Source organism: Bradyrhizobium macuxiense, from assembly GCF_007993935.1.
Classification (GTDB): Bacteria; Pseudomonadota; Alphaproteobacteria; order Rhizobiales; family Xanthobacteraceae; genus Bradyrhizobium; species Bradyrhizobium macuxiense_A.
Genome location: NZ_VITY01000012.1, coordinates 224,372 through 318,194, shown reverse-complemented (window position 1 = coordinate 318,194; position 93,823 = coordinate 224,372). Strand labels below are relative to the sequence as shown.

Annotated in this window: 94 protein-coding genes and 1 riboswitch (1 of these 95 only partly in view); of the genes, 48 read left to right on the top strand and 46 right to left on the bottom strand. The window is 64.6% G+C overall.

Annotated elements, in window-relative coordinates; translation table 11 throughout:
- Positions 1 to 288: 288 nt before the first annotated feature.
- The 4 genes from FBZ93_RS29590 to FBZ93_RS29575 form a co-directional block, all read right to left on the bottom strand.
- Positions 289 to 1,344 (bottom strand): 2-oxoacid:ferredoxin oxidoreductase subunit beta, encoded by a 1,056-nt coding sequence (locus tag FBZ93_RS29590; RefSeq protein ID WP_146990860.1) that lies wholly within the window; start codon positions 1,342 to 1,344, stop codon positions 289 to 291.
- Positions 1,341 to 3,188: a 2-oxoacid:acceptor oxidoreductase subunit alpha gene (locus tag FBZ93_RS29585; protein WP_167529264.1), complete on the bottom strand. Its 1,848-nt coding sequence runs from the start codon at positions 3,186 to 3,188 to the stop codon at positions 1,341 to 1,343. Before FBZ93_RS29585 ends, FBZ93_RS29590 begins: the two co-directional genes overlap by 4 nt.
- Positions 3,158 to 4,957: an FAD-dependent oxidoreductase gene (locus FBZ93_RS29580; protein ID WP_146990856.1), complete on the bottom strand. Its 1,800-nt coding sequence runs from the start codon at positions 4,955 to 4,957 to the stop codon at positions 3,158 to 3,160. The genes FBZ93_RS29585 and FBZ93_RS29580 overlap by 31 nt, the downstream gene beginning before the upstream one ends.
- 241 nt (positions 4,958 to 5,198) lie before the next feature.
- Positions 5,199 to 5,870, bottom strand: a complete 672-nt coding sequence (locus FBZ93_RS29575; protein ID WP_146990854.1) for a DUF4286 family protein — start codon at positions 5,868 to 5,870, stop codon at positions 5,199 to 5,201.
- Between the two features lie 195 nt (positions 5,871 to 6,065).
- Between FBZ93_RS29575 and FBZ93_RS29570 the strand changes: the two genes are divergently transcribed.
- The 5 genes from FBZ93_RS29570 to FBZ93_RS29550 all read left to right on the top strand — a co-directional run bounded on the left by FBZ93_RS29570 (position 6,066) and on the right by FBZ93_RS29550 (position 12,942).
- A complete protein-coding gene (locus tag FBZ93_RS29570) occupies positions 6,066 to 8,357 on the top strand; it encodes a caspase family protein (protein ID WP_146990852.1) in 2,292 nt (763 codons plus the stop codon).
- A 113-nt stretch (positions 8,358 to 8,470) separates the two neighbouring features.
- Positions 8,471 to 9,988 carry a DUF1800 domain-containing protein gene (locus FBZ93_RS29565; protein ID WP_246667696.1) on the top strand — a complete coding sequence of 506 codons (1,518 nt, stop codon included), beginning with the start codon at positions 8,471 to 8,473 and terminating at the stop codon, positions 9,986 to 9,988.
- A gap of 15 nt (positions 9,989 to 10,003) precedes the next feature.
- Positions 10,004 to 11,197 carry a DUF1501 domain-containing protein gene (locus FBZ93_RS29560; protein ID WP_146990848.1) on the top strand — a complete coding sequence of 398 codons (1,194 nt, stop codon included), beginning with the start codon at positions 10,004 to 10,006 and terminating at the stop codon, positions 11,195 to 11,197.
- Between the two features lie 131 nt (positions 11,198 to 11,328).
- Positions 11,329 to 12,117 (top strand): molybdate ABC transporter substrate-binding protein, encoded by a 789-nt coding sequence (locus tag FBZ93_RS29555; protein WP_167529263.1) that lies wholly within the window; start codon positions 11,329 to 11,331, stop codon positions 12,115 to 12,117.
- 117 nt (positions 12,118 to 12,234) lie between these two features.
- Complete coding sequence (locus FBZ93_RS29550; RefSeq protein WP_146990844.1) at positions 12,235 to 12,942, top strand: L,D-transpeptidase; 708 nt, start codon at positions 12,235 to 12,237, stop codon at positions 12,940 to 12,942.
- A 22-nt stretch (positions 12,943 to 12,964) separates the two neighbouring features.
- Here the strand turns inward: FBZ93_RS29550 and FBZ93_RS29545 are convergent, their stop codons facing one another.
- A complete protein-coding gene (locus FBZ93_RS29545; protein ID WP_246667698.1) occupies positions 12,965 to 14,281 on the bottom strand; it encodes an MFS transporter in 1,317 nt (438 codons plus the stop codon).
- A 349-nt stretch (positions 14,282 to 14,630) separates the two neighbouring features.
- Here FBZ93_RS29545 and FBZ93_RS29540 point away from each other — a divergent pair, with 349 nt between their 5' ends.
- Positions 14,631 to 15,386, top strand: coding sequence for an ArsR/SmtB family transcription factor (locus tag FBZ93_RS29540; protein ID WP_146990840.1), 756 nt, complete (start codon positions 14,631 to 14,633; stop codon positions 15,384 to 15,386).
- Between the two features lie 147 nt (positions 15,387 to 15,533).
- Here the strand turns inward: FBZ93_RS29540 and FBZ93_RS29535 are convergent, their stop codons facing one another.
- From FBZ93_RS29535 to pqqA, 7 genes are all read right to left on the bottom strand, one after another.
- A complete protein-coding gene (locus tag FBZ93_RS29535) occupies positions 15,534 to 16,352 on the bottom strand; it encodes a glutamate racemase (RefSeq protein ID WP_246667695.1) in 819 nt (272 codons plus the stop codon).
- Between the two features lie 34 nt (positions 16,353 to 16,386).
- On the bottom strand, positions 16,387 to 17,358 hold the full coding sequence (gene pip / locus FBZ93_RS29530; protein WP_146990836.1) for a prolyl aminopeptidase: 972 nt from the start codon (positions 17,356 to 17,358) through the stop codon (positions 16,387 to 16,389).
- Positions 17,348 to 18,568 (bottom strand): pyrroloquinoline quinone biosynthesis protein PqqE, encoded by a 1,221-nt coding sequence (gene pqqE / locus FBZ93_RS29525; RefSeq protein ID WP_146990835.1) that lies wholly within the window; start codon positions 18,566 to 18,568, stop codon positions 17,348 to 17,350. Before pqqE ends, pip begins: the two co-directional genes overlap by 11 nt.
- A complete protein-coding gene (gene pqqD / locus FBZ93_RS29520) occupies positions 18,565 to 18,873 on the bottom strand; it encodes a pyrroloquinoline quinone biosynthesis peptide chaperone PqqD (protein WP_167529262.1) in 309 nt (102 codons plus the stop codon). The genes pqqE and pqqD overlap by 4 nt, the downstream gene beginning before the upstream one ends.
- A gap of 10 nt (positions 18,874 to 18,883) precedes the next feature.
- A complete protein-coding gene (gene pqqC / locus FBZ93_RS29515; RefSeq protein ID WP_146990913.1) occupies positions 18,884 to 19,639 on the bottom strand; it encodes a pyrroloquinoline-quinone synthase PqqC in 756 nt (251 codons plus the stop codon).
- A 20-nt stretch (positions 19,640 to 19,659) separates the two neighbouring features.
- Complete coding sequence (gene pqqB, locus FBZ93_RS29510) at positions 19,660 to 20,589, bottom strand: pyrroloquinoline quinone biosynthesis protein PqqB (protein ID WP_146990833.1); 930 nt, start codon at positions 20,587 to 20,589, stop codon at positions 19,660 to 19,662.
- Between the two features lie 162 nt (positions 20,590 to 20,751).
- On the bottom strand, positions 20,752 to 20,832 hold the full coding sequence (pqqA, locus tag FBZ93_RS29505; RefSeq protein ID WP_035635412.1) for a pyrroloquinoline quinone precursor peptide PqqA: 81 nt from the start codon (positions 20,830 to 20,832) through the stop codon (positions 20,752 to 20,754).
- 324 nt (positions 20,833 to 21,156) lie between these two features.
- Here pqqA and FBZ93_RS29500 point away from each other — a divergent pair, with 324 nt between their 5' ends.
- The 9 genes from FBZ93_RS29500 to FBZ93_RS29460 all read left to right on the top strand — a co-directional run bounded on the left by FBZ93_RS29500 (position 21,157) and on the right by FBZ93_RS29460 (position 29,311).
- The gene (locus FBZ93_RS29500; RefSeq protein WP_016839844.1) at positions 21,157 to 21,414 is read left to right on the top strand and encodes a DUF6894 family protein; all 258 of its coding nucleotides are present in this window, start codon (positions 21,157 to 21,159) and stop codon (positions 21,412 to 21,414) included.
- Positions 21,415 to 21,606: 192 nt separating this feature from the next.
- A complete protein-coding gene (locus tag FBZ93_RS29495) occupies positions 21,607 to 22,881 on the top strand; it encodes a PQQ-dependent sugar dehydrogenase (RefSeq protein WP_146990831.1) in 1,275 nt (424 codons plus the stop codon).
- A 118-nt stretch (positions 22,882 to 22,999) separates the two neighbouring features.
- Positions 23,000 to 23,569, top strand: a complete 570-nt coding sequence (locus tag FBZ93_RS29490) for a c-type cytochrome (protein ID WP_146990829.1) — start codon at positions 23,000 to 23,002, stop codon at positions 23,567 to 23,569.
- A 72-nt stretch (positions 23,570 to 23,641) separates the two neighbouring features.
- Entirely contained in the window at positions 23,642 to 25,033 is a 1,392-nt protein-coding gene (locus FBZ93_RS29485) for an amidase family protein (protein WP_146990828.1), read from the top strand.
- Position 25,034: 1 nt separating this feature from the next.
- Positions 25,035 to 25,511 carry a glutathione peroxidase gene (locus FBZ93_RS29480; RefSeq protein ID WP_146990826.1) on the top strand — a complete coding sequence of 159 codons (477 nt, stop codon included), beginning with the start codon at positions 25,035 to 25,037 and terminating at the stop codon, positions 25,509 to 25,511.
- Positions 25,508 to 25,768, top strand: coding sequence for a DUF3297 family protein (locus FBZ93_RS29475; protein ID WP_050422511.1), 261 nt, complete (start codon positions 25,508 to 25,510; stop codon positions 25,766 to 25,768). The genes FBZ93_RS29480 and FBZ93_RS29475 overlap by 4 nt, the downstream gene beginning before the upstream one ends.
- Positions 25,769 to 25,902: 134 nt before the next feature.
- Positions 25,903 to 27,072 (top strand): mandelate racemase/muconate lactonizing enzyme family protein, encoded by a 1,170-nt coding sequence (locus FBZ93_RS29470; RefSeq protein WP_146990825.1) that lies wholly within the window; start codon positions 25,903 to 25,905, stop codon positions 27,070 to 27,072.
- A gap of 164 nt (positions 27,073 to 27,236) precedes the next feature.
- On the top strand, positions 27,237 to 28,289 hold the full coding sequence (locus FBZ93_RS29465) for a hypothetical protein (protein ID WP_146990823.1): 1,053 nt from the start codon (positions 27,237 to 27,239) through the stop codon (positions 28,287 to 28,289).
- A 116-nt stretch (positions 28,290 to 28,405) separates the two neighbouring features.
- Positions 28,406 to 29,311 carry a hypothetical protein gene (locus FBZ93_RS29460; RefSeq protein ID WP_146990821.1) on the top strand — a complete coding sequence of 302 codons (906 nt, stop codon included), beginning with the start codon at positions 28,406 to 28,408 and terminating at the stop codon, positions 29,309 to 29,311.
- Between the two features lie 207 nt (positions 29,312 to 29,518).
- Here FBZ93_RS29460 and FBZ93_RS29455 read toward each other — a convergent pair whose 3' ends face one another.
- Positions 29,519 to 30,871 (bottom strand): malonyl-CoA decarboxylase, encoded by a 1,353-nt coding sequence (locus FBZ93_RS29455; RefSeq protein ID WP_146990820.1) that lies wholly within the window; start codon positions 30,869 to 30,871, stop codon positions 29,519 to 29,521.
- A gap of 170 nt (positions 30,872 to 31,041) precedes the next feature.
- A complete protein-coding gene (locus tag FBZ93_RS29450; protein ID WP_167529261.1) occupies positions 31,042 to 31,842 on the bottom strand; it encodes an AraC family transcriptional regulator in 801 nt (266 codons plus the stop codon).
- 73 nt (positions 31,843 to 31,915) lie between these two features.
- Here FBZ93_RS29450 and FBZ93_RS29445 point away from each other — a divergent pair, with 73 nt between their 5' ends.
- From FBZ93_RS29445 to FBZ93_RS29420, 6 genes are all read left to right on the top strand, one after another.
- The gene (locus tag FBZ93_RS29445) at positions 31,916 to 33,106 is read left to right on the top strand and encodes an MFS transporter (protein ID WP_146990817.1); all 1,191 of its coding nucleotides are present in this window, start codon (positions 31,916 to 31,918) and stop codon (positions 33,104 to 33,106) included.
- Between the two features lie 207 nt (positions 33,107 to 33,313).
- Complete coding sequence (locus FBZ93_RS29440) at positions 33,314 to 34,849, top strand: SUMF1/EgtB/PvdO family nonheme iron enzyme (protein WP_146990815.1); 1,536 nt, start codon at positions 33,314 to 33,316, stop codon at positions 34,847 to 34,849.
- Positions 34,850 to 34,886: 37 nt separating this feature from the next.
- Entirely contained in the window at positions 34,887 to 35,312 is a 426-nt protein-coding gene (locus tag FBZ93_RS29435; RefSeq protein ID WP_146990813.1) for a DUF4399 domain-containing protein, read from the top strand.
- Between the two features lie 171 nt (positions 35,313 to 35,483).
- Positions 35,484 to 36,230 (top strand): transporter substrate-binding domain-containing protein, encoded by a 747-nt coding sequence (locus tag FBZ93_RS29430; RefSeq protein WP_146990811.1) that lies wholly within the window; start codon positions 35,484 to 35,486, stop codon positions 36,228 to 36,230.
- A 492-nt stretch (positions 36,231 to 36,722) separates the two neighbouring features.
- Positions 36,723 to 37,541 (top strand): formate/nitrite transporter family protein, encoded by an 819-nt coding sequence (locus FBZ93_RS29425; protein WP_076865713.1) that lies wholly within the window; start codon positions 36,723 to 36,725, stop codon positions 37,539 to 37,541.
- 60 nt (positions 37,542 to 37,601) lie between these two features.
- Positions 37,602 to 39,338: a bifunctional protein-serine/threonine kinase/phosphatase gene (locus FBZ93_RS29420; RefSeq protein WP_146990810.1), complete on the top strand. Its 1,737-nt coding sequence runs from the start codon at positions 37,602 to 37,604 to the stop codon at positions 39,336 to 39,338.
- A 169-nt stretch (positions 39,339 to 39,507) separates the two neighbouring features.
- Here the strand turns inward: FBZ93_RS29420 and FBZ93_RS29415 are convergent, their stop codons facing one another.
- The gene (locus tag FBZ93_RS29415; protein WP_146990808.1) at positions 39,508 to 40,302 is read right to left on the bottom strand and encodes a substrate-binding domain-containing protein; all 795 of its coding nucleotides are present in this window, start codon (positions 40,300 to 40,302) and stop codon (positions 39,508 to 39,510) included.
- Between the two features lie 188 nt (positions 40,303 to 40,490).
- Positions 40,491 to 41,714: a polyhydroxyalkanoate depolymerase gene (locus tag FBZ93_RS29410; protein ID WP_146990806.1), complete on the bottom strand. Its 1,224-nt coding sequence runs from the start codon at positions 41,712 to 41,714 to the stop codon at positions 40,491 to 40,493.
- Between the two features lie 175 nt (positions 41,715 to 41,889).
- On the opposite strand from FBZ93_RS29410, the gene FBZ93_RS29405 reads away from it, so the two are divergent.
- The 3 genes from FBZ93_RS29405 (at position 41,890) to FBZ93_RS40810 (ending at position 43,471) form a co-directional block, all read left to right on the top strand.
- Positions 41,890 to 42,546 carry a glutathione S-transferase gene (locus FBZ93_RS29405; protein ID WP_146990805.1) on the top strand — a complete coding sequence of 219 codons (657 nt, stop codon included), beginning with the start codon at positions 41,890 to 41,892 and terminating at the stop codon, positions 42,544 to 42,546.
- A gap of 322 nt (positions 42,547 to 42,868) precedes the next feature.
- Positions 42,869 to 43,303 (top strand): cupin domain-containing protein, encoded by a 435-nt coding sequence (locus FBZ93_RS29400; RefSeq protein WP_146990803.1) that lies wholly within the window; start codon positions 42,869 to 42,871, stop codon positions 43,301 to 43,303.
- A 30-nt stretch (positions 43,304 to 43,333) separates the two neighbouring features.
- Complete coding sequence (locus FBZ93_RS40810; RefSeq protein WP_167529259.1) at positions 43,334 to 43,471, top strand: hypothetical protein; 138 nt, start codon at positions 43,334 to 43,336, stop codon at positions 43,469 to 43,471.
- 120 nt (positions 43,472 to 43,591) lie between these two features.
- On the opposite strand, the gene FBZ93_RS29395 is transcribed toward FBZ93_RS40810, so the two are convergent.
- Complete coding sequence (locus FBZ93_RS29395) at positions 43,592 to 43,816, bottom strand: hypothetical protein (RefSeq protein WP_146990801.1); 225 nt, start codon at positions 43,814 to 43,816, stop codon at positions 43,592 to 43,594.
- A 195-nt stretch (positions 43,817 to 44,011) separates the two neighbouring features.
- Here FBZ93_RS29395 and FBZ93_RS29390 point away from each other — a divergent pair, with 195 nt between their 5' ends.
- Positions 44,012 to 44,383 carry a hypothetical protein gene (locus tag FBZ93_RS29390; RefSeq protein WP_146990799.1) on the top strand — a complete coding sequence of 124 codons (372 nt, stop codon included), beginning with the start codon at positions 44,012 to 44,014 and terminating at the stop codon, positions 44,381 to 44,383.
- Positions 44,384 to 44,526: 143 nt separating this feature from the next.
- Here FBZ93_RS29390 and FBZ93_RS29385 read toward each other — a convergent pair whose 3' ends face one another.
- Positions 44,527 to 45,630 carry a mandelate racemase/muconate lactonizing enzyme family protein gene (locus FBZ93_RS29385; RefSeq protein ID WP_146990797.1) on the bottom strand — a complete coding sequence of 368 codons (1,104 nt, stop codon included), beginning with the start codon at positions 45,628 to 45,630 and terminating at the stop codon, positions 44,527 to 44,529.
- 349 nt (positions 45,631 to 45,979) lie between these two features.
- Positions 45,980 to 47,221, bottom strand: coding sequence for an ABC transporter substrate-binding protein (locus FBZ93_RS29380; RefSeq protein ID WP_146990795.1), 1,242 nt, complete (start codon positions 47,219 to 47,221; stop codon positions 45,980 to 45,982).
- A 236-nt stretch (positions 47,222 to 47,457) separates the two neighbouring features.
- Here FBZ93_RS29380 and FBZ93_RS29375 point away from each other — a divergent pair, with 236 nt between their 5' ends.
- Both FBZ93_RS29375 and FBZ93_RS29370 read left to right on the top strand, forming a co-directional pair.
- The gene (locus FBZ93_RS29375; RefSeq protein WP_146990793.1) at positions 47,458 to 48,297 is read left to right on the top strand and encodes an AraC family transcriptional regulator; all 840 of its coding nucleotides are present in this window, start codon (positions 47,458 to 47,460) and stop codon (positions 48,295 to 48,297) included.
- A gap of 84 nt (positions 48,298 to 48,381) precedes the next feature.
- Positions 48,382 to 49,203 (top strand): transglutaminase-like domain-containing protein, encoded by an 822-nt coding sequence (locus tag FBZ93_RS29370; protein WP_208764077.1) that lies wholly within the window; start codon positions 48,382 to 48,384, stop codon positions 49,201 to 49,203.
- A gap of 228 nt (positions 49,204 to 49,431) precedes the next feature.
- On the opposite strand, the gene FBZ93_RS29365 is transcribed toward FBZ93_RS29370, so the two are convergent.
- On the bottom strand, positions 49,432 to 50,442 hold the full coding sequence (locus FBZ93_RS29365) for a polyprenyl synthetase family protein (protein WP_146990791.1): 1,011 nt from the start codon (positions 50,440 to 50,442) through the stop codon (positions 49,432 to 49,434).
- Between the two features lie 135 nt (positions 50,443 to 50,577).
- Between FBZ93_RS29365 and FBZ93_RS29360 the strand changes: the two genes are divergently transcribed.
- The 9 genes from FBZ93_RS29360 to FBZ93_RS29320 all read left to right on the top strand — a co-directional run bounded on the left by FBZ93_RS29360 (position 50,578) and on the right by FBZ93_RS29320 (position 58,537).
- Positions 50,578 to 50,805 (top strand): DUF2007 domain-containing protein, encoded by a 228-nt coding sequence (locus FBZ93_RS29360; RefSeq protein WP_026193157.1) that lies wholly within the window; start codon positions 50,578 to 50,580, stop codon positions 50,803 to 50,805.
- Complete coding sequence (locus FBZ93_RS29355) at positions 50,798 to 51,625, top strand: tRNA1(Val) (adenine(37)-N6)-methyltransferase (protein ID WP_246667694.1); 828 nt, start codon at positions 50,798 to 50,800, stop codon at positions 51,623 to 51,625. Before FBZ93_RS29360 ends, FBZ93_RS29355 begins: the two co-directional genes overlap by 8 nt.
- Positions 51,626 to 51,870: 245 nt before the next feature.
- Positions 51,871 to 52,794: a S49 family peptidase gene (locus FBZ93_RS29350; protein WP_146990789.1), complete on the top strand. Its 924-nt coding sequence runs from the start codon at positions 51,871 to 51,873 to the stop codon at positions 52,792 to 52,794.
- 114 nt (positions 52,795 to 52,908) lie between these two features.
- Entirely contained in the window at positions 52,909 to 53,100 is a 192-nt protein-coding gene (locus tag FBZ93_RS29345; protein ID WP_021080015.1) for a hypothetical protein, read from the top strand.
- A gap of 121 nt (positions 53,101 to 53,221) precedes the next feature.
- Positions 53,222 to 54,157, top strand: coding sequence for a glycine--tRNA ligase subunit alpha (locus FBZ93_RS29340; protein WP_146990787.1), 936 nt, complete (start codon positions 53,222 to 53,224; stop codon positions 54,155 to 54,157).
- The gene (gene glyS / locus FBZ93_RS29335; RefSeq protein WP_146990785.1) at positions 54,157 to 56,328 is read left to right on the top strand and encodes a glycine--tRNA ligase subunit beta; all 2,172 of its coding nucleotides are present in this window, start codon (positions 54,157 to 54,159) and stop codon (positions 56,326 to 56,328) included. Before FBZ93_RS29340 ends, glyS begins: the two co-directional genes overlap by 1 nt.
- A gap of 3 nt (positions 56,329 to 56,331) precedes the next feature.
- Positions 56,332 to 56,925, top strand: coding sequence for a class I SAM-dependent methyltransferase (locus FBZ93_RS29330; RefSeq protein ID WP_146990784.1), 594 nt, complete (start codon positions 56,332 to 56,334; stop codon positions 56,923 to 56,925).
- 2 nt (positions 56,926 to 56,927) lie between these two features.
- Entirely contained in the window at positions 56,928 to 57,299 is a 372-nt protein-coding gene (locus FBZ93_RS29325) for a GFA family protein (protein ID WP_146990782.1), read from the top strand.
- 137 nt (positions 57,300 to 57,436) lie between these two features.
- On the top strand, positions 57,437 to 58,537 hold the full coding sequence (locus tag FBZ93_RS29320) for a hypothetical protein (protein ID WP_146990780.1): 1,101 nt from the start codon (positions 57,437 to 57,439) through the stop codon (positions 58,535 to 58,537).
- 134 nt (positions 58,538 to 58,671) lie between these two features.
- On the opposite strand, the gene FBZ93_RS29315 is transcribed toward FBZ93_RS29320, so the two are convergent.
- Positions 58,672 to 59,031, bottom strand: coding sequence for a DUF1236 domain-containing protein (locus FBZ93_RS29315; RefSeq protein ID WP_146990778.1), 360 nt, complete (start codon positions 59,029 to 59,031; stop codon positions 58,672 to 58,674).
- Positions 59,032 to 59,264: 233 nt separating this feature from the next.
- On the opposite strand from FBZ93_RS29315, the gene FBZ93_RS29310 reads away from it, so the two are divergent.
- The 7 genes from FBZ93_RS29310 (at position 59,265) to FBZ93_RS29280 (ending at position 68,042) form a co-directional block, all read left to right on the top strand.
- Positions 59,265 to 59,420: a DUF3096 domain-containing protein gene (locus FBZ93_RS29310; protein ID WP_021080009.1), complete on the top strand. Its 156-nt coding sequence runs from the start codon at positions 59,265 to 59,267 to the stop codon at positions 59,418 to 59,420.
- A 91-nt stretch (positions 59,421 to 59,511) separates the two neighbouring features.
- Positions 59,512 to 62,433 (top strand): pyruvate, phosphate dikinase, encoded by a 2,922-nt coding sequence (ppdK, locus tag FBZ93_RS29305; protein WP_146990777.1) that lies wholly within the window; start codon positions 59,512 to 59,514, stop codon positions 62,431 to 62,433.
- 407 nt (positions 62,434 to 62,840) lie between these two features.
- Positions 62,841 to 64,325: a cell wall hydrolase gene (locus FBZ93_RS29300; RefSeq protein WP_146990775.1), complete on the top strand. Its 1,485-nt coding sequence runs from the start codon at positions 62,841 to 62,843 to the stop codon at positions 64,323 to 64,325.
- A gap of 200 nt (positions 64,326 to 64,525) precedes the next feature.
- A complete protein-coding gene (locus FBZ93_RS29295; protein WP_146990773.1) occupies positions 64,526 to 65,770 on the top strand; it encodes an MFS transporter in 1,245 nt (414 codons plus the stop codon).
- Positions 65,771 to 65,815: 45 nt separating this feature from the next.
- The gene (acuI, locus tag FBZ93_RS29290) at positions 65,816 to 66,802 is read left to right on the top strand and encodes an acrylyl-CoA reductase (NADPH) (protein ID WP_146990771.1); all 987 of its coding nucleotides are present in this window, start codon (positions 65,816 to 65,818) and stop codon (positions 66,800 to 66,802) included.
- A 187-nt stretch (positions 66,803 to 66,989) separates the two neighbouring features.
- Positions 66,990 to 67,568, top strand: a complete 579-nt coding sequence (locus FBZ93_RS29285) for a hypothetical protein (RefSeq protein WP_021080004.1) — start codon at positions 66,990 to 66,992, stop codon at positions 67,566 to 67,568.
- A 240-nt stretch (positions 67,569 to 67,808) separates the two neighbouring features.
- Positions 67,809 to 68,042 carry a DUF6894 family protein gene (locus FBZ93_RS29280; RefSeq protein WP_024579958.1) on the top strand — a complete coding sequence of 78 codons (234 nt, stop codon included), beginning with the start codon at positions 67,809 to 67,811 and terminating at the stop codon, positions 68,040 to 68,042.
- A gap of 27 nt (positions 68,043 to 68,069) precedes the next feature.
- On the opposite strand, the gene FBZ93_RS29275 is transcribed toward FBZ93_RS29280, so the two are convergent.
- The 5 genes from FBZ93_RS29275 to FBZ93_RS29255 form a co-directional block, all read right to left on the bottom strand.
- Positions 68,070 to 70,775, bottom strand: a complete 2,706-nt coding sequence (locus tag FBZ93_RS29275; protein ID WP_146990769.1) for a DUF2339 domain-containing protein — start codon at positions 70,773 to 70,775, stop codon at positions 68,070 to 68,072.
- A gap of 110 nt (positions 70,776 to 70,885) precedes the next feature.
- Positions 70,886 to 71,392 (bottom strand): tyrosine phosphatase family protein, encoded by a 507-nt coding sequence (locus FBZ93_RS29270; RefSeq protein ID WP_146990767.1) that lies wholly within the window; start codon positions 71,390 to 71,392, stop codon positions 70,886 to 70,888.
- A 122-nt stretch (positions 71,393 to 71,514) separates the two neighbouring features.
- The gene (locus FBZ93_RS29265; protein ID WP_146990765.1) at positions 71,515 to 72,126 is read right to left on the bottom strand and encodes a YfbR-like 5'-deoxynucleotidase; all 612 of its coding nucleotides are present in this window, start codon (positions 72,124 to 72,126) and stop codon (positions 71,515 to 71,517) included.
- Positions 72,123 to 72,749 carry a DNA-3-methyladenine glycosylase I gene (locus FBZ93_RS29260; RefSeq protein ID WP_146990763.1) on the bottom strand — a complete coding sequence of 209 codons (627 nt, stop codon included), beginning with the start codon at positions 72,747 to 72,749 and terminating at the stop codon, positions 72,123 to 72,125. Before FBZ93_RS29260 ends, FBZ93_RS29265 begins: the two co-directional genes overlap by 4 nt.
- Positions 72,746 to 73,627, bottom strand: a complete 882-nt coding sequence (locus FBZ93_RS29255; RefSeq protein ID WP_146990762.1) for a YgfZ/GcvT domain-containing protein — start codon at positions 73,625 to 73,627, stop codon at positions 72,746 to 72,748. Before FBZ93_RS29255 ends, FBZ93_RS29260 begins: the two co-directional genes overlap by 4 nt.
- A gap of 129 nt (positions 73,628 to 73,756) precedes the next feature.
- Between FBZ93_RS29255 and FBZ93_RS29250 the strand changes: the two genes are divergently transcribed.
- Positions 73,757 to 75,091 carry a dihydroorotase gene (locus FBZ93_RS29250; protein WP_146990760.1) on the top strand — a complete coding sequence of 445 codons (1,335 nt, stop codon included), beginning with the start codon at positions 73,757 to 73,759 and terminating at the stop codon, positions 75,089 to 75,091.
- 11 nt (positions 75,092 to 75,102) lie between these two features.
- Here the strand turns inward: FBZ93_RS29250 and FBZ93_RS29245 are convergent, their stop codons facing one another.
- The 5 genes from FBZ93_RS29245 to FBZ93_RS29225 form a co-directional block, all read right to left on the bottom strand.
- Entirely contained in the window at positions 75,103 to 75,369 is a 267-nt protein-coding gene (locus FBZ93_RS29245; RefSeq protein WP_074132134.1) for a hypothetical protein, read from the bottom strand.
- A 157-nt stretch (positions 75,370 to 75,526) separates the two neighbouring features.
- On the bottom strand, positions 75,527 to 76,183 hold the full coding sequence (locus FBZ93_RS29240) for an HAD family hydrolase (RefSeq protein WP_146990758.1): 657 nt from the start codon (positions 76,181 to 76,183) through the stop codon (positions 75,527 to 75,529).
- Positions 76,173 to 76,550, bottom strand: coding sequence for a TIGR02301 family protein (locus tag FBZ93_RS29235; RefSeq protein WP_050424352.1), 378 nt, complete (start codon positions 76,548 to 76,550; stop codon positions 76,173 to 76,175). Before FBZ93_RS29235 ends, FBZ93_RS29240 begins: the two co-directional genes overlap by 11 nt.
- Before the next feature lie 88 nt (positions 76,551 to 76,638).
- Positions 76,639 to 77,058: an NUDIX hydrolase gene (locus FBZ93_RS29230; protein WP_146990756.1), complete on the bottom strand. Its 420-nt coding sequence runs from the start codon at positions 77,056 to 77,058 to the stop codon at positions 76,639 to 76,641.
- A 42-nt stretch (positions 77,059 to 77,100) separates the two neighbouring features.
- The gene (locus FBZ93_RS29225; protein ID WP_146990754.1) at positions 77,101 to 77,601 is read right to left on the bottom strand and encodes a hypothetical protein; all 501 of its coding nucleotides are present in this window, start codon (positions 77,599 to 77,601) and stop codon (positions 77,101 to 77,103) included.
- A 62-nt stretch (positions 77,602 to 77,663) separates the two neighbouring features.
- Between FBZ93_RS29225 and FBZ93_RS29220 the strand changes: the two genes are divergently transcribed.
- Positions 77,664 to 78,425, top strand: coding sequence for an SOS response-associated peptidase (locus tag FBZ93_RS29220; protein WP_146990753.1), 762 nt, complete (start codon positions 77,664 to 77,666; stop codon positions 78,423 to 78,425).
- Positions 78,426 to 78,820: 395 nt separating this feature from the next.
- On the opposite strand, the gene FBZ93_RS29215 is transcribed toward FBZ93_RS29220, so the two are convergent.
- Genes FBZ93_RS29215 through FBZ93_RS29205 form a run of 3 tightly spaced genes read right to left on the bottom strand, consistent with a single transcriptional unit; the run spans position 78,821 to position 80,115 of the window.
- Positions 78,821 to 79,207, bottom strand: coding sequence for a RidA family protein (locus FBZ93_RS29215; RefSeq protein WP_146990751.1), 387 nt, complete (start codon positions 79,205 to 79,207; stop codon positions 78,821 to 78,823).
- A gap of 3 nt (positions 79,208 to 79,210) precedes the next feature.
- Entirely contained in the window at positions 79,211 to 79,687 is a 477-nt protein-coding gene (locus FBZ93_RS29210) for a YeeE/YedE family protein (protein WP_146990749.1), read from the bottom strand.
- A gap of 2 nt (positions 79,688 to 79,689) precedes the next feature.
- Entirely contained in the window at positions 79,690 to 80,115 is a 426-nt protein-coding gene (locus tag FBZ93_RS29205) for a YeeE/YedE family protein (RefSeq protein ID WP_146990747.1), read from the bottom strand.
- Positions 80,116 to 80,327: 212 nt separating this feature from the next.
- Here FBZ93_RS29205 and FBZ93_RS29200 point away from each other — a divergent pair, with 212 nt between their 5' ends.
- Entirely contained in the window at positions 80,328 to 80,762 is a 435-nt protein-coding gene (locus FBZ93_RS29200; protein ID WP_050424358.1) for a hypothetical protein, read from the top strand.
- A gap of 129 nt (positions 80,763 to 80,891) precedes the next feature.
- On the opposite strand, the gene FBZ93_RS29195 is transcribed toward FBZ93_RS29200, so the two are convergent.
- Both FBZ93_RS29195 and FBZ93_RS29190 read right to left on the bottom strand, forming a co-directional pair.
- Positions 80,892 to 81,407 carry a mismatch-specific DNA-glycosylase gene (locus tag FBZ93_RS29195; RefSeq protein ID WP_146990908.1) on the bottom strand — a complete coding sequence of 172 codons (516 nt, stop codon included), beginning with the start codon at positions 81,405 to 81,407 and terminating at the stop codon, positions 80,892 to 80,894.
- Positions 81,408 to 81,707: 300 nt separating this feature from the next.
- Positions 81,708 to 82,103 carry a hypothetical protein gene (locus FBZ93_RS29190; RefSeq protein ID WP_146990746.1) on the bottom strand — a complete coding sequence of 132 codons (396 nt, stop codon included), beginning with the start codon at positions 82,101 to 82,103 and terminating at the stop codon, positions 81,708 to 81,710.
- 155 nt (positions 82,104 to 82,258) lie between these two features.
- Between FBZ93_RS29190 and FBZ93_RS29185 the strand changes: the two genes are divergently transcribed.
- Entirely contained in the window at positions 82,259 to 83,929 is a 1,671-nt protein-coding gene (locus FBZ93_RS29185; RefSeq protein ID WP_146990744.1) for a flavin-containing monooxygenase, read from the top strand.
- Positions 83,930 to 84,008: 79 nt separating this feature from the next.
- Here the strand turns inward: FBZ93_RS29185 and FBZ93_RS29180 are convergent, their stop codons facing one another.
- The 8 genes from FBZ93_RS29180 to FBZ93_RS29145 form a co-directional block, all read right to left on the bottom strand.
- Positions 84,009 to 85,166 carry a hypothetical protein gene (locus FBZ93_RS29180; RefSeq protein ID WP_146990742.1) on the bottom strand — a complete coding sequence of 386 codons (1,158 nt, stop codon included), beginning with the start codon at positions 85,164 to 85,166 and terminating at the stop codon, positions 84,009 to 84,011.
- A gap of 158 nt (positions 85,167 to 85,324) precedes the next feature.
- Positions 85,325 to 85,882 (bottom strand): hypothetical protein, encoded by a 558-nt coding sequence (locus tag FBZ93_RS29175; RefSeq protein WP_146990740.1) that lies wholly within the window; start codon positions 85,880 to 85,882, stop codon positions 85,325 to 85,327.
- Positions 85,883 to 86,046: 164 nt separating this feature from the next.
- Complete coding sequence (gene thiC, locus FBZ93_RS29170) at positions 86,047 to 87,945, bottom strand: phosphomethylpyrimidine synthase ThiC (protein WP_146990738.1); 1,899 nt, start codon at positions 87,943 to 87,945, stop codon at positions 86,047 to 86,049.
- 141 nt (positions 87,946 to 88,086) lie between these two features.
- On the bottom strand, positions 88,087 to 88,695 hold the full coding sequence (gene thiE / locus FBZ93_RS29165) for a thiamine phosphate synthase (RefSeq protein WP_146990736.1): 609 nt from the start codon (positions 88,693 to 88,695) through the stop codon (positions 88,087 to 88,089).
- Positions 88,682 to 89,464 carry a thiazole synthase gene (locus FBZ93_RS29160; protein ID WP_146990735.1) on the bottom strand — a complete coding sequence of 261 codons (783 nt, stop codon included), beginning with the start codon at positions 89,462 to 89,464 and terminating at the stop codon, positions 88,682 to 88,684. Before FBZ93_RS29160 ends, thiE begins: the two co-directional genes overlap by 14 nt.
- A 187-nt stretch (positions 89,465 to 89,651) precedes the next feature.
- Entirely contained in the window at positions 89,652 to 89,849 is a 198-nt protein-coding gene (gene thiS, locus FBZ93_RS29155; protein WP_074130496.1) for a sulfur carrier protein ThiS, read from the bottom strand.
- A gap of 7 nt (positions 89,850 to 89,856) precedes the next feature.
- Positions 89,857 to 90,870 carry an FAD-dependent oxidoreductase gene (locus tag FBZ93_RS29150; RefSeq protein WP_146990733.1) on the bottom strand — a complete coding sequence of 338 codons (1,014 nt, stop codon included), beginning with the start codon at positions 90,868 to 90,870 and terminating at the stop codon, positions 89,857 to 89,859.
- Positions 90,858 to 91,016: riboswitch (TPP riboswitch) on the bottom strand. (Overlaps the previous gene by 13 nt.)
- 199 nt (positions 91,017 to 91,215) lie before the next feature.
- Positions 91,216 to 91,743, bottom strand: a complete 528-nt coding sequence (locus tag FBZ93_RS29145) for a lytic transglycosylase domain-containing protein (RefSeq protein WP_146990731.1) — start codon at positions 91,741 to 91,743, stop codon at positions 91,216 to 91,218.
- A gap of 380 nt (positions 91,744 to 92,123) precedes the next feature.
- On the opposite strand from FBZ93_RS29145, the gene FBZ93_RS29140 reads away from it, so the two are divergent.
- Positions 92,124 to 92,318, top strand: a complete 195-nt coding sequence (locus FBZ93_RS29140) for a hypothetical protein (protein ID WP_050403193.1) — start codon at positions 92,124 to 92,126, stop codon at positions 92,316 to 92,318.
- A 61-nt stretch (positions 92,319 to 92,379) separates the two neighbouring features.
- On the opposite strand, the gene FBZ93_RS29135 is transcribed toward FBZ93_RS29140, so the two are convergent.
- Both FBZ93_RS29135 and FBZ93_RS29130 read right to left on the bottom strand, forming a co-directional pair.
- A complete protein-coding gene (locus tag FBZ93_RS29135) occupies positions 92,380 to 93,735 on the bottom strand; it encodes an ATP-binding protein (RefSeq protein WP_146990729.1) in 1,356 nt (451 codons plus the stop codon).
- 2 nt (positions 93,736 to 93,737) lie between these two features.
- Positions 93,738 to 93,823, bottom strand: the 3' end of a protein-coding gene (locus FBZ93_RS29130) for a response regulator (RefSeq protein WP_021079973.1). It continues 652 nt past the right edge of the window; only the last 86 of its 738 coding nucleotides appear in the window; the start codon falls outside the window, past its right edge — the gene reads right to left on this strand; the stop codon is at positions 93,738 to 93,740.

Below are 93,823 nucleotides of genomic sequence, written 5' to 3'. Positions count from 1 at the left end.
CGCAGGGACGACACGGAGTTTGCTGCACATCCTTGCCGCGTCTTTGCGACGGAGAGTCCCGGGCGCTGTTCGGCGATGTCTTGAGCGACACATATAGCGGCCACCAATTCCGCTGTCGTCCCTGCGAACGCAGGGACCCATACGCCGCGGCTTCTGTTGTGAACGGGACTCGTCGTTCCAGCGTAGCTCGACAATCTGCATCGGTGGTTATGCTCCCTGCTTTCGCAGGGACGACACGGAGTTTGCTGCACAACCTTGCCGCCTCATTGTGACGGCAAGAATGAGTGCTCACCGTAGGCTGGCGTTGATCTTGTCCAGCACGGCTGAGCCGGGGCACAGCGCCTGCTCGTCCATCGTGTTGAGCGGCGTCTCGACGGTGTCGAGATGGGTGTGCAAATCCTCGGCATCCGGATCGACATAGAGCAGGCCGGTGACGATCTGGCCCTTGGCCGCATGCTTCTGCAGGAACGTCATCGCGCCCAGTCGATCGTGCGGATCGTAGTCGGCGTCGAGCTTGCGCAGCGCGAGGCGCGAGCCGTCATGCTGCTCGACCACCTGCACGGTGCCGGGCGCGTAGTCGACGCTGATCGGATCGCGGCCGACCAGCACGTCGAGCCGGTTCACCGCGTCGTTATGCTCGCGGACATAATCGAAGCTCTTGGTCGAGCCGGCGTGGTTGTTGAAGGCGATGCAGGGGCTGATCACGTCGATGAAGGACGCGCCCTTGTGGCGGATCGCAGCCGCGATCAGCGGCACCAATTGCGTCTTGTCGCCGGAGAAAGAGCGCGCCACGAAGGTGGCGCCGAGCTGCAACGCGATCGCGACCAGGTCGATTGCATTGTCGGTGTTGGTGACGCCCTTCTTGGACTTCGAGCCGCGGTCGGCGGTCGCGGAGAACTGGCCCTTGGTCAGGCCGTACACGCCGTTGTTCTCGACGATGTAGGTCATGTTGACGGCGCGCCGGATCGAATGCGCGAACTGGCCGAAGCCGATCGAGGCGGAATCGCCGTCGCCGGAGACGCCGAGATAGATCAGGTCGCGGTTGGCGAGGTTGGCGCCGGTCAGGACCGACGGCATGCGGCCGTGCACCGAGTTGAAGCCGTGCGAATTGCCGAGGAAGTAGTCCGGTGTCTTCGACGAGCAGCCGATGCCGGAAATCTTCGCCACCCGGTGCGGCTCGATCGAAAGCTCGTAGCAGGCCTCGATGATCGAGGCGGTGATCGAATCGTGGCCGCAGCCGGCGCACAACGTCGAGATCTTCCCCTCGTAGTCGCGATGGGTATAGCCCAGCTCGTTCTTCTTCAGGCCGGGATGATGGAACTTCGGCTTTGCAATGTAGGTCATGTCACGGCCTTGCGGAGAGGGGTCACCTTGAGATGATCCTGGTGGTCGCCGATCGCGTTGGCGATGAAGCGCGCGGTGATCGGCGTGCCGTCATAGTGCAGGATCGGCACCAGGCGGACGGGGTCGATGCCGTTCTCGTTGACGATCAGCTGGCGCAGCTGGGCGTCGCGGTTCTGCTCGACGACGTAGACGAAATCGTGGTCGGCGATGAAGCTCGCGACGCTGGAGTGGAACGGGAAGGCGCGAATGCGCATGCGGTCGAGCTGATGGCCGCGCGCCTCCAAGATCCCGATCGCCTCGTCCATCGCGGGCGCGGTCGAGCCGAAATACAGCACGCCGTATTTGGTCGGCTTTGCCGCATTGGCCTGCAACGGCCGCGGCACCATGTCCTGCGCGGTCTCGAACTTGCGCACCAGGCGCTGCATGTTGTCGGCGTAGACGGCGCCTTCCTCGGAATAGCGTGCGTAGCGGTCGCGCGAGGTGCCGCGGGTGAAGTAGGAGCCCTTGGTCGGATGCGTGCCGGGATAGGTGCGATAGGGGATGCCGTCGCCGTCGACGTCGAGATAGCGGCCGAAGTCGCGGCCTTCCTCGAGCATCTCCGCCGTCATCACCTTGCCTCGGTCGTACTGCTTGGCGTCGTCCCACTTCAGCGGGCGGCACAGCCGGTGGTTCATGCCGATGTCGAGATCGAGCATCAGGAAGATCGTGGTCTGCAGCCGCTCGGCGAGGTCGAAGGAGGCGGCGGCGAACTCGAACGCCTCGGCCGGATCCTCCGGAAACAGCAGCACGTGCTTGGTGTCGCCGTGCGAGGCATAGGCGCAGGCGATCACGTCGCATTGCTGGGTGCGGGTCGGCATGCCGGTCGAGGGGCCGGCGCGCTGGATGTTCATGATCACGGCCGGGATCTCGGCGAAATAGGACAGGCCGATGAACTCGGTCATCAGCGAGATGCCCGGACCCGAGGTCGCCGTGAAGGCCCGCGCGCCGTTCCAGGAGGCGCCGATCACGATGCCGATCGAGGCGAGTTCGTCCTCGCCCTGCACGATGGCGTATTTCGCCTTGCCGGTCTCGGGATCGTGGCGATACTTCTTGCAATGGCTGGTGAAGGCTTCCGCCACCGACGATGACGGCGTGATCGGATACCAGGCGCACACGGTGGCGCCGCCATAGACGGCGCCGAGCGCGGCGGCGCTGTTGCCTTCCATGAAGATGCGGTCGCCGACCTTGTCGGACTTCTTCACCCGCAGCCCGAGCGGGCATTTCAGGTTCTGCAGTGCCCAGTCGCGGCCGAGATGCAGCGCATGGACGTTGGAGGAGAGCAGCTTCTCCTTGCCCTTGTACTGCTCGCCGATCAGCTGCTCGACCACCTTGGGATCGAGGTCGAGCAGCGCGCAGAGCGCGCCGAGATAGATGATGTTCTTGAACAGCTGACGCTGCCGGGGATCGGTGTAGGTCGAGTTGGTGATCGCGGTCAGCGGCACGCCGATGACAGTGATGTCCTCGCGGAATTTCGACGACGGCATCGGCTTGGTCGAATCGTAGAACAGATAACCGCCGGGCTCGATCGAGGCGACGTCCTTGTCCCAGGTCTGCGGGTTCATCGCCACCATCATGTCGACGCCGCCGCGGGCGCCGAGATGGCCGTCCTCGGTGACGCGCACCTCGTACCAGGTCGGCAGGCCCTGGATGTTGGAGGGGAAGATGTTGCGTGGCGAGACCGGCACGCCGTGACGCAGGATCGAACGCGCAAACAGTTCGTTCGCGGAAGCCGAGCCCGAACCGTTGACGTTGGCGAAGCGGACGACGAAGTCGTTTACGCTGCTGATCGGGCTTTGGACTGACATGTTGATCCCGCTTGAACCATATCGATGAGGTACTTCTGCATGTCCCAGGCGCCGGTCGGGCAGCGCTCGGCACACAGTCCGCAATGCAGGCAGACGTCTTCGTCCTTCACCATGACGCGGCCGGTCTTGAGGTCGCCGGAGACGTAGAGCGCCTGGTCGTGATGCGGCGAGGGCGCCTTCAGGCGCTGCCGCAAATCGTCCTCCTCACCGTTCTCGGTGAAGCTGATGCAGTCCATCGGACAGATGTCGACGCAGGCGTCGCATTCGATGCAGAGCGGCGTGGAAAACACCGTCTGCACGTCGCAGTTCAGGCAGCGCTGCGCCTCGCCGAGCGCGAGCTTGAGGTCGTAGCCGAGCTCGACCTCGGCGCGGATATCCTTCAGCGCCACCACCTTGTCGCGATGCGGCACCTTGAAGCGCTTGTCGGCGGAGATGTCGTTGTCGTAGCTCCACTCGTGGATGCCCATCTTCTGCGAGGAGACGTGCACCTCGGGCAGCGGACGCTCGTTGATGTCCTCGCCGGACAGCATCTTGTGGATCGACAACGCGGCATCATGGCCGTGCGCCACCGCCCAGATGATGTTCTTCGGCCCGAACGCCGCATCGCCGCCGAAGAACACCTTCGGATTGGTCGAGGCGAACGTCTTGGGGTCGACCTTCGGCATGTGCCACTTGTCGAACTCGATGCCGCAATCGGCTTCGATCCAGGGGAACGCATTCTCCTGGCCGACGGCAACGAGCACATCGTCGCAGGGGATCGTCTCGTCCGGCTCGCCCGAGGGCACAAGATTGCGCCGGCCCTTGTCGTCGTATTCGGCTCGCACCTTCTGGAAGATGACGCCGATCAGCTTGCCGGCCACATGCTTGAACGCCACCGGCACCATGTAGTTGAGGATCGGGATGTCCTCGTGGATGGCGTCTTCCTTCTCCCACGGCGAGGCCTTCATTTCCTCGAAGCCGGAGCGGACGACCACCTTGACGCTCTCGCCGCCGAGGCGGCGCGCGGTGCGGCAGCAATCCATCGCGGTGTTGCCGCCGCCGAGCACGATGACGCGGCGGCCGATCTTGTCGACATGGCCGAACGAGACGTTGGCCAGCCACTCGATGCCGATATGGATGTTGGCGCCGGCTTCCTTGCGGCCGGGAATGTCGAGCTCGCGGCCGCGCGGCGCGCCGCTTCCGACGAAGATCGCGTCATAGTTCTCGGAGAGCAGCTGCTTCAGGCTGTCGACGCGCTGGCCGCCCTTGAACTCGACACCGAGGTCGAGAATGTAGTCGGTCTCCTCGTCGATCACGCTGTCAGGCAGGCGGAATTTCGGAATCTGGCTCCGCATCATGCCGCCGGCCTTGGGATCGCCGTCGAACACGGTGCAGTGATAGCCGAGCGGCGCGAGATCGCGCGCCACCGCCAGCGAGGCGGGGCCGCCGCCGACCAGCGCGATGCGCTTGCCGTTCTTCGGCCCGGGCTTCGGCAGCCGATGCTTGATGTCGTCCTTGAAGTCGGCGGCGACGCGCTTCAGGCGGCAGATCGCGACCGGATTGTCCTCGACCCGGCCGCGGCGGCACGCCGGCTCGCATGGACGGTCACAGGTGCGCCCGAGAATCCCGGGGAACACGTTGGACTGCCAATTGATCATGTAGGCGTCGCTGTAACGCCCCTCAGCAATCAACCGGATGTACTCGGGAACAGGGGTGTGTGCGGGGCAGGCCCATTGGCAATCGACTACTTTATGAAAGTAATCCGGCGCCGAGATATCAGTCGGTTTCATTCCTACCTTTGACCCGCGCGAAAATGCCTACCCGCGCGGCCTTATCGTTGACGACGAACGCTCACGTGGCGTTGTTCTGGTTTTTGAATTGGATCATAGGCTTATCTTATTAGAGCCGTTCCAGAGAAGGCAAAGGCTAAATTGTCTGACCATCGGCTTTCGCGCGGCTGATACGCGTGTAGCGTTAATCTCGATTGCGTTATGTGGCGGTGCAGCATGCGCGCACCGCCAATCTGCGTTGCTATCCGCGCGGAAGATCGCTCTTCGCGACATCCCACAGCAATCGATAGACGCCGCTGGTGACCACCAGCGGCTTCAAGGCAGCGTTGCCCGTGATGGCAGCCGCGGCCGCAGGGATCGCGCTGACATCGGTGGCGTCGATCAGCACGAACCAGTCGCCGGCGCCGGGATCGGCTTTTTCGGCGTCCGGCGTGAGCGGCTTCGACAGCACGGGATCGTTTTCCAGGAGATGCATCGAGATGATGCCGTCGCGCGAGGCTGGATCGAGTTGCTCCCGCAATGCAGCGCGGAGCCTGTCCGCTCCTTCGGCCGGCGGACGGAGGCGGATGATGCCGAGCGCCGCGCCTCGGCCGACGCCGCGGCTGATCGTGATGCGCGCCACCCCGCGGATCATGTTCTGGAAGCGCGCGATGTTGGCCTTCGACCAGTCGGTCTGGTTGGCCAGCGCCTTGCGGTAGGCCGGGCTCTCGAGCACGTCGAAGGTCGTGGTGGAGTAGAGGCTGAGATATTTCGGCCTGCCGTGATGGGCGGCGTAGCGGCGGGCCTCCTCGAATCCGTCGATGGCGACACGTTCTTGGAGATGCTCGCGGTCGTACCAGCGGTTGAATTCAGCTTCGTGTAAGCTGTCGATATCCATCGAGGTCAGCAGCATGCCTTGTCCGGCGATTGGCATCGGGGGCTCCTTCTTTGCCTTGTTTTATCTGTACAATATCGCCGACCGGTGCGGGCCGGGAAGCCGGTTCCGAGGTGCCCGAGACCGTGCAGACCAAGGATTGCCACAATTGCCGCAATCCTGTTCAGCGCGCATTCACGGAAGTAGCATTTCCATTCATTACGCCAACTCTTGAGAAGAAAAGGGACGACCACTATGGCGCGCATTCTGTGGGCATTGATCGTGGGTCTGGTGTCGTTCGCCGCGCTTCCTGTCCATGCGGAGGACCAGGAGAAGCGTCTCGCGCTCGTGGTCGGCAACGGCGCCTATCAGGCCAGCGCGCTGCAGACCGCGGCAAACGATGCCGGATTGGTGGCGCAGACGTTGCAGGCCGCCGGCTTCGACGTGATCGGGGCGCGCGATCTCGATAGCGAGACGTTGCGCAAGTCGTTCCGCGATTTCATCCAGAAGGTGCAGGACGCGGGCCCCAACGCGGTGGCCTTCGTCTATCTCGCCGGCTACGGCGTGCAGCTCACCGGCGAGAACTACTTCGTGCCGGTCGACGCCAAGATCGCCCGCGACACCGACGTGCCGGTCGAGGCGATCCGCATCTCCGATTACAGCCATCAACTGTCGGCACTGCCGATCAAGGCCGGTGTGATCGTGCTCGACGCGGCGCGCAGCAATCCCTTCGCCAAGGACGGCCAGCCGCTGGCCGGCGGCCTTGCGCTGGTCGATCCCGATCCGAAGATGCTGATCGCCTTCAATTCCGCGCCCGGCACCGTCGCTCCCGACGGCGCGCCGCCTTACGGGCCCTATGCGCAGGCGCTGGCGGAAATGATTCGCGCCGGCGGCCTGACCCTGCCCGAAGTGTTCGACCGCGTCCGCCTGCGCGTCAACGAAATGACCAAGGGCGCCGAGATCCCGTGGAATGCGCAGAAGGTCGACGCGCCCTTCATGTTCTTCGAGCGCAAGCCGGATGCGCCGCCGCAGCAGGTCGATGCCGGACTGCGCACCAAGCCGATCCGCGATTTCCCGGCGCAGGATGCCTACGCGGCGGCGCTGGAGCGCGACACGCTGCAGGGCTACGAGGACTACCTGCAGGCCTATCCGAACGATCCGCAGGCCAAGCGGGTGCGCGTGATCGTGGCGGCGCGGCGCGAGGCCATCACCTGGCGGCGCACCTACAACGCCGATTCGACCGATGCGTATTGGTCGTATCTGCGGCGTTATCCGCACGGGCCGCATGCTTACGACGCAAGGCGCCGGCTCGCTTATCTGTCGGCCGCGCTGGAGCCGCCCGCGCAGTTCACCGTGCTCGACTATGACGTGCCGCCGCCGCCACCCGACGAGATCGTCTATGTCGACCGCCCGGTGCTCTACTACAGCGATCCGGTGTTCGCCTTCGCGCCGCCTCCGCCGCCGCCGGTGTTCTTCCTGCCGCCGCCGCCGCCGGACTTCGTCGTGTTGCCGCCGCCGCCGCCGCCGATCGGCCTGTTCGTGTTGCCGACGCCGTTCTTCGTGGCGATGCCGGCCTATGTCGCCGCGCCGGCCTATGTGGTGCCGCCGCAGAACAACATCGTGTTCAACAACATCCACAACACGACGGTCATCAACACCGTGATCAACAATCCCAACCCGACGCCGGCGCAGCTTCATGCGGCCGGGGTGACCGCGGCAATGGGCGGTGCACCGGTCACGGCAGCACCGCAACTGCCGGCCGCGGCGATGCAGCGCGCCAACCTGGCACGGCCTGGCGGTCCGCAAGGCGTGACGCCGGCGCAAGGCGCGGCGATGGGAGCGCCCGGCGCTGCGCCGAACGCAGCCGCCGCGCCGAACGCAATGGGTGCGCCGGGTGCGCATACCCTTCCGGGCGCGAAGAATGGACCGCCGCTGCTGCCGCAATCGGCGACCGCGCCGCCGAGCGCCGCGCAACAGCATGGCGCCGTGCAGCCGGGCGCCGCGCAGCCTGGAGCCGCGCAGCCTGGGGCCAAGCCGAATGTGGTCGCTCCCGGTAAGCCGGCGACAGCCATGGCACCTGCCAATGCGCAACCTGCGCCTCCGGCCAAGCCCGGCGCAGCCCCCACGACAAACGCGCCGGCCGCGCCCGCGACCGCCGGCAAGCCCGGCAGGCAGCAACCGCTCAGCCATGCCGCGACCGCGCCGACTGCAAATGTGAAGCCGGCAACAGCGCCGTCGCCGGCGAGCCGCGCCCCGTCGGGCCGGTCCGCGCCTGCAGCGCGTTCGGCACCCGCGCATGCCGCGGTGTCGCCGCCGCCGGTCTCCCGGCCCGCGCCGGCGCGGGTCGCAGCTCCGCCGCGTGCCGCACCTCCGCCGCCGCGTGCCGCAGCCGTTGCGCCGCGCCCGGCGCCCGCACCGGCTCCACGCGCCGCGCCACCGCCGCCGCCACGGCCGGCGATGCAAGCGCAACGCGCAGCACCGCCGCCAAGGCCCGCGGCACCAGCCCGCGCCGCGCCGGCATGCCCTCCCGGCAAATGCAAACACTGAGGGCATGACACCATGAGCCGAGCAGGTCAGCCTTCATGAGCATCACGGCCACACTCGGACCACGGACAGTCGCGAAACTAGAGCGTTTTCGAGCGAAGTGGATACCGGTTCGCGTGAAGAAAACGCGTCTGGTGATCGGCACGATCGCCGCGCTGGTGGCGTTCCACCAGCCGGCGCGGGCGGCCGAGCTCGCGGCGCAGGACATCGCGCTGCTCGACCGCCTGACCTGGGGCGTCAACGCGTCCAGCGCGGCGCATCTGCGCGAGATCGGCACCGAACGCTGGCTGCAGGAGCAGCTGCATCCGGCTGGCACGGCATTGCCGGTCGCCGTGCAGAAGCAGATAGAGGCGATGCCGGACGTGCATCGCTTCCCGTTCGACATTGCGGCCTCGTTCGACCAGCAGGGCAAATCCGCCAACCAGGTCGCCGATCCCGAGCAGAAAAAGGCGGCGCAACAGGTCTATCAGCAGGCCATGAACGACCGCGCCCGGCAGGCCGCGGCCCGCACCATCCTGCACGCGCTCTATGCCCCCGATCAATTGCGCGAACGCCTGACCTGGTTCTGGTTCAATCACTTCAATGTCCACCAGTACAAGTCCAACATCCGCGTGCTGGTCGGCGACTACGAGGACCGCGCGATCCGCGCCAACGCGCTCGGCAAGTTCCGCAATCTGCTGTCGGCGACGCTGCATCATCCGGTGATGCTGCGCTATCTCGACAACGCCGACAACGCGGCCGGTCATCTCAACGAGAACTACGCCCGCGAGATCATGGAGCTGCACACCATGGGCGTCGGCTCCGGCTACACCCAGGCCGATGTCGAGGCATTGGCGCGGATCCTCACCGGCGTCGGCATCGACTTCAAGTCGGAGGACCCGAAGCTGAAGCCCGAGCAGCAATCCCAGCTGGTTCGCGAGGGTGCCTTCGAGTTCAATCCGGCGCGGCACGATTTCGGCGACAAGGCTTTCTTGGGCCATCAGATCAAGGGCCGCGGCCTCGCCGAGGTCGATGAAGCCCTCGACATCCTGTGCCGTCACCCCGCGACCGCCACGCATATCGCAAAGCAGCTCGCGACCTATTTCGTGTCGGACAATCCGCCGCCCGCGCTGGTGCAGCAGATGGCGCAGACCTTCCAGAAGACCGACGGTGACATCGCGGCCGTGATGTCGACGCTGGTTCATGCGCCGGAATTCACCGCGAGCCTGAAGGGCGGCGCCAAGTTCAAGGACCCGATGCTCTACGTGATGTCGTCGGTGCGGCTTGCCTACGACAACAAGGTCATCCTCAACACGCTGCCGGTCCAGGGCTGGCTCAACCGTCTGTCGGAAGGCCTGTTCAACCACGAGACGCCCGACGGCTATTCGATGCTGTCGGCGGCCTGGAACGGTCCGGGGCAGATGATGCTGCGCTTCGAGATCGCGCGCGCGATCGGCTCGGGATCGGCCGGACTGTTCAAGCCGAACGAGCCCAATGCCGTCGATCAGCCGGCGTTTCCGCTTGTCATGAACGGCCTCTACTTCAGCAACATCAGGCAGACGCTGAGCCCGACCACGCTCGCCGCGCTCGACCAGGCGGTCTCGCCGCAGGACTGGAACACGCTGTTTCTGTCGTCACCCGAGTTCATGCACTGAAAGGGAGGTTCGCCGATGAACCGCCGCGAACTGCTCAAGGCCTTCGCCGCTTCCGCCTCGCTCACCCTTGCCGGCCGGGTCTGGGCGGCGCCCGCGACCGACGCGCGCCTGCTGGTGGTGTTTCTGCGCGGCGCCTATGACGCCGCCAATGTGGTGGTGCCGGTCGGCAGCGAATTCTACTACGCCTCGCGCCCGACGCTGGCGGTCGCGCGGCCCGATGCCGGCAATCCGAATGCGGCGCTGGCGCTCGACGCCGGCTGGGGACTGCATCCGGCGCTTCGCGAGTCGATCTATCCGCTGTGGGCCAGGCGCGAGATCGCCTTCGTCCCGTTCGCGGGCACCAGCGACGACCTCTCGCGCAGCCATTTCGAGACCCAGGACACGATTGAGCTCGGGCAGGCGGTCGGCGGCAGCCGCGACTACCGCTCCGGCTTCATGAGCCGGCTGGCGACCGAGCTGACGCGGGTGAAGCCGATCTCCTTCACCGACCAGCTGCCGCTGATCTTCCGCGGCCAGAACCAGATCCCGAACATCGGCATCGCCAGCGTCAGCAAGCCGGGCGTCGACGACCGGCAGGCGCGGCTGATCAGGGAGATGTATGCGAAGGGCGATCTCGCCAATTCGGTGTCGGAAGGCTTCCGCGTCCGCGACGACGTCTACAAATCGGTTTCCGAGGAGATGATGGCGGCCAACCGCGGCGCGGTGTCGCCGCGCGGCTTCGAACTGTCGGCGCGGCGGATCGGCCGCCTGATGCGCGAGCAGTTCAACCTCGGCTTCGTCGACGTCGGCGGCTGGGACACCCACGTCAACCAGGGCGCCGCGACCGGCTATCTCGCCGACCGTCTCGGTGAACTCGGCAGGGGCCTTGCCGGCTTCTCGGAAGAGATCGGTCCGGCGATGTGGCGCGATACGGTCGTGGTCGTGATCTCCGAATTCGGGCGGACGTTCCGCGAGAACGGCGACCGCGGCACCGATCATGGCCATGGCAGCGTCTATTGGGTGATGGGCGGCGGCATCAACGGCGGTCGGATGGCCGGCGAGCAGGTCCAGATCGCACAGGCGACGTTGTTCCAGAACCGCGATTATCCTGTGCTGACCGACTACAAGGCGTTCTTCGCCGGCTTGGTCCAGCACGTCTACGGCCTGCAGCAGGCGAGCCTCGAGCGCATCTTCACCGGGATCAAGCCGAAGGACCTCAACCTGGTGTGAAGGGGCACTGCCAAAATATCGAAACCAACGCCATGCCGGCATGGCCGGCGAACGGGTCCAGGCCGCGCGGGCGACGCTGTCCGCTTCGGCTATGCTTGGGATCCAGCCAACCGGGAGGCAAGAGAGCCATGATGGGACGGTTTTTCTCGCGACGGGCCGCCCTTGCGACGGCGGTCGAGTGTTCGTTCCTGTTAGCTCTGGGAGCGGCAGCACCCGCCGCGCATGCCGCCGACGTCAAGGTCATGAGCACGGTCGCGCTCACCCCTACACTCGGCGAACTGATCCCGAAGTTCGAGAGCAGCGGCGGCAACAAGCTAATGGTCGTCTACAGCACGATCGCCGATCTGAAGAAGCGGATCGAGGCGGGCGAAACCGCAGATGTGATGATCCTGTCGCGCACTGCCCTCGACGGTCTGCTGACCCAGGGCAAGGTTGCCCAGGGCAGCATCGTCAACGTAGGAAGCTCTTATGTCGCCGTCGGGGTACGTACCGGTGCGCCCAAGCCCGACATCAGCACGGTGGAGAAACTGAAGACTGCGCTGCTCGCTGCCAAATCGATCTCCTACGCCGATCCAGCGAAGGGCGGTGCCAGCGGCGTCTATTTCGCCAAGGTCATTGATCGTCTCGGCATCGCCGACCAGATGAAATCCAAGACCGTCCTGGTGCCGGGCGCCGAAGCGGGCGAACTCGTCGCCAAGGGCGAAGTCGAAATGGGCGTCGCACAGGCCTCGGAAATTGCCGCGGTTCCGGGGACTCAGGTGGTCGGCCCTCTGCCCGGTGATTTGAACAGCGCGATCGTCTTCGCGGTCGGCATCGGATCCACGAGCAAGGATCCGGCAGCGGCCAGATCGCTGATCGAGCTCCTCACCGGTCCGACCGGTTCCGCCGTGCTCAAGTCCAAGGGAATGGATCCGGCCTAGCGCGTTTTCGTCAAGGAGATTTTCGACCCCGGCTGACGAAGAACTTTTTCTCCACCTTCCTGCGGTATGCCAAAGTCTGCTCCGGGCGTACGACGGGACAAGGGGAAATCCGAAATCATGTTCATGGACCGTGGAATTGCCGACGCCGGCGCGATGGATGAGGGGACTCTGCCTGATCATCGGTCTCGGCTTGTCAACCGCCGGGCGTTTCTGTTCGGCTCCGCTGCCGGTCTCGCCGCGCTTAGCCTGGCTGGTTGCGCATCCGACTACATGAGCTTGGCCGAGGCGGAGAAACTCTACGGGCCCGTGCCCGACGAGAAATTCCCGATCCCCGCGGTCGACGTCAGGAAGGTCGATCCGAAATATTTTCGCAAGACAGTGAAGTACGACAGCGCAGAGACGCCCGGTACGATCATCGTCGATCCGAGCAAATACTATGTCTACCGGATCGAAGGCGAAGGAAACGCGACCCGCTATGGCGCCAATGTCGGCCGAGATGGGTTCCGCTGGAGCGGAGAGGCGTATGTCGGGCGCAAAGCCGAGTGGCCTACCTGGACGCCGCCCAAGGAGATGATCGCGCGCCAGCCGGAGGCGGGCAAATATGCTCGCGGCATGCCGGGAGGTCTCGACAATCCACTCGGCGCCCGCGTGCTCTACCTCTATCAAAATGGGGTGTACACGCTTTACACGATCTATAGCACCAGCGATCCCGAAACGATCGGGAACGGCATTACGAGCGGCTGTACCGGCCTCCTCAGCCAGGACATGCTCGACCTCTATTCGCGAACGCCCGTCAAGACGAAGGTGATCGTACTGCCGGCATAGGCTCGGTCTGCACATCTCCTCTTCACCGTCCCTTCTTTGATCGGCCAAGCCAGATCACGACCGCACCTGCGAGCAGCACGGCAGCCGATATCACCAGCGAGGCATGTGCGCCTGCAATGAACCCATAGTCCCCTCCGACCAGCGAGCCGAACAGAGCAACACCAAGCACGCTGCCTGTTTGTCGCGTCGCATTCAGTACGCCTGCGGCGATGCCGGATCGCGACTTCTCGACACTGCCGAGCAGTGTCGAGGTCAAAGGCGGCACGAGCAGGCCGAGGCCGCCGCCGAGGACGACGAGTTGCACGCCGATCGCCCAGTAGCTCGTGCCTGAGGTCATGGGCAGCAGCGCAATGCAGCCCGCGGCGGTGATCACCGAAGCCAGCGCGATGGTTTGCGGCGCGCCCAGGCGCTCGCTGACCGACGCGGCGACGAGGTTGGCGGGCAGCACCATGCCCATCATGGGCACAAAGGCGAGGCCCGTTGCGAACGGCGACCAGCCACTGACCTTCTGGAAATAGAGGCTCAGCACGAAGATCAGGCCGTAGAAGGCGATGTTGAAGAGAAGCCCGACCAGCGCGGTCAGCGCGAACATGCGATGGCCAAACAGCGAGAGCGGCAGCATCGGTTGCGGCGCGCGTGCCTCGCGCCATACGAACAGGAGTCCGATCACGGCCGCCGCCGCGAAGCCCATGATGACGAGCGGATGGCTCCAGCCGAGCACGCCGCCCTCGATCAGAGCGCCGGCCAGCGTGCCGAGCGCTGCGATCGCCGCGATCTGACCCGGCAGATCGATCTCGCGCTGCGCGAGTCGCGGCGTCTCCTCCGCATAACGCCATGCGAGCCAGAGGCCGGCGGCGCCAATCGGCAGGTTGACCAAGAAGATCGAGCGCCAGCCGACCAGCGCGATCAGTGCGCCGCCGACGAACGGCCCTGCAGTCAGTGCGACGCTCGCACCTGCAGCCCAGAAGCCGACCGCGCGGCCGCGCGCCTGCGGATCGGCATACGCGTGATTGAGCAGCGTCAGCGAGTTCGGCACCAGGATCGCCGCCGCCAGGCCCTGCACGGAGCGCGCGGCGATCAGGAACACCGCCGACGAGGCCAGTGCGCAGGCGAGCGAAGCCAGCGTGAAGATTGCAAAGCCCCCGATGAATATCCGTTTGGCGCCAACGCGGTCACCGAGCGCGCCGGCGGTCAAAATGAAGGCAGCGAACGCGATGGTATAGGCGGTCACCACCCATTGCAGCTCGGCGACGCTGCCGCCGAGCGAGGTCCCGATGCTGCTCAGCGCGGTGTTGACGATGGTGATGTCGAGCTGCACCACGCCAAGGCCGAGGCTCATGGCCGCAAGCGCCAGCGGCTTCGCGAGATGCGAATGCAATGACGTGTTGTCGGGGCGGGCTTGTTCCCGACGCCTTGTGTCGAGCAAAGTTGGTTGCATTGATCACACTCAGTTGTCTGTGAGAATTTGACGGCTCAGATAAGCCCCGTTTTGCGATGATCATTCGATATCGATCGAATATTCGACGCCGCAGGATGATCTATGCTTGGTGACAGCACTTGCTTCGACGGGGCGTATTGGTGTCCGCGCAATCTATGTCCCGCGATCGCGCCGGTCTCGCGGAAACACTACGATCTTCGCCGAAGTGTTTGTGCTTGGCGCTGCGTCCTGGTCGGCGTAGGACAAAGAGATGGACACGGGACCCAAGATCGCGCAGGTCGCGGCACTCGTCGGCGATCCGGGGCGCGCCAACATGCTTAGTGCGCTGATGGATGGCCGAACGTTGACCGCCACGGAGCTCGCCTATCTGTCCGGCGTGGCGCCGCAGACGGCGAGTGGCCATCTCGCGAAACTCAGCGACGCCGGACTGCTCGCGGTTGAAAGGCGGGGCCGACGACGATATTTCCGTCTGGCCTCTCCGCTTGTCGCACGCATGCTGGAAGGTCTCATGGTCGTGGCGCAGGAAGGACCCGCACGGCAGCGCAATCTCTGGCGCGGCGGAGAGACGCTTCGACACGCGCGCACATGCTATGACCACATGGCCGGCCGCATCGCCGTTGCAATCGCCGACCGGCTGGTCCAACAGTCGTTTATTCTGCTCGACGAGGATGGCGGCCAACTGACCGATGCCGGTCGGTCATTCTTCGATGCGTTGGGCGTCGATCTTTGCCTCGCCTCCAAGCGCCGAGTGTTCTGCCGACCTTGTCTCGACTGGAGCGAGCGCCGGCCGCATCTGGCCGGGGCGGTCGGCGCTGCCATTCTTCGTCACGCCCTCGAGCACGATTGGGTCGAGCATATCCGGGATAGCCGCGCGCTCCTCGTGACTCCCGTTGGCGTTAGAGAACTTGCCGCAACGTTCGGCATTGAGGGCGCACTACCAACGGACGCCTGCAAGGGGCCTGTTGCATCACTGTCCCGAGGCCGGGCAGCGGTTATCCCGGTTTAGACAGCTTCCCCCGGAGTGGAGCTAGCAGTGCATCAGCCGCTTCGGCCGCGGCTACTGTCGTTCGTATTTGACCTCAAAATCGCGGGATTGTGGGACCAAGCAAGCCGACGCGGCCAGTGAGAAACATTCGACGAAGTCCGCCTTGGGTCAATCCTCGATCATGCGCGGGACGACGTGGAGCGGCAGCACCACCCCGAGCCTCTCAAGCATGCGCTGGAAATCGCTTGCCATGTAGCGATCGTTTTCGGTGACCAATCCGAGCAGCTCGCCGCGTCCCTCAACAGCGACCGGGCCGATCGCACCAAGCGCGCGCTCAAGCGGGTCGAGCAGCGGCCGTCCCGGCGCCGCGCGCTCGAGGAAGCTGCGCAGCCACGGAAGATGGGTGCTGGAGAGCGTCATCGCCCCGATATCGGTATGTCGGGAATCGAGCGCGGAGACGAACGCGTCGACCTGTCGTTGGACACCGCCCTGGTCGAAAAGAAAAGCGCCGCTCTCGACCAGATCCACCAGCGGAGATGCATTGACGAGGTGAACGCGATCGACGTCATCGCCCGCTTCGGCAGCCGCGAAGGCGCGCATCTCCGCGCTTTCGACCAGCGACTTGACGCCGAGAACCGCAACGTGTCGCCCCTTCGCCTGTTGCAACGCGTCCTTCACCGGCGGGCGTACCCCGAACACCGGCACGGCGATCATGTCTTTCAGATCGTCCAGCACCGTGATCGAAGGTGCGTTGGATGCGACGAGGATCGCCGCGGGATCGAAGCGCGCAAGGAAGGTCAGGGTTCGCTTCATGGTGTCGAGAAGCTCCTGGCGACTCTTGCCGCCATAGGGAAAGCTTGCCCGATCGGCGAAATAGATGAGGTCCTGCTTCGGAAGCGCGCGCTGCAACGCGGCCACGGCCGCATAGCTGCCGATGCCCGCGTCGAACACGGCAACGGGCTTCCTCAGGACAGGAAAATCAGGCATTTGGTCGGTCATTGGCTTCCGATGGAGTTGCCGGCTAGGCCTTGGCGGCGAGGTCGGCGATCGCCTTCATCACCGCGTTGCGGATGCCGGGATCGTAGAGGATATGGCCTGCGCCATCGACGATGCGGACCTCGCTGCCCGGCCAGCGCGCGGCGAGTGCGTGCGACGTCGCGGGCGGGCACAAGAGATCATAGCGGCCCTGCACCAGGATGCCGGAAATGCCGGCGAGCTTGCCGGCCTCGTCCATCAGCTGGTTGGGCCGCATGAAGCAATCGTTGGCGAAGTAGTGCGCCTCCATGAACGGCGTCGAGGGCAGGGCGCCCGAGGCCTTGAGGTCGAGCCGCGTCTGCTTCGGCGTGTGCTCCGACAGCACGCGTTCGGTGTCGTGCCAGGCCCGCGCGGCCGGCGCATGCACGGTGGCGTCGGGATCGAGGATGCGGCGATAATAGGCCGCAAGCGGCGCCGTGCGCTCATACTCGGGCAGGAAGTTGAGGAAGTCCTCTGAGAGATCGGGATAGAAGCGCGGCAAGGCGCGCAGGAAGACGTCTTCCAGTTCCTCGGCTGTGCCGAGAAAGGTCGCGCGCAGCGCGAGGCCGCTGACGCGTTCGGGATGGGCCTCTGCATAAGCCAGCGCCAGCGTCGCCCCCCAGGAGCCGCCGGCCACCATCCAGCGCGCGAAGCCGAAGCGCTCGCGGATCTTCTCCATGTCGGCGATCAGATGCTGCGTCGTGTTGTGGTCGCGGCCGCCCTTCGGCCGGCTGCGGCCGCAGCCGCGCTGGTCGAACAGCACGGCGTGAAAGCGCTCCGGATCGAACAGCCGGCGATGGTCCGGCTGGCAGCCGCTGCCCGGGCCGCCATGCAGATAGACCGCAGGAATGCCGCCCTCGCGCCCGACGCTCTCGACGTGAAGGTTGTGGCCGTCGCCGACATCGAGCCATTCCGACGTCAGGGGAGCGAAGGGATCGGCGCGCCTGGCAGCCTTGCCGGCGTCGGCGTCAGGAGCCATCGTGCTTGTCCTGGCGTTCGTCCGCCTCCAGCGTGCCGCCGGCGAAGTTGCGATACAGGAAACGGTTCTGCGAGCCGGCGGATTCCTGCTCGGCCTGCTTGAAAATCTCCTCGTGCCGCGGCGACAGCGCGCAGGCCGGGTCGGTATTCCCTGCATCGCCGGTCAGCGCAAAGGCCTGGCAGCGGCAGCCGCCGTAATCGACCTCGCGGAATTCGCAGGACTTGCACGGCTCCGGCATCCAGCCGGTGCCGCGATAGCGGTTGAACGCCTCCGAGTTCTGCCAGATCCAGGCGATCGAATGGTTCGAGCGCACCGACTCGAATTCGAGCCCGGTGATGCTTTCGGCGGCGTGGCACGGCAGCACCTTGCCGGCCGGCGAGATGTTGAAGAACTGGCGACCCCAGCCGCCCATACATTTCTTCGGCCGCAGCGCGTAGTAATCCGGCACCACATAGTCGATCGCGAGCGTGCCCTTCAGGCGCGCCTGGGCTTCCTCGACGATGCGGCTGGTCTCTTCGATCTGCTCGACCGTCGGCATCAGCGCGGCGCGGTTCTTCAGCGCCCAGCCATAATACTGCACGTTGGCGACTTCGAGCCGGTCGGCGTCGAGGTCGACTGCCATCTGGATGATGTCGGGCAGCTGATGCAGGTTCTGCCGGTGCATCACCGCATTGACCGTGAGCGGCATGTCGAGCTCGCGGGTCCATTTCGCGACTTCGAGCTTCTTCCTGTGCGCGTCCTTCAGGCCGGCAACGCGATCGGCAACCAGGGGCTCGTTGCCCTGGAAGCTGATCTGCACATGGCTGAGGCCGGCATCGGCCAGCGCCGAAAGCTTGTCCTTCGTCAGCAGCACCGCCGAGGTGATCAGGTTGGAATACAGCCCGACATCGGTCGCGTGCTGCACCAGCTCGACGATGTCCTTGCGCGCGGTCGGCTCGCCGCCGGAGAAATGGACCTGCAGCACGCCGAGCTCGGCAAGCTCGCTCAGCACCTTCTTCCACTCGTCTGTGGTGAGCTCGGTCGAGCCGCGGTCGAGCTCGACCGGGTTGGAGCAATACGGACATTGCAGCGGGCAGCGATGGGTGATCTCGAGCAGTACCGCGAGCGGGATGCCGTAGGTCTCGGCCGCCGAGCGCGTTTGCTCGAGCACCGCGAGCCCGTCGGTTGGGCCTGCTGTCGTCGTCTTGTTGCCGGCGAGCGTGTCACTCATGCTGTGCTCTCGCGCGCTTCGGTGAGAAAGCCCTTGTCGGCCAGGTCCTGCAGCATGGCGATCACATCGGTTGCGATCGCCTCGCGCGGCGCGGCGTATTTTTCCGCGAGCTGGTCCACCATTTGGGCGACGCTGCGGACGCCGTCGCAGAGATGCAGCACCTCGACGGCGATTTCATCCGGTGCCAGCACGCGCTCCGGCGCCAGGATCACCCAGACCTGCCGCGTCTCGTCGAATTTCAGCTTGGCATGACGCGGCAGTTTCGGCCGGCTGGTCTCGCTGACGTTGATGTTGCGGCTGGCCATGATCGTATCCCTAACTGGCCTTCGGCACGAAGGCGCCGGGCGGAATCTGGCCGTCGACATAGGCGTGGTAGAGCGCGTCGAGCTGCACCCAGAGCACGTTGGTCTTGAAGATCAGCGCGTTGCATACCGCCTCGCGCTCGGCCGGCGTCCTGGCATGCTGCTTGACGTAGTCGAGCGCAAAGCCGGCGTCGCGCGGCGCCTGCGTCAGGCGGCGGCTGAAATAGCTCATGATGTCGGGGTTGACGAAGTCGTAATGCTTCAGCATCCCGGAGATGCGCTCCTCATGCAGGTTCGGCGCGAACAATTCGGTGAGCGAGGAGGCGATCGCCTCCAGCGGCGTGCGGTCGCGGCAGAAATGCACATAGGCTTCCACGGCAAAGCGCGTCGCCGGCAGAATGCCTTCGGTGGACTCCACATAGGCCGTATCGAGCCCGAGGCCTTCGGTCAGCTTCAGCCAGCGTTCGATGCCGCCTTCATTGCCGAGATCGCCGTCATGATCCTCGATGCGATGGCGCCATTCGATCCGCGTGTTGCGGTCGCGGAAGCGCGAAATCACCATCGCGTCCTTCAGCGGGATCGTGCTCTGGTAGTAATAGCGGTTCAGCGCCCAGGCCTGGACCTGGCCCTTGTTGAGCTTGCCGCCGTGCAGCAGGCGGTGGAACGGGTGCAGGCTGTGATAGCGCGTCGCACCGATGGTGCGCAGCGTTGCCTCCATCTCCTCGGCAGTTTCGAGCGCGATGCCCTTGCCGATCGAGAGCGCGGTCATTCCGTTGGTAGGCACGACATTCACAGCACGATCTCCGTTCCGTCGGAGGGAATCTGCCAGCCCGCCTGTTCGGCCGCCTTGCGTTCGGCCGAGGTCCCAAGCAGCGCCGGGTTGGAGTTGTTGATATGCAAAAACACTTTTCGTCCGATGTCGAGCCCGGCGAGGCTTGCGATCGCGCCTTGATCGCCCGACATCGCGATATGTCCCATGCCCTGGCCGGTCTTGTTGCCGAGCCCGGCCGCGATCAGCTCGTCGTCGCGCCACACCGTGCCGTCGAAGAACACCAGCGGGGCGCCCTTGAGCCGGGCTTTCAGGTCGTCGGTCACGCGGGCGCAGGCGGCCAGGAAGTAGAAATATTTGCCGCTGCGCTTGTCCGCAATACGCAGGCCCAGCGTATCGCCGACACCGTCGGCGCCCGCCGGATGCGCCTTGCCCTCGAGATACCAGGCGCCCTTGCCGGGAACCTCGAACGGCAGCACCTCGAGCCCGGACGGCGATCCGTCGGGCAGGGCCGGCTCGAAGGCCTGGTCGACCGCGATCGGGTGGCGGGCGACGTTCTTCCCGCTGAGCACGTTGAAGATGCTGTTCGCGCGCAGGATCGCCAGCACCCGTTCGTGCGCGTAGATCGTAAACGGCGAGCCCTCGCGCATCGACAGCAGCCCGGTGACGGCATCGATCTCGCCATTGGTGAGCATGACGCCCGCGATCGGGCTGTGGCGCAAGGCGCCGGGCTTCGGATGCAGCTGCGGCGTTGCGATCAGCTGCTGACGGAGATCGGGGGACGCGTTGACCAGGAACCAGTGCGCGCCGTCGCCGCTGACTGCGATCGAGGCTTGCGTGCTCTGCAATTCGGGATGGTCGCCACGTGCCGTTCGGCACACGGTACAGCCGCAGTTCCACTGCGGAACGCCGCCACCCGCCGCGGCACCCAGGACGACGACACGAAGCATGATCCGTCCCCTGGAGACGTTGAACGCGGATCCAAAATAACGCGGACCCAAAAACGTTACGAGGTGGACTCCGGATTTGGAACACACCCCCGTGCTCGGGAGCGCGTTACGCCCGGATGTCCACCTGCGCTAAAACGCTAAACGTGTATAGGGCGCTGCCGCTTACTTGCGGGTGGCGCACATATACATGTTGATTTCCATGCCGACCGACACTTCGACGATCTTCGGTGCTTTCCAGGCCATTAGGCTCTCCTTGTTGCAACCGGACGAACTTTCCGCCCTGCAGGTAAACTACTGTGGTTGGAAAAGTTCGCCACTTAAATTTTTCGCTAGGCATCCCCGGGAACGGCATGCTGCATTGCGGAAGACAAATCCGGCCCACTCACAAATTTGTGCGCGCTTTTCCCGTCAAAACCCGGTGCCGTCAGACCTTTTTCCTGTTGTTCGCCACACGGCGAATGGTGATCTTGGATTAAGAGACAGGGGCCAGATGATCCTCCGAAGGTCCTGATGACGATTCTGTGCTTCCCCGCCACGGGAAGCGACTAACCGAGCCGAGTTCTGCCGATGCCACGCTATTTCTTCAATACCCGTATCGGCGACGAGCTGATTTCCGATCCCGACGGCGAAATCCTGCGCGACCCGGATCGCGCGTGGGAGATGGCGCGGGCGATGATTCGCGAGCTGCTGAAGACCGAAGGCGCCGACGGCGCGCTGCTCAGCGCGGTCATCGAGGTGACCGACGACGAGGGCGAGATCGTACTGGAGTTTCCATTCACCGAGGCGATCCTCGATCGCCCGGACCGCTCGATGACGAGGCACTGACGAGCGCTGACAAGGCCGCGTTGGTCACAACGATCCGTTGGACCGTCGTCACAACCATGCGTTGGGCGATGTCGGCATGTTTCCGATTGCATTTGTCCGGACAAATTCGCAAGACTATGAACGGAAAGCCTGATGGCGCCGGTCGACATTAATGGCGCGATGAACAAAGGCTTCCACCCAGGGGAGATCATCATGAAAAAACACTCGTTCGCACCGCGCAGCCTGCTGCTGGCGGGGGCCATGCTGGGCGCGTTCACGCTCTCTGCTGCGGCGCAGCAGCCGGCCGCCGCGCCCGCCGCGGGCGCCGCTCCGGCCGCCCAGCCGCTGCCGCCGGGCTCGCCCTTGATCGGACGTCCGGACAATGAAGCCGCCGCCAAGCTCGCGCCGGTGGCGCCGCCGCCGCTGCCATCAGCGCCCGACAAGCTGCCGCTCGCCAAGCTCAAGGTCCCGGCCGGCTTCAATGTCGAGGTCTACGCCGCCGGCATGGCCAATGCGCGCTCGCTGGCGCTCGGCGACAAGGGCACCGTGTTCGTCGGCAGCCGCCTCGTCGACAAGGTCTATGCAATCGTCAACAAGGACGGCAAGCGCTCGGTCAAGGTGATCGCCTCCGGGCTCTACCGCCCGAACGGCGTCGCCTTCAAGGACGGCACGCTGTACATCGCCGAGCTCTCGAAGGTCTCCAAGATCGACAAGATCGAGGACAATCTGGACAACCCGCCGAAGCCGACCGTCATCTACGACAAGCTGCCGAAGGACGAGGCACATGGCTGGAAGTTCATCGCCATCGGTCCCGACAACAAGCTCTATGTCCCGGTCGGCCAGCCCGGCAACAACGTGCTGCATGATGCCGACCACGGCCAGATTCGCCGCATGAATCTCGATGGCTCCGGCGCCGAGGTGTATGCGCTCGGCGTGCGCAACTCGGTCGGCTTCGACTGGAATCCCGAGACCAAGCAGATGTACTTCACCGACAACGGCCGCGACTGGCTGTCGGAGACGGTGCCGGAAGACGAGCTCAACCGCGTCACCAAGGCGGGCGAGGATTTCGGCGCGCCGTTCTGCTACCAGGGCAACATCATCGACCAGGAGCTCGGCTGGGGCAAGAACTGCAAGGACTACACAGCGCCGGTCGGCCTGATGGGCCCGCACACCGCCTCGCTCGGCATGCGCTTCTACACCGGAAGCCAGTTCCCGAAGACCTACAAGAACGTGATCTTCGTCGCGCGTCACGGCTCCTGGAACAAGTCGCAGAAGCAGGGCGGTGACGTCGTCGTCGTGAGGCTGAACAAGGACGGCACCGTGAAGTCGATCGAGCCGTTCATGACCGGCTTCCTCGAGGACAACAAGTATGTCGGCCGTCCGGTCGACGTGATGCTGCTAAAGGACGGCTCGCTGCTGGTCTCCGACGACTGGAACGGCGCGGTCTATCGCGTCAGCTACGGCAAGCCGAAGGTCGCCAACCAGTAACTGAAAGTCGTCATCGTCGTTGCGCGCGAAGCGAAGCAATCCATTCCGCCACTTGCGGCGATATGGATTGCTTCGTCGCTTCGCTCCTCGCAATGACGGAACATGCCGGGAGCGGCCAATGCATAAAACAATCATCGCAGCCTTGGCACTGGCCGCTCTCAGCTTCTCCGCAAATGCCGAGACCATCCAGGAACGCGCCGCGGCGTGCTTTGCGTGCCATGGCGAGCGCGGCACGTCGGAGACCGAGAACACGCCCTCGCTCGGCGGCCAGCAGGCGCCCTATGCGCTGATCCAGCTGTTCATGTTTCGCGAGAAGCTCAGGGTATTCGACCCGATGAACGAGATGGCGAAGCCGATGACCGACGACGATTTGCGTAGCTTCTCGGATTTCATCGCCACCCTGCCGAAGCCGACGCCGCCTGCTGACGCCGGCGATCCGGCGCGGATGGCGCGCGGCCAGGCGCTGGCGCAGCAGAACCGCTGCAACAGCTGCCACAACACCGATTTCTCGGGCAAGGACAACGTCCCCCGCATCGCCAACCAGCGCGAGGACTACCTCGCCAAGACGCTGGCCGAATACAAGGACAACAGCCGGCACGGCTACGACGCCACCATGGCGGACGTGATGCAGACGGTCACCAAGGAGCAGATCGGCGACCTTGCCTATTACGTCGCGCATTTCCGCTGACCGGCTACGCGGCGGGAAGCTGGCCTTGCTCTGCATGTAGCGCTAAAACGCCTCCGTCATACGGAGTGTCTCATGCAGGATCTTTGGCGTCTGTCGGCAACCGAGCTCGCCGGCCTCATCAAATCGAAGAAGGTATCGGCGAAGGAGGCGGCCGAGGCCGGGCTCGCCCGGCTCGATGCGGTCAACCCTGACATCAACGCGGTGGTCGATCACCGGCCGGACGACGTGCTGGCGCAGGCCGCGAAGGTCGATGCGGCCATTGCGCGCGGCGAGGCGGTCGGGCCGCTTGCCGGCGTGCCTGTTACAATCAAGGTCAATGTCGACCAGGAGGGCTACGCCACCACCAACGGGCTGAAGGCGCAGCGCGACCTGATCGCCAAGGCCGACAATCCGGTGGTCGCCAATCTGCGCAAGGCCGGCGCGGTGCTGCTCGGCCGCACCAATTGCCCGGCGGTGTCCTACCGCTGGTTCACCACCAACCTCATTCACGGCGACACCAAGAACCCGCGCGATCCCGGCATCACCCCGGGCGGCTCGTCGGGCGGCGCGGGCTCCGCGGTCGCGGCCGGCATCGGCCACATCGCGCACGGCACCGATATCGCAGGCTCGATCCGCTATCCGGCCTATGCCTGCGGCGTGCACGGCCTGCGGCCGAGCATGGGCCGCATCCCGGCCTTCAATGCCGCATTGCCGGAGCGTCCGATCGGTCCGCAGATCAGCGCGGTCTCGGGCCCGCTGGCGCGCACGGTGGGCGACCTGCGCATCTCGCTCGCGGCGATGTCGGCGCCGGACTATCGCGATCCCTGGTATGCGCCGGTGCCGCTCGAGGGCCCGCCGCGCGAGAAGCGCGTTGCGATGTGCCTCAATCCCGATGGTCTCAACCCGGTGCCGGAAGTGGTCGCCGCGGTCGCCGATGCCGGCAAGCGTCTGCAAGCCGCCGGCTGGATCGTCGACGAGATCGCAAACACGCCGTCCTTGCGCGAGGCGGCCGAGATCCAGACCCGGCTCTGGCTCGGCGACGGCTACGAGGCGCAGCTCGCGTTTGCCGAGCGCGAGGGCGATCCCGGCGCGCTGGCCTGCCTGCGCGGCGTCCGCGCGCGGGTGCATCCGTTCGACCTGTCGCAGGCGCTGACCCGCCGCGCGACGCTGACGCGCGAATGGTTTGCCTTCCTCGACAAATATCCGGTGCTGCTGATGCCGGTCTCCGGCGAGCTGCCGTTCCCGGATCATCTCGACCGCAAGGACGAGGCGTCGTTCGCACGGGTGTGGCACGCGCAGCTGCCGCAGATCGCGATCCCGTTCATGGGGCTGCCGGGGCTCGTCGTCTCCACCGGGCTGGTGGGACGGATTCCAGTCGGCGTGCAGCTGGTGGCGGCCCGCTATCGCGAGGATCTCTGTCTTGCCGCGGGCGAGGCGGTTGAAGCCGGCGGCACGCCGTCGGCGGCCATTGATCCGGTGACCTGAGATGGCGACGGTCTACGATTTCACGGCCAAGTCGCTCGCCGGCGAAGAGATGCCGTTGCGGCAGTTCGAGGGGCAGGTGCTCTTGATCGTGAACACGGCGAGCGCCTGCGGGTTCACGCCGCAGTACAAGGGCCTGCAAGAGCTGCACGCCGGCCTCTCGCCGCGCGGCTTTGCCGTGCTCGGCTTCCCCTGCAACCAGTTCGGCGCGCAGGAGCCGGGCGATGCGAAGCAGATCGCGGCGTTCTGCGAAACCAACTACGCCGTGACGTTTCCGATGTTCGCCAAGATCGACGTCAATGGCAGCGGCGCGCATCCATTGTACGAACACCTGAAACGTGAGAAGTCGGGCCTGCTCGGGCCGGCGATCAAATGGAACTTCACCAAGTTTCTGGTCGATCGCGCCGGCAAGGTCGTGGCGCGGCATGCGCCGACCGCCCGGCCCGAAGGATTGAAGAAGGAAATCGAGGCGCTGCTATGAGCGACGACACCAACGACCAATTCCCCGACCGCCTCTCGGTCGATCCGAACAGCCCGTACTACAACGCGGAGATTCTGGCGCGCGATGTCGGCATCCGCTTCAAGGGCGCCGAGAAGACCAATGTCGAGGAATACTGCATCAGCGAGGGCTGGGTGCGGGTCACCGCCGGCAATGCCAAGGACCGTTACGGCAATCCGCTGACCATCAAGGTGCACGGCCCCGTCGAGCCGTATTTCAGGGACAAGGCGAAGTCCTGAACAGACTCCACCGCCGTCATTGCGAGCGCAGCGAAGCAATCCATCGCGCCGCAAGCTGAAATGTGGATTGCTTCGTCGCTCGCTCCTCGCAATGACGATGAGGAGGCGGCAAGCCCAACTTTGAAGGCGCAAGCATGTCCGTCCGCATCGTCGACGTCCGCGAGGTAACAAAACCGATCTCCTCGCCGATCCGCAACGCCTATATCGACTTCACCAAGATGACCTCGAGCCTGGTCGCCGTGGTCACCGATGTGGTGCGCGACGGCAAGCGGGTGATCGGCTACGGCTTCAATTCCAACGGCCGCTACGGGCAGGGCGGGCTGATCCGCGAGCGCTTCGCGCCGCGCCTGCTTGAGGCCGATCCGAAATCGCTGCTCGATGCCACCGGCGACAACCTCGATCCGGACAAGGTCTGGTCGACCTTGATGTCGAACGAGAAGCCGGGTGGGCACGGCGAGCGTTCGGTTGCGGTCGGCACCATCGATATGGCGGTGTGGGACGCGGTGGCGAAGATCGCGGGCAAGCCGCTATTCCGGCTGCTTGCGGAGCGCCACGGCGTGACCGCCAATCCGCGCGTCTTCGTCTATGCGGCCGGCGGCTACTACTATCCGGGCAAGGACCTCGGCGCGCTGCGCAAGGAGATGCGCGGCTATCTCGACCGCGGCTACAACGTCGTGAAGATGAAGATCGGCGGCGCGCCGCTCGGCGAGGACCGCGAGCGCATCGAGGCGGTGCTGAAGGAGATCGGCAGCACAGCGCAGCTTGCAGTCGACGCCAATGGCCGTTTCGATCTGGAGACCGCGATCGCCTACGCCAAGATGCTGCGGGAGTATCCGCTGTTCTGGTACGAGGAGGCCGGTGATCCGCTCGACTACGCATTGCAGGCCACTTTGGCCGAGTTCTATCCCGGGGCGATGGCGACCGGCGAGAACCTGTTCAGTCACCAGGATGCGCGGAATTTGATCCGCTACGGCGGCATGCGGCCAGACCGCGACTGGCTGCAATTCGACTGCGCGCTGTCCTACGGGCTCTGCGAGTACCAGCGTACGCTCGAGGTACTGAAGACCCACGGCTGGTCGCCGAGCCGCTGCATCCCGCATGGCGGCCACCAGATGTCGCTCAACATCGCGGCCGGCCTCGGGCTCGGCGGCAATGAGAGCTATCCCGACCTGTTCCAGCCTTATGGCGGGTTCCCGGACGGCGTCCGCGTCGAGAACGGCCACATCGTGATGCCCGACCTCCCGGGAATCGGCTTCGAGGGCAAGTCGGATCTCTACAAGGAAATGAAGGAGCTGGCGGATTAGCCGGTGCCCGTCCGGCCAGCCCGGCAGGCTTGGGTCCGCTCGCAAATAGTTTGAGCATCGCTCAATAAAATATTGAACGTTGCTCACGTTCCGATATACTCATGCAGGAGAAGCGCCTTGTCCGGGACCGGGAAGGCGTCAGAACCGGCCATGAGGATCGCCGCATGCCATATTCAGCGAAGAGTCTCCGGGAAGCTGCCGATGCCGGGGTGATCAGCCCGGTTGATCTGGACCGGCTGCTCGCCTTCCTGGCCAGCCATGAAGGGCAGGGCGACGCCAGCCCGGCGGCCAGGTTCGATGCCGCCCATGTGCTCTGGTACGCCGGCGCGCTGATCGTGATCGGCGCCATGGGCCTGTTCTCGACCCTGGCGTTCACCCAGATGGGCGGCCGGGCGCTCACGGCCTGCGCGATCGCCTACGCCACCGCTTTCGGCGTCGCCGGTCACCACCTTTGGTACGGCAAGAATCTGCGGGTTCCCGGCGGCTTGTTGATCGCGATCGCGGTCTCGATGGCGCCGCTCGCGGTCTATGGCATCCAGGACGAGCTCGGCTGGTGGGGCAAGTTCGGCAAGCCCGGAACCGTGCAGGACTTCTATGTCTGGGTGAAGGGCAGCTGGATCTTCATGGAGCTCGCGACGGTTGCCGCCGGCGTCGTCGCGCTGCGCTACTTCCGCTTCGCCTTCATCGTCGCGATCATCGCATTCGCGCTGTGGTTCATGTCGATGGACCTGGCGCCGTGGTTCAGCGGCACGGCGCATGCCGACTTCGAGACGCAGCGCCGCGTGTCGGTCTGGTTCGGATTGGCCGTCCTCGCGGTCGCCTGGATCGTGGACTATCGCAGCAGCAACGGCGACTTTGCGTTCTGGCTGCATCTGTTCGGTCTGATGGCGTTCTGGGGCGGAATCACCGCGTCCTCGAGTTCAACCGAACTGGGCAAGGCGGTCTACTGCCTGCTTAATGTCGGCCTCATCGTGATCGCCGTGATCCTGATGCGGCGCGCTTATGCGGTGTTCGGGGCGTTCGGCATCTGCCTCTATCTCGGACATCTCGCCGACGTCGTGTTCAAAGACTCGCTGTGGTTTCCGTTCTCGCTGTCGCTGATCGGAATTGCGGTGATCGCCGCGGGCCTACTCTACCATCGCAACGAGCGTGCGATCGCCGCCTGGCTCGAAGCGCATCTGCCGGCGGGACTGCGACCGCGGTCCGCGACCACGTGACGCAGGCGGCGCTGCGGTCTATCCCAAGATCGACGAGACCTCGATCGGACCGGGTTGCGCTCGGCGTAGTTGGCTGACATGAGGAGAGCTCAACTTACGTTTGCGGTGGGGCCGATATGGATTTTGCGAATGCCTTGCGTCAACACACCATGCGGCTCAGAAGCGCGGTTGCAGGCCGATTGAGCGCAACGGCCTCAGTTGCAGGTGAGGCATATACAGCGGCTCTCGATTGGAAGAATAACAGCGAATTCAGCAATTGGCTGACGGATCACCTGAGCAAGCAGTGTGCGACACTTGCTAGTAGGGCTATGGATGCTGAATATCTGCGCACAAACATTGGAGGCGGATGGCATAGGCTTTACGATGGCGGTCACAGCCTTCTTGGTAGTTGGAGCGCCGTTAGCTCGTCGCTGCCTGAGCTTGGTGCGCTGGACCGGCTTGGAGCGTGGGCAAACGAATACTGGAAAGACCTGATCACCACGCGCGGCATGCCGATCATCGTCCTCGATCATGCTGATCAGGTCAGCGAATATTTCAAGCATCTGGATTGTGTAAATGTCGCTCAACTCATTGGTGGGGACCTTTGTGGCATATCGATCTACTGCAATTGGAACGACGCGGCTAAGTTGGTGGCGTCAGCCACGGCGACCGAATGCAGCGGCATCGTCTACGCTAACGTGGTGGCCCCGCTAGTTAGCCTGATCGCCCTTGGGCGAGCTTATTTCTTGATTAGAGAATCCGAGCAGGATGATCTCCAAGCTTTGATTGAGCCCGCTTTGAGGGGGCTCACACGTAGCGGCGCTACCGTTCTGCTGATCACCGCTTTACCCGGTGGCTTCCTACTGCACCTTAGCAGCGGCATCGTGATTAGCCTCGGCCACAGCTACGTCTGGGAGAAGGGCAGGGAGAATAAAGAGGCCATCCTGACAATGATGAGGGGCTGCCTCGCCGACCCGCAAGGAAGTGTTGCCTCACGGCTCCCGCTCCCGCCAAATTTTGCTCTCGAACGGCCTCCCGGGTGAGACTGCACTTGACACCGGGTTAGGTTAGTTCGCGACGCGGCACAGCAAAGAATATCGTGAACCCAACTTATTAGCTTAGGCTTGGCCAAGCTAATTGTCTTGAGACGTCGTCATTGCGAGGAGCGAAGCGACGAAGCAATCCATGCTTCCGCTGCGGGACTATGGATTGCTTCGCTTCGCTCGCAATGACGGGGGGAGAGCGGCGGCCTACCCCAGCCGCATATCCAGCAGCCGCCGGCCTTCGCCCTTGAGGAGCTTCTTCACCGTGCTGGAGGCGATCACCTCGCCAGTGTTGGCATAGGCCTCGTGGTTCTTCTCGATGTCGTCGAGCCGGTAGAGATAGTTGACCATGATGCCGGCGGATTCGCGCAGGCCCTTGGACGAGAGGTCGCCGAGCCAGTTGATCCGCTCCAGCCGCGCACCGTTGCCGAGATGGAAGCGCGCGACCGAATCGATCAGCCGGCCCTTCGGCGTGCGCGCCTTCAGGAAATAATAGGCGGCGAGCGGCTCCAGCACGGCGCGCAGCTCCGTGGCGAGCTCGGCGTTCTCGGGCCAATCGGGCTTGCCGAGGCTCTCCAGCAGCTGGCGGTCTTCGTCGGTCAGCGGCACGTCATCGGCCTGCTTGACCCACTGCATGAAGCCCGGCACCGGCGACAGCGTCACGAAGTTGTCGAGCTTGGGCAATTCGCGGCGCAGCTCCTCGACCACCTGCTTGATCAGGAAGCTGCCGAACGAGATACCGCCGAGGCCGCGCTGGGTGTTGGAGATCGAATAGAACACCGCGGTGCGGGCCTTCTCGACCGGCACCGGCTCGCGCTCTTCCGCCAGCAGCGGCGCGATCGCGCCCGGGATCGCTTCGGTCAGCGCAACCTCGACGAAGATCAAAGGCTCGTCGGCCAGCGCCGGGTGGAAGAATGCGTAGCAGCGGCGATCGATCGGATCGATGCGGCGGCGCAGGTCATCCCAGTCGCGGATCTCATGCACCGCCTCATAGCGGATGATCTTCTCCAGAATATTGGCCGGCGACGACCAGTCTATCCTGCGCAGCACGAGGAATCCCCTGTTGAACCAGGACGAGAGCAGATGCACCACGTCGCGATCGAGCGCGGCGAGATCCTTGTTGCCCTTCATCAGTGAAAGCAGATCCGAGCGGATCGATACCAGCTCGCCGGTGCCGCCCGGCGCGCGATTGAGCCGGCGGATCAATTCCTGGCGGCGCGGCTCGGAGGCGAAATGCAGGTCGCTGGCGTCGTCGCCATTGGTCTTGGCGCTCCAGCTCTCGATCGCCTGCGCCAGCTTGGCGTGATCGGGACCGAAATCGCGGGCCAGCGTCTGGAAGAACGACAGGCGGCCGGCGGCGTCGAGGTGGTGGTAGCGGTCGAGCACTTCGCGCGCCATCGCGGTGCCGGAGGCCTCGCCCCGGCCGGACAGCAGCGCCTCGCACAATTCCAGCAGTTCGGACGCATCCTGCTTGTCGTTGGCCGGGCTGGCGCGGCCGAGCAGGACGCGGCCGCGTTCGGAGATCGTCGAGAGCAGGTCGGAGAAGAAGGCGTTGGCCATTTACGGGTCGTATCCAGCGGGTCGTATCCAGTGAAGCCGGACCTTACACGGGATTTAAGGTCGGCAGGAATGCAATCAAGCGCATGGATCGTACGGAAATATGTCGCAGCGCGACAGCGGTATAATTCGCCTTATCATTCGTCTTGGCTGCGCCCGGTGACAAACCCCGTTCACGTTTTCTCCGCGAATGCGGTCGGTGTCCTGCCGGTAACCTGGCGGAACGCGTGGGAAAATGCCGGCACGCTGGCATAGCCGAGGTCGGAGGCGACCTGTTTGACAGAGACGTTGGTGCCGGTCGACAGGCGCTCGATCGCGGCCGCGATGCGGGCGCGCTGGCACCAGCTCTTGAAAGAGAGCTGCGTCTCCGCCGCGAACAGCCGCGACAGTGTCCGCGCCGAGGTGCCGACCGTGCGCGCCAGCGCGTCGATCTCGTGGTCCTTGGTCGGATCGGCCAGCACGATGTCGGCGGCGCGGCGGCAACGCGGCTCCTGCGGCAGCGGGATGAAGGTCGCGGAGTCCTCGGCCTGATGCAGCTCCAGCATCACCAGCCTGATCAGCAGATCGGTGCGCTCGCGTCCGCATGACGCGTCGAACAGCGCAAGGATCGCCTGGTGCACCAGCGGCGACACCCGCACCACGAATTCGTGGCCGAGGCTGTCGCTGCGCTTCTCGCGCGCAAGCCAGGCCTGGTCGAAATACAGCGTGCGCATCTCGATGTCGGCAAGCACGTCGATCGCATGCGGGAGCAGGGCGGGGACCCACACCGCGCGGTCCGGCGGCACCAGCCAGCGGCCCTTCGGCGTCGTCACCTGCATGGTGCCGCTGGCGGCATAGACCAGCTGCGCCTCGCGGTGCATGTGGGGATCGAGCCGGACGCCCTTCTGGTAGCTGCGCGCGACCATGTGCACGCCGTCGCCGGTGACGCGCCGGTCCTTGTGAAGGGCTCTGATTGGCGGCTCAGCGATAGTCATTGGCGACATCCCGTCAGGACAAGCACCTATAACCTACTTTCGAGCAATTGAAGAATCGCGTGAGAGACGTGCCATGACTAGCCCAACGAACAGTCCAGGCCGGGTGATCAGCTTCGTCAACGCCGCCCATTTCATCGATCACTATGCGATGCTGATCTTCGCCGCCGCCGTCATCATCATGGGCCCGGCGCTCGGCATGGCCTATTCGGAACTCTTGCCCTATGCGACCCCCGGCTTCATCGCCTTCGGCGCCGGCTCGCTGATCACGGGCTGGCTCGGCGATCGCTGGAGCCGCCGCCATATGATGGTGATCTTCTTCGTCGGTATCGGTCTGTCGATGATCTCGGTCGGCTTCGTGCAGACGCCGCTGCAGCTCGGCGCCGCGCTGCTTTCGATCGGCATCTTCGCCTCGATCTATCATCCGGTCGGCACCGCGATGATCGTGTCCTATGCCGAGAAGCTCGGCGCCCAGATGGGGATCAACGGCGTCTGGGGCAATCTCGGCGTCGCCTCGTCGGCGCTGGTCACCGGCGTGATCGGCCAGTATCTCGGCTGGCGCTGGGCCTTCATCGTGCCCGGCACCGTCACCGTGCTGATCGGCATCGCGTTTGCGATGACGGTGGTGCATGAGGACCGCAAGGGCTCCAAGCAGGCCGCAGCGCAGGTGCGCGTCGCCAAGGAAGACATGTGGCGGGTGGTGCTGTCGCTGCTGATCGTGGTGATCGCGATCTCGACCACGTTCAACGCGGTGACCGTGGCGCTGCCGAAATTGTTCGCCGAACGGCTCGCCGATCTGACCAGGAGCCCGGCGCTGCTCGGCGTGATCGCGGCCGGGGTCTATGTGTTCGGCGCCATGACGCAGTACACGATCGGCAAGCTGCTCGACCGGTATTCGCTGAAGACCGTGGCGCTGCCGCTGTCGTTCCTGCTGGCGCCGTTCCTCTATCTCGCGGCAAGCCTGTCCAATCTGCCGCTGATCGTGGTCTCGATCGGCATCGTGATGGGTGCGTTCGGCCAGGTCACGGTGAACGACGCCATGGTCGGCAAGTACACGACAGAGGAATGGCGCTCGCGCGCCTATGCGGTGCGCTATTTCGTCGGCTTCACCGCGGCGGGCGCCTCCGTCGGCCTGGTGGCCTGGCTGTATGACCAGGGCGGCTTCTCGATGATGCTGCGCGCGTTCGCGGCGCTGTGCCTTTTGGCAATCGCAGCCGCGATCATCCTGCCGCGCGAGATCCGCACCCCCGCCACGCAGGCGGGTTGACCTGCTGACGGTTTGCCGCAGCAACGCGAGCTGAAATAAGCCATAGCGCCATCCGCCACGCGCGGATGGCGCTTTTTCGCGCAGCGCACAATTGCGCCGCAAACTTTGTCCGGACCGGGTGGTGTGATACGCTACAACCGGGCCCGAGGGCCGAGGCGCCGGTTGCGCCGATCACTGCCTTTTGTGGTTCGTGGAGCAGCCAAAGCCATGGGCGAAATTCGCGACTTCAAATCCGGCAAGCCGGGCAAGCCACCGCCCGGCGAAGCGATGCCGCGGCGGCTCGCGGCGATCGTGGTCGGCGATATCGCCGGCTACAGCCGGCTCATGCAACTCGATGAAGAGGGCACGCATACGCGCGTCAAGCGGACCGAGCGTGATCTTATCGAGCCCACCATTGCCGAGCACCATGGCAAGCTGGTCAAGACCACCGGCGACGGCTTCATCGCGATGTTCGACAGTCCGGTCGAGGCGGTCCGGTGCAGCATCGTGATCCAGCAAAACATGATCGGCCGCAACGCGGCGATCGCCAGAGATCACTGGATCGAGTACCGGATCGGCGTCAACCTCGGCGACGTCATCATCGAGCCAGACGATGTCTATGGCGACGGCGTCAATGTCGCCTCGCGCCTGGAAGGGATTGCGGCGCCGGGTGATGTCTTCATCTCAGGCGGCATCTACGAGCAGATCAAGCACAAGATGGTCTGCGGCTACGAATCGCTCGGCGACAAGAAGGTGAAGAACATCACCGATCCGATCCGGGTCTACCGCGTGCTGCCGGACGCTGCTGCGTACCAGAGGACGCGCAGGCGCCGCGAGTCCATCCTGCTCACGCTGCTCGGATTGGCGGTCGCGATCATCGCGGGAGGCGTGCTGTGGTACCTGCTCGCGCAACCGCGCAGCAAGCTGGCCGAATTGGTACAGGCGCCACCGTCGCCGGCGACGTCGCCTGCCGTGCAGCAGCCGGCGCCAAGCCAAAGTTCAAGCCAAAGTTCAAGTCCGGTCCCGGCGGCACCGACACAGCAGGCGTCGCCGCAACCGGCGCCTGCCGCGAGCCCGGCTCCGGACGTGCCGGCCCCCGAGATGGTGTCGCTCAAGGGCGGCAGCTTCTCGATGGGAAGCAATGACGATCCGTCGGAGCGGCCGATCCGCAAGGTGACGGTCAGGCCGTTCGCCATGGGCAAATACCCGGTCACCGTGCGGGAGTGGAATGCGTGCGCGGCGGCCAAGGCCTGTAGCTTCACGGCTAGCGGCAAGGACGACGTTCCGGTTACCAATGTGAGCTGGAGCGACGCGAAGCAATATGTCACCTGGCTCGCCGAGCGCAGCAAGAAGCCCTACCGGCTTCCGAGCGAAGCCGAATGGGAATACGCGGCGCGTGGCGGATCGCAGTCGAAATACTGGTGGGGTGATCAGATGCAGCCGGGCCACGCCGGCTGCAAGGATTGCGGCGGCGACAGTACAGCCGAACAACCGGTGAAGGTCGGCAGCTTCAAGCCCAATTCGTTCGGTCTCTACGACATGGGTGGCGGGGTCGATCAGTGGGTCGAGGATTGCTGGCACAGGAATTATCAGGGTGCGCCGGACGACGGCGCGGTCTGGACCGGAGGCGACTGCGCCTCCCACGTCATTCGGTCCGGCTCCTGGAAGAATGACGCGCGCTATGTCCGTCCGGCCAATCGCGACAATTACGACACCAACGTTCGCTACCCGACCCACGGTTTTCGGATCGCGCTGTCTCCCTGAGAGATCGTCTGCAATCGCCGGGTTTCATGGAGGGGCTATGAGAAGTGCAGGCTTGATCATGCTCGCTGCGGCACTGACGGTGCTCGCGAGCCCGGCCGTCGCGCAAAACAAGCCGGCAGGGAAAGACACCAAGCTGTATTTCATCTGGCCGCACAACGGAGCGACACTCAAGGGATCGTTCGTGTGCCGCTTCGGGCTGCGCAACATGGGCGTCACCCATGCCGGCGACGACTATCCGAATAGCGGCCATCACCATCTTCTGGTCGACGTGGACGAGCCGCTCAATCCGAATGAGCCGATTCCGTCGGACAAGTCTCATCTGCACTTCGGAGCGGGCCAGACGGAGACACAGCTCGATCTGGCGCCCGGCAAGCATACCTTGCAGCTGGTGCTGGGCGACGCCAAGCACTATCCGTTCAACCCGCCGGTCGTCTCCGAAAAAATCACCATCCGCGTCAAATAAGCCGATACGGATAGCTCCCTTGCGCGAAGCACGGCTTGCGCAAGGCGGCCTCGTGCGGTTTGTTGCGCGCCGCCGGTCACAAGGCCTGCTGTGAGCAAGACCCGGCCTGGAGGACGTCCGATGTTGTCGCGACTGCTGCGTCTGGCTGGCCTCGTTGTGGGAGTGATTGTGATGGCCGCATCCGCCAATGCCGACGCCTTGAAGGATCAGATTGCGCCGACCGGAAAGCTCCGGGTCGCGATCGCGATCAGCCCGGCGGGTGGCGCGTTCTGGTCGACCAAGACCGAGAGCGGTTATGCCGGCGTTCCCGTCGATCTCGGCCGCGAGTTGGCCGCGCAGCTCGGCGTCCCGGTCGAATATGTCGTGCACCAGAATTCCGGCCAGATCACCGATGCCGCGGCCAAGAACACCTGGGACATCACCTTCCTGCCGAGGGATCCCGAACGCGAGACCAAGATGACGTTCGGGCCGATCTACGAGGTCGCCGACGCGACCTATATCGTCAAGCCGGGCTCGACGATCACCAACTTCGCCGCGCTGGACCAGGACGGCGTCAAGGTTGCCGCCGTCAACGCCACCACCACGATGCGGGGCGCGATCGCGCATCTCAAGCACGCCAAGGTGACGGGCTATCAGACCTATGACGAGATCTTCAATCTCCTGAAGAACGGCGAGATCGACGCGTTCGCATTGTCGCGCGATCAACTCAACGCGATGGCCAAAAAGATCCCGGGCAGCCGCGTGCTGGACGAGACCTTCAAGCAGACCGTCACCGCGGTCGCGGTGCCGCTCGACCATCCGCTGGCTGCGGCGTTCGCCACCAAGTTCATGACCGATGCGATCGCCAACGGCACACTGCGCAAGGCCTACGACAATAACGGGCTGAAGGGCTCGCCGGTCCGGATCGAGGTGAAGTGAAGAGCGGCGCGTATCGACTCTGTCGTCCGTCATCCTGAGGTGCGAGCGGAGCGAGCCTCGAAGGATGAATCGGCCCCGCTGGTGGCCGTCGATCCTTCGAGACGCCGCTTCGCGGCTCCTCAGGATGACGGGGATGGAGAGGAGCGGGTCCCTTGGGCGACAACTGGGCAAGCTGCACAAATCGGCGGCATCGTGCCGGTCTGCTCCCGTGCCAATTAGCTAAACAATTGTATTAAAAAGACTTTTCGACCCTGATGCGGCCGTCTCCGCTTGGCACATCCATTGCTTTTGCTAGCACCAGTCAATGACGACTGCCGTCCTCCGGATCGCCCAGGCCAGTGCTGGCCGAGGCGAGGGGATCAAGGCGCCCGGCCCGGGCGCCTCGAGCAATCGTTGCATCCCCATCTCCCCGGACGGACGAGCATTTCTACCAACCCGCGTCGCTTCCGGCAGGCAACCGGCGCGGCCGAATTGCGCAAGGGGAATTTACGAATGGCCTATCTCGCACCGTCCGAATTCGTCACCAAGATGGTGGACGCCGGTGAATCCAAGATCTTCATGTCGACCCGCGACACCGTGATCCGCGCATATATGGCCGGCGCGATCCTCACGCTCGGCGCCTGGTTCGCTGTGACCATCAACGTGAACACGGGGCAGCCGCTGATCGGAGCGCTGTTGTTTCCGGCCGGCTTCGTCATGCTTTATCTGCTGGGCTTCGATCTGCTGACGGGCGTGTTCGTCCTTTCGCCGCTGGCGCTGCTCGACAAGCGTCCCGGCGTCACGCTCGGCGGCGTGCTGCGCAATTGGGGGCTCGTGTTCGTCGGCAACTTCCTCGGTGCGCTCACCGTGGCGTTCATGATGGCCTTTGTCACGACATTCGGCTTCACACAGGAGCCCGACAAGGTCGGCATGACGATCGGCAACATCGGCGAGAGCCGGACGCTCGGCTACGCCGCGCACGGCGCGGCCGGCATGGCGACGCTGTTCATCCGCGGCATGCTGTGCAACTGGATGGTCTCGACCGGCGTCGTCGGCGCCATGATCTCGACCACGGTCCCCGGCAAGGTGATCGCGATGTGGATGCCGATCATGGTGTTCTTCTACATGGTGTTCGAGCATTCCGTGGTGAACATGTTCCTGTTCCCGTCCGGCTTGATGCTCCACGCGAAGTTTTCGATCGTGGATTACCTGGTCTGGAACGAGATCCCGACCGTGCTCGGTAATCTGGTCGGCGGTCTCGCCTTCACCGGGCTGACGCTCTACACCACGCATGTGAAGACGGCGCCGAAGCGCCAGCGCCTCGCGGCTTGATCCTGGCCGGCTGATGGGGCTCTCCTGTCACGGAGGGCCCCATTCGCTTTGGGACGGTCAATGCCGCGCGCGCTGAAAATATCGGTCGGGCAATTCTCTGATCAGGGCCGCAAGGACACCAATCAGGATTTCCACGGCGTTCTGATCCCGGGCGAACCGCTGCTCGGCCTGAAGGGCATCGCCGCGGTGCTCGCCGACGGCATCTCCTCGAGCAGCGTCAGCCGCATCGCCGCGGAGTCCGCGGTCAAGAGCTTCCTGACCGACTATTACTGCACGTCGGAATCCTGGTCGGTGAAGACCTCGGCGCAGCGGGTGCTGGAGGCGACCAATTCCTGGCTGCACGCGCAGACGCGGCGCAGCCAGAACCCCTATGACAAAGACAAAGGGTATGTCTGCACGCTGAGCGCCATGGTGATCCGGTCGACGACCGCGCATCTGTTCCATGTCGGCGACTGCAGGATCTACCGCGTCGCCGGCAACAGCCTCGAGCAGTTGACCAACGACCACCGCGTCGTGCTGTCCTCGCAGCAGAGCTATCTCGGCCGCGCGCTCGGCGTGAACCCGCAGCTCGAGATCGACTACCAGAACCTTCGGCTGGAGCGCGGCGACACCTTCCTGCTGGTGACTGACGGCATCTACGAGCACGTCCCGGCGCGGCAGCTGGCGAAGACGATCAGGGACGGTGCTGCCGACCTTGATGCGACAGCGAAATCGATCGTCGAGCAGGCCTTTGAAAACGGCAGCCCGGACAATCTCACCGCGCAGATCGTCCGGATCGACGAACTCCCTGACGGCGATGCCAGCGAGGTGTTCGGCCGGCCCGCCGAGCTGCCGCTGCCGCCGCTGCTCGATGCACGGATGCTGTTCGACGGCTATCGCATCGTGCGCGAGCTGCACGCATCGCACCGCAGCCACATCTATCTCGCGGTCGACGAGGAGAGCGGCACGACCGTCACGATCAAGATCCCCTCGATCGACCTGCGCGACGACGGCGCCTATCTGAAGCGCTTCATGATGGAGGAGTGGGTCGCCAAGCGCATCGACAGCCCGCATGTGCTGAAGCCGTGGCTGCCGCAACGCAAGCGCAATTTCCTTTACGTCGCGATGGAATACATCGACGGTCAGACCCTGACACAATGGATGATCGACAATCCTGCGCCGTCGCTTGAGACGGTGCGCGACATCACCGAGCAAATTGCAAAAGGACTGCGCGCCTTTCATCGCAAGGAGATGCTGCACCAGGACGTCAGGCCCGACAACATCATGATCGACGCCACCGGAACGGTGAAGATCATCGATTTCGGCTCGACGCGGATCTCTGGAGTCGCGGAGGCGGCGCCGGCGGGCGTCGAGGATATTCTGGGCACCCAGCAATACACTGCGCCGGAGTATTTCCTCGGCGAGGGCGGCACCGCGCGCTCCGACCTGTTCTCGCTCGGCGTCGTCACCTATCAGATGCTGACCGGCCGCTTGCCCTATGGCGCGCAGATCGCGCGCGCCCGCACCCGCTTCGACTTCAACCGGCTGGTCTATCGCCCGGCCGCGCATCGCGGCCGCGAGATTCCGAACTGGGTCGACGGCACGCTGGAGCGCGCCGTGCAGGTCAATCCGCTCAAGCGCTACGACAGCTTTTCCGAGTTCCTGTTCGACCTGCGCAATCCCAACGCAAAATACCTGACGACGTCATCGACCCCGCTGATCGAGCGCAACCCGGTGCTGTTCTGGAAGTCGACCACGCTGCTGCTGGCGCTCGTCGTGGTGCTGCTGCTGGCCTATGGCGCGCATCATTTGCGGTAGGGAGTCCGCCTTGCAACGCGAAGTCCCGTCATCCTGAGGAGCGCGCACTTGCGCGCGTCTCGAAGGATCGACGGCCACTGGCCGGGCCGTGCATCCTTCGAGACGCGCTGCGCGCTCCTCAGGATGACGGGGAAAGAGCTGGGGCGGGGAGAGAGCTAGGTGGCTGAGCTCAATGCGTCGCGCCGCCCGCAATCGGATCCAGCCCGCTCTCGACCAGCGCGTCGCGGGCATCTGATGAGGCGAGGAAGCTGATCAGCGCCTTGCCGGCATCGGGCTCTTTTGAAGCGGTCGCGATCCCGGCGGAGAACACCGTGATCTTCTGCAACGGCTCCGGCAGAGGGCCCACGATGTCGATGCCGGCAACAGGCTTGAGCTCGGAGATCTGCTGCAGGCCGATCTCGGCCTCGCCGTTGGCGACGATCTCGCCGACCGGGGTTGCCGGGATCATCCGCGCCTTGTCCTTCATCTGGTCGGCGATCCCGAGCTTGCCGAACATCTCGGTCGAGACATAGACGCCGCTGGCGCTGTCGGAATACGCGACCGATTTTGCCGCCAGCAGCGCCTGCTTGACGGTGTCGGCCGAGCTGATGTCCGGCCTCTGTGCGCCTGATTTCACCGCGATGCCGATCGGCGACTTCACGAGGTCGACGCGGCTGTCGGCCACGACCTTGCCCTGCTTGATGAGATCGCCCAGCGCATAGCCGACCATGATCAGCACGTCGGCCGGCTCGCCGCGCGCCAGCCGCACCGGAATGGCGTTGGTGGTGGTGCCCATCGACGGCCCGAAAGCGGTCACCACCTTGTGCCCGGTCTTGCGCTCGAACTCCGGCACCAGCGCCTTGTAGGCCGCGGTCAGGCCGCCCGAGATCATGACATGGACCTCTGCGGCGGATGCGGCCGACGTGAAGGCGAGGGCGCCGATGACGGCGAGCGTAAGGGCACGGAGGGCGGTGGCCGATCGCATGGAGTTTCTCCCTGGACGATTCTTGGCAAGCGGGGTCGTCGTGGCCGGGGAGACTACTGCGCGAGGGGATGCGTGGCTAGCCGCCACTCGTCATTGCGAGGAGCGTAGCGACGAAGCAATCCATGGCTCCGCGCATGCGGGGCGATGGATTGCTTCGCTTCGCTCGCAATGACTGGAAGAGAGCGCCGTCACGAATTCACATGCACGAAATCGCGCAGCAGCGGGTAGATCTCGTTGTTCCAGCGCTTGCCGGAAAACACGCCGTAATGGCCGACGCCGGCCTGCATGTGGTGCACCTTGCGATAGGTGCGCACGCCGGTGCAGAGGTCCTGGGCGGCGAGCGTCTGGCCGATCGAGCAGATGTCGTCCTTCTCGCCTTCCACCGTCATCAGGCCCATGCGCCGGATCGCCGCCGGGTTCACCGGGCGGCCGCGATGCATCAGCATGCCCTGCGGCAACAGATGCTCCTGGAACACGTCGCGGACCGTCTCGATATAGAACTCGGCCGGCAGGTCCATGACCGCGAAATATTCGTCATAGAAGGTCTTGATCACCTCCGCCTTGTCGGTCTCGCCCTTGGCGAGATGGTCGGCGAGGTCGATGTGCTGCTTGATGTGGCGCTCCAGGTTCATCGAGACGAACGCGGTGAGCTGCACGAAGCCGGGATAGACCTGACGCAACGCGCCCTTGCACTGCATCGGCACGTAGTTGATCAGATTGTCCTCGAACCATTTGATCGGCTTGCTCTTGGCGAATTCGTTCACCTTGGTCGGCTGAATCCGTGTGTCGATCGGGCCGGCCATCAGGGTCAGTGACGCCGGCCGCGCCGGATGATTGTCTTCCGACATGATCGCGGCCGCCGCCAGCGCCGACACCGAGGGCTGGCAGATCGCCACCATATGCGCGCGCGGGCCGAGCTGGGCGAGGAAGTCGATCAGATGGTCGGTGTAGTCCTCGAGCCCGAAACGCCCCTTGCTGCGCGGGATGTCGCGCGGATTGTGCCAATCGGTGATGTAGACGTCGTGGTCCTGCAGCAGCGTCTTCACGGTGCCGCGCAGCAGTGTGGCGAAATGGCCGGACATCGGCGCCACCAGCAGCAGCCGCGGCTGCTCCGGTCCGTCCACCTTCCTGAAATGCAGCAGCGAGCCGAACGGCGTCGCATAGGCGACCTCCTCGGCCACCTGCAATTCCCTGTTGCCGACGGTGACGCTGCCGATGCCGTAGTCGGGGCGGGCGTAGCTCAGGCTGGAGCGGGAGATCAGCTCCAGCGCGGCGGCGAGCCGGCCGAAGGTCCGGCCCGAGGTCCCCCGCGGCACCAGATTGAGATAGCGCAACGCCGCCGCGGCGCCGGTCCGCCACGGCGCCGTGAGGTCCATATGGTTCTGATAGGCCTGGTACAGCATTGACATCATACGCATCCACCCGGTGGTCCGGTCTGCCAAGCAATATCGAGGCCAGAGGCCGGCGGCCTGCCCGGCAAATTGGCACGTGGCTTGCTGCGAAAATGACCGGCTCCCGGGGGCGCGGCGGTTGGACCCGTGCGCAGGGCCCTGGAGCTAAGGACGCGTAAGAGCGTGAGGGACCGATATGGCGAAGGCGACACTGACCATCAGCAGCAAGAACTACTCGTCCTGGTCGCTGCGCGGCTGGCTGCTGGCGAAATTCGCCGGGCTGGAGTTCGAGGAGGTGGTCACCGCGCCCGACGACCCCTCGGCGCGGGCCGAGCTGCTGCTGCTGTCGTCCTCGATCCTGGTGCCCTGCCTGCGCCATGAGGGCGCGACGGTCTGGGATACGCTGGCAATCGGCGAGTATCTCAATGAGATCATGCCGCATGCCGGGCTGTTGCCGGAGGACCGGGTCCAGCGTGCGCATTGCCGCTCGATCTCGGGTGAAATCCATTCCGGCTTCACCACGCTGCGGTCGTCGCTGCCGGTCAATCTCAGGGGGTATTTTCCCGGCTTCAAGATCTGGTCGCGGGCACAGGCCGACATCGACCGCGTCTGCACCATCTGGGCCGATTGCCTCGGTAAGTCCGGCGGGCCGTTCCTGTTCGGCGAACGCCGCACCATGGCGGACGCGATGTATGCGCCCGTCGTGACCCGATTCATGACCTATGACGTCAAGCTCGACCCGCTTCTCGCGGCCTATGCCAGGACCATCATGGCGATGCCCGAGATGCAGGAATGGATCGAGGCCGCGAAAGCCGAGCCGGCCGATGTCGAGGAGCTCGAGGTCGAATATTAGGCAAGCCGCGCACGCGGCCTGCCTGCGCCGGCGGCTCAAGCTCCAGGCAAGCCTTGCTCAATCGACGTGCCACAGGCGTCAGGCATTGGGTGCTGCGCGGCGATCGAGCGCAGTGCGCGCCGAACGCAAATATGCGCCTCGCGCCAAATGCTTCCGTCGCGATATCAGCGCACGGCGAGACCGATCGCCGCAACGTGGCCGGGGTGGCAAGGATTTCGCATAGCAATATGCGAGCTGTGACCGCGACGATGCGACGCTGCCGAAAATTTGGACGCCGAGCCCCGCCGCGATCTCGCGAACACGAGAACCGTGGAGGCTTGAAATGAACCAGCACGCCGTCGTCAGCAAATTCTCCCACGTCAAACCCGGTGACACCGAGTTCAAGGGCGGAGGTCTGCGCGACTTCTTCCTGTATCGCGATCTCGGTATTGCCGATGCCACCAGCGGGCAGGTGATCTGCCATCTGGTCAAGGCCAATCCCGACCTGCCGCCGGAGCAGGGCACCGGCTGGCACAAGCATCTGTGCGACTTCCAGATCGTCATCATGACCAAGGGCTGGGCGCGCTTCATGTATGAGGACAAGGAGACGCTGGTCGAAGCCGGCGACGTCATCCACCAGCGGCCCGGCATCACGCACTACCTGTTCGATTACTCGAAGGACATGGAATACCTCGAGATCGTCAGCCCCGCCGATTTCAAGACCGTGGATGTGCCGCCGGCGACCGAGACCGTGCCGCCGATCACGCCGTGGAAATGATCGCCAAGCAGGATCAGAGAGGGATCGCAAATGTCGTCTGCGGAAGAATTAACCTTTGTTGTCGGCCGCTGGCTGCGGCCGATCGTCATGCTTCTGTATGTGGTGCGCCGGCTCGGGCTGCTGACCACATCTAGCCGTGAACATCGGAGTACGCTGCTCAATCAGTGATTCGGACGCGGTTCGTTCCATCCGCGTTCCAAATCTTAAGGCGCACTGCGCGCGCGTCGCGTTTTGAAACAGCACGCATGGTCCCGGAAGGACCATGCGCAAGGATGGCGCCTGATCGGCTCAGGCCAGGCCCGGTTGCTTCTCGCGCGGCTTGCGCCAGGCGATGACGTTGGCTTCCAGCGCGCCGCCTGTCGTGTCATTGCGCCACTGGCCGTCGACGAAGCGGCAGGCGAACGGCAGCTGATACGTTCCGCTGTGATCCTCACAAAGCACTTCCACGCGTTGTTCCGGCGAAGGTTCGCCATTGCCATCGAATTGCGCCAGCCGTTTTTCGCGCGTTGCCATGCGATCTGTCTCCACTGCCCAAGGTCGAGCCAAAAGGGGTCGAACCAAACAAAGTTCCGAAGGCCCCCGTCCCCACGAGTAGTCCCCGTAATGGGTGCAGCACACCGCTCGAATACGGTTTCAGTGTGGTATGTCTGCCCAGCTTTCAGCGTCGCGAGCACAAAACTGTGAATGACGCGTTTGATGGGGATGCCGATGATCGCTCGTTTCGCTCTTGTCCTGCTCATGCCGCTTGTGCTCGGCGTCGTCGGAGCCGCGCATGCGCAGGACGTTCCCGGCATCGAGATCTGCACCGTCGAGAAGACGATGGAGCGGCGCACCAGCTGCCTGCAGAGCAATGTCGATTTCCTGCAGAAGACGATCAGCAAGCTCACAACGGATCATCAGCAGAAGCTCGACGCCGCCAACCGGCACATCGACAGTTTGAAGAGTTCGCTCGCCGGTTTGCAGAAGCTCGTCGCCGATTTGCAGGCGGCGCAGGTCAAGCTGGCCGAGGATATGAAGAAGAAAGCCGACGCACCGCCGGCGAAGGATGCGGCGCCTGCGGCAAAGGACGGGACAAAGTAGCACACCGTCATTGCGAGGAGCGAAGCGACGAAGCAATCCATGCCACCACACGCGGCACTATGGATTGCTTCGCGGAGCCTGTCATCGGGCGCGCGTTCGCGCGACCCGTTGGCTCGCAATGACGCGGAAAGAGCCGGGGCTCTTCAAGCCACCCGATACTTCTCCATCACGTCGCGATCCGGCTCGTAGCCAAGCCCGGGGCCCTGCGGCACGGCGACGTGGCCGTTGGCGTCGACGTCGATGCGGTCGCCCCACAGGCAGGCGGGGCGCTTCATGAAGAATACCTCAATCAGCCCGGCGTCGCGGATCGCCATCAGATGCAGCGTGGCGAGGAAGCCCGGCCCGAAATAGGGCGAGTGCGGAATCACCTGGACGCCGAACTCGTCGGCAAGCACGGCGACGCGCAGGAATTCGGTGACGCCGCCGACCTTGATCACCGACGGCTGCGCGTGACTGACTGCGCCCGCGGTCATCATCTGGCGGAATTGATGCACGGTGCAGGCGTTCTCGCCGGCGGCGATATCGAGCCGGCCTTCCCTGCGCACTTCCGCGAGCGTCGCAAAATCCTCGGGTGGCCAGACCGGCTCCTCCAGGAACATCGGCGCGGCCTGCTTGCAGTCGCGGGCGAACTGGATCGCGGCCGGTCCATCCAGCGGGCAGTTCATGTCGACCATCAGCGGCACGGTGGGGCCGATCGCCTCGCGCGCGGCTGATACCGCAGGCACGGTGGTCTCGTGCAGCTTGATCGCGGAATAGCCAAGCTTGATCGCCTTCTTGCATTCAGCGGCGATGTGCGCCGGGTTGCCGATCCGCATCAGGCTCGCATAGGCCGGGATCGTGTTGCGCTTCGCGCCGCCGATCAATTGATGCAGCGGCACGCCCTTCACCTTGCCGGCGAGATCCCACAGCGCGATGTCGAGCGCCGAGATCGCAAACATCGTGATGCCGTAGCGGCCGAACAGATGCAGATTGCGCTGGATCTGCTCCATCGCGGCGGGAATCTGGGCGGCGTCCGGCACCTCGAGGCCGCGGGCCTGCGGCGCGATCATCTCGGCCACCGCCGCGCAGCTCGTCTTCGGACAGACATAGGCGAAGGCATCGCCCCAGCCCGTCAGGCCGGCATCGGTCGACACCTCGACCAGCACCATATCGAGCGCCGAGATCGCGGATGCGCCCTGGCGGAAGCTCGCCGGGCCTGCGTCATAGGGAATGCGGATATGGTGGGCGCGGACGTCGGTGATTTTCATTGTTGTTGTCCTTCCGATCGCAGGAGGGGCCGCAAGCGCGTGATTGCCGGACACTCTAGCCCAACTACGGCGAGCTCGCGCGCGGCTTTGCTTAGGTTCGCCTGGGTTCCAGCCGTTGCAAGTCTGCTTGTGACGAGCCTTGCTTGCAAGAATCTTGCGCGTGACAAGAATCTTGCGCGTGAATCGTGTCGAAGGCGTGGATGCCCGGCGGCCGGGCACCATGAAGCCCAAAGTTGTGGAGGAAAGCCCGCAAGCGCGATGAGATGGGGGTGAATCATCATCGCGCTTTGGCTCATTGTTTGAGCATGACCTTTCCGGAAAACCGCTTCACACTTTTCCGGGTCATGCTCTAGCTGCTCTTCTCGCCGCTCATGACGGGGCCGAACCGCTCCCAGCTCTCGCCCTTGAAGCGCATCATCTGCAACTGCTCGATCGGTGCGTAGTCGTCCGGCCCGGTCTTGATCTTGGTGCCGGGCAGATAGATGCCGATCTCGAAGTTGAGGCTCGCCGCCTGCTTCATCAGGTTGTCGCGGGTGAGGTTGTCGCCGCATTGCCGCAATACCTGCTCCAGCCCTTTGGCGACGCCGTAGCCGAACACGGTCGAGGCGTCGTTCTGGTCGCCCTCGGGATACCACTTGGTCATGAACGCGCGCCACTCGTTCATGGCCGGATCGTTCTTCCACTCGTGATCGGCAGGATCCTTCAGGTACTGGGTCGAGAGGATGTCCTGGCTCGCCTCATAGCCGGCCGGCTTCATCACGCCGCCGATCGAGACCGAGACGTTGGTGAGAAACTGGACCGGATGCCAGTCGAGCTCGGCGGCCTTCTTGATCGCCTGCGCCGCGAATTTCGGCGTCGCGATGTTGACGAAGATGTCGGGGTTGGCGCCCTTGATCTGCACGATCTGCGAATCCACCGTCGGCGACGTGGTCTCGTAGGAGGATTCGACCACGATCAGTTTCTTGGCTGCATCGCCGAGCCCCTCATGCAGGCCGATCAGATAGTCCTTGCCGAAATCGTCGTTCTGGTAGAGCACGCCGATGGTCTTGCCGGGATATTTCTGCAGGATGTATTTGGCATAGATGCGCGCCTCGACCTGGTAGCTCGGCTGCCAGCCCATGGTCCACGGAAAATTCTTCGGATCGTTCCACTTGGCGGCGCCGGTGGAGACGAACAGCTGCGGCACCCTCTTGGCGTTCATGTATTTCTGGATCGCGGTGTTGCCCGGCGTGCCAAGCGGATTGAAGATCAGCAGCACCTCGTCGCTCTCGACCAGCTTGCGGGCCTGCTCGACCATCTTCGGCGGGCTGTAGCCGTCGTCGTAGGAGACGAAGTTGACCTTGCGGCCGTTGATGCCGCCCTCGCTGTTGAGCTTGTTGAAATAGGCCGCTTCCGTCTTGCCGATCGTGGCATAGGCGGATGCCGGGCCCGAATAGGGCATGATGTTGCCGACCTTGATCTCGGTGTCGGTCGCGCCCGGATCGTATTTCTTCTGGGCGTTGGCTGCGCCGGCGACGGTGATCGTCAAAAGTCCGGCAAGCGCCGCTGATGCGACGCAGTTGGCATAGCTCAGGCGTTGGTGGTGCATCATTGTCCTCCCTGACATGCTGGCCGCGGCTCGTGCAGTCTTGATTTTCGGGCAGCTTGATGAGCCGTCGGATCGATGCAACCGCGAGTATGCACGATTGCAACGCTGTTGCCAGCGACGGCTTTGGGTTAAAATTTCGCTGAGCGGAACCGAGGTTTCACCGCGCGCAGCAAGGACTGTCAAATGCCGCGCGTCGCGGCCATGCATGATGCCCGCGCTTTGCAGGAAGGCCGTCGTCCATGAATCCAGCCCAGAAGGCGCTTTGGTACATCGAAAGCCACCTGCGCACGTCGCTGACGCTCGATGATATCGCTGTTGTCGCCGGGGTCTCGCGCTTCCATCTGGTGCGGGCGTTCGCGGAGGCGACCGGGTTTTCGGTGATGCGCTACGTGCGGGCGCGCCGCCTCAGCGAGGCCGCGCGCGAGCTTGCGGCCGGTGCGCCCGATATTCTCACGCTCGCGCTGGATGCGGATTATGGCTCCCACGAAGCATTCACCCGCGCGTTTCGCGACCATTTCGGCGTCACGCCGGAAACGGTGCGCGCGACGACGTGCCTGACGACGCTCAAGCTTCAGGAGCCGATCACCATGATCTCGACCGCTCTCGATCATCTCGATCCGCCGCGCATCGCGACCGGCGAGGCCTTTCTCGTCGCCGGCGTCGGGGAGCGCTACAACCACGCCAACGACAGCACGGCCGGCATTCCGAACCAGTGGCATGGCTTCCACCAGCAATACGCGCATATTCCCCGTCAGGTCGGCAATGGCGCCTACGGCGTCGGCTGCAACGGCGACGATGCCGGCAATTTCGACTACATCGCGGGCGTCGAGGTCGCCGATTTCTCCGACTTGCCGCGCGAGTTCGCGCGCGTCCGGATCCCGGCGCAGAAGTACGTGGTGTTCACCCACGCGGACCACATCTCGACCATCCGCCGCACGGTCAACACGATCTGGAATCGCTGGTTGCCGCAATCCGGCATGAAGGTCGCCGACGCGCCGAACTTCGAGCGCTACGACGAGAGGTTCGACGCCTCGACCGGCGTCGGCGGGCTCGAGATCTGGGTGCCGGTGAAGGAGTAGCGGCTTGTGTGGTGGTTACGCGGGAGGCGAGACGTGCGGGAGACCCCTCAGATGAAAGTCGACAGATACGAAAGACCCGTTGCCATGAGCGATCCGGGGCGTCACGCCGCTCTGTTCGATGGCCTGCCGCGAGGGCCCAGTGCGCTTGCGACGACGGTGCAGGGTCTCTTGATCCATCAGCACATCGCCCCGGCCTATGGGGTGACGGTCGGCGGCGACCGGCAGGCGCAATCCCAGGTCCGCGCCGTCGAGACCATGCTGGGTGAGATCGTGGCGCGCGACGCCCGGCCGCTTGCCGTGGCACGTGCCGTCACCGAACGGCAGGTCGGTGTGTGCAGGCACTTCACGCTGCTTCACGTAGCGATGTTGCGTACGGAGGGCATTCCGGCGCGCGCCCGTTGCGGGTTTGGCGCCTATTTCGAGGCGGGAAAATACCTCGACCATTGGGTGACGGAGTACTGGAACGAAGACAGGAAATGCTGGGTCTTGTTCGATTCCCAGATCGACGATCGGCAGCGTGAGCTGTTCGGGATTGGCTTCGATGCGGCGGATGTGCCGCGAGATCAGTTCCTGGTCGCCGGCGATGCCTGGTCGCTCTGCCGCGCCGGGAGCCGTGACCCGAGCGCCTTCGGCATCCTCGACCTGCACGGTCTTTGGTTCATTGCGGGCAATCTCGTCCGCGACATCGGCGCGCTGAACAATCGCGAGATGCTGCCGTGGGACGTTTGGGGCGCCATGCGCATGCGGGACAGCGAACTCGATCTCGCCTTTTTCGACCGGCTGGCAATCGTCAGCCGTGAGCCCGATACGCACGTCGATGAACTCGCTGCGCTTGATCGCGATGAGCGGGTGCACGTTCCCGGAGCCGTGTTCAACGCCGTGCTCGACTGCGTGCAGGGCGTGTAGCTGAGGGGCGCGGACACGCCGGATTTCGAGATCGAGGGCCGGTGAAGGAGCAGCGGGGAAGGCCCGTGCCCGCACCGCAAATTCGATGTCGTCCCTGCGAAAGCAGGGACCCATAACCACTGGTGTTGATGGTTGAGCGACGTCGGAACGACGAGTCCCGCCAACAAGTCTCGCCGCGGAGTATGGGTCCCTGCTTTCGCAGGGACGACGGCTGTGGATGAGGCGAGGCTAGTGCGATCTTGCCAGGCAGAACGCCACGACCTCTTCCAGCGCCGTCTTCATCGGCGAGGGCGGGAACAGCGCCAGCGCGTCGACCGCCATCGCGCCATAGTGCTGGGCGCGGCTGATGGTGTCCTCGAGGGCGCGGTGCTTGGTCATCAGGCCGATCGCGTGGTCGAGATCGGCCTCTCCGATCTCGCCACGCTCGAGCGCGCGGATCCAGAACTTGCGCTCGGTGTCATTGCCGCGGCGGAAGGCGAGCACCACCGGCAGCGTGATCTTGCCCTCGCGGAAATCGTCGCCGACATTCTTGCCGAGCTTGGCCGACTTGCCGCCATAGTCCAGCACGTCGTCGACGAGCTGGAAGGCGATGCCGAGATTCATGCCGACCGAGCGGCAGGCGGTCTGCTCGGCCTTGGGCCGGTTGGCGATCACGGGACCGACCTCGCAGGCCGCGGCGAACAGCTCCGCCGTCTTGCCGCGGATCACGGCGAGATATTCGTCCTCGGTGGTCGCGGTGTTCTTGGCGGCGGCAAGCTGCATCACCTCGCCCTCGGCGATGGTGGCGGCCGCGGCCGAGAGAATGTCGAGCGCGCGCAGCGAGCCGACCTCGACCATCATCCGGAACGCCTGGCCGAGCAGGAAGTCGCCGACCAGCACGCTGGCCTCATTGCCCCACAGCATCCGCGCGGACAATTTGCCGCGGCGCAGCTCGCTCTCGTCGACCACGTCGTCATGCAGCAGGGTCGCGGTGTGCATGAACTCGACCGCGGCGGCGAGCTTGATATGGCCGTCGCCGGTGTAGTCGGAGAGCTGAGCCATCGCGAGCGTCAGCATCGGGCGCAGCCGCTTGCCCCCGGAGGAGATCAAATGGTTGGCGACCTCGGGGATCATGGTGACCTCGGAGCCGGTCCGCGACAGGATCGTCGCGTTGACGCGCTCCATGTCGGCGGCGACAAGTCCCACCAGCCCGTCGATCGAAGCATTGGACGGGCTTTCGAAGGGTACAATAACCGCCACGCTGGTCTCCAATTTTGCCGAATACGCATTATGCTCAGCTATAACAATAGAAACTGCGCGGTGCAGCGGCAAGGCCTCGAAGCTGTTGACATATGACGCATTCGCTGCACTGCCGGGGCGACAGGAGAGCGTATTTTGCGGGAATTGGTACGGACCAATGACATGGTGCTGGTCTCCGCCATTGGCGCGCTGCTCGACAGCGCTAACATCCACCATTTGGTGCTGGACCAGAACATGAGCATCATCGAGGGCTCGCTCGGCGTGCTGCCGCGGCGGATCCTGGTGCACGAGGACGACAACCACGAGGCCCGCCAGCTCCTGACCGACGCCGGCCTCGGCCACGAATTGCGGGCCGATGACTAGAGCGTTTTCAAACGAAGTGGGCCCCGGTTCGCGTGAGGAAAACGCGTCAAAAAAGCAGTCGCCGGCGGCCGAGATCACCGAGGACGGATTCCTCGGCGGGCAATTGCGCCTCCGGCAACCCCGCAGCGGCCACCGTGCCGGCCATGACGCGATCCTGCTGGCCGCGGCGACGCCGGCCCGATCAGGCGACCGGGTCGTCGATCTCGGCGCCGGCGTCGGCGCCGCCGGGCTTGCGGTGGCGCGGCGGGTGAGCGGGATCGACCTCGTCCTGGTCGAAATCGACCCGGCAATGGCCGAGCTGGCCCGGAATAATGCCGGCGCCAACGCGATCATGGCCGACGTGATCGTGCTCGATGTCGAGGCCGGCGCCGCAGCCTTCGACCATGCCGGCCTCGCGCCCGACAGCGCCGATGTCGTGCTGATGAACCCGCCGTTCAACGATCCCTTGCGGCACCGCGCCTCGCCGGACGGCGTCCGCCAGCGCGCCCATGTTGCGACCGCGACCACGCTTGCGGCCTGGGTCCATGCGGCGCGGCGGATTCTCAAGTCGAACGGGCAGCTTGCGATGATCTGGCGGGCCGACGGGATTGCCGACGTGCTGGCCGCGCTGGACCGCGGCTTCGGCAGCCTCGAGCTGCTGCCGGTTCACGGCGAGGCGACGTCGCCGGCGATCCGAATCCTGGTGCGGGCCACCAAGGGTGGCCGGGCGCCGACGCGACTCCATGCCGCGCTGTTGCTCAATGAAGAGTCAGGTGTGCCCAATAAATGGGTGCAGGAGGTTTTGGCTGGAAAGGGAGAATTGCCGCTGGCGCGGATCTAACGGGCAGGCGCGCTGCCCGCATCGTCACTGGCACTAAATCACTGCGAAGCCGTTTCCGACTGGCGTTCCGGCCTTGATGTGAAGCGGATCGCCGTCAGGAGCGTACCGATCAGCATAATCAGCAGATAGATCTTCATGAGTCCCTCTCCGCCGCGAATTGCAACCCCAAGGACAAAATGCAAAACGCGTTCCACGGAATCCAATGACAGTGGCGTGATAAAAAGTGGTTAATTCGAGGTAACGGCATGAGTGAACAAATAAGTGATCGCCAAGGCCATTCCGGAGGACGTTCGGGAGTGTTCGATCGCGTGCAGGGAATGTTGCCGGCACGTTTCCGGCGCGGCGCGGCAGTCGTGCCGGTGGTGCGGCTGTCGGGTGTGATCGGCGCCGTGACGCCGCTGCGGCCCGGCATGACGCTCTCCGGCGTTGCCAAGATGCTGGAGCGCGCCTTCGGCACGCGGAATGCCAAGGCGGTGGCGCTGGTGATCAATTCGCCGGGCGGCTCGCCGGTGCAGTCGCGCCAGATCTATCTGCGCATCCGGCAACTGGCGGCCGAGAAGAAGCTGCCGGTGCTGGTGTTCGTCGAGGACGTCGCGGCCTCCGGCGGCTACATGATCGCCTGCGCGGGCGACGAGATCTATTGCGATCCGTCCTCGATCCTGGGCTCGATCGGCGTGGTCGGCGGCAGCTTCGGCCTCGAGGGGTTGATCAAGAAGATCGGGGTCGAGCGGCGGCTCTATACGGCGGGCGCGCACAAGGCGATGCTCGATCCGTTCCTCCCCGAAAACCCCGACGACGTCGCCCGGCTGAAGTCGATCCAGCGCGAGATCCACGCGATCTTCATTGCGCTGGTGAAGCAGAGCCGCGGCGGCCGCCTGAAGGGACCCGACGACGAGTTGTTCACCGGCGAATACTGGGCGGGCGAGACCGCTATTGGCCTCGGGCTTGCCGACGGCATCGGCGACCTCCGCGCCACGCTGCGGGCCCGCTATGGCGACAAGGTGCTGACCCCAGTGATCGCGCCGGCCAGTGGCATGCTGTCCGGCCTGCTCGGCCGCAGGGCGCCCGGGGCGGGATCGATGGCGGTGCTGGACGGGGCGGCAACCTTGCCGGACGATCTGATCTCCGCGGTGGAGACACGGGCGATTTGGGCCAGATTCGGGCTCTGAACACGGGGATTTGAGCGCGCCATTTAGCCCCAAAACCGCGATTGCGGCGCAGGCCGCCTTGCGCGACAATGGGGTATTGGGGGCCTGACAGACGTGAACGACAAGGATCGACCGATGCCGCCGCTGATTGCATTCGCAGGCGTCCTGGGTGGCCTGGCCGTGGTCCGCTGGGCATACAAGACGGCCGTCCGGATCAACCAGGAACTGGAAGAGGCGCGATTGTCCCGCGTGGCCGAAGCCTCGCGTGCGAGCGAAATCAAGACCCTGCGCCGCGACCCCGTGACCGGGGCCTATCGCCCGGGCTAGTAGCTTCATCAAACTCCGCAAATTGGCGGTGCCGGATTTTCCGGCATCGCCTTGATTCCATTGGCCGCCGCCGATACGGTCCCGCGCGTTTTCACACCCCCTCGCGAGATCGATTCCAACGATGGACGCCCTGCCTGACCACATGCGCCCGGAACGTTCGTTCCAGGGCTTCATCCTGGCTCTCCAGCGGTTCTGGGCCGAGCAGGGGTGCGTCATCCTGCAGCCCTACGACATGGAAATGGGCGCCGGCACCTTCCATCCCGCGACCACGCTGCGCGCGCTCGGGCCAAAGCCCTGGAACGCGGCCTATGTGCAGCCGTCCCGGCGGCCCAAGGACGGCCGCTACGGCGAGAACCCCAACCGCCTGCAGCACTATTACCAGTTCCAGGTGATCATGAAGCCGTCGCCGCCGAACCTTCAGGAACTGTACTTGAAGTCGCTGGCCGCGATCGGCATCGATTCGGCAATCCACGACATCCGCTTCGTCGAGGACGATTGGGAGAGCCCGACGCTGGGCGCTTGGGGCCTGGGGTGGGAATGCTGGTGCGACGGCATGGAAGTCTCGCAGTTCACCTACTTCCAGCAGGTCGCCGGCGTCGAATGCGCGCCGGTTGCGGGCGAGCTCACCTACGGGCTCGAGCGGCTCGCGATGTATGTGCAGGGCGTCGACCGCGTCTACGACCTCAACTTCAACGGCCGCGAGGGCGCCGAGAAGGTGACCTATGGCGACGTCTTCCTGCAGGCCGAGCAGGAATATTCGCGGCACAATTTCGAATACGCCGACACCACGATGCTGTTCGAGCAGTTCAGGATGGCGGAAGAGGCCTGCCGCAAATATCTCGCCGCCGGTTGGCGCGAGGGTGGCAATGCGAAGGAACATCTGATGGCCTTGCCGGCCTACGACCAGTGCATCAAAGCGAGCCACGTCTTCAACCTGCTCGACGCCCGCGGCGTCATCTCGGTGACCGAGCGGCAGAGCTACATCGCCCGCGTCCGCGACCTGGCGAAGGCCTGCGGCGAGGCATGGATCCACACTGAAACGGGCAGGGCGGTCTGATGCCCGATCTTCTCCTCGAACTGTTCTCCGAAGAAATCCCCGCGCGCATGCAGGCGAAAGCGGCGGACGATCTGCGCCGCATGGTGACCGACAAGCTGGTCGCCGAAGGCCTCGTCTACGAAGGCGCCAAGGCGTTCGCGACCCCGCGCCGCCTTGCACTGACCGTGCACGGCATCCCCGCGCGCCAGCCCGATTTGAAGACTGAACGTCGCGGCCCAAAGATCGGCGCGCCCGATGCGGCGGTGCAGGGCTTCCTGAAAGCGACCGGTCTCAAGTCGCTGGATGAAGCCAAGATCCAGAAGGATGCGAAGGGCGACTTCTACATCGCGCTGATCGAAAAGCCGGGCAGCGCTGCGATCGATGTCATCGCCGAAATCCTCCCGGTGATCATCCGCACCTTCCCCTGGCCGAAATCGATGCGCTGGGGCGCGCGCTCGGCCAAATCAGGCTCGCTGACCTGGGTGCGTCCGCTGCACGCCATCACCGCGACCTTTGGTCTGGAGACCGAGGAGCCGGATGTCGTGAAATTCTCGGTCGACGGCGTCGAGGCCGGGCAGACCACCTACGGCCACCGCTTCATGGCGCCGGGCGCGATTTCGGTGCGCCGCTTCGAGGATTACGAGGCCAAGCTGAAGGCGGCCAAGGTCATTCTCGATCCGCAGGCGCGCAAGGACATCATTGTCGAGGACGCCAAGGAGCTGGCGTTCGCGCAGGGCCTCGAACTGGTCGAGGATCAAGTGCTGGTCGACGAGGTCTCCGGTCTCGTCGAATGGCCTGTCGTGATGATGGGATCGTTCGAGAAGGAATTTTTGTCGATCCCGGATGAGGTGATCCGCGCCACCATCCGCAATAACCAGAAATGCTTCGTGGTCAGGGATCCCAAGACGGGCAAGCTGACCAACAAGTTCGTGCTGACCGCCAACATCGAGGCGCCCGACGGCGGCAAGACCATCGTCGCCGGCAATGAGCGCGTCATCCGCCCGCGGCTGTCGGATGCGAAATTCTTCTACGAGACCGACTTGAAGACCAGGTTGGAGGACCGGCTGCCGAAGTTCGAGCAGATCGTGTTCCACGAGAAGCTCGGCACCCAGGCCGCACGCATCAAGCGGATCGAGCGGCTCGCAGCCGAGATCGCGCCGCTGGTCGGCGCCGACGTCGAAAAGACAAAACGCGCCGCGCGGCTTGCCAAAGCGGATCTGTTGACCGAAGTCGTCGGCGAATTCCCCGAGCTGCAGGGCCTGATGGGCAAGTACTACGCGCTGGCCCAGGGCGAGGACGCCTCGGTTGCCGCGGCGAGCGAGGAGCATTGGAAGCCGCAGGGCCCGACCGATCGCGTGCCGACCGATCCGGTGAGCGTTGCGGTCGCGCTGGCGGATAAGATCGACACGCTAGTGGGCTTCTGGATAATCGACGAAAAGCCAACTGGGTCAAAGGATCCGTTTGCGCTCAGACGAGCGGCTCTTGGCGTAGTCAGAATTATCCTGACCCTCAATCGTCAACTGAACTTGCTTGAGATTTTCGACGAAGCCTGTGCGCTGTTCCCGCCGAGACTGCCGGGTGAAGAAAACACGGAGGCTTACGCTGCGCACCGGTTCTCGCAAAGCCCAGATTCCGGGCCGGCGCGGTCTGAGAGATATTATGTTTCGCAAGAGTTGTTGAGCTTTTTCGCTGACCGCCTGAAGATTCAGTTGCGCGAACAGGGCGCCAGGCACGATCTTGTGGATGCAGTATTCGCGCTTGACGATGACGATGATCTCACTCGCATCGTTCGTCGGGTCGAAGCGTTGGGCCAGTTCCTCGACAGCGATGACGGCAAAAATCTACTCGCTGGGACCAAACGCGCCAGCAACATCCTCGCAATCGAGGAGAAGAAAGATAAGCGTGAGTTTGACGGAAAGCCTGATGCCGCGCTGTATAAGCTCGACGAAGAGAAGACGCTGGCGAAGGTGATCGAGCGGGCAAAGAACGAAGCTTACTTCGCAGTCGGGAAGGAAGACTTCGCCGCCGCGATGAGCGCGATGGCAAAGCTGCGCCCGGCGGTCGATGCGTTCTTCGACAAGGTCAAGGTCAACGACGACGATCCCAAGGTGCGCGAAAATCGCCTGAAGCTGCTCAACGAGATCCGCGCCGCGACGCGTGCGGTGGCGGATTTCTCCAGGATCGAAGGCTGACCGATGGACCGCGTAACACTCGCCGCTTACGACAAGGAGGCGGCGGCGTTTGCGCAGGATTGGCACGAGCAGCCGGCGCTGATCGATCTGCAAGAAGTTGTCGCACGCTTCTTCATCAAGAGTGGTGCGACCGCCGATATCGGCTGCGGCAGCGGCCGCGAGGTCGCCTGGCTGAACGCCAATGGCTTTCCGGCGGAAGGTTTCGATGCCTCCGAGGGCCTGCTTGCGGAAGCTCGCGCCCGCTATCCGGCGCTGCGTTTTGCGCGCGCCGAGCTGCCGGAACTCTCAGGGATCGCCGCCGACAGCTTCGACAATGTGCTGTGCGAGACCGTGATCATGCATCTCGATCCCGCGCTGATCGCGCCGTCGGTGCGCCGCATGTTCGAGCTCGTGAAGCCCGGCGGCATCTTTTATCTGAGCTGGCGCGTCACCAGAGGCGACGATGCGCGCGATGCGCACGGCCGGCTCTATGCCGCCTTCGATGCGGCGCTGGTGCGCACTGAACTCGCGGCGGCTGAATTGCTGCTCGATACGGAGGTCGTCAGCGCGTCCTCCGGCAAGATCATTCACCGTCTGGTCGCCAGCAAGAGGAGGTGACGATGACGCGGCTTGCGACATGTGCCTGCGGACAGCTTCGCGTGACCTGTCAGGGCGAACCGGCCACGGTCGCGCTGTGCCATTGCCTGGAATGTCAGAAGCGAACCGGCAGCACCTACGGCGTCGCCGCCTTCTTCAGCCGTGCCGACGTCGAGCCGCAGGGCGAGGCGCGTGAATACAGCCGCATCGGCGGCAGCGGGTCTCCCGTGGTCTTTCATTTCTGCCCGAATTGCGGGTCGTCGGTCTATTGGGAGCCGGCGCGGATGCCCGACCTCGTTGCAGTCGCGGTCGGTGCGTTTGCGGACCCGGATTTTCCGGCGCCTTTCGTCGCGGTCCACAAGCAGCGCCGCCACGGCTGGGTGGCGGACATCTGACGGATCGGCGCGGCGTTCGTTTCGTCGGGAAATATTTAGACACAATTTGCATTTTGTTAACCACGCCCTGCGAAGGTCGCGCCGGATCAACGATTTCTTAAGAAATCGCCCCTCGCGCCAATGCAGGGACCTCCCCGATGACCTCGATCGGCACCTCGCCCAATCCCTACGCCCAGTATGGCTCGGCCTATGCGCGGGCCGCCGCGACGCCCTCGCTGGCCGCGACCTTGTCGGGCGACGGCACGGCCGGCGACCTCTCGGCGTCCTCGACATCGAGCGCGGCGACCAATCTCACGCTGTCGGACGCCGCTCGCGCCCAGCTAGCCAAGGCGCCGCTGCCGGATTTTGCGACCGTCACCAATGACGCGCGCACAACGCTCGACCGGTTCTACACGGTCGCGGGCGTGAAGAAGCCGATCGTCGACGGCAAGACCACGATCGATCTCTCGACGCTGGATCGCCGCTCACTGTTTGCGATCTCGACCAACAATGGCGGCAAGTTCACGCCGGACGAGCAGGCGGTTGCCGCGACCGAGCTGAAGCAGCGCTTCGACAAGGCGCTCGCGCCGTCGCTGGCGACCACGCGTCTGACCGGCGATTACAGCGTCAGCTACAAGGCGGCGCTCGACTGGCTCGATGGCGCCAGCGACGAGGAGAAGGCCACCGCGACCTGGGCCAGCCAGCGCGCCGCGGTGCTCAAGGGATATCAGGCGACGCAGCAGGATCCGAACAAGGCGCCGACCGGAATTGCCGGCGACCCGGTCGCGACCGCGCTGGCGGGGACCACGTCTCCCACGACCGGCAACACCCGCGACTTCTCGAGCGTGGCGAGCGACGTGCGCGCCTTCCTCGACCGGCAGAAGAGCGACGCGGCGAAGAACGGCAAGGAGCTGGTTTACGATTCTCGCCGCAAGACCGGACAGCTCGCCGACCTATCCTCGCTCGACAATCGCTCGCTGTCGGCGATCTCATTGAATCAGGACAAGAAGTTTTCGGGCGAGGAGATCTTCGCGGCCAAGCAGGAGCTCAACACGCGGACGCGCCTTGCCGTGCTCGACGCGTTGAAGCAGAGCCAGTCCGCCGGCGATCCGCGCCAGTTCTCACTCGGCATCCTCAAGCAGTATTCCTCGATGAGCGCTGAGGAACGCCAGGCCGCCAACTGGACGCAGGATTTCCAGGATGCCGCGATCAAGAGCTACAAGTCGACCTCGACGCTGCTCTCGATCCTGAAATCGTAGGCCGGCAGAACACGACAGAAAAACCCCGCCCGGTGGGGAGGCCGGGCGGGGCTTTCTGGTCCGGTCGATCTTCGCGCAGATCCGCTTGCGCGGCGCCCGGACTGTTCGTTCAGGTCATCGCGCTGACGTTTGCTCTAGTCGACCACCTGAACGATCCGTCGCGAACGCGGCTCGACCAGAACGGTCTCACCATTCACGACGGTGTAGCGATAGGGTGTCGCGCCGAAACGTTGCGGCACGTCGTAATAGGTCACGCCGGCGTCCGGCAGCACGGTGCCGACCACGACGCGATCGGGAATGGTGTAGTTCGGTACGCGCTCGCGCACGATGTATTCGCGGAAGGCGGGTCGCTGATCGACTGCAATCCCTCCATCCTCCTCGACTGCAACCGGCGGGCCACCGCGGACAACGCCAACGGTCTGGGCCTGTGCGGCAACAGCCGGCACCGTGATCGCAGCAGCAACGGCTGCAACGGCAAGTATTCTGTTTCGCATGGCTCGCTCCATTCTTTATGGCACGCGCCGGCCTTCGCCGAAGCGCACGTCGGGCCAATGCATCGGCTGCGGTGATGTTCCGGAAAAACCACCGCCACATACGCGGCAATTTGGAGCAATTTTCGTGAGTCACGGGAACTCTCAGGCCGTGCAGGCGTCTTGATGTGGGAACCTCCTCAGCGGATAAACTGCCGCTCGATTCGCACCTCCAAAAACTGCCGGAGAAAACTTCAATGACCATCACCGCTGGGCATCTGCCTGCCATCGTGGCGCTGGCTGCAGGCGTCCTGATCCTGATCATGCCGCGGCTCCTCAACTACATCGTCGCGATCTACCTGATCTTCGTCGGGCTCGTGGGAATGGGCTTGCTGCGCTGGCTGCACCTGTAGCGGGAAAGCGGGGTTTCGCGGCTTGCGCGGAACCCCTCAAAATGGTGTAAGGCGCGCATCTTCGACCCCTCCTTCCGGATTGTTGTCTGACATGGCCAAAGCCGTCGCGAAGTCCAAGAAATCTGCTGTGAAAACTGCCGCGAAAACTGCAGCGAAATCAAAGCCCTCCGCCGCGGCCCGCAAGGCCGCTCCGGCGCGCAAGGCATTGAAGAAAAGCGCCCCGAAAGCGGCGCCGAAGGCCGCCGCCGAGCCGGCAGTGAAACCGGCCGCAAAGCCCGTCAGCAAGGCGCCGGCGAAGGCCGTTGCGAAGAAGGCGGCTCCGCCGGCGATCAAGGCCGGCAAGTGGGTCTATACGTTCGGCGACGGCAAGGCCGAGGGCCAGGCGACGCTGCGCGATCTGCTCGGCGGCAAGGGCGCCAACCTCGCGGAAATGGCCAATCTCGGCCTGCCGGTGCCTCCCGGCTTCACCATTCCGACCTCGGTCTGCACCTATTTCTACGACCACGACAAGACGTATCCGAAGGAGTTGAAAGCGCAGGTTGAGAAGGCGCTCGACTATGTCGGCAAGCTGACCGGCAAGACGTTCGGCGACGCCAAGAACCCGCTGCTGGTCTCGGTGCGCTCGGGGGCGCGCGCCTCGATGCCGGGCATGATGGACACCGTGCTCAATCTCGGCCTCAACGACCGCACGGTCGAAGCGCTTGCCGAACTCTCCGGCGACCGCCGCTTCGCCTATGACAGCTATCGCCGCTTCATCACGATGTATTCGGACGTGGTGCTCGGCTTCGAGCATCATCACTTCGAGGACATCCTCGACACCTTCAAGGACGGCCAGGGCTATTCGCTCGACACCGACCTCACCGGCGACGACTGGGTCGAGCTGGTCGGCAAGTACAAGGAGGCGGTCGCCAAGGAGACCGGTCACGACTTCCCGCAGGATCCGCATGACCAGCTGTGGGGCGCGATCGGTGCGGTGTTCTCATCCTGGATGAACGCGCGCGCGGTGACCTACCGCAAGCTGCATGACATTCCGGAGTCGTGGGGCACCGCCGTCAACGTGCAGGCGATGGTGTTCGGCAACATGGGCGAGACGTCGGCGACCGGCGTTGCGTTCACCCGCAACCCCTCGACCGGCGAGAGCAAGCTGTACGGCGAGTTCCTGATCAACGCGCAGGGCGAGGACGTCGTCGCCGGCATCCGCACGCCGCAGGACATCACCGAAGAGGCGCGCCAGGAGAGCGGCTCCGACAAGCTGTCGATGGAAGCCGCGATGCCGGTTGCGTTCAAGGAACTGACGCGGATCTACACGCTGCTCGAGAAGCACTACCGCGACATGCAGGACATGGAGTTCACGGTCGAGCAGGGCAAGCTGTGGATGCTGCAGACCCGCGGCGGCAAGCGCACCGCGAAGGCGGCGCTGCGCATCGCGGTCGAGCTCGCCAATGAGGGCCTGATCTCGCGCAAGGACGCGGTAACGCGGATCGATCCGGCGTCGCTCGACCAGCTGCTGCACCCGACCATCGATCCGGCCGCCAAACGCGACGTGATCGCGACCGGCCTGCCGGCATCGCCCGGTGCGGCCTCCGGCGAGATCGTGTTCTCGTCGGATGAAGCGGCCAAGCTGCAGGCCGACGGACGCAAGGTGATTTTGGTCCGCATCGAGACCAGCCCGGAAGACATCCACGGCATGCATGCCGCGGAAGGCATCCTCACCACCCGCGGCGGCATGACCTCGCATGCGGCGGTGGTCGCGCGCGGCATGGGCAAGCCCTGCGTCTCCGGCTGCGGCACCATTCGTGTCGATTACGGCCGCGGCACCATGAGCGTGGGTCAGCGCACCTTCAAGACCGGCGACGTCATCACCATCGACGGCTCGGTCGGGCAGGTGCTGGCCGGCCGCATGCCGATGATCGAGCCGGAACTGTCCGGCGAGTTCGGCACGCTGATGGGCTGGGCCGACGAGGTCCGCAAGCTCGGCGTCCGCGTCAACGGCGACACGCCCGATGACGCGCGCACCGCGGTGAAGTTCGGCGCCGAAGGCATCGGCCTCTGCCGCACCGAGCACATGTTCTTCGAGGAGACCCGCATCCGCACCGTTCGCGAGATGATCCTCTCCGAGGACGAGCAGTCGCGCCGCGCCGCGCTGTCGAAGCTGTTGCCGATGCAGCGCGCCGACTTCGTCGAGCTGTTCGAGATCATGAAGGGCCTGCCCGTCACGATCCGCTTGCTCGACCCGCCGCTGCACGAGTTCCTGCCGCACACCCAGGCCGAGATCGAGGAAGTGGCGCGCGCCATGAACACCGATCCGCGCAAGCTCGCCGACCGCGCCCGCGAACTGTCCGAGTTCAACCCGATGCTCGGCTTCCGCGGCTGCCGTCTTGCGATCGCCTATCCGGAGATCGCCGAGATGCAGGCACGCGCGATCTTCGAGGCTGCCGTCGAAGCCGGCAAGCGCACCGGCAAGCCGGTCGGACTCGAGGTGATGGTGCCGCTGATCGCGACCAAGGCCGAGTTCGACCTGGTCAAGGCGCGGATCGATGCGACCGCCAATGCGGTGATGAAGGAAACCGGCGCCAAGCTGACCTATCAAGTCGGCACCATGATCGAGCTGCCGCGCGCCTGCCTGATGGCCGGCGAGGTGGCGGAGACCGCGGAGTTCTTCTCCTTCGGCACCAACGATCTGACGCAGACCACCTACGGCATCAGCCGCGACGACGCCGCGAGCTTCCTCGGCACCTATGTCGCCAAGGGCATCCTCGAGATCGATCCGTTCATCTCGGTGGATCGCGACGGCGTCGGCGAGCTGGTCAAGATCGGCGTCACGCGCGGCCGCAAGACCCGGCCGAGCCTCAAGGTCGGGATCTGCGGCGAGCATGGCGGCGATCCCGCCTCGGTCGCGTTCTGCCACGAGGTCGGGCTCGACTACGTCTCGTGCTCGCCCTATCGCGTGCCGATCGCGCGTCTCGCCGCCGCACAGGCCGCGCTCGGCAAGGAGATCGCGAGCCAGGCGTGAGCAATCGAGCAGTTCAGAAAGTGCGATGGCCGGGACCGAGTCCCGGCCATTTTGTTTGTCGTGCACCGCCAGAAGAGATCGTCATTGCGAGCGAAGCGAAGCAATCCATCTCACCGTATATGCGGAGCGATGGATTGCTTCGTCGCTTCGCTCCTCGCAATGACGGGTGAGGGACGGGTAACGTCTCCTTCACCATCTCCGTTCACCCGTTGTTTACGACTTTCATGCGCTGCGCGTTTACCAACGCGCACGATGCAGCGCGCGACATGTGCGCGATCGCTTGAGTGTAGCGTGCGGGCAACGCTGATTAACTCCGCGGCAACCTAAACAAGTTAGCAACGGGAAAGGTCGAATTGCGCGGATGTACCGCGTTCGATTGCACTCAGTAAGCGTTGCGTGAGCGTACGATGTTTGTGTCGCGTAACCAGCCGAAGGGCGCACGGCTCGCGCTCTTCGGTCTCGGTCTTGGCATCTTCGCACTGATGCCGACCGAGCTCGGATATCAGGATATTGCCTCGCTCCTGGCCCGGCAGCCCGGCGTCGCCGAGCGCTGGCAGAAGCGCGTCTTCGCATCCGCAGTCGGCTCCATCCAGGTCGCGACCTACAGCTTCGGCCGTCCGATCGGAACCTCGGCGCCGCAAGATCCGCAAATCCTGCTCGCGCGGCTGGACAGCTCGAGCGGCGACATCACCGGCGCGGTGACGCGAAATCCGATCACCACGCCACCGCCGCGCTACCAGGCATCGGATTTTCCCAAGGTCGATCGCACCCTGAAGGGCGATCGTCTCGTCGTCCGGCGGCCAGACCAGGTTGAACCCGCAGAGCCGCCCGCAAACCCGGCGCCGGCGAACGAGGATCCCGCGACATCGAATTCGTCGGTCAAGGGCATGAAGACGGCGACCGCGCCGGCGGATAACGCGCCGCTCGATCCCGAATTGCAGGAGGCGCTGCGTGCGCCGCCGCTGCCGCAATATGCCAAGCCGGCGCCGCAGCAATACGACGTGTCTATGTCGCTCGAGGCCAACCCGCTCGACGATTTGAAACCTGTGCCCGCGAAGCCTGCTGCTGCGCCGCCCGTCGATGTAGCGCACGAGCGCGACCCGTTTGCATTCAAGACCGCCAGCCTGTTCTTCGGCTCGTCGCTCGGCACGCCCGAGAATCTCGAGCGCTGGCAGCCCGGCGAGGCGCCGGTCGTCGTGGCGCCCGCAGTGCAGCCCGATCCCGACATGAAGGTGATGGCGTCACTGCCGGTCGATGCCGACGGCCCGGTCAAGGCCGGCGAGATGGGCGAGAGCATCGCGCCGAAGGGCGAGGTCAACGCCGACGACCAGCACAGCAAGACGCCGGCGGAACGGCTCGGCCTGTTCGACGACAAGTCGCGCGCCAAGTCGGAGAAGTGCCTCGCCGAGGCGGTCTATTTCGAAGCGCGCGGCGAAGCGGTGCGCGGCCAGATCGCGGTCGCCCAGGTGGTGCTGAACCGCGCCTTCTCCGGCAAGTATCCGGAGACGGTGTGCGGCGTGGTCTACCAGAACAAGAACCGCCACTACGCCTGCCAGTTCACCTTCGCCTGCGACAACATCCCCGACGTCGTCCGCGAGCCCGACATGTGGGACCGTGCCAAGAAGATCGCGAAGGCGATGCTCGACGGCAAATTGTGGCTGCCGGAAGTCGATCGCTCGACCCACTACCACGCCTATTGGGTGCGGCCGTCCTGGGTCAGTGAGATGAAGAAGACCTACAAGTTCGGCGTCCACACCTTCTATCGCCCGCGCGCCTGGGGCGACGGCAGCGACGCGCCGAGCTGGGGCAGTGCGGCCGAGACCGCCAAGATCTCGGCGCAACTCGCCGAAGCCGCCCAGAGCTCGGCCGAGCAGGCCAGCACCAAGCGGTAGGCCAGTCGCTTCCCAGTTCCGGGTTGGCCATGCCCCGGAATGACGCTCATCATCCTCTCGGATTCTGCAGGGCAGCTCTGCAGGCGAATATTTTTCTCTTGTTTTTCTCATGCCCCTCTTGGGATTTTCATGCACCTGCATTAACTCCCCGTAACGTTGGGCGGGGCGGTTCCCCCGCAGCAGTTGCGGGGGAAGGCAAGATGGCTGTTACGACAGGAGATCTTCGGCCGGCGTCCGGCACGTGGCGCACGCCGCTCGTCATCATCGTCTGCGGCTGCGCGATCGCGTTGCTGAGTTTCGGTCCGCGCTCCAGCCTCGGTTTCTTCGTGCAGCCGATGGGCCGCGAATTCGCCTGGGGCCGCGACGTGTTCGGCCTCGCCATCGCGCTGCAGAACCTGCTGTGGGGTCTCGGCCAGCCGATCGCAGGCGCCATTGCCGACCGCTTCGGGCTGCTGCGTGTCATGATCGTCGGTGCGTTGCTGTACGCCGCCGGCCTGCTGCTGATGCGTTACTCCACCACCTCAGTGTCGCTCGACATCAGCGCCGGCGTGCTGATCGGTTTCGGCCTGTCGGGCTCGTCGTTCAATCTCGTGCTGGCCGCCTTCAGCAAGCTGTTGCCGCCCGAGCGGCGCGGCATCGCGCTCGGCGCCGGCACCGCCGCCGGCTCGTTCGGCCAGTTCCTGTTTGCGCCGTTTGGCGTCGCCTTGATCGACAATTTCGGCTGGCAGACTGCGCTGGTCGTGTTCAGCGCGCTGATGCTGTTGATCCTGCCGCTCTCGCTCGCGCTGGCGACGCCGCCGGCGGAGACGAAGGATGTAGCGCCCGCCGATCAGCAATCGTTCAAGACTGCGCTGGCGGAGGCCTTCGGCCATCGCTCCTACGTGCTGCTGGTGCTCGGCTTCTTCACCTGCGGCTTTCAGCTCGCCTTCATCACCATCCATCTGCCGGCCTATCTGGCGGATCGCGGCATTCCGGCGACAACAGGCGGTTGGGTGGTCGCGGCAATCGGCCTGTTCAATATCGTCGGATCGCTCAGCGTCGGCTGGCTGCAGAACTTCTTTCCGAAGCGTTATTTGCTCTCGATGATCTACCTGTCGCGCGCGCTGGCAACCGTCGCCTTCATCTCGTTCCCCGTCACGCCGTTCTCGGCGATTGCGTTCGGCGCGGTCTCGGGACTGCTGTGGCTGTCGAGCGTGCCGCCGACCTCGGCGCTGGTGGCGCTGATGTTCGGCACCCGCTGGTTCTCCACCCTCTATGGCTTCGCCTTCGTCAGCCATCAGGTCGGCGGCTTCCTCGGGGTCTGGCTCGGCGGTGTCGTGTTCGAGCAGTTTGGTTCCTACACCCCGATCTGGTGGCTGTCGGTGCTGTTCGGCGTGCTGTCGGCGCTGATCAACCTGCCGATCGTCGAGGCCCCGGTCGCCCGCCCGGTTGCGCAGCCCGCCTGATGGGTTAAACACTCCCCGAAACCAGAATTACGGGGAGTGCTCATCGTGGCGACGTTCAAGGCAATCAGGATCGACAAGGCGGACAAGGGTACCACCGCCGCACTGACCCAATTCGACGACGCGGAATTGATGGACGGCGACGTCACCGTCCGCGTCGAATGGTCGACGCTGAACTACAAGGACGGCCTGGCGCTGACCGGCAAGGCGCCGGTGGTGCGCCGCTTCCCGATGATCGCCGGCATCGACTTCGCCGGCACGGTCGAGCAATCCAGCCATCCCGACTGGAAGGCAGGCGACAAGGTCGTCTGCAACGGCTGGGGCATGGGCGAGACCCATCTCGGCGCCTATGCCGAAAAGGCCCGCGTCAAGGGCGACTGGCTGGTCCGGCTGCCTGACGGCATCTCGGCCCGCGACGCGATGGCGGTCGGCACGGCCGGCTACACCGCGATGCTGTCCGTGCTGGCGCTGGAGAAGCACGGTCTGACCCCGAATAGCGGTCCGATCGTGGTGACGGGCGCGGCCGGCGGCGTCGGCTCGGTCGCGATCGCCGTGCTGTCGAAGCTCGGCTACCACGTCATCGCCTCGACCGGCCGGATGTCGGAGGCCGATTACCTCAAGGGGCTCGGCGCCACCGAGGTGATCGACCGCGCCGAATTGTCGGGTGCCCCGAAGGCGCTCGCGAAGGAGCGCTGGGCCGGAGGCGTCGACAGCGTCGGATCGACCACGCTCGCCAATTTGCTGTCGATGACCAAATACGGCGGCGCCATCGCGGCCTGCGGCCTGGCGGCCGGTATGGACCTGCCGTCGTCGGTCGCGCCTTTCATTTTGCGGGGTGTGTGCCTTCTCGGCATCGATTCCGTGATGTGCCCGATCGAGCTCCGCAGGACCGCCTGGCAGCGCCTTGCCAGCGATCTGGATAAGGCAAAACTGGCTGATATCACTCATGAAATCGCCTTGGACGATGTCATGGGCTACGGTGCGAAGATCCTCGGTGGCCAGGTCCGCGGCCGGATCGTGGTAAAAATAGTCTGAGGACGTTCAGACTTTACCAACGAAGCTGCTCCAATGTTGCCACTGTTGGTATGGTAAGCAGCGGGTAAAGAGGCTTGCAGCATGATCCCGGGGGGCCGGGTGTCCTCGCGCAGACGCCGAGAAGCGTCGGTAGCGGGGATCATGCTCAACAAGGAGCGGGTGCCCGCGCTCGTAAGTGGAGTAGCTCATGCTTGCGCGTTTGGTGTTGGGGGCCGTCACGGCCGGAGCGATGGTCGTGCCGGCATTCGCAGGCAGTATGAATGCCGATGAGGCCCGCAGATTCGTCGCCGGCAAGGTATTCGCCTTCACCTGCTTCGATGGCACCCGCGGCGCCGGCCGTATCCTCGACGATCTCGGCGCGGCAGGCTCGATCCAGTTCTCCGGCTCCGGCCCGATCCGCCACGTGCGCCTGCCTGGCAATACGCTGCAAATCCGCGGCCAGAGCGTTTGCGCCTCGCTGAAGGGCATTCCGTTCGAACCTTGCTTCAATCTCGACAAGCAGGACGACCGCTCGTTCCGCGGCTCGGTCTCCGGCATGGGCTTCGCCTATTGCGATTTCCATCACCAGGGCGGCCAGCAGATGCTGATGGCGCGCGCGGCGGCGCGTCCGCGCACGCTGCACCCGCGCACGCGATCCGCCGATGCCACGCCGACCGAAGTGTCGCGCGTTGAGACACCGCAGGTCGGAAGCGCGAAGCTCGAGCCGGTCAAGGCCGAGCCGGCAAAGGTCGAGAGCGCGCCGGAATTGCGCCGCTCGACCGACTAGAGCCTATCCGTTCCGATTGAATCGGAACGAGGCTCCAGATTCCTGTTTTGACGCGTTTTCTTCACGCGAACCGGTATCCACTTCGCTCGAAAACGCTCTCGCTTCTCATCTGCGCGTTAGCGGGAATACGCTCCGAGCCGTAGTCATACGGATGGCGGTCGCCACGCGTTGATAGCTACTCAATACCTAGCGTTCATCGCCGCGAGGCGGGATGGTGGGGACACCGATTTGAGTAGTCATATGGCGCAGTATTTTTTCCGGATCAGCGACGGCGACTACGCCGGTGCGTCCGATCACGCGACCGAGTTCGAGAGCCGCGACGTGGCCTGGGCCGAGATGACCAAGGTCTGCGGCAATTTCCTCGGCAGCATTTCGCGCAACATGAAGCAGAACAGCGAGTGGCACATGGAGCTGCTCGACGAGGGCAGAAAACCGGTATTCCGGATTCGCTTGGTCGCTGAATCCGTCGACTGAGGCTCTCGCTGTTCAGGACAACATGCTTCAAGTCCCGGTCTGCGGGACGGGTGGAGTGGCCCGCCTGCGGAATAGGATGCGCTGGTATAGCCAGCCGATCGCGACCAGCACGATGCCAAGGCACATGAACGACAGCGCCCGGTAGACGCCGGTGAGTGTCGACATGTCGACCAGGAACGCCTTCAGGATCGTCAGCCCGATCACCACAGCGGACGCAAGCCGCGCCCGCTGCGAGTTGACCACGATGCCGACGCCGAGCAGCGCGACGCCGAACATCAGCCACGCGATCGAATAGGTGTATTGCTCCGCGCCCGTGGTCTCGCCGCGCGTCAGCACCGGTCCATGATACAGCCTGCGGATTTCGAAGCTGAGATAAGCGAGCGCAAGGATGAGCGCGCCGGCCGCGATCGTGTTGGCGTAGGCAGCGGGACGATGGCCGGCTACCGCGTAGGACAGCAACAGCGCCAGCACGGCCGGCAATGCATAGCCGAGCAGCAGCAGATTGATGAAGCTGCCGCCGACGTCCTGCCACCACAGCATCGGGTTCTCCAGCCCCAGCAGTCCGAACAGGCTGGCAAGCCCGGCGAACGCGGTCAGCAGCACCGCGCCGACATTGTGGACGATGCTGCCGCTGCGCAGCCGCAGCCGCTCCAGCCCGATCGCCATCGCAAGCGCTACGCCGACCTGCAAGGCGACCTCGGTCAGTCCCGCGCTGGCGTAGTAGACGTCGCCGCGATTAACAGCGTGGCGGATCTCCATGAAGGCGAGCAGCACCGTGAACAGGATCGCCGCCGACTCGACCATGCGCAGCGGCACGTCGTCGCCGTTGCGGCGCAGGAAATGGCCTCCGGCCCAGAATGACAGCGCCGGAACGCCATAGCCCCACAGCAGCCAGTTGAAGATCGGCGTGGTACCGACGACATCGCCCGCGATCCGCGGCTCATAGCCGATGCGCAGCACGACGATGCCGGCGAAGATCGCCGCAAGCCAGCGCAGGAACGGGATCGGCCGCTGCACCGACAGCCACGCCGTGCCCATCGACACCAGCGCCAGCGCAATGGTGAGCCAGCCCTTGTCGAGAGCGAAGGTCAGCGCCAGCGCCAGCGAGGCGAGGGCGCCGGTCGCCGAGAGCGCAATCGAGGACGACAGCTCCGGCCGCTCGCCGCGCCGGGTCAGCGCTTCGGTCGCGGCGGCGTAGGCTGCGGCGAGCAGCACGGCGAGAATTGCGAACGGGATCGAACGATCGAGATGCGCGATCCGCGCATAGAGCGCGACCAGCAGCGCGACCGGTGTGAACACGGCCGCCGCGGCCCAGGTCACCGTGACCTTCGTGGTGGCAAAACGCAATTGCGCGAGGAAGCCGGCGATGCCGAAGGCCGCCGCGAACAGCGCAGCCGTGACGAGATGCAGCGAGACCGAGCCGTCGGTCGCCGATGGGCCGATGCCGGGGATCGCGCCACCGGGCAGCACCAGCATGTCGACATTGCGGCGCACGGCCCATTCGCCGAACACGATGAAGACGAACGCTGACGCGGCGGCGATCACGCCAGTCGCGGCGGGGGCGCGCCAGGCCACGGCAAGGCTCGCGGCCGTTAGCAGCGTAAAGCCGATCATCGCGGTGTCGGCGTGGGCGCTGTTGAGCACGATCAGCATCGCGCCGAACAGATAGGCGGCGAGCGAACCGGACGAGATCGGCTCGATCTCCTCGCCATCGCCATCAGGGCCGAACACGAAGCCGCAGACCACGAGCAGCGCCGCCAGCACGAAGCCCGCGATGACATGGCAGACGTGCGGCGCGATCATCTCCGGGCCGCATTGCAGGCAGGGCAAGGTCCATAGCAGCGCGAACGCGATTGTCGTGACCGCGAGCCAGCGCCACAGCCGGATCCGCGCGAGGCCGAACGCCGCCGCCGTGACGATCGCGAGATAGATGTAGAGCGACCAGAAGTCGGGCTTGTCGGACGAGACCAGGATCGGCGTGACGAAGGCGCCGACGATGCCGAGCCCCGCCAGCGCAGGTCCGTGCAACAGCGCGGCCGCGAGCGTGCCGAGCGCGACCATGCCGAGCAGGATGAAGGCGGTTGCCGGCGCGAGGAAGTCGTACAGCGCGTAGGCGGCGTAGACCGTTGCGAACGCCACCGCGGTACCGGCGGCGGTGAGGATTGCCGGAATGTTGGCGATCGGCAGCGCCGCGATGTTCGAGATGCTCTCCTTGCGCCGCGTCCATTCACCGGCACCGAGCAGCGCCAGTGCAAACAATCCGCCGAGCATCGTGCGCACGCCGGGGCCGAGCAGCCCGGCCTCGATCGAATAGCGCACCATGAAGAAGCCGCCGAGCGCGAGCGTCAGGCCGCCGATCCACACCACCCAGCGCGTGCCGAGCGTCTCCTCGAAGCCGGGCGCCGGCTGTGCCGGGGCCGGCGGTTCTGGCAGCGGCGGTGGCGCGGCGCTCGCAGTCTCCGCACCTGGCTCTGGCTGCGTCGTCGGCTCGCTGGTGGCCGCCTCGGGGAGTGGCGGCGGCGCGATGGGAGGCGCCGCCGGAAGCGACTGTTCGAACTCCTGCTGCGGGGCCAGCGGAGGCGGCATGGCCGCGCGCGCGGCGGCCGCACCGACCGCCTCGATCGCATCCAGCCGGCGCTGCAGCACCGCGATCTGGCCCAGCGCCTTGCGCGCGAAAATGATCGCAACAATGGCGATGACGAGCGTCAGGAAATCGAACGGCGAATCGAACATTGGGCCTCCGGCGGGACGCGCCGGACCATCGGCTGGCCGGCCGTCCGTCGCAACCTAGTAGTGCGGTTGAGAGGACTGGAAGTTCAAGCGCCCCTGCGTGGCAGGTCGTGCTATTCCAGATCGATGTGGAAGGGCCGGCCTTCGACGCTCATGCTGCCGGGGCCCATCGCATCGAGCGCGCGCAGCATCCGGCCCTCGCGCCCCAGCGCCTTGTCGGCGAGGCTGACGATCAGCCGGTTCGGCGCCGCGATCGGCGAGGCCGCGCGGATCAGCCGGGCGATGGACATTTCGTCACGGTGCGGATTGAGCGCGCAGACGGTGGCGAATGCGCTCGCGGTCGAGCGGCTGATCCCGGCGTAGCAATGCACCACCATCGGGGCGCGGCGATCCCAGCCGCGCACGAAGTTCAGCACCCGCTCGATATGCGTCTCGTTCGGCGCGACGAACCCGTCCATCTGTTCGACGATGTCGTCCATCGACACTTTCAGATGGTTGGCCGGCAGCACGGAGGGCGGCCGCTGCACCTGGTCGACATTGGCCATCACGGTCAGCACATGGCTGGCGCCGGTGGCACGAACCGTGTCGGAGAGCGCGGCAAGCGAGCAGACGTGAAGCATGATGGTCCTTAGGTATCGGGTGAGCCGATTATAACGGCTGCTCCCCGATGGGCAAAGGCGCGCGGCGCCATGCCGGTTGTTCGTTTTGCGGCGCAACCGCGGCAGGTTTCGCGGTGCTGTACCTAAGACGCGTGCAATGCCCCGAAGCGTTCGAGGAACTGCTTCTCGGCCCGTGCTGCGGTCCATGGCGTCAGATAGTCGCGCTCGGTCGCTTCGGGCAATTCCGGATCGCGGCCGAACAGCCGCTTGGCTTCGGCTTGCGAGAACCCCGCCAGATGCGTGGCCTCGAGATAGGCTGCGCCGCGATCGGCGGCCTTGATCTGCTGGGTGATCTCATCCGCCAGCACCGCCGGCAGGCCGAAGCGGACATGGATCGCCGACAGCAGCCGCTTTTCCACGGCCTTGTATTCGCCCGCTAGCACCGCCTTGAACGGCGAGATCATGTCGCCGATGACGTATTCCGGTGCGTCGTGCAGCAGCGCGGCGAGACGATGGCTGATGTCGACGCGCGGCGTCTGCTGACGCATCACGGCTTCGACCAGCAGCGTGTGCTGCGCCACCGAGAAGATGTGCGCGCCCGAGGTCTGGCCGTTCCAGCGCGCGACCCGCGCCAGCCCATGTGCGATGTCGACGATCTCGATGTCGAGCGGCGACGGGTCGAGCAGGTCCAGCCGCCGTCCCGATAACATCCGCTGCCAGGCGCGGACCGCCACGTCCGATTTGCGCGCCGTCATTTCTTCTTGAGCCGCGGCGTGCGGAGCTTGCCGCTGCAGGACTCGTGGCAGAAGCAGGTGACGAGGTGATCGTTGACCATGCCGGTCGCCTGCATGAAGGCGTAGACGATGGTGGGGCCGACGAATTTGAAGCCGCGCGCGCCGAGCTCCTTGGAGACCTTGATCGAGACCGGCGTCGAAGCCGGCACGCTCGCGGTGGTCTTGAACTGATTGACCTTCGGTTTGCCGTCGACGAAGTCCCAGAGGAATTTCGAGAAGCCGGGGCCTTTCTCCATGATCTCCAGATAGCCCTTCGCACTCGCCACCGTGCCTTCGATCTTGGCGCGGTTGCGGACGATGCCGGCATCGTTCATCAGCGCATGCACCTTCTTGTCGGTGTAGCGCGCGATCTTCTCGGGCTGGAAATCGTCGAAGGCTTTGCGGAAATTGTCGCGCTTGCGCAGGATCGTGATCCAGGACAGGCCGGCCTGGAAGCCGTCTAGGATCAGCTTTTCATAGAGCGCGCGGTCGTCATATTCCGGAACGCCCCATTCATTGTCGTGATAGGCGACATAGAACGCGTCCTCGCCCGGCCACGGGCAGCGCGTCTTGCCGTCGGGATGCAGTTGCGCGGTACGGCTCATGCGACGGTCTGCTTGGGTGGGATGCGGACAGCGTCCGGCTCGGCGAGATGCAGCGACAGCCCGCCCGCGGTCAGCGGTAGGCCGGCATCGAGCGCGTCGGCGACGCGGTCGATGCGCACCAGCGCGAGGCCTTTCTCGCCGGCAGTCGAGCCTATGGTGCCGACCTGCTTGTCGCCGGCGAGGATGGTTGCGCCGACCTCGGGCGATGGGCCATCGAGAATGATCTTCACCGTGCGGGTGCGCGCCGTGCCGCGGTGCTGCATGCGCGACACCACCTCCTGGCCGACATAGCAGCCCTTGTCGAAATCGACGCCGTTGAGGCGGTCCATGTTGGTCTCGTGCGGGAAAGCGTCGCCATACATGAAGTCGAGCCCGCCGCGCGGCACGCCGGTTGCGATCCTGTGCGCCTCATAGGCGCTGGAGTCGACGAGATCGGCGCCGATCAGATCAGCGAGTTTCTGCTTCAGATCTTCCGGGATCAGGATGCGCCAGCCGAGCGCTGCGTTGCGCGGATCGGCGAAGGCGAGATCGGGCGTCGCCGCCGGTTCGCCATCCCAGGCCGCCAGCACGCCGAGGCTGTCGGAGAGGTTTTCCACCACGACCTTGGCGCGCAGCTTGTAGAAGCCGAGCTTGTCGGCAAGCCCCTTGGCGAGCGCGCGCGGCGCGTCGATCAGGAAGCCGCCGCCATGGCCGACGGGCACCTCGGTGATCAGGAAATCGACGATGATCTTGCCCTGCGGCGTCAGCAGCGCGCCGAACCGGGCCTGCCCCGGGGCCAGCTGCTCGACGTCGGTCGTGATGAGGCCGTTGAGGAAGTTGCGGGCGTCCTCGCCAGAGACTTTGACCACGCCCCGATCTGGAAGAAACGCTGCTTTCATTCGCAAAATTGGCTCTTTTTCCAAGTTCCTTGGGAAACGCGGTCCTCGCGGATATCCCCTGCCAAGCTAAGGCGCTAGAGTGCGCCGAACAAGGCCCGCGCGACAGCCGAAAGCGGGCGCCGAGGACCGATGAATCAGCATTTTGACACCATTCTAAAATCCGGCACCGTGGTCAATCAGGACGGCGAGGGCGTGCGCGATATCGGCATCACGAATGGCCGCATCGCCGCGATCGGCTCGCTCGGCCAGGCCTCGGCCGGCGAGGTGATCGACTGCAAGGGGCTGCACATCCTGCCCGGCGTGATGGACACCCAGGTGCATTTCCGCGAGCCCGGCTTGACGCAGAAGGAAGATCTCGAGACCGGCTCGCGCAGCGCCGTGATGGGCGGGGTCACCGCAGTGTTCGAGATGCCGAACACCAACCCGCTGACGGTCACCGAGGAGGCGTTCACCGACAAAGTCAAGCGCGGCCACCATCGCATGCATTGCGATTTCGCGTTCTTCATCGGCGGCACCCGCGAGAACGTGCAGGACCTGCCGGAGCTCGAACGCGCGCCGGGCTGCGCCGGCGTCAAGGTGTTCATCGGCTCCTCCACCGGCGCGCTGCTGGTCGAGGACGACGAGAGCCTGCGGCGGATCTTCCAGGTGATCCGGCGCCGCGCCGCGTTTCACGCCGAGGACGAATACCGCCTCAATGAGCGCAAGCCGCTGCGCATCGAGGGCGATCCGCGCTCGCATCCGGTGTGGCGCGACGAGACCGCCGCGCTGATGGCGACCGAGCGGCTGGTCAACCTAGCGCGCGAGACCGGCAAGCGCATCCATGTGCTGCACATCTCGACCAAGGAAGAGATCCTCTACCTGCGCGACCACAAGGATGTCGCGTCCTGCGAGGCGACGCCGCATCACCTGACGATGGCTGCGCCCGAATGCTACGAGCGGCTCGGCACGCTGGCGCAGATGAACCCGCCCGTGCGCTCGGCCGATCACCGCGCCGGCATTTGGTACGGCATCGAGCAGGGTATCATCGACGTGCTCGGCTCCGACCACGCGCCGCATACGCTGGAGGAGAAGGCGAAGACCTATCCGGCTTCGCCCTCGGGCATGACCGGCGTGCAGACGCTGGTGCCGTTGATGCTCGATCACGTCAATGCCGGGCGGCTGTCGCTGGCGCGGTTCGTCGACCTCACCAGCGCCGGTCCGGCGCGGCTGTTCAACATGGCCTGCAAGGGCCGCATCGCGGCGGGCTATGATGCCGACTTCACCGTGGTCGATCTGAAGCGCAGCGAGACCATCACCAACAAATGGATCGCCTCGCGCGCGGCCTGGACGCCCTATGACGGCGTGCGGGTGCAGGGCTGGCCGGTCGGTACCTTCGTGCGCGGCAAGCGCGTGATGTGGCAGGGCGAGGTGACGACGCCGTCGACCGGCGAACCGGTCCGGTTCCTCGAAACGCTGAAGCCGTAGCGTTTGGTCGGTTACTGCCTGGCGAGCGCCAGCGAGAACTCGCCGTTGCGCACGCGCGCGGGGAGGCCCTCGGCGAACTTCGCCACCGCGTCCTCGCCATAGGTGTTGACGAGCTCGGCGAGCGCCGCAAACAGGCTCGCCTGCGCGAGGCAGTCGCCGTCGACGCCATCGTGGCGCGCTTCCGCCCACGCCTCGTTCAGATAGCTCAGCGCGGCCTGCTTCTGCTCGTGATCGGGACGCGGATCGTCTTGGTGATGGAAGGACGCTGGATGGCGCATGAAACTCTGCAAAATGGATGCGCGCGGTTCGAGGAGCGAACCACTGCGAGACCCGTGAGGTGTATCACGCATGCGGGTACCGCATAGCCCACTTCTTTCGAAAAGGTTAACGGCCGCCACGGCATTTGAAGGGGAATTCCGGATATCGCGGCCCGGATCAGCCAAATGAGCTGTGGATATGGTCCAGCACCGCGCGCGGCGAGGCGCACAGATGGCTGGCGCCGGCCTCGGTCAGCTCCTGCGCCGTGCCGTAACCATAGGTGACGCCGACCGCGCGGATGCCGTTACGGGCAGCGCCGATCACGTCGTGGCTACGGTCGCCGATCATCACGGCTTTCCCCGGGTCGGCCCCGGTCTGCTCCAGCGCATAGGCCAGCAGGTCGACCTTGTTGACCCGCGTTCCGTCGAGCTCGGAGCCGAACACGTGGTCGAAAAACCCGTCGAGGCCGAAATGCGCGACGATCCGGGTCGCGAACACGTGCGGTTTCGAAGTCGCCACGAAGATCCGGCCAGGCCGTCCGCGCAACTCGGCAAGCACGTCAGCGATATCGGGATAGACGCTGTTCTCGAACAGCCCGACGTCGCCGAACCTCTCGCGGTACAGCTCGACCGCGCGGTCGGCGAGCTCCTCGCCGCCGAGCAGCATCGCAAAGCTCGCCCTGAGCGGCGGACCGATGCACCAGGTCAGTTCGTCCTGCGAGGGAACCGGGCGGCCGAGCTTGGCCAGCGCATACTGGATCGAGCCGGTGATGCCGGGCTTCGGGTCGGTCAGGGTGCCGTCGAGGTCGAAGAAGATCGCCCGTTCAGTTGGCATAGCGGGCCGTCAGGTCGCGCGAGATCTTCGAGCCTTCCTCGATGTAGCGGCGGATCGCCACGCTGGCCGCAGGCGTGCAGGTCCGGTAGGTCTGCTGGAAGCCGTTGTAGCCGCGATTGAAGCCGGCAACCATGCGGGCGCGGCGATCGCCGGAAGGGGTTTCGGCATCGATCAGCGCCTGCATCTCGTTGCGCCATTTGGCGCCCTCGTTGGAGCCGCAGATGCCGCGCAGATAGTGCAGGGCGCCGAGGATCTCGGCCAGCCGCTGCAGGTCGCCGTCGAACGGCGCAGCCGCGTCCTGCGCCCGGGCGGGCGTCGCAAGGCATGCGGACATCAGGATCACAACGGCGAGAAAGGCTCTGATCATCAGGGGTTCCGGAATCGCCGTGGTATGCCCCCTCAATGCGCCCGAGGCAAGGCGCAAAGGACCTGCAATATCGCCCCCTAAACAGGCCTCAAACCAGCCGCCGGGCGGCCGCAATCACCTCGTGCAGGCCGCCGGTGACCTTGAGGTCGCCGATCGCCTCCGGAGCGAGCCATTTGAAATCGTCGTGCTCGTCGTTCAGCACGGGCTCGCGGGAGGCCCAGCGCGCCGCGAAGGTCATGATCAGGTAGTGGCCGGTGCCGGGGCCGGTCGGCAGCACCTCGCGCCAGCCGGCGAGGCCCAGGATCTCGACCTTGAGGCCGGTCTCCTCGTCGATCTCCCGGTGCAGGGCGGTGTGCAGCGTCTCGCCGAATTCGACCCGGCCGCCGGGCAGCGAATAGAAGCCCTTGCCGGGCGAGCGGGCGCGGCGGACCAGCAGCACCTTGCCGTCGCGGAAAATCACGCCGGATACGGCGAGCTGGGGGCGGATCGGAGGTTCGGGAGAGGTCAAGGCAATCGACAACCGGTTTTGAGGACAATCCTGCCCGATATCTCAGGCGCCCGCCATGATGCTGTCGACATCGGCCTCTGCGGCGCCGTTGATGATACCGGCGGTCTGCATCACCAGTGGCTTGACCCAGACGATGGCCTGCTCGGCGAGCGCGACCCGGCTCTTGTCCTGCTGCAATTGCCGCATCGCCACGCCGACTTCGGTCAGGATTCTGGTCATGCTGTCGGTCAGCTGGTCGAATTCGGCCCGGATTCCGGCATCGGCGGTCTCATAGGACTCGATCGCCAGATCACGCGCCTTGAAATTGGACGCGGTGAAATGCTCGGCATAGGACAGCGGCTGCCATTCCAGGAAATCGTCGGCGCATTCCGGCAGGTCCGGGACCATCTCCAGCAACATGATGGCTTCGTTGAAGTGATTGAGGTAGTCGGTCGCAAGCCCGGTGCGGGGATTGATGTTGGCGGCGCGCAACAAAGCCGCCCGCGCCTCGTCGGGGTACGTCGGTCGCGGGGAAGAGCCCGCTATGGCGGCCGTTGAGGTCATTGGTCGCAGTCTTTAACTGTCCAAGTTAAGGCTGAATAAACAGATACCACTCTGGACGGGATATGTGCGGACGCTTTGTCATTACCTCGCCGCCGGCGGCTTTGCGCGAAATGTTCGGCTACATCGAGCAGCCGAATTTTCCGCCGCGGTATAATGTTGCGCCGACCCAGCCGATCCCGGTGGTGCTGCTGCAAAACGGCGGCCGGCATTTTCAATTGATGCGCTGGGGCCTGATCCCGTCCTGGGTCAAGGACCCCCGCACATTCTCGCTGTTGATCAACGCGCGCTCCGAGACGGTGCGGGAGAAGCCCGCCTTCAAGAACGCGATCAAGCGGCGCCGCGCGCTGATCCCGGCCGACGGCTATTACGAATGGCAGGACGCCGGCGGCCGCAAGCGGCCGTTCTTCATCCATCGCCGCGACGGCCACCCGGTCGCCTTCGCCGCGCTCGCCGAGACCTGGATGGGGCCGAACGGCGAGGAGCAGGACACGGTCGCGATCGTCACCGCGCCGGCGAGCGCGGACCTTGCGCAACTGCATCACCGCGTGCCCGTCACGATCCGGCCCGAGCAGTTCGCGCGCTGGCTCGACTGCCTTCCCAACGACGTCGACGACGTGATGCCGATGCTGAAGGCGCCCGATGTCGGCGAGTTCGCCTGGCACCAGGTGACGATGCGGGTCAACGCCGTTGCCAACGACGATGCACAATTGCTGCTGCCGATGACCGCGGAAGAGATCGCGGCGGAGGACGCGCCGGCGCCGAAGAAGGTAGCAGTGCGCAAGGCGACGCCGCGCGAGGATGACGGGCAGGGGTCGTTGTTTTGAGGGCGGCTGAAGCCGCGCGATGCGTGGTGAGATATCGGCCCATGTTTCTCCACATCGTCGTCCTGGCGAAGGCCAGGACCCATAACCACCGCTGTTGATTCTGAACGGGATCGCGGGCCCAGCGACGCGCAACAATGCGCAATTGGGGTAATGGGTCCTGGCTTTCGCCAGGACGACAGCGGTGGATGGTTCTCGCACCGGGATGTCAAACACACAGCGTCGTCCCTGCGGAAGCAGGGACCCATACGCCGCGGCGGATGTTGTGAACGGGACTCGTTGTACCAGCCTCGCGCAACAATCGGCTCTTGTGGTTATGGGTCCCTGCTTTCGCAGGGACGACACCGAGTTTGTTGGCGCGTCGGTGAATTATACGCCTTCATTTTCGCGCGCCTGTGTCACCCCTTCACGTGCGCCACGCCCTCGATCTCGATCAGCATCTTCGGATTGGGCAGCGCCACCACGACGCAGGTGGTGCGTGCGGGATAGGGCGCGGGGCCGAACGCGCCGGCATAGAGCGCGTTCATCGCAGCGACGTCGCTGGCGCGCGTCAGCAGCACGTTGACCTTGACGAGATCGCGCATCGTCGCGCCCGCCTCATTCAGCACGCGCTTGAAATTGGTGACGACATTGGCGAACTGCGCCTCGAAACCGTCGGGCAATTCGCGGTTGGCGTCGAAGCCGGGAATGCCCGAGATGAACAGGAGATCACCGACGCGGGCGCCGAACGAGAGTGGCGGCGCCTGGATGCCGGGCGGAGGTGGGAAGTGCTTGATCGCTGTCATGTGTCACCCGTCTGCGCGAGATGGAAGGGAAGCGGTTTCGGCGCGCGGCGCCATCGTACGTGGGCGCCAGAGATTTTTGCCGAACAGATTTTGGCCGATCATGCCTGCCAGCATCGCGATGACGAACACCACGATCGGCAACGAAAGGCCGGCGAGATTGACCAGCGCGGGGCCGGGGCAGATGCCGGCGAGGCCCCAGCCGATGCCGAACAGGATTGCGCCACCAACCAGCGGTGCATCGATGTCGTTGCGGTCGGGCCACAGGAAGCGCGCCGAGAAGGTCGGCGCAGTGCGCCGCCGCGCGACCGCAAAGCCGGATGCCGTGACTGCGACGGCGCCCGCCATCACGAAGGCGAGCGTCGCGTCCCAGGCGCCGAACAGATCGAGGAAGCCGAGCACCTTCTGCGGATCGGTCATGCCGGAGATCAAAAGGCCCGCGCCGAAGATCAGGCCGCAGGTGAAGCTTGCGAGAACTGGCATCGCTAGCCTCCGATCACGTGTCTTGCGATCGCAACCGTCGCGATCGCCGCCGTCATGAAGATGAACGTCGCCGCGATCGAGCGGCCGGACAGCCGCGCGAAGCCGCAGACGCCGTGGCCCGAGGTGCAGCCATTGCCCATGCGGGTGCCGAACCCGACCAGCACGCCCGCGATCGCGATCACGACAAGGCTCGCGTTCATCGCCGGCCGCGGCAACGGCGCGCCGAACAAGGCTGCAATCAGCGGCGCCGCGATCAGCCCCAGGATGAATGCGATGCGCCAGCCGCGGTCGGTGGTATCGGGCTGGAGCAGGCCGCCGACAATGCCGGTAACTCCTGCGATTCGTCCGGTCAGCAGCATCAGCAGCGCCGCGGCGAGGCCGATCAGCGCGCCGCCGGCGAAGCCGGAAATCGGGGTGAAATCGTGCATCTGTGCAGATCCCTGTTGCGCAAACTCCTCAGCGATGGCGCAAAGCGGTGCGCGCGCCTGCGCCAACGTCGCGCGGCTGCACGGCCGATGATAGACTCCGCAAGATCAGGAACAAGCGCAATCCCGCATGTTTCGCAGGCGTTTTCACGATGCCTGCCGTCGGCTGGATTGCCGCGATTCGCATCTCGCCCTCACTTCGTCCGGAGAACCCCATGAGACTGTCATCCGCCGCCCGCGCCGTGCTGTTCGCGCTGGCGCTGCTCACCGGATCGTCCGCCGCGCTGGCTGACGAGGGCGCGGTGACGCTCGTGATCTTCAAGGGCGGCTGGATCTTCGGCGGCTCCGCCGGCAAGGGCGTGCTGACCTTCCATGGCCAGACCTACGGCCTCACCGCGGGCGGGCTGGATTACGGCCTCGTGTTCGGCGGCTCCCAGACCACGTTGCAGGGGCGGGTGCGCAATATCCGCCGCGCCCAGGACATCGCCGGCGTTTACGCCGCGGCGGGCATGGGCGTTGCGCTCGGCGCCGGCGTGCGCGGCATCCTTCTGACCAACCAGAACGGCGCGGTGCTCGAGCTGAGCGGCAAGCAGGTCGGGCTGATGGCCAATGTCGACCTCAGCGGGCTCGCGATCACGTTGAAGGAGTAACGGGTCGGTGGCGTAGGATGGGTAGAGCCAACGGGTCCGCGCAACGCGCGGCCCGATGATAAACTCCGCGAAACCCATCATCTCTCCCGGCGCGTCAAAGTTGATGGGTTTCGCTGCGCTCTACCCATCCTACGGTTCTGCGATCCACTGCGCGAGCTCACGCCACGGCTGCAAACTCCAATGCCCGGACGCTGCGCCCGACGGCGACGGCAGCACGAACACATCCGGGAATCCACTCGTCGGCGTCTGCCGCCCGGGCGCCAGCGCGCTGGTCGGCCGGTGATAGAACAGGCTCGCCGCCTTCTTGCTGGTGAAGGCGATCGTCTTCGGCCGATATGTCGCGATCTTCGTCCTGAAGCCGATCACATCGAACGAGCCCCGGGCGATCTCATGATCCATCCCGGCGCCGGTCTTGGAGAGATCGGTGAAGCCGATGCCGAGCTCGAGCAATGCCGCGAACTCGTCAGGCCGATAGCGCCGCGGTGTGATGCCGGCCTCATGCAGCGCGCGCCAGAAGCGGTTGCCGGGATGCGCATAATAATGCCCGACCGCGGCCGAACGCGCGCTGGCCGCGGTGCCGACGAACACCAGGCGCAGATTGGCGCGGAGCTGATCGGGGAGGCGATGGGAATTGTTGTCAGGCATCTGAAGGGAGACCGAGGAGAACATGCGCGCGTCAACGTGTGATGAGATCAGGTCGAATAGCGACAGCGCGGCGCTCCCTCCCGCTTGCGGGGTGGTCGGATCGCAGCAGCGCCGAGCCGTTCGCCGCAGATGCGCGGGGTCAAAATATCGAAAACAACCCCATGCAAAGGAGCCGGCGGCTGCCACCGTCCGACACGGCACCTTGACACGTCGGGCAAATCAGGGATACATTTCCAATATTCCGAAATCTTGTGAGCATTCCTCGCCCGCCGGGCTGGCGCATATCGCGTCCTATACGCGCTACCGCACCGGCTCCTTGATCTCATCTTCCGCCGCCACCGCCTGCGTTGGCCCGGTCGACCGCACCATCAAGAACGTTCCCGAGAACCGTGTGCCGCGGATGCTCCAGCGGCCGTCGATCTCGGTCGCGTCGGCATTGACCGCGCCTTCATAGTGGACGGTGTCGTAGCCGTAGCCCGGCGGCTCGTAGCGCTTGACGAAGGTGACCGCGCTGCCGGAGCGGTGGCCGGCAAGCGAGGCATTGTGGGTGCTGAGCGGGCAGCCCGGCATCACGCACGGCTCGGTCACGCTGCCGCCCAGCGCGCCGCCGGCGTCGATCAGTGTCGCCAGGAACGTGACCATGCCGCTGGGCTGCATATAGCTGCCGTCCCAGACGCCGGTGAGATTGTCGGTCATGCTGCCCGTCCGGATTGCACGCGTCGAATTGCAGTGATCGATGTGGTGCAGGCAGCGCCTCAACGCAAGTCGCGCGCGGCGTGCCCGGTTGCCTGATCGGACAAAAGGGTCTGTAATCCAGCCCAACAGATCAAGAAGAATTTTGGGAGCTGACAATGACGGGAGAGGCGAAAACCCACTACGAGGTGATCGTGGTCGGCGCCGGCGTCGCCGGCATCTACCAGATCAAGCGGCTCGCCGATCTCGGCATCGACGCCACCGTGCTGGAAGCCGCGCCCGATCTCGGCGGCACCTGGTACTGGAACCGCTATCCGGGCTGCCGCTTCGATTCCGAAAGCTACACCTACGGCTTCTCGTTTTCGCGCGAGCTGCTCGACGAGTGGCACTGGAAGGAGCGCTTCTCCGGCCAGCCGGAGAACCTGCGCTACCTCAATTACGTCGCCGACAAGTTCGACCTGCGCCGGCACATGCAGTTCAATTGCAAGGTCGAGGCTATGCAGTTCGACGAGACGCGCGATCTCTGGCAGCTCAGGATCAGTGACGGCCGCGCGCTGACCTGCCGCTTCGTCGTGCTGGGGATCGGCCTGCTCTCGGCGCCGACCATGCCGCGCGTGCCCGGGATCGACGACTTCAAGGGCCGCTCGTTCCATACCTATTACTGGCCGCACGAGCCGGTCGATCTCGCCGGCAAAAACGTCGCCGTGATCGGCACCGGCGCGACCGGCATCCAGCTGATCGGCGAGATTGCCGACAAGGTCGGCGAGCTCACGGTGTTCCAGCGCCGGCCGAACTGGAGCGCGCCGCTCAACAACAGCGAGATATCGGACGCTGAAATGGCCGACATCCGTGCGCGCTACGACGAGATCTTCGCCGCCTGCGCGCTGACACCGGGCAGTTTTGTCCATGGCCCCGACAAGCGCGGCTTCTACGAGGTCAGCCGCGAGGAGCGGCTCAAGACCTGGGACAGGCTCTACGACGAGCCCGGCTTCGGCATCTGGCTCGCGAATTTCCGCGAGATCTTCATGGATGAAGCCGCCAACGCGGAATTGTCGGAATATATTGCCGGCCGCATCCGCGAGCGCGTGAATGATCCTGATATCGCCGAAAAGCTGATCCCCAGGGATCACGGCTTCGGCGTGCAGCGCCTGCCGCTGGAGACGCGGTACTTCGAGGCCTACAACCGCGACAACGTGCAGCTCGTCGATCTCAGCGAGACGCCGCTGGTCCGCGTCACCGAGACCGGCCTGCGCACATCAGCGCGCGACTACGACTTCGACATCATCGTCTACGCCACCGGCTTCGACGCCATCACCGGCGCCTATGACCTGATCGACATCAGGGGCATCGCCGGCGAGCGCCTCGCCGACAAATGGAAGCAGGCGCCGTCGACCTTCCTCGGCATGCTCGTGCACGGCTTCCCGAATTTGCTGATGCCGACCGGCCCGCAAAGCGCTTCCGCCTCGACGAACTTCCCGCGCGGCATCGAGAACGGCGTCAACTGGTGCACCAACTTGTTACAATACATGTGGGACCGCGGTCTGACCCGCGCCGACGCGACGCTAGAGGCGCAGGAGCGCTGGACCGCGCATGTCGTCAAGATGTATGAGATCATGCTGATGCGCAGAGCCAAGTCCTGGTTCACCGGCTACAACTCGAATGTCGCCGGACACGAAGAGGGGACGGTGCGGTACTTCGTCTACAATGGAGGGACGCCGAAGTTTTTGGGGATCATCAACGGCGTGGCGGCGGGGGGATATCGGGAGATTGCGTTTGGGGGAGGGGCGGGTGGTGATGTGAAAGCGAAGGCGGCAGCCGCATCAGTGTAGCTTGTAGTGGCCGGCTCCCTATTGCTCCCCCTTGTTTCTCTAGTTGGACTACGACTCGCTCCGTCTCCGAATGGATCCTCTAAGTGCCTTTTGCAATGTGGTGCATCGCTAGTTCGGTTTGATCAAATAGGCCAATGCACTCATCAATGGCCTCGATCAATAGCTTTTTAGACCGATTGAAATGGCTTGTTATTCTTGGAAGATTTTGGATTGCAATTCTAAACTGGGCAACAATCGGTCGTACGTTGGAAAGTGTTAGAAGCATCGACTCAGTTAGATTCAACAAAATTGCCGCGTCGCTTTTATACTGATCCGAGCCACCGGTTTGACGCTGCAAGGCAACAAGCGAAACAACCGCTTGAGCAAATATCGTAAAGTTCTGGCGCGCGATAGCGGACTCTTTTTTTAGAGTACTGGCCCGTTCTTCGATGAATGTGGCGTACTCGTTGATGGCGTTTTTCTTCTCTTTGGCGCTTGCCAGCGAAAGCTTTTCTAATTCGGAAGTTTGATGGTTTGTGGCTTCGCCGATTTCATGGATTACTTCACTGATCCGGTTGACTGCTCTGGTTGCGGCTGCGACCGCTTCTTCGCCTTCTTCCTGGATGTCAAGCAGGCCAGCGTCGTCGTCTCCGTGCGTTGAGACTTCCGCTTCTTGCTCTCTCGCAGGAGGATGCGTCACTTGGCTCAGGGGAGTGCTATGTCGCGCTTTGTTGAGGTACTCTAGAATGGCTCGTTGAATATTCACGCGGACTTCCTGTTGAAGTTCGTCCTCTGTCTTGAATACGCGATAGAGGACCCCTTGCGGCTCAAGCTGCCTGCGAAAATCTTCGACGCGCTTTAGCTCGTCGATTGAAATGCTAGATGCGCTATCGATCTTGTCCAAAAAATAAGCCTGAACGCGATACTGGCCCATGGGGTTGGCGGTATTTGCGATCGCGTGCTCAATTTCCTCCACGGTACCGGATAGAGCGCGTCCCGTCGGAGTTCCAAGCTTCACGCCAAAGACTGCGACTAGAATGTCGTAGTCACGCAGCAATTGTTTATTGATTACGTCTTGCGCTCCGGTTCCGATGCCGGGCGTAACGTATTCTTCCCATCCCATGCCCCGAACCGATATCCGTTGGGTCTCGAGTGCCCGATTGAGTTCGTAAATCCCGTCGAAGACGGCTCTTCGAGAGTTGAGCACATCAGAAGGTGACGCTACTACAACCCGAAATTCCATGATTTCACGCGGCATCGAGAAGTCTCGGCTATTTGGTAAGCAAAAGAGGACCGCCGAAAGGCAGACGATTAGAAACAAAACAATACGCTGAACACAACCATTAATTGACGCGGGACGATGTACGTAGTCCGTATAAGCGGAGCGATATGCGGCACAGTGCACAGTTCAGCGGACTACCATTCAACGCCGGGCAGGGGTTCTTCAAACCGACCCTTGTCAAAATATTCCAGTACGTCCTTCTCGATGGGTTCGATTGCCCAAAAGTGACGCCTATCGGGCGCGATGAGGCTTGCGTGATAGTTCTCATAATAATCGTCTGGGTTGCCGCGGTTTTGTTCTTCCGCCCTTCTGTTCATCAAAGGCAGGCGCCTTGCATGGTCTTGAAAATTGAAAAGCGCATCCGCTTCAATGCGCTTGTATTGCAAGTGACGTGTGACCCAAACCTCATATCGTGCGCCAGGCAAATAATATCCAAGCCGCGTAAGCCACGCTCTATGAGAGGACCATCGCTGTTTGATGGCGCCAGAACCCACATAAATGAGTGGGCTAAACAATGAGCTTGAGTATCGAATAGCAAACGGAGGCGACAATCTGACTAGATAAATTGCATCCTTCCATTCCCAAGGCGTCTCAATCGAAGAACTTCGACAGTAAAGCCTTATGTTTTTCCAATCGTTTTCAATAAAGGGGATTTCTGTTGCCATCCACCATGGAGGAAGCTTGATTGGCATTGGACCTAACCAACTCGAGAGAAAAGCTATTGTTGTCAAACGAAGGCTTGGTACATCGATAATCCATGCTCGCTTAAGTTGCAAGGATGGGTAGCAAGAGGCCGGGCGGTAGCCCGGCCTCTATCATTTTGGATGGTTGCTAGATTCAGTGTGGAGAGTACCCCTCACAACACCCGATTGCTCTCCTTCACCTTGTCCGCATCGAGATACAGGTTCTCGCCCATCTCCTTGAACTTGGCGCTCATCGTCGCCATGCCGTCCTCGATGGTGCCTGACATCGATGCGCCAACGCCCGAGGGGTCGTTGAGCGTCGCGGCGTAGTCGCGGACGTCCTGGGTGATCTTCATCGAGCAGAATTTCGGGCCGCACATCGAGCAGAAATGCGCGACCTTGTGAGCTTCCTTCGGCAGGGTCTCGTCGTGGAAGTTCTTCGCGGTCTCGGGGTCGAGGCCGAGGTTGAACTGGTCCTGCCAGCGGAAGTCGAAGCGGGCGCGCGACAGCGCGTCGTCGCGGAGCTGCGCCGCGGGGTGACCCTTGGCGAGATCGGCGGCGTGGGCCGCGATCTTGTAGGTGATGACGCCGACCTTGACGTCGTTGCGGTCGGGCAGGCCGAGATGCTCCTTCGGCGTGACGTAGCACAGCATCGCGCAGCCGAACCAGCCGATCATCGCCGCGCCAATGCCCGAGGTGATGTGGTCATAACCCGGCGCGATGTCGGTCGTCAGCGGCCCGAGGGTGTAGAACGGCGCTTCGCCGCACTCCTTGAGCTGCTTGTCCATGTTGATCTTGATCTTGTGCATCGGCACGTGGCCGGGGCCTTCGATCATGACCTGGCAGCCCTTGTCCCACGCGATCTTGGTCAATTCGCCGAGCGTTTCCAGCTCGGCGAATTGGGCGCGGTCGTTGGCATCCGCAATCGAGCCGGGACGCAGGCCGTCGCCGAGCGAGAACGAGACGTCATACTTGCGCATGAGGTCGCAGATCTCGTCGAAATGGGTGTAGAGGAAGCTCTCCTTGTGATGCGCAAGGCACCACTTCGCCATGATCGAGCCGCCGCGCGACACGATGCCGGTGACGCGGTTCGCGGTGAGGTGGATGTAGGACAGCCGCACGCCGGCGTGGATCGTGAAGTAGTCGACGCCCTGTTCGCACTGCTCGATCAGCGTGTCCTTGTAGAGCTCCCAGGTCAGCTTGACGGGATCGCCGTCGCACTTTTCCAGCGCCTGGTAGATCGGCACGGTGCCGATCGGCACCGGCGAGTTGCGCAGGATCCATTCGCGGGTGGTGTGGATGTTGCGCCCCGTCGAGAGGTCCATCACGGTGTCGGCGCCCCAGCGGATCGCCCACACCATCTTGTCGACCTCTTCCTCGACCGACGAGGTCACCGCCGAGTTGCCGATATTGGCGTTGATCTTGGTCAGGAAGTTGCGGCCGATGATCATCGGCTCGAGCTCGGCATGGTTGATGTTCGAGGGGATGATGGCGCGGCCGCGCGCGATCTCGTCGCGGACGAATTCCGGGGTGATGAAGGCCGGCACCGCGGCGCCGAAGCTTTCGCCGTCGGCAAGCGCGGCCTCGGCGCGCTCGAGCTTAAGCTTGCGGCCGAGATTCTCGCGCTCGGCGACGTAGATCATCTCCTTGGTGATGATGCCGGCGCGGGCGAATTCGAGCTGGGTGATCTTGTGGCCGTCGAGGCCGCGCAGCGGCTTGTGATGCGCGGTGAACGCCTTGGCGGCGTGGGACGCGCCGACATTGCCGTTGTCCTCCGGCTTGATGGTGCGGCCTTCATATTCCTCGACGCCGCCGCGCTCCCTGACCCAGGCGAGGCGATTGCGCGGCAGGCCGCTGTTGACGTCGATCGTGACGGCCGGATCGGTGTAGGGGCCCGAGGTGTCATAGACCGGCAGGTTCGGCTCGCCGGCGCCCTCCGACAGGATGATCTCGCGCAGCGGCACGCGGACATCCGGCGCGCTTGCCGGCGTCGCGAAAATCTTGCGCGAGGCGGGCAGCGAGCCGGTGGTCACGGCGGGACGGGTGGTGTCGGGGTTGGAGCGGATGTTCATGAGGGATCCTCCGTTGATTTCCTGTCAGTTGTTGTCGTCATTGCGAGGAGCGAAGCGACGAAGCAATCCATGCGTCCGCATATGCGGTGCCAATGGATTGCTTCGCTTCGCTCGCAATGACGGTGAAGAGAGTTCCGTGCATCACGCGGCCTCCGCACGGATGCCGAGCCACTGCCGCACCCGTGCGTCGGGGTCGGCGTTCTGGGTGACGTCAGAGACGACGGCGATCGAGTCGGCGCCGGCGGCGAAGATCTCGGCGGCGTGCTCGAACTTGATGCCGCCGATCGCGACAAGGGGGATCGCGCCGATCCGCTTCTTCCACTCGGTGATCTTCGCAATGCCCTGCGGCTCGAACCGCATCGACTTCAGCGTGGTGAAGAAGATCGGGCCGAGCGCGACGTAGTCGGGCTTGGCGGCAAGCGCGGTGGCGAGTTCGGTGTCGTCATGGGTGGAGACGCCGAGCGTCAGCTTGGCCTTGCGGATTTCGCCGAGGTCAGCGTCGGCCAGGTCTTCCTGGCCGAGATGCAGATGCTCGGCGCCGGCGACGATCGCCGCGCGCCAATAGTCGTTGACGACGAGTTTTGTCGGCGTGCCCTTGGTCACCGCAAGTGCGTCGCTGACGATCTGCAGCGCCCCGGCATCGTCGAGCTCCTTGGCGCGGAGCTGGATGGTGCCGACGCCGAGTTTTGTCAGTCGCTCGACCCATTTGATGCTGTCGACGACGGGATAGAACGGATCAGGATACGGCATGCCAGAACGGGGTCCCAACGACAGGGGTGGAGGGGGAGGCGAAGTCGCGGGCTTCCATCAGCCCGGCTTCATAGGCGGTGCGGCCGGCCTCGACGCCGAGCCGGAAGGCGTTGGCCATCGCAACCGGATCGGCGGCTTTGGCGACGGCGGTGTTGAGCAGCACGGCGTCATAGCCGAGCTCGAGCGCCTGCGCCGCATGCGACGGCGCGCCCAAGCCGGCATCGACCACCAGCGTGATGTCGGGCAGGCGGTCGCGCAGCAGTTTTAGCGCGTCGCGGTTGGTGATGCCCTTTGCGCTTCCGATCGGCGCGGCCCACGGCATCACCACCTTGCAGCCGGCTTCGACGAGGCGCGCGGCGACCGAGAGATCCTCGGTGCAATAGGGGAACACCTCAAAACCGTCCTTGATCAGGATGCTGGCGGCCTCGACCAGGCCGACCACGTCGGGCTGCAGCGTGTCGTTGTCGGCGATCACCTCGAGCTTGATCCAGGGCGTGCCGAACAATTCGCGCGCCAGCTTTGCGGTGGTGACCGCCTCGCGCACGCTGCGGCAGCCCGCGGTGTTCGGCAGCACGGTGACGCCGAGCTCGCGGATCAAGGACCAGAACGCATCGCCGGTCTTGCCGCCCGCGGCTTCGCGGCGGAGCGATACGGTGACGATGCTGGCGCCGGAGGCGCGGATCGCATTCTGCATAATCGCAGGCGAGGGATACAGCGCGGTGCCGATCAGCAGGCGGGAGGGGAAGGTTTTGCCGTAGAAGGTGACCATGTTTCAATATCCCGCAGCTCGCGGCCCTGTATTCAACTCGTCGTCCCGGCGAAAGCCGGGACCCATACGCCGCGGCCCTTCAATGGGGCACACGGGGCGACATTCGTTCCGCCAATATCCGGTCGTGGTTATGGGTCCCGGCTTTCGCCGGGACGACCCGTGGAGACAGTGTGCGAACAAGCTCACATCACCCTCCCTGCCGCGGCGTGATGATCTCGATCTCGTCGCCGGCCTGAAGCCGCGTCTCGGCCCAGCGGCCCTTCGGCACCACGTCGTAATTCACTGCGATCGCGAAATGCGTGCCTTCGTAGTCGAGCTCGGCCAACAGCGCGTCGACGCTGGCTGCGTTGATCTCCCGCTGCTCGCCGTTAACAATTACACGCATTGGACGATCACGCGCATTGCATCACCTCATTGTCGATTTCGCCGCGCGCGATGTAGGCGAGCGTCAGCTCGGCCAGCGCCGGCGCCAGCAGGAAGCCATGACGGTAGAGTCCGTTCACCGTGATGCGTTCCTGCTCGATCCTGATTTTCGGCAGATTGTCGGGGAAGGCCGGGCGCAAGCCGGCGCCGAACTCGACGATGCGCGCCTCGCCGAACGCCGGATGCACGACGTAAGCCGCGCCGAGCAGCTCCAGCGCCGAGCGCACGCTGACGCCATTGTCCTCGGCCTCGATCGAGGTCGCGCCGAGCATGAAGCGGCCGTCGCCGCGCGGGATCACGTAGAGCGGCCAGCGTGGATGGATCAGTCGCACCGGGCGCAACAGCTCGACCTCCGCGGTCTCGATGATGATCATCTCGCCCTTGACGCCGCGCAGGCTCGGCTCGCGGTCGCGCGCGGCAAGCCCGCGGCAGTCGATCACGAGGCCGTCGAGATCATCAGCCTCGGCATCGCTGCCGAACTTGATGGCGCCGCCGGCCTTGGCGATCGCGGCATGCAGCCGCGGCAGCACGCGGCGCGGTTCGACATGACCCTCCTCGGGATAGAACAGGCCGGCGCCGAAGCGCCCCTCGAGCGCCGGCTCCAGTTCGCGAACGCCCTCGGCGTCGAGCCGGCGATGGCCTGACGTGAGGCGGGCAAACCGCTCGAAATCGGCGCGGTCGCGCGGATGCGCCACCACCAGCGAGCCGTTGAACGCCGTTTCCGGGAGATGCTGCCGCCACAGGTCGAGCGAGCGGGTGCCGAGGCGCGTGATCAGGGGCTCGGAGGCCTCCTCCTCGCACCAGGGCGCCAGCATTCCGCCGGCCCAGTGGCTTGTGGATTCCGTCATCGCGGCGTCACTGCGCTCATGCAGGGTGACGGCACGTCCGGCCTCTGCGAGCAATAGCGCATGCCAGGCGCCGGTTATGCCTGCGCCGATGATGGTGACGGGGGAATCCCCCCGCGGTCTTGACGTCTGATACATCCCTGTCCCTTCGCCGGCATGACCCGGATCAGGTTCAAAGGGTCACCGCGGTCCCGGACTGTTCGCCTACTGGCAACTCGCCTTGTAAGCAACGTCCAAGCTTGCGGTATCTCAGCTCCTCCTTCGGAGCACCCCTCGGAACGCCCCTAATGTAGGCGGATGGGCGGATGTGTCAACTTGTATGCCAGGCGCGGGCGCGGAACGTGCGCAAAACGCTCGTGCTCCGGACGCCGCGCAGCGCGACGGCGGTGCGCTGCCGAGCCGCGGCCTACCAGCTGTCGAACATGGGTTCCGGCTCTGCGGCGCAACGCTGCGCGTTGCACCGCGTCCGGGACTTGAAAGCACTTATTTGGAAGCCTGTTCCGGCTGCGACTCGGCGATATCGGCCGGCATCTGCTCCTGCTTGGCGAGCTCCTTCGGCGGTGCACCCGCGCCGCCATGCATCGCCTCCTTGAGGTGACCGCCGCGCTGCCGCTTTGCGACGTAGTAATACCCGCCCGCGAAATAACGCACGGCTCGGTCGTGATCGCCGTTGGCGGCGCGATAGGCGCCGGCGAGGTACTTCACGCCGTATTTGAGGTTGGTGCCGGGGTCGCGCAGACCCTCGGCGGTACCGGTGTAGCCGAGCCCGCGCGCGGTGCCGAGCTTGATCTGCATGAGCCCGATGGTGCCGCCGCGTCCGATCAGCTGCGGATGGTACTTGCTCTCACGCACGATGACGCGATGCACCAGCTCCACCGGCACCAAATTGGCCTGGGCCTCGGCCGCCACCATCGCCTCATATTGCGCGCGCGATTGTGCGCGTGCACCGGCGCAGGGCGCCAGCACCGCGATGGCGGCGGCAAGGCAGCTAAGGGTCTGAAGGGTCTTCATCTCGGGTCGCTCGGGGTGATCAAACGCGCGTCGGTTCTGCGGTCTCATTGGTACGGCGAGCGGGCAGGAATGTGGCAAAACCTTCGCATCAGCGAACGTTGTGCGTCCGTGATTGTCCGGATGCAGGTGACCGGAGCATGCGATTGCAACACGCATGCTTCAAATTGTTCGCATCAATCGTCTCGACTGAAAATTGTCATCGGCTCAAATTTTGGCCGCTCATTTTCTCGATCGATTTTGCCGCATGCGATCCACAACAGTTTTTCGTGCAAACGACGGAGCGAAGGTTTACACTTCATCTCACGACAGAGTGGGCGCGTTCAGTCAGCACATCTGTCCAGTCCAAAGCACGCAAAAAAACATCACTCGGGAGATGCGCCATGGTCCGTCAGGACACCGGCTACATGCCTCGCGAAAATCCCTGCGCGCAATGCGGCAAGCCGATTGCCCGCCCCGATTGGGTGGAGCACAGCGAGGGGCGCACGTCGTTTCTGTGGAATTGCCGCGCCTGCAATTACCGCTTCGAGGCGATCGCGATCTACGACACGGCACAGCTCACGCCGCTCGCCGCCTGATGCCTTAGTTATCGGTCAGCGTCGTTATCGGTCAGCGTCATCGCCGATCAGGTCAGCCTGATCAGGCCGCGGACTTCCGCGGCAATTGCATCTGCTGCCGCGCCGGCAATTCGATCCGGACCACGAGCCCGTGCGGCTTGCGATCGTGCAGCGACAGCGTGCCGCCATGCGCGAGCACGATGGCGTTGGCGATCGACAGGCCAAGGCCGAAGCCTTCGGCCTCATCCATGTTGCGCGCCTGGTCGCCGCGCACGAACGGCTCCAGCACGCTCGCCTTGTGCGCATCCGAAATGCCGGGGCCGTCGTCCTCGATGTCGATGACGAGGCGATCCGGCTTGGCGTCGAGGCGAACGGCGACTTCGCCGCCGAAGCGCACGGCATTGTCCACCAGATTGGTGATGCTGCGATGCAGGTCGGCGGGCCGCGCGGTCGCCATCGCGTGCTGCGGACCCTCGTAGCTGACCTTGTGTCCCATGTCGGCGAACTGGTCGGTGACGAGGTGCAGCGTGCTCGCGATGTCGACCAGCGTCATCTCCTCCAGCTTGCGGTCGTTGCGCAGGAACGACAGCACGGATTCCAGCATCGAGCGCATCTGGTCGAGGTCGCGCAGCATGCGGTGGCGATGGGTCTCGTCCTCGATGAACTCGGCGCGCAGCCGCATCCGCGTGATCGGCGTGCGCAAATCGTGGCTGATGGCGGCGAGCATCTTGGTGCGGTCGTCGATCAATGCCGTGATGCGTTCGCGCATCCGGTTCAGCGCCTTGGCCAGCGAGCGGATCTCCTCGGGGCCGCGCTCCGGCAGCGGCGCGGCGGCGCCGTTCAGGCTGAAGGTCTCGGCGGCCTTGACGAAGGACGACAGCGGCGCGGTCAGCGCCCATGCGGCCCACAGGCCGAGCAGGGTGACGCTGATGACGGCGAACAGCACCGTCATCATCCAGGGCCCGCCCCAGAACGGCCGCATGTGCTGATCCGGCATCAGGTTTGCGGCGAACATGGCGCCGTCCGGCAAGCGGATCGCGACGCGCCGGATCTCGTTGTCATTCGGTTTGCTTCCCGCCTCGCGGGGCAGGGAGTAGACGTGATAGCCGGCGCCGAGCCGGCGCAGCGCATGCAGGCTCGGTGGGTCGGTCTCGGTGAGCCCGCCGGCATCGGACGTGAAGTCGCCGATTGCAAGCTGCGGGAAGGCTCTGATGATATCGGCCTGCAGCCGCGGCCGCTCCGATGCCGTGGCGTGCCCGAGCAATTGCGCGGCCGCGGCGAGCTGGGTGTGCCAGCGATCGGACGGCTCCGGCCTATCCGGGCGATGGATCAGGAAGGTGGCGGTGATGATCAGGTGCAGCGCGACGATCGAGACGACGACCAGCGCCGCCATCTGGGCGCCGATCCCCCGCAGACTCAGCACGCGCAGCAGCTTCATGGTCAGTTGCTCGTGGCGGCAACCGCCTCCACCCTCGGAGTGAACACATAGCCGCCGGAACGCACCGTCTTGATCATGGTGGCTTCCT

What these genes read in the sequence shown, in the direction of transcription:
- FBZ93_RS29215 (WP_146990751.1), bottom strand. Translation starts at nt 79,207, where the DNA reads ATGACAGCGATCAAGCACTTCCCACCTCCGCCCGGCATCCAGGCGCCG.
- FBZ93_RS29420 (WP_146990810.1), top strand. Translation starts at nt 37,602, where the DNA reads ATGCCGCGCGCGCTGAAAATATCGGTCGGGCAATTCTCTGATCAGGGC.
- FBZ93_RS29195 (WP_146990908.1), bottom strand. Translation starts at nt 81,407, where the DNA reads ATGCCTGACAACAATTCCCATCGCCTCCCCGATCAGCTCCGCGCCAAT.
- FBZ93_RS29445 (WP_146990817.1), top strand. Translation starts at nt 31,916, where the DNA reads ATGACTAGCCCAACGAACAGTCCAGGCCGGGTGATCAGCTTCGTCAAC.
- FBZ93_RS29190 (WP_146990746.1), bottom strand. Translation starts at nt 82,103, where the DNA reads ATGACCGACAATCTCACCGGCGTCTGGGACGGCAGCTATATGCAGCCC.
- FBZ93_RS29345 (WP_021080015.1), top strand. Translation starts at nt 52,909, where the DNA reads ATGCCGCCGCTGATTGCATTCGCAGGCGTCCTGGGTGGCCTGGCCGTG.
- FBZ93_RS29315 (WP_146990778.1), bottom strand. Translation starts at nt 59,031, where the DNA reads ATGCGAAACAGAATACTTGCCGTTGCAGCCGTTGCTGCTGCGATCACG.
- FBZ93_RS29435 (WP_146990813.1), top strand. Translation starts at nt 34,887, where the DNA reads ATGAGAAGTGCAGGCTTGATCATGCTCGCTGCGGCACTGACGGTGCTC.
- FBZ93_RS29500 (WP_016839844.1), top strand. Translation starts at nt 21,157, where the DNA reads ATGCCACGCTATTTCTTCAATACCCGTATCGGCGACGAGCTGATTTCC.
- FBZ93_RS29270 (WP_146990767.1), bottom strand. Translation starts at nt 71,392, where the DNA reads ATGCTTCACGTCTGCTCGCTTGCCGCGCTCTCCGACACGGTTCGTGCC.
- FBZ93_RS29265 (WP_146990765.1), bottom strand. Translation starts at nt 72,126, where the DNA reads ATGACGGCGCGCAAATCGGACGTGGCGGTCCGCGCCTGGCAGCGGATG.
- FBZ93_RS29580 (WP_146990856.1), bottom strand. Translation starts at nt 4,957, where the DNA reads ATGAAACCGACTGATATCTCGGCGCCGGATTACTTTCATAAAGTAGTC.
- thiE (WP_146990736.1), bottom strand. Translation starts at nt 88,695, where the DNA reads ATGCCGTATCCTGATCCGTTCTATCCCGTCGTCGACAGCATCAAATGG.
- FBZ93_RS29390 (WP_146990799.1), top strand. Translation starts at nt 44,012, where the DNA reads ATGATCGCTCGTTTCGCTCTTGTCCTGCTCATGCCGCTTGTGCTCGGC.
- FBZ93_RS29415 (WP_146990808.1), bottom strand. Translation starts at nt 40,302, where the DNA reads ATGCGATCGGCCACCGCCCTCCGTGCCCTTACGCTCGCCGTCATCGGC.
- glyS (WP_146990785.1), top strand. Translation starts at nt 54,157, where the DNA reads ATGCCCGATCTTCTCCTCGAACTGTTCTCCGAAGAAATCCCCGCGCGC.
- FBZ93_RS29145 (WP_146990731.1), bottom strand. Translation starts at nt 91,743, where the DNA reads ATGAAGACCCTTCAGACCCTTAGCTGCCTTGCCGCCGCCATCGCGGTG.
- FBZ93_RS29370 (WP_208764077.1), top strand. Translation starts at nt 48,382, where the DNA reads ATGAGCGATCCGGGGCGTCACGCCGCTCTGTTCGATGGCCTGCCGCGA.
- pqqC (WP_146990913.1), bottom strand. Translation starts at nt 19,639, where the DNA reads ATGACCGCGCTCTCGATCGGCAAGGGCATCGCGCTCGAAACTGCCGAG.
- FBZ93_RS29140 (WP_050403193.1), top strand. Translation starts at nt 92,124, where the DNA reads ATGGTCCGTCAGGACACCGGCTACATGCCTCGCGAAAATCCCTGCGCG.
- FBZ93_RS29295 (WP_146990773.1), top strand. Translation starts at nt 64,526, where the DNA reads ATGGCTGTTACGACAGGAGATCTTCGGCCGGCGTCCGGCACGTGGCGC.
- FBZ93_RS29495 (WP_146990831.1), top strand. Translation starts at nt 21,607, where the DNA reads ATGAAAAAACACTCGTTCGCACCGCGCAGCCTGCTGCTGGCGGGGGCC.
- FBZ93_RS29275 (WP_146990769.1), bottom strand. Translation starts at nt 70,775, where the DNA reads ATGTTCGATTCGCCGTTCGATTTCCTGACGCTCGTCATCGCCATTGTT.
- FBZ93_RS29410 (WP_146990806.1), bottom strand. Translation starts at nt 41,714, where the DNA reads ATGATGTCAATGCTGTACCAGGCCTATCAGAACCATATGGACCTCACG.
- FBZ93_RS29180 (WP_146990742.1), bottom strand. Translation starts at nt 85,166, where the DNA reads ATGCCGCGTGAAATCATGGAATTTCGGGTTGTAGTAGCGTCACCTTCT.
- FBZ93_RS29340 (WP_146990787.1), top strand. Translation starts at nt 53,222, where the DNA reads ATGGACGCCCTGCCTGACCACATGCGCCCGGAACGTTCGTTCCAGGGC.
- FBZ93_RS29255 (WP_146990762.1), bottom strand. Translation starts at nt 73,627, where the DNA reads ATGAAAGCAGCGTTTCTTCCAGATCGGGGCGTGGTCAAAGTCTCTGGC.
- FBZ93_RS29385 (WP_146990797.1), bottom strand. Translation starts at nt 45,630, where the DNA reads ATGAAAATCACCGACGTCCGCGCCCACCATATCCGCATTCCCTATGAC.
- pqqA (WP_035635412.1), bottom strand. Translation starts at nt 20,832, where the DNA reads ATGGCCTGGAAAGCACCGAAGATCGTCGAAGTGTCGGTCGGCATGGAA.
- pqqB (WP_146990833.1), bottom strand. Translation starts at nt 20,589, where the DNA reads ATGCTTCGTGTCGTCGTCCTGGGTGCCGCGGCGGGTGGCGGCGTTCCG.
- FBZ93_RS29250 (WP_146990760.1), top strand. Translation starts at nt 73,757, where the DNA reads ATGAATCAGCATTTTGACACCATTCTAAAATCCGGCACCGTGGTCAAT.
- FBZ93_RS29405 (WP_146990805.1), top strand. Translation starts at nt 41,890, where the DNA reads ATGGCGAAGGCGACACTGACCATCAGCAGCAAGAACTACTCGTCCTGG.
- FBZ93_RS29200 (WP_050424358.1), top strand. Translation starts at nt 80,328, where the DNA reads ATGAGACTGTCATCCGCCGCCCGCGCCGTGCTGTTCGCGCTGGCGCTG.
- FBZ93_RS40810 (WP_167529259.1), top strand. Translation starts at nt 43,334, where the DNA reads ATGTCGTCTGCGGAAGAATTAACCTTTGTTGTCGGCCGCTGGCTGCGG.
- FBZ93_RS29135 (WP_146990729.1), bottom strand. Translation starts at nt 93,735, where the DNA reads ATGAAGCTGCTGCGCGTGCTGAGTCTGCGGGGGATCGGCGCCCAGATG.
- FBZ93_RS29450 (WP_167529261.1), bottom strand. Translation starts at nt 31,842, where the DNA reads ATGACTATCGCTGAGCCGCCAATCAGAGCCCTTCACAAGGACCGGCGC.
- FBZ93_RS29465 (WP_146990823.1), top strand. Translation starts at nt 27,237, where the DNA reads ATGCCATATTCAGCGAAGAGTCTCCGGGAAGCTGCCGATGCCGGGGTG.
- FBZ93_RS29235 (WP_050424352.1), bottom strand. Translation starts at nt 76,550, where the DNA reads ATGATCAGAGCCTTTCTCGCCGTTGTGATCCTGATGTCCGCATGCCTT.
- FBZ93_RS29355 (WP_246667694.1), top strand. Translation starts at nt 50,798, where the DNA reads ATGACTAGAGCGTTTTCAAACGAAGTGGGCCCCGGTTCGCGTGAGGAA.
- FBZ93_RS29560 (WP_146990848.1), top strand. Translation starts at nt 10,004, where the DNA reads ATGAACCGCCGCGAACTGCTCAAGGCCTTCGCCGCTTCCGCCTCGCTC.
- FBZ93_RS29590 (WP_146990860.1), bottom strand. Translation starts at nt 1,344, where the DNA reads ATGACCTACATTGCAAAGCCGAAGTTCCATCATCCCGGCCTGAAGAAG.
- FBZ93_RS29455 (WP_146990820.1), bottom strand. Translation starts at nt 30,871, where the DNA reads ATGGCCAACGCCTTCTTCTCCGACCTGCTCTCGACGATCTCCGAACGC.
- FBZ93_RS29475 (WP_050422511.1), top strand. Translation starts at nt 25,508, where the DNA reads ATGAGCGACGACACCAACGACCAATTCCCCGACCGCCTCTCGGTCGAT.
- FBZ93_RS29440 (WP_146990815.1), top strand. Translation starts at nt 33,314, where the DNA reads ATGGGCGAAATTCGCGACTTCAAATCCGGCAAGCCGGGCAAGCCACCG.
- thiC (WP_146990738.1), bottom strand. Translation starts at nt 87,945, where the DNA reads ATGAACATCCGCTCCAACCCCGACACCACCCGTCCCGCCGTGACCACC.
- pip (WP_146990836.1), bottom strand. Translation starts at nt 17,358, where the DNA reads ATGGCTCCTGACGCCGACGCCGGCAAGGCTGCCAGGCGCGCCGATCCC.
- FBZ93_RS29350 (WP_146990789.1), top strand. Translation starts at nt 51,871, where the DNA reads ATGAGTGAACAAATAAGTGATCGCCAAGGCCATTCCGGAGGACGTTCG.
- FBZ93_RS29575 (WP_146990854.1), bottom strand. Translation starts at nt 5,870, where the DNA reads ATGCCAATCGCCGGACAAGGCATGCTGCTGACCTCGATGGATATCGAC.
- FBZ93_RS29320 (WP_146990780.1), top strand. Translation starts at nt 57,437, where the DNA reads ATGACCTCGATCGGCACCTCGCCCAATCCCTACGCCCAGTATGGCTCG.
- FBZ93_RS29540 (WP_146990840.1), top strand. Translation starts at nt 14,631, where the DNA reads ATGGACACGGGACCCAAGATCGCGCAGGTCGCGGCACTCGTCGGCGAT.
- FBZ93_RS29260 (WP_146990763.1), bottom strand. Translation starts at nt 72,749, where the DNA reads ATGAGCCGTACCGCGCAACTGCATCCCGACGGCAAGACGCGCTGCCCG.
- FBZ93_RS29570 (WP_146990852.1), top strand. Translation starts at nt 6,066, where the DNA reads ATGGCGCGCATTCTGTGGGCATTGATCGTGGGTCTGGTGTCGTTCGCC.
- FBZ93_RS29490 (WP_146990829.1), top strand. Translation starts at nt 23,000, where the DNA reads ATGCATAAAACAATCATCGCAGCCTTGGCACTGGCCGCTCTCAGCTTC.
- FBZ93_RS29460 (WP_146990821.1), top strand. Translation starts at nt 28,406, where the DNA reads ATGGATTTTGCGAATGCCTTGCGTCAACACACCATGCGGCTCAGAAGC.
- FBZ93_RS29225 (WP_146990754.1), bottom strand. Translation starts at nt 77,601, where the DNA reads ATGACCTCAACGGCCGCCATAGCGGGCTCTTCCCCGCGACCGACGTAC.
- FBZ93_RS29425 (WP_076865713.1), top strand. Translation starts at nt 36,723, where the DNA reads ATGGCCTATCTCGCACCGTCCGAATTCGTCACCAAGATGGTGGACGCC.
- FBZ93_RS29550 (WP_146990844.1), top strand. Translation starts at nt 12,235, where the DNA reads ATGTTCATGGACCGTGGAATTGCCGACGCCGGCGCGATGGATGAGGGG.
- FBZ93_RS29220 (WP_146990753.1), top strand. Translation starts at nt 77,664, where the DNA reads ATGTGCGGACGCTTTGTCATTACCTCGCCGCCGGCGGCTTTGCGCGAA.
- FBZ93_RS29240 (WP_146990758.1), bottom strand. Translation starts at nt 76,183, where the DNA reads ATGCCAACTGAACGGGCGATCTTCTTCGACCTCGACGGCACCCTGACC.
- FBZ93_RS29205 (WP_146990747.1), bottom strand. Translation starts at nt 80,115, where the DNA reads ATGCACGATTTCACCCCGATTTCCGGCTTCGCCGGCGGCGCGCTGATC.
- thiS (WP_074130496.1), bottom strand. Translation starts at nt 89,849, where the DNA reads ATGCGTGTAATTGTTAACGGCGAGCAGCGGGAGATCAACGCAGCCAGC.
- pqqE (WP_146990835.1), bottom strand. Translation starts at nt 18,568, where the DNA reads ATGAGTGACACGCTCGCCGGCAACAAGACGACGACAGCAGGCCCAACC.
- FBZ93_RS29375 (WP_146990793.1), top strand. Translation starts at nt 47,458, where the DNA reads ATGAATCCAGCCCAGAAGGCGCTTTGGTACATCGAAAGCCACCTGCGC.
- FBZ93_RS29470 (WP_146990825.1), top strand. Translation starts at nt 25,903, where the DNA reads ATGTCCGTCCGCATCGTCGACGTCCGCGAGGTAACAAAACCGATCTCC.
- FBZ93_RS29430 (WP_146990811.1), top strand. Translation starts at nt 35,484, where the DNA reads ATGGCCGCATCCGCCAATGCCGACGCCTTGAAGGATCAGATTGCGCCG.
- FBZ93_RS29535 (WP_246667695.1), bottom strand. Translation starts at nt 16,352, where the DNA reads ATGCCTGATTTTCCTGTCCTGAGGAAGCCCGTTGCCGTGTTCGACGCG.
- FBZ93_RS29175 (WP_146990740.1), bottom strand. Translation starts at nt 85,882, where the DNA reads ATGCCAATCAAGCTTCCTCCATGGTGGATGGCAACAGAAATCCCCTTT.
- pqqD (WP_167529262.1), bottom strand. Translation starts at nt 18,873, where the DNA reads ATGGCCAGCCGCAACATCAACGTCAGCGAGACCAGCCGGCCGAAACTG.
- FBZ93_RS29310 (WP_021080009.1), top strand. Translation starts at nt 59,265, where the DNA reads ATGACCATCACCGCTGGGCATCTGCCTGCCATCGTGGCGCTGGCTGCA.
- FBZ93_RS29210 (WP_146990749.1), bottom strand. Translation starts at nt 79,687, where the DNA reads ATGCCAGTTCTCGCAAGCTTCACCTGCGGCCTGATCTTCGGCGCGGGC.
- FBZ93_RS29150 (WP_146990733.1), bottom strand. Translation starts at nt 90,870, where the DNA reads ATGTATCAGACGTCAAGACCGCGGGGGGATTCCCCCGTCACCATCATC.
- FBZ93_RS29300 (WP_146990775.1), top strand. Translation starts at nt 62,841, where the DNA reads ATGTTTGTGTCGCGTAACCAGCCGAAGGGCGCACGGCTCGCGCTCTTC.
- FBZ93_RS29395 (WP_146990801.1), bottom strand. Translation starts at nt 43,816, where the DNA reads ATGGCAACGCGCGAAAAACGGCTGGCGCAATTCGATGGCAATGGCGAA.
- FBZ93_RS29325 (WP_146990782.1), top strand. Translation starts at nt 56,928, where the DNA reads ATGACGCGGCTTGCGACATGTGCCTGCGGACAGCTTCGCGTGACCTGT.
- FBZ93_RS29280 (WP_024579958.1), top strand. Translation starts at nt 67,809, where the DNA reads ATGGCGCAGTATTTTTTCCGGATCAGCGACGGCGACTACGCCGGTGCG.
- FBZ93_RS29545 (WP_246667698.1), bottom strand. Translation starts at nt 14,281, where the DNA reads ATGAGCCTCGGCCTTGGCGTGGTGCAGCTCGACATCACCATCGTCAAC.
- FBZ93_RS29285 (WP_021080004.1), top strand. Translation starts at nt 66,990, where the DNA reads ATGCTTGCGCGTTTGGTGTTGGGGGCCGTCACGGCCGGAGCGATGGTC.
- ppdK (WP_146990777.1), top strand. Translation starts at nt 59,512, where the DNA reads ATGGCCAAAGCCGTCGCGAAGTCCAAGAAATCTGCTGTGAAAACTGCC.
- FBZ93_RS29160 (WP_146990735.1), bottom strand. Translation starts at nt 89,464, where the DNA reads ATGGTCACCTTCTACGGCAAAACCTTCCCCTCCCGCCTGCTGATCGGC.
- FBZ93_RS29185 (WP_146990744.1), top strand. Translation starts at nt 82,259, where the DNA reads ATGACGGGAGAGGCGAAAACCCACTACGAGGTGATCGTGGTCGGCGCC.
- FBZ93_RS29380 (WP_146990795.1), bottom strand. Translation starts at nt 47,221, where the DNA reads ATGATGCACCACCAACGCCTGAGCTATGCCAACTGCGTCGCATCAGCG.
- FBZ93_RS29555 (WP_167529263.1), top strand. Translation starts at nt 11,329, where the DNA reads ATGGGACGGTTTTTCTCGCGACGGGCCGCCCTTGCGACGGCGGTCGAG.
- FBZ93_RS29245 (WP_074132134.1), bottom strand. Translation starts at nt 75,369, where the DNA reads ATGCGCCATCCAGCGTCCTTCCATCACCAAGACGATCCGCGTCCCGAT.
- FBZ93_RS29585 (WP_167529264.1), bottom strand. Translation starts at nt 3,188, where the DNA reads ATGTCAGTCCAAAGCCCGATCAGCAGCGTAAACGACTTCGTCGTCCGC.
- FBZ93_RS29400 (WP_146990803.1), top strand. Translation starts at nt 42,869, where the DNA reads ATGAACCAGCACGCCGTCGTCAGCAAATTCTCCCACGTCAAACCCGGT.
- FBZ93_RS29330 (WP_146990784.1), top strand. Translation starts at nt 56,332, where the DNA reads ATGGACCGCGTAACACTCGCCGCTTACGACAAGGAGGCGGCGGCGTTT.
- FBZ93_RS29485 (WP_146990828.1), top strand. Translation starts at nt 23,642, where the DNA reads ATGCAGGATCTTTGGCGTCTGTCGGCAACCGAGCTCGCCGGCCTCATC.
- FBZ93_RS29480 (WP_146990826.1), top strand. Translation starts at nt 25,035, where the DNA reads ATGGCGACGGTCTACGATTTCACGGCCAAGTCGCTCGCCGGCGAAGAG.